Source organism: Thioalkalivibrio sulfidiphilus HL-EbGr7 (assembly GCF_000021985.1).
Taxonomy (GTDB): Bacteria; Pseudomonadota; Gammaproteobacteria; order Ectothiorhodospirales; family Ectothiorhodospiraceae; genus Thioalkalivibrio_A; species Thioalkalivibrio_A sulfidiphilus.
This window is the reverse complement of sequence record NC_011901.1, coordinates 169,089-283,846: the sequence shown is the minus strand read 5'-3', so window position 1 is coordinate 283,846 and position 114,758 is coordinate 169,089. Positions and strand designations below refer to the sequence as shown.

The 114,758-nt window shown below is 66.3% G+C and carries 103 protein-coding genes (2 of these 103 cut by a window edge); 29 read left to right on the top strand and 74 right to left on the bottom strand.

What is annotated here, in order from left to right; translation table 11 throughout:
* From TGR7_RS01275 to TGR7_RS17705, 4 genes are all read right to left on the bottom strand, one after another.
* On the bottom strand, positions 1-129 hold the 5' end (the start) of the coding sequence (locus TGR7_RS01275; RefSeq protein WP_012636846.1) for a rhodanese-like domain-containing protein. Its footprint begins 246 nt before the window's first position; the window shows 129 of its 375 coding nt (coding positions 1-129); its start codon is at positions 127-129; the stop codon falls past the left edge of the window.
* Positions 130-354: 225 nt separating this feature from the next.
* Positions 355-621: a hypothetical protein gene (locus TGR7_RS01270; RefSeq protein WP_012636845.1), complete on the bottom strand. Its 267-nt coding sequence runs from the start codon at positions 619-621 to the stop codon at positions 355-357.
* Positions 622-706: 85 nt separating this feature from the next.
* The gene (locus TGR7_RS01265) at positions 707-904 is read right to left on the bottom strand and encodes a DUF2283 domain-containing protein (RefSeq protein WP_012636844.1); all 198 of its coding nucleotides are present in this window, start codon (positions 902-904) and stop codon (positions 707-709) included.
* On the bottom strand, positions 901-1,236 hold the full coding sequence (locus TGR7_RS17705; protein ID WP_245523012.1) for a hypothetical protein: 336 nt from the start codon (positions 1,234-1,236) through the stop codon (positions 901-903). The genes TGR7_RS01265 and TGR7_RS17705 overlap by 4 nt, the downstream gene beginning before the upstream one ends.
* Positions 1,237-1,262: 26 nt before the next feature.
* Here TGR7_RS17705 and hrpA point away from each other — a divergent pair, with 26 nt between their 5' ends.
* On the top strand, positions 1,263-5,135 hold the full coding sequence (hrpA, locus tag TGR7_RS01260) for an ATP-dependent RNA helicase HrpA (RefSeq protein WP_012636842.1): 3,873 nt from the start codon (positions 1,263-1,265) through the stop codon (positions 5,133-5,135).
* Between the two features lie 485 nt (positions 5,136-5,620).
* On the opposite strand, the gene TGR7_RS01255 is transcribed toward hrpA, so the two are convergent.
* Both TGR7_RS01255 and TGR7_RS01250 read right to left on the bottom strand, forming a co-directional pair.
* Positions 5,621-5,968: a hypothetical protein gene (locus tag TGR7_RS01255; RefSeq protein WP_012636841.1), complete on the bottom strand. Its 348-nt coding sequence runs from the start codon at positions 5,966-5,968 to the stop codon at positions 5,621-5,623.
* A gap of 243 nt (positions 5,969-6,211) precedes the next feature.
* Entirely contained in the window at positions 6,212-7,414 is a 1,203-nt protein-coding gene (locus TGR7_RS01250) for an outer membrane beta-barrel protein (RefSeq protein ID WP_012636840.1), read from the bottom strand.
* Positions 7,415-7,651: 237 nt separating this feature from the next.
* Between TGR7_RS01250 and TGR7_RS01245 the strand changes: the two genes are divergently transcribed.
* Both TGR7_RS01245 and TGR7_RS01240 read left to right on the top strand, forming a co-directional pair.
* The gene (locus tag TGR7_RS01245) at positions 7,652-8,470 is read left to right on the top strand and encodes an arsenite methyltransferase (RefSeq protein WP_012636839.1); all 819 of its coding nucleotides are present in this window, start codon (positions 7,652-7,654) and stop codon (positions 8,468-8,470) included.
* Positions 8,471-8,578: 108 nt separating this feature from the next.
* Positions 8,579-11,521 carry an HD domain-containing phosphohydrolase gene (locus TGR7_RS01240; protein WP_012636838.1) on the top strand — a complete coding sequence of 981 codons (2,943 nt, stop codon included), beginning with the start codon at positions 8,579-8,581 and terminating at the stop codon, positions 11,519-11,521.
* A 9-nt stretch (positions 11,522-11,530) separates the two neighbouring features.
* Here TGR7_RS01240 and TGR7_RS01235 read toward each other — a convergent pair whose 3' ends face one another.
* The 4 genes from TGR7_RS01235 to TGR7_RS01220 all read right to left on the bottom strand — a co-directional run bounded on the left by TGR7_RS01235 (position 11,531) and on the right by TGR7_RS01220 (position 14,605).
* On the bottom strand, positions 11,531-12,508 hold the full coding sequence (locus TGR7_RS01235; protein WP_012636837.1) for a 2OG-Fe(II) oxygenase: 978 nt from the start codon (positions 12,506-12,508) through the stop codon (positions 11,531-11,533).
* 110 nt (positions 12,509-12,618) lie between these two features.
* On the bottom strand, positions 12,619-13,068 hold the full coding sequence (locus tag TGR7_RS01230; protein ID WP_012636836.1) for a CBS domain-containing protein: 450 nt from the start codon (positions 13,066-13,068) through the stop codon (positions 12,619-12,621).
* Positions 13,069-13,103: 35 nt separating this feature from the next.
* Positions 13,104-13,682 carry an HPF/RaiA family ribosome-associated protein gene (locus TGR7_RS01225; protein ID WP_012636835.1) on the bottom strand — a complete coding sequence of 193 codons (579 nt, stop codon included), beginning with the start codon at positions 13,680-13,682 and terminating at the stop codon, positions 13,104-13,106.
* 455 nt (positions 13,683-14,137) lie between these two features.
* Entirely contained in the window at positions 14,138-14,605 is a 468-nt protein-coding gene (locus TGR7_RS01220; protein WP_012636834.1) for a hypothetical protein, read from the bottom strand.
* 435 nt (positions 14,606-15,040) lie between these two features.
* Here TGR7_RS01220 and TGR7_RS01215 point away from each other — a divergent pair, with 435 nt between their 5' ends.
* Positions 15,041-18,271, top strand: a complete 3,231-nt coding sequence (locus TGR7_RS01215; protein ID WP_012636833.1) for a sensor domain-containing protein — start codon at positions 15,041-15,043, stop codon at positions 18,269-18,271.
* 256 nt (positions 18,272-18,527) lie between these two features.
* On the opposite strand, the gene TGR7_RS01210 is transcribed toward TGR7_RS01215, so the two are convergent.
* On the bottom strand, positions 18,528-20,471 hold the full coding sequence (locus TGR7_RS01210) for a choice-of-anchor Q domain-containing protein (protein WP_012636832.1): 1,944 nt from the start codon (positions 20,469-20,471) through the stop codon (positions 18,528-18,530).
* 227 nt (positions 20,472-20,698) lie between these two features.
* On the opposite strand from TGR7_RS01210, the gene TGR7_RS01205 reads away from it, so the two are divergent.
* Positions 20,699-20,899, top strand: coding sequence for a hypothetical protein (locus tag TGR7_RS01205; RefSeq protein WP_012636831.1), 201 nt, complete (start codon positions 20,699-20,701; stop codon positions 20,897-20,899).
* A 230-nt stretch (positions 20,900-21,129) separates the two neighbouring features.
* Here TGR7_RS01205 and TGR7_RS01200 read toward each other — a convergent pair whose 3' ends face one another.
* The 12 genes from TGR7_RS01200 to gspG form a co-directional block, all read right to left on the bottom strand.
* Positions 21,130-21,609, bottom strand: coding sequence for a DUF4019 domain-containing protein (locus tag TGR7_RS01200; RefSeq protein WP_012636830.1), 480 nt, complete (start codon positions 21,607-21,609; stop codon positions 21,130-21,132).
* Between the two features lie 391 nt (positions 21,610-22,000).
* The gene (locus tag TGR7_RS01195; RefSeq protein WP_245523011.1) at positions 22,001-24,022 is read right to left on the bottom strand and encodes a TonB-dependent receptor family protein; all 2,022 of its coding nucleotides are present in this window, start codon (positions 24,020-24,022) and stop codon (positions 22,001-22,003) included.
* Positions 24,023-24,136: 114 nt separating this feature from the next.
* Positions 24,137-24,856, bottom strand: a complete 720-nt coding sequence (locus TGR7_RS01190) for an outer membrane protein assembly factor BamD (protein ID WP_012636828.1) — start codon at positions 24,854-24,856, stop codon at positions 24,137-24,139.
* Between the two features lie 329 nt (positions 24,857-25,185).
* A complete protein-coding gene (locus TGR7_RS01185) occupies positions 25,186-27,273 on the bottom strand; it encodes a PhoX family protein (RefSeq protein WP_012636827.1) in 2,088 nt (695 codons plus the stop codon).
* 248 nt (positions 27,274-27,521) lie between these two features.
* Positions 27,522-28,307: a type II secretion system protein N gene (locus TGR7_RS01180; protein ID WP_012636826.1), complete on the bottom strand. Its 786-nt coding sequence runs from the start codon at positions 28,305-28,307 to the stop codon at positions 27,522-27,524.
* Positions 28,308-28,571: 264 nt separating this feature from the next.
* Positions 28,572-29,048, bottom strand: coding sequence for a type II secretion system protein GspM (gspM, locus tag TGR7_RS01175; protein WP_012636825.1), 477 nt, complete (start codon positions 29,046-29,048; stop codon positions 28,572-28,574).
* Positions 29,045-30,283, bottom strand: coding sequence for a type II secretion system protein GspL (gene gspL / locus TGR7_RS01170; protein WP_012636824.1), 1,239 nt, complete (start codon positions 30,281-30,283; stop codon positions 29,045-29,047). Before gspL ends, gspM begins: the two co-directional genes overlap by 4 nt.
* 360 nt (positions 30,284-30,643) lie before the next feature.
* Positions 30,644-31,441 carry a type II secretion system minor pseudopilin GspK gene (gene gspK, locus TGR7_RS01165; RefSeq protein WP_012636823.1) on the bottom strand — a complete coding sequence of 266 codons (798 nt, stop codon included), beginning with the start codon at positions 31,439-31,441 and terminating at the stop codon, positions 30,644-30,646.
* A complete protein-coding gene (gene gspJ / locus TGR7_RS01160) occupies positions 31,438-32,055 on the bottom strand; it encodes a type II secretion system minor pseudopilin GspJ (protein ID WP_041442221.1) in 618 nt (205 codons plus the stop codon). The genes gspK and gspJ overlap by 4 nt, the downstream gene beginning before the upstream one ends.
* Positions 32,056-32,288: 233 nt before the next feature.
* On the bottom strand, positions 32,289-32,699 hold the full coding sequence (gspI, locus tag TGR7_RS01155) for a type II secretion system minor pseudopilin GspI (protein ID WP_012636821.1): 411 nt from the start codon (positions 32,697-32,699) through the stop codon (positions 32,289-32,291).
* Complete coding sequence (gene gspH, locus TGR7_RS01150) at positions 32,696-33,253, bottom strand: type II secretion system minor pseudopilin GspH (protein ID WP_012636820.1); 558 nt, start codon at positions 33,251-33,253, stop codon at positions 32,696-32,698. Before gspH ends, gspI begins: the two co-directional genes overlap by 4 nt.
* A gap of 3 nt (positions 33,254-33,256) precedes the next feature.
* A complete protein-coding gene (gene gspG / locus TGR7_RS01145; RefSeq protein WP_012636819.1) occupies positions 33,257-33,706 on the bottom strand; it encodes a type II secretion system major pseudopilin GspG in 450 nt (149 codons plus the stop codon).
* Positions 33,707-33,768: 62 nt separating this feature from the next.
* Here gspG and rrtA point away from each other — a divergent pair, with 62 nt between their 5' ends.
* The gene (gene rrtA, locus TGR7_RS01140) at positions 33,769-34,350 is read left to right on the top strand and encodes a rhombosortase (RefSeq protein WP_012636818.1); all 582 of its coding nucleotides are present in this window, start codon (positions 33,769-33,771) and stop codon (positions 34,348-34,350) included.
* Between the two features lie 13 nt (positions 34,351-34,363).
* Here rrtA and TGR7_RS16920 read toward each other — a convergent pair whose 3' ends face one another.
* From TGR7_RS16920 to gspC, 6 genes are all read right to left on the bottom strand, one after another.
* The gene (locus TGR7_RS16920) at positions 34,364-35,860 is read right to left on the bottom strand and encodes a S8 family serine peptidase (protein WP_012636817.1); all 1,497 of its coding nucleotides are present in this window, start codon (positions 35,858-35,860) and stop codon (positions 34,364-34,366) included.
* Positions 35,861-35,864: 4 nt separating this feature from the next.
* Entirely contained in the window at positions 35,865-36,221 is a 357-nt protein-coding gene (locus tag TGR7_RS01130; RefSeq protein WP_012636816.1) for a hypothetical protein, read from the bottom strand.
* Positions 36,221-37,435 carry a type II secretion system inner membrane protein GspF gene (gene gspF, locus TGR7_RS01125; RefSeq protein WP_012636815.1) on the bottom strand — a complete coding sequence of 405 codons (1,215 nt, stop codon included), beginning with the start codon at positions 37,433-37,435 and terminating at the stop codon, positions 36,221-36,223. The genes TGR7_RS01130 and gspF overlap by 1 nt, the downstream gene beginning before the upstream one ends.
* 108 nt (positions 37,436-37,543) lie before the next feature.
* A complete protein-coding gene (gene gspE / locus TGR7_RS01120; protein ID WP_012636814.1) occupies positions 37,544-39,100 on the bottom strand; it encodes a type II secretion system ATPase GspE in 1,557 nt (518 codons plus the stop codon).
* A 10-nt stretch (positions 39,101-39,110) separates the two neighbouring features.
* Positions 39,111-41,078, bottom strand: a complete 1,968-nt coding sequence (gene gspD / locus TGR7_RS01115) for a type II secretion system secretin GspD (RefSeq protein WP_012636813.1) — start codon at positions 41,076-41,078, stop codon at positions 39,111-39,113.
* A gap of 72 nt (positions 41,079-41,150) precedes the next feature.
* Entirely contained in the window at positions 41,151-42,059 is a 909-nt protein-coding gene (gene gspC, locus TGR7_RS01110; RefSeq protein ID WP_012636812.1) for a type II secretion system protein GspC, read from the bottom strand.
* 288 nt (positions 42,060-42,347) lie between these two features.
* On the opposite strand from gspC, the gene TGR7_RS01105 reads away from it, so the two are divergent.
* Complete coding sequence (locus tag TGR7_RS01105) at positions 42,348-42,848, top strand: FHA domain-containing protein (protein WP_012636811.1); 501 nt, start codon at positions 42,348-42,350, stop codon at positions 42,846-42,848.
* 359 nt (positions 42,849-43,207) lie between these two features.
* On the opposite strand, the gene gpmI is transcribed toward TGR7_RS01105, so the two are convergent.
* The 10 genes from gpmI to hisB all read right to left on the bottom strand — a co-directional run bounded on the left by gpmI (position 43,208) and on the right by hisB (position 50,620).
* Positions 43,208-44,758 (bottom strand): 2,3-bisphosphoglycerate-independent phosphoglycerate mutase, encoded by a 1,551-nt coding sequence (gene gpmI / locus TGR7_RS01100; protein WP_012636810.1) that lies wholly within the window; start codon positions 44,756-44,758, stop codon positions 43,208-43,210.
* A 224-nt stretch (positions 44,759-44,982) separates the two neighbouring features.
* Positions 44,983-46,089: a twin-arginine translocase subunit TatC gene (gene tatC / locus TGR7_RS01095; RefSeq protein ID WP_012636809.1), complete on the bottom strand. Its 1,107-nt coding sequence runs from the start codon at positions 46,087-46,089 to the stop codon at positions 44,983-44,985.
* Positions 46,073-46,543 (bottom strand): Sec-independent protein translocase protein TatB, encoded by a 471-nt coding sequence (gene tatB, locus TGR7_RS01090; RefSeq protein WP_012636808.1) that lies wholly within the window; start codon positions 46,541-46,543, stop codon positions 46,073-46,075. The genes tatC and tatB overlap by 17 nt, the downstream gene beginning before the upstream one ends.
* Before the next feature lie 59 nt (positions 46,544-46,602).
* Positions 46,603-46,869 carry a Sec-independent protein translocase subunit TatA gene (gene tatA / locus TGR7_RS01085; protein ID WP_012636807.1) on the bottom strand — a complete coding sequence of 89 codons (267 nt, stop codon included), beginning with the start codon at positions 46,867-46,869 and terminating at the stop codon, positions 46,603-46,605.
* Between the two features lie 48 nt (positions 46,870-46,917).
* Positions 46,918-47,241 carry a phosphoribosyl-ATP diphosphatase gene (locus TGR7_RS01080; protein WP_012636806.1) on the bottom strand — a complete coding sequence of 108 codons (324 nt, stop codon included), beginning with the start codon at positions 47,239-47,241 and terminating at the stop codon, positions 46,918-46,920.
* Positions 47,238-47,633 (bottom strand): phosphoribosyl-AMP cyclohydrolase, encoded by a 396-nt coding sequence (gene hisI, locus TGR7_RS01075; protein WP_012636805.1) that lies wholly within the window; start codon positions 47,631-47,633, stop codon positions 47,238-47,240. The genes TGR7_RS01080 and hisI overlap by 4 nt, the downstream gene beginning before the upstream one ends.
* Before the next feature lie 101 nt (positions 47,634-47,734).
* Positions 47,735-48,505 (bottom strand): imidazole glycerol phosphate synthase subunit HisF, encoded by a 771-nt coding sequence (gene hisF, locus TGR7_RS01070; RefSeq protein ID WP_012636804.1) that lies wholly within the window; start codon positions 48,503-48,505, stop codon positions 47,735-47,737.
* Positions 48,506-48,588: 83 nt separating this feature from the next.
* On the bottom strand, positions 48,589-49,317 hold the full coding sequence (gene hisA, locus TGR7_RS01065) for a 1-(5-phosphoribosyl)-5-[(5-phosphoribosylamino)methylideneamino]imidazole-4-carboxamide isomerase (protein WP_012636803.1): 729 nt from the start codon (positions 49,315-49,317) through the stop codon (positions 48,589-48,591).
* A gap of 17 nt (positions 49,318-49,334) precedes the next feature.
* The gene (gene hisH, locus TGR7_RS01060) at positions 49,335-49,991 is read right to left on the bottom strand and encodes an imidazole glycerol phosphate synthase subunit HisH (RefSeq protein WP_012636802.1); all 657 of its coding nucleotides are present in this window, start codon (positions 49,989-49,991) and stop codon (positions 49,335-49,337) included.
* A 35-nt stretch (positions 49,992-50,026) separates the two neighbouring features.
* Positions 50,027-50,620, bottom strand: a complete 594-nt coding sequence (gene hisB / locus TGR7_RS01055) for an imidazoleglycerol-phosphate dehydratase HisB (RefSeq protein WP_012636801.1) — start codon at positions 50,618-50,620, stop codon at positions 50,027-50,029.
* 169 nt (positions 50,621-50,789) lie between these two features.
* Here hisB and fnr point away from each other — a divergent pair, with 169 nt between their 5' ends.
* Positions 50,790-51,554 carry a fumarate/nitrate reduction transcriptional regulator Fnr gene (gene fnr, locus TGR7_RS01050; RefSeq protein WP_012636800.1) on the top strand — a complete coding sequence of 255 codons (765 nt, stop codon included), beginning with the start codon at positions 50,790-50,792 and terminating at the stop codon, positions 51,552-51,554.
* A gap of 87 nt (positions 51,555-51,641) precedes the next feature.
* Here fnr and TGR7_RS01045 read toward each other — a convergent pair whose 3' ends face one another.
* From TGR7_RS01045 to pip, 4 genes are all read right to left on the bottom strand, one after another.
* Positions 51,642-52,298: a hypothetical protein gene (locus TGR7_RS01045; protein WP_012636799.1), complete on the bottom strand. Its 657-nt coding sequence runs from the start codon at positions 52,296-52,298 to the stop codon at positions 51,642-51,644.
* Between the two features lie 5 nt (positions 52,299-52,303).
* Positions 52,304-53,623, bottom strand: coding sequence for an ammonium transporter (locus tag TGR7_RS01040; protein ID WP_012636798.1), 1,320 nt, complete (start codon positions 53,621-53,623; stop codon positions 52,304-52,306).
* Positions 53,624-53,892: 269 nt separating this feature from the next.
* Positions 53,893-54,342, bottom strand: a complete 450-nt coding sequence (dtd, locus tag TGR7_RS01035; RefSeq protein WP_012636797.1) for a D-aminoacyl-tRNA deacylase — start codon at positions 54,340-54,342, stop codon at positions 53,893-53,895.
* Positions 54,339-55,289, bottom strand: a complete 951-nt coding sequence (gene pip, locus TGR7_RS01030; protein WP_012636796.1) for a prolyl aminopeptidase — start codon at positions 55,287-55,289, stop codon at positions 54,339-54,341. The genes dtd and pip overlap by 4 nt, the downstream gene beginning before the upstream one ends.
* 352 nt (positions 55,290-55,641) lie before the next feature.
* Between pip and TGR7_RS01025 the strand changes: the two genes are divergently transcribed.
* Both TGR7_RS01025 and TGR7_RS01020 read left to right on the top strand, forming a co-directional pair.
* Positions 55,642-56,439, top strand: coding sequence for a tRNA 2-thiocytidine biosynthesis TtcA family protein (locus TGR7_RS01025; protein ID WP_012636795.1), 798 nt, complete (start codon positions 55,642-55,644; stop codon positions 56,437-56,439).
* Positions 56,440-56,447: 8 nt separating this feature from the next.
* On the top strand, positions 56,448-57,308 hold the full coding sequence (locus TGR7_RS01020) for a lysophospholipid acyltransferase family protein (protein WP_012636794.1): 861 nt from the start codon (positions 56,448-56,450) through the stop codon (positions 57,306-57,308).
* A 60-nt stretch (positions 57,309-57,368) separates the two neighbouring features.
* Here TGR7_RS01020 and TGR7_RS01015 read toward each other — a convergent pair whose 3' ends face one another.
* From TGR7_RS01015 to def, 11 genes are all read right to left on the bottom strand, one after another.
* On the bottom strand, positions 57,369-58,295 hold the full coding sequence (locus TGR7_RS01015; protein WP_012636793.1) for an LpxL/LpxP family acyltransferase: 927 nt from the start codon (positions 58,293-58,295) through the stop codon (positions 57,369-57,371).
* Positions 58,288-58,620, bottom strand: coding sequence for a tetratricopeptide repeat protein (locus TGR7_RS01010; protein WP_012636792.1), 333 nt, complete (start codon positions 58,618-58,620; stop codon positions 58,288-58,290). The genes TGR7_RS01015 and TGR7_RS01010 overlap by 8 nt, the downstream gene beginning before the upstream one ends.
* Before the next feature lie 109 nt (positions 58,621-58,729).
* Positions 58,730-59,311: a methyltransferase domain-containing protein gene (locus tag TGR7_RS01005; RefSeq protein ID WP_012636791.1), complete on the bottom strand. Its 582-nt coding sequence runs from the start codon at positions 59,309-59,311 to the stop codon at positions 58,730-58,732.
* Between the two features lie 204 nt (positions 59,312-59,515).
* The gene (locus TGR7_RS01000; RefSeq protein WP_012636790.1) at positions 59,516-60,967 is read right to left on the bottom strand and encodes a TrkH family potassium uptake protein; all 1,452 of its coding nucleotides are present in this window, start codon (positions 60,965-60,967) and stop codon (positions 59,516-59,518) included.
* Positions 60,968-61,024: 57 nt separating this feature from the next.
* The gene (trkA, locus tag TGR7_RS00995; protein ID WP_012636789.1) at positions 61,025-62,398 is read right to left on the bottom strand and encodes a Trk system potassium transporter TrkA; all 1,374 of its coding nucleotides are present in this window, start codon (positions 62,396-62,398) and stop codon (positions 61,025-61,027) included.
* Positions 62,399-62,453: 55 nt separating this feature from the next.
* On the bottom strand, positions 62,454-63,830 hold the full coding sequence (locus TGR7_RS00990) for a sigma-54-dependent transcriptional regulator (protein ID WP_012636788.1): 1,377 nt from the start codon (positions 63,828-63,830) through the stop codon (positions 62,454-62,456).
* Positions 63,827-66,031, bottom strand: coding sequence for a sensor histidine kinase (locus TGR7_RS00985; protein WP_012636787.1), 2,205 nt, complete (start codon positions 66,029-66,031; stop codon positions 63,827-63,829). Before TGR7_RS00985 ends, TGR7_RS00990 begins: the two co-directional genes overlap by 4 nt.
* Complete coding sequence (locus TGR7_RS00980) at positions 66,016-66,600, bottom strand: DUF4390 domain-containing protein (RefSeq protein ID WP_245523010.1); 585 nt, start codon at positions 66,598-66,600, stop codon at positions 66,016-66,018. Before TGR7_RS00980 ends, TGR7_RS00985 begins: the two co-directional genes overlap by 16 nt.
* Positions 66,597-67,895 carry a 16S rRNA (cytosine(967)-C(5))-methyltransferase RsmB gene (gene rsmB, locus TGR7_RS00975; protein WP_012636785.1) on the bottom strand — a complete coding sequence of 433 codons (1,299 nt, stop codon included), beginning with the start codon at positions 67,893-67,895 and terminating at the stop codon, positions 66,597-66,599. Before rsmB ends, TGR7_RS00980 begins: the two co-directional genes overlap by 4 nt.
* A gap of 121 nt (positions 67,896-68,016) precedes the next feature.
* Positions 68,017-68,973 (bottom strand): methionyl-tRNA formyltransferase, encoded by a 957-nt coding sequence (gene fmt, locus TGR7_RS00970; protein WP_012636784.1) that lies wholly within the window; start codon positions 68,971-68,973, stop codon positions 68,017-68,019.
* A 222-nt stretch (positions 68,974-69,195) separates the two neighbouring features.
* Positions 69,196-69,732: a peptide deformylase gene (gene def / locus TGR7_RS00965; protein ID WP_012636783.1), complete on the bottom strand. Its 537-nt coding sequence runs from the start codon at positions 69,730-69,732 to the stop codon at positions 69,196-69,198.
* Positions 69,733-69,913: 181 nt separating this feature from the next.
* Between def and TGR7_RS00960 the strand changes: the two genes are divergently transcribed.
* From TGR7_RS00960 to tsaC, 5 genes are read left to right on the top strand one after another with little or no spacing between them, the layout of a single operon-like run.
* Positions 69,914-71,065, top strand: a complete 1,152-nt coding sequence (locus TGR7_RS00960) for a LysM peptidoglycan-binding domain-containing protein (protein ID WP_012636782.1) — start codon at positions 69,914-69,916, stop codon at positions 71,063-71,065.
* Between the two features lie 7 nt (positions 71,066-71,072).
* Positions 71,073-72,200, top strand: a complete 1,128-nt coding sequence (gene dprA, locus TGR7_RS00955; protein WP_012636781.1) for a DNA-processing protein DprA — start codon at positions 71,073-71,075, stop codon at positions 72,198-72,200.
* Position 72,201: 1 nt separating this feature from the next.
* Positions 72,202-72,678 (top strand): DUF494 family protein, encoded by a 477-nt coding sequence (locus TGR7_RS00950; protein ID WP_012636780.1) that lies wholly within the window; start codon positions 72,202-72,204, stop codon positions 72,676-72,678.
* A 36-nt stretch (positions 72,679-72,714) separates the two neighbouring features.
* Positions 72,715-75,186, top strand: a complete 2,472-nt coding sequence (locus TGR7_RS00945; RefSeq protein ID WP_012636779.1) for a DNA topoisomerase I — start codon at positions 72,715-72,717, stop codon at positions 75,184-75,186.
* A 20-nt stretch (positions 75,187-75,206) separates the two neighbouring features.
* Entirely contained in the window at positions 75,207-75,779 is a 573-nt protein-coding gene (gene tsaC, locus TGR7_RS00940) for an L-threonylcarbamoyladenylate synthase type 1 TsaC (protein ID WP_012636778.1), read from the top strand.
* A gap of 425 nt (positions 75,780-76,204) precedes the next feature.
* Here tsaC and TGR7_RS00935 read toward each other — a convergent pair whose 3' ends face one another.
* Positions 76,205-76,912, bottom strand: a complete 708-nt coding sequence (locus tag TGR7_RS00935) for a ParA family protein (RefSeq protein ID WP_012636777.1) — start codon at positions 76,910-76,912, stop codon at positions 76,205-76,207.
* Between the two features lie 142 nt (positions 76,913-77,054).
* On the opposite strand from TGR7_RS00935, the gene TGR7_RS00930 reads away from it, so the two are divergent.
* Together TGR7_RS00930 and TGR7_RS00925 are read left to right on the top strand one after the other, a co-directional pair.
* Complete coding sequence (locus TGR7_RS00930; RefSeq protein ID WP_012636776.1) at positions 77,055-77,261, top strand: dodecin; 207 nt, start codon at positions 77,055-77,057, stop codon at positions 77,259-77,261.
* An 80-nt stretch (positions 77,262-77,341) separates the two neighbouring features.
* Positions 77,342-77,728: a hypothetical protein gene (locus TGR7_RS00925; protein ID WP_012636775.1), complete on the top strand. Its 387-nt coding sequence runs from the start codon at positions 77,342-77,344 to the stop codon at positions 77,726-77,728.
* Between the two features lie 322 nt (positions 77,729-78,050).
* Here TGR7_RS00925 and TGR7_RS00920 read toward each other — a convergent pair whose 3' ends face one another.
* The 9 genes from TGR7_RS00920 to TGR7_RS00885 all read right to left on the bottom strand — a co-directional run bounded on the left by TGR7_RS00920 (position 78,051) and on the right by TGR7_RS00885 (position 87,130).
* Positions 78,051-78,965 carry a mechanosensitive ion channel family protein gene (locus TGR7_RS00920; protein WP_012636774.1) on the bottom strand — a complete coding sequence of 305 codons (915 nt, stop codon included), beginning with the start codon at positions 78,963-78,965 and terminating at the stop codon, positions 78,051-78,053.
* Positions 78,966-79,075: 110 nt separating this feature from the next.
* A complete protein-coding gene (gene asnB / locus TGR7_RS00915) occupies positions 79,076-81,088 on the bottom strand; it encodes an asparagine synthase (glutamine-hydrolyzing) (RefSeq protein ID WP_012636773.1) in 2,013 nt (670 codons plus the stop codon).
* 216 nt (positions 81,089-81,304) lie between these two features.
* On the bottom strand, positions 81,305-82,393 hold the full coding sequence (locus TGR7_RS00910; RefSeq protein ID WP_012636772.1) for an aspartate/ornithine carbamoyltransferase family protein: 1,089 nt from the start codon (positions 82,391-82,393) through the stop codon (positions 81,305-81,307).
* Positions 82,387-82,509: a hypothetical protein gene (locus TGR7_RS17870; RefSeq protein WP_012636771.1), complete on the bottom strand. Its 123-nt coding sequence runs from the start codon at positions 82,507-82,509 to the stop codon at positions 82,387-82,389. The genes TGR7_RS00910 and TGR7_RS17870 overlap by 7 nt, the downstream gene beginning before the upstream one ends.
* Positions 82,510-82,689: 180 nt before the next feature.
* Positions 82,690-84,126, bottom strand: a complete 1,437-nt coding sequence (locus TGR7_RS00905) for a sodium:solute symporter family transporter (RefSeq protein ID WP_012636770.1) — start codon at positions 84,124-84,126, stop codon at positions 82,690-82,692.
* Complete coding sequence (locus tag TGR7_RS00900) at positions 84,123-84,866, bottom strand: cysteine hydrolase family protein (protein WP_012636769.1); 744 nt, start codon at positions 84,864-84,866, stop codon at positions 84,123-84,125. The genes TGR7_RS00905 and TGR7_RS00900 overlap by 4 nt, the downstream gene beginning before the upstream one ends.
* Positions 84,863-86,152: a Zn-dependent hydrolase gene (locus TGR7_RS00895; RefSeq protein WP_012636768.1), complete on the bottom strand. Its 1,290-nt coding sequence runs from the start codon at positions 86,150-86,152 to the stop codon at positions 84,863-84,865. Before TGR7_RS00895 ends, TGR7_RS00900 begins: the two co-directional genes overlap by 4 nt.
* Positions 86,149-86,583: a hypothetical protein gene (locus TGR7_RS00890; protein ID WP_012636767.1), complete on the bottom strand. Its 435-nt coding sequence runs from the start codon at positions 86,581-86,583 to the stop codon at positions 86,149-86,151. The genes TGR7_RS00895 and TGR7_RS00890 overlap by 4 nt, the downstream gene beginning before the upstream one ends.
* 4 nt (positions 86,584-86,587) lie before the next feature.
* A complete protein-coding gene (locus TGR7_RS00885; RefSeq protein ID WP_012636766.1) occupies positions 86,588-87,130 on the bottom strand; it encodes a MarR family winged helix-turn-helix transcriptional regulator in 543 nt (180 codons plus the stop codon).
* Between the two features lie 94 nt (positions 87,131-87,224).
* Here TGR7_RS00885 and TGR7_RS00880 point away from each other — a divergent pair, with 94 nt between their 5' ends.
* From TGR7_RS00880 to TGR7_RS00865, 4 genes are all read left to right on the top strand, one after another.
* Positions 87,225-89,603, top strand: a complete 2,379-nt coding sequence (locus TGR7_RS00880) for a sucrose synthase (RefSeq protein WP_012636765.1) — start codon at positions 87,225-87,227, stop codon at positions 89,601-89,603.
* Positions 89,604-90,095: 492 nt separating this feature from the next.
* Complete coding sequence (locus tag TGR7_RS00875; protein WP_012636764.1) at positions 90,096-92,042, top strand: PrkA family serine protein kinase; 1,947 nt, start codon at positions 90,096-90,098, stop codon at positions 92,040-92,042.
* Between the two features lie 6 nt (positions 92,043-92,048).
* Entirely contained in the window at positions 92,049-93,332 is a 1,284-nt protein-coding gene (locus TGR7_RS00870; RefSeq protein WP_012636763.1) for a YeaH/YhbH family protein, read from the top strand.
* A 1-nt stretch (position 93,333) separates the two neighbouring features.
* The gene (locus tag TGR7_RS00865; protein ID WP_012636762.1) at positions 93,334-94,887 is read left to right on the top strand and encodes a SpoVR family protein; all 1,554 of its coding nucleotides are present in this window, start codon (positions 93,334-93,336) and stop codon (positions 94,885-94,887) included.
* Between the two features lie 188 nt (positions 94,888-95,075).
* Here TGR7_RS00865 and TGR7_RS00860 read toward each other — a convergent pair whose 3' ends face one another.
* The 3 genes from TGR7_RS00860 to TGR7_RS00850 all read right to left on the bottom strand — a co-directional run bounded on the left by TGR7_RS00860 (position 95,076) and on the right by TGR7_RS00850 (position 99,061).
* Positions 95,076-96,008 carry a carbohydrate kinase family protein gene (locus tag TGR7_RS00860; protein ID WP_012636761.1) on the bottom strand — a complete coding sequence of 311 codons (933 nt, stop codon included), beginning with the start codon at positions 96,006-96,008 and terminating at the stop codon, positions 95,076-95,078.
* Between the two features lie 213 nt (positions 96,009-96,221).
* Positions 96,222-96,425 carry a transcription antiterminator/RNA stability regulator CspE gene (cspE, locus tag TGR7_RS00855; protein ID WP_012636760.1) on the bottom strand — a complete coding sequence of 68 codons (204 nt, stop codon included), beginning with the start codon at positions 96,423-96,425 and terminating at the stop codon, positions 96,222-96,224.
* 209 nt (positions 96,426-96,634) lie between these two features.
* Positions 96,635-99,061 carry an EAL domain-containing protein gene (locus tag TGR7_RS00850; RefSeq protein WP_012636759.1) on the bottom strand — a complete coding sequence of 809 codons (2,427 nt, stop codon included), beginning with the start codon at positions 99,059-99,061 and terminating at the stop codon, positions 96,635-96,637.
* A gap of 167 nt (positions 99,062-99,228) precedes the next feature.
* On the opposite strand from TGR7_RS00850, the gene TGR7_RS00845 reads away from it, so the two are divergent.
* Complete coding sequence (locus TGR7_RS00845) at positions 99,229-100,437, top strand: alkaline phosphatase family protein (protein ID WP_012636758.1); 1,209 nt, start codon at positions 99,229-99,231, stop codon at positions 100,435-100,437.
* A gap of 47 nt (positions 100,438-100,484) precedes the next feature.
* On the top strand, positions 100,485-100,784 hold the full coding sequence (locus TGR7_RS00840; RefSeq protein WP_012636757.1) for a hypothetical protein: 300 nt from the start codon (positions 100,485-100,487) through the stop codon (positions 100,782-100,784).
* A gap of 122 nt (positions 100,785-100,906) precedes the next feature.
* Here TGR7_RS00840 and TGR7_RS00835 read toward each other — a convergent pair whose 3' ends face one another.
* The 6 genes from TGR7_RS00835 to TGR7_RS00810 form a co-directional block, all read right to left on the bottom strand.
* On the bottom strand, positions 100,907-101,272 hold the full coding sequence (locus TGR7_RS00835) for a hypothetical protein (protein ID WP_012636756.1): 366 nt from the start codon (positions 101,270-101,272) through the stop codon (positions 100,907-100,909).
* A gap of 166 nt (positions 101,273-101,438) precedes the next feature.
* Positions 101,439-102,728 carry an ATP-binding protein gene (locus TGR7_RS00830; RefSeq protein WP_012636755.1) on the bottom strand — a complete coding sequence of 430 codons (1,290 nt, stop codon included), beginning with the start codon at positions 102,726-102,728 and terminating at the stop codon, positions 101,439-101,441.
* Complete coding sequence (locus tag TGR7_RS00825) at positions 102,728-103,408, bottom strand: response regulator transcription factor (RefSeq protein WP_012636754.1); 681 nt, start codon at positions 103,406-103,408, stop codon at positions 102,728-102,730. Before TGR7_RS00825 ends, TGR7_RS00830 begins: the two co-directional genes overlap by 1 nt.
* A gap of 16 nt (positions 103,409-103,424) precedes the next feature.
* Entirely contained in the window at positions 103,425-103,661 is a 237-nt protein-coding gene (locus TGR7_RS00820; RefSeq protein WP_012636753.1) for a PepSY domain-containing protein, read from the bottom strand.
* A gap of 178 nt (positions 103,662-103,839) precedes the next feature.
* Positions 103,840-104,373 carry a glycine zipper 2TM domain-containing protein gene (locus TGR7_RS00815; protein ID WP_012636752.1) on the bottom strand — a complete coding sequence of 178 codons (534 nt, stop codon included), beginning with the start codon at positions 104,371-104,373 and terminating at the stop codon, positions 103,840-103,842.
* Between the two features lie 79 nt (positions 104,374-104,452).
* Positions 104,453-104,803 carry a hypothetical protein gene (locus tag TGR7_RS00810; protein ID WP_012636751.1) on the bottom strand — a complete coding sequence of 117 codons (351 nt, stop codon included), beginning with the start codon at positions 104,801-104,803 and terminating at the stop codon, positions 104,453-104,455.
* A 403-nt stretch (positions 104,804-105,206) separates the two neighbouring features.
* Here TGR7_RS00810 and TGR7_RS00805 point away from each other — a divergent pair, with 403 nt between their 5' ends.
* The 5 genes from TGR7_RS00805 (at position 105,207) to TGR7_RS00785 (ending at position 108,243) form a co-directional block, all read left to right on the top strand.
* Positions 105,207-105,596: a thioredoxin family protein gene (locus tag TGR7_RS00805; RefSeq protein ID WP_012636750.1), complete on the top strand. Its 390-nt coding sequence runs from the start codon at positions 105,207-105,209 to the stop codon at positions 105,594-105,596.
* Positions 105,597-106,101: 505 nt separating this feature from the next.
* Positions 106,102-106,518, top strand: a complete 417-nt coding sequence (locus TGR7_RS00800) for a thioredoxin family protein (RefSeq protein ID WP_012636749.1) — start codon at positions 106,102-106,104, stop codon at positions 106,516-106,518.
* A gap of 62 nt (positions 106,519-106,580) precedes the next feature.
* Positions 106,581-106,886: a DUF2288 domain-containing protein gene (locus TGR7_RS00795; RefSeq protein WP_012636748.1), complete on the top strand. Its 306-nt coding sequence runs from the start codon at positions 106,581-106,583 to the stop codon at positions 106,884-106,886.
* Positions 106,886-107,650 carry a spermidine synthase gene (locus tag TGR7_RS00790; RefSeq protein WP_012636747.1) on the top strand — a complete coding sequence of 255 codons (765 nt, stop codon included), beginning with the start codon at positions 106,886-106,888 and terminating at the stop codon, positions 107,648-107,650. The genes TGR7_RS00795 and TGR7_RS00790 overlap by 1 nt, the downstream gene beginning before the upstream one ends.
* A 209-nt stretch (positions 107,651-107,859) precedes the next feature.
* Positions 107,860-108,243 carry a DUF3775 domain-containing protein gene (locus tag TGR7_RS00785; RefSeq protein ID WP_012636746.1) on the top strand — a complete coding sequence of 128 codons (384 nt, stop codon included), beginning with the start codon at positions 107,860-107,862 and terminating at the stop codon, positions 108,241-108,243.
* 46 nt (positions 108,244-108,289) lie between these two features.
* Here the strand turns inward: TGR7_RS00785 and TGR7_RS00780 are convergent, their stop codons facing one another.
* On the bottom strand, positions 108,290-110,230 hold the full coding sequence (locus TGR7_RS00780) for a methyl-accepting chemotaxis protein (RefSeq protein ID WP_012636745.1): 1,941 nt from the start codon (positions 110,228-110,230) through the stop codon (positions 108,290-108,292).
* Positions 110,231-110,565: 335 nt separating this feature from the next.
* Between TGR7_RS00780 and TGR7_RS00775 the strand changes: the two genes are divergently transcribed.
* Positions 110,566-114,758, top strand: the 5' portion of a protein-coding gene (locus TGR7_RS00775) for a DEAD/DEAH box helicase (protein WP_012636744.1). It continues 238 nt past the right edge of the window; 4,193 of the gene's 4,431 nt are visible here — the first part of the coding sequence; it begins with the start codon at positions 110,566-110,568; its stop codon lies beyond the right edge, outside the window.

Below are 114,758 nucleotides of genomic sequence, written 5' to 3'. Positions count from 1 at the left end.
CTCCCGGTCACGCACGTCGATGACCACTGCGCCGGCCCCACGCTTCTCATCCACCTGGGCGGGATCCACTTCCTGGATGCGTTCACGGGCCTCGTTGGCAAGACGCAGAAATTCTTCGGAATGTTTCATGGCATGTCAGCTCTACAGAATTGGATTCGGTGAGACACTCATGATGACCGGATGTTCAATCTCCAGGGGGGTGTTGGGGGAGATGGATTAAACAGCAGCGGGTCGCGTCCATCCCCGATCCCTCTTCCAGTTCGCGGTTCACGCCATATCGAACCGGATGCACCCGCATCGTCCAGCCGCAGATGCAATCCGGGGCGGCCTGATTAGAGACCACCCACCGAGCGCTCATGCCCCTGCGCGCTGGCGCCGTCCTCGCTCGATGATCAGACGCGTGACCAGGCCGAGATTGATGAGCATGAGCGCACCACCTACTGCCAGGATCACCGCCACCATGTTTGCATCACCCAGCAGCGGGTGAAGCGCCCCGGGATTGTCATCGAAATACCCGAACAGGCCGAGGCCGACCAGCAGGTATCCCGGGATGCCGGAGACTTCCAGCATGAGAATACGACGATGGAATTCCCGATCCGTTTTTTGCGTTCCACGCTTCATGGTTCCTTCCTTCAGTGGTTGAAATCGAACATCGTGCAGCCCATACCGGCCACACTGAAATGCAATGCGGTCACCGTGACCTTCCCTACGCTGCGATTCCCTCCAGGGTCAGGTGATGCACATCCGTCCTCTTGCTGGCATGTTCGAACGTGATTGCGCAGACGTTTCCCTGAGCATCCAGATCAATCACGGTGTTCTCGTCGAGATCCCTCGACTCCGCGATGTCATCGCTTCGGAACTCGATGTAGAGGGTGTCCGTATCCTCGAAATACTTGAGCTTCATGGCCTGAAACCTCTGTCGAAAAATGCGTTGTGTACCGTCACCCCGTCGGACAGCAGTACGACCCGCAGGTATCTTCCACCGTACTCGGCAATTCTTGCCCATCGGCGAATACGTCCATCTGCCTGAATGGACTCGCGCTCCGGCCGATCAATGACCCGCCGAATCCATTCATCACAAATCATTGCTCGATCAGCCCGTGCACGAACAGCCTGGAAGTAGCGTGTAGTCTTCACCGGCGAGAGTCCTTTCTCGGCATGCTGAAACCCTTCCACCGGGTCCCCAGGCCAAGTATAGACCTCCTGCAACCCAGCCATCTGCAGTATCCTGTTCATCCCGAATCATCCTGTCCATTCCGCCCTTGATCTCCCCCGACACCCTGTCCGCCCTGATCTCCGAGTGCCTGTCCCGGGACCGCGATGCCCTGGCCCGCGACCTTGCGCGCCTGCAAAGGCGCATCGCCTCGGGCAAGCCCGCCGACCGCATGGCGGTGGATCTGGAAGGCCGCATCGAGGCCTCCCGCGCGGCCCGTGCGGCGCGCCTGGCCAGTCTGCCCATAACCCGCTTCCCCGAGGACCTGCCGGTCTCGGAACACCGGGACGAAATCGCCAAGCTGATCAGCGAGCACCCGGTCGTGGTGATCTGCGGCGAGACCGGCTCCGGCAAGACCACCCAGCTGCCCAAGATCTGCCTGGCACTGGGGCGCGGCGTGGACGGACTCATCGGCCACACCCAGCCCCGACGCATCGCCGCACGCTCGGTGGCGTCCCGCATCGCCGAGGAGCTGGACTCGCGGATCGGCGAGGCGGTGGGCTTCAAGGTACGCTTCTCGGATCACACCCGGCCCGAGAGCTATATCAAGCTCATGACCGACGGCATCCTGCTCGCCGAACTGCGCAGCGATCCGGACCTGCGGGCCTACGACACGTTGATCATCGACGAGGCCCACGAGCGAAGCCTCAACATCGACTTCCTGTTGGGCTACCTCAAGGGCCTCATGCCCAGGCGCCCGGACCTGAAGCTGATCATCACTTCCGCCACCCTGGACCCGGATCGCATCGCCGCCCACTTTGGTGAGGCGCCCATCTACCAGGTGCCGGGTCGCACCTACCCGGTGGAGACCCGCTACCGGCCGGTGCAGTCGGAGGACGAGGACAGCGAGCGGGACCTGAACACCGCGCTGCTGGAGGCGGTGGACGAGCTGGCCGCCGAGGGACCGGGCGACGTGCTGGTGTTCCTGCCCGGCGAGCGGGAGATCCGCGAGGCGGCGGAGGCCCTGCGCAAGCATCACCCCAGGCACACCGAGATCCTGCCCCTGTACGCGCGCCTCTCGGCCACCGAGCAGAACAAGGTCTTCGCCCCCCACACGGGCCGGCGCGTGGTTCTGGCCACCAACGTGGCGGAGACCGCGCTCACAGTGCCGGGCATCCGTTACGTGGTGGACACGGGTCTGGCGCGCATCGCCCGCTATGCCTGGCGCTCCCGGGTGCAGCGCCTGTCGCTCGAGCCGGTGTCCCAGGCCTCCGCCAATCAGCGTTCCGGCCGCTGCGGCCGTCTGGGACCGGGCGTGTGCATCCGCCTGTACTCGGAGGACGATTTCACCCTGCGCCCCGCGTTCACCGACCCGGAGATCCTGCGCTCCAACCTGGCCTCGGTGATCCTGCAGATGGCCAACCTGGGCCTGGGCGATCCGGAACACTTCCCCTTCGTGGACCCGCCGGACCCGCGCCTGATCCGCGACGGCTTCAAGCTGCTGGAGGAACTGGGCGCGGTGGACGGCAGACACCGCATCACCGGCACCGGCCGCAAGCTCGCCCGCCTGCCGGTGGACCCTCGCCTGGGCGCCATGCTCCTGGCCGCCGGGCGAGAGGGCGCGGTGGTGGAACTGCTGCGCATCGTCGCCTTCCTGGCCATCCAGGACCCCCGGGAGCGTCCCGCCGAAAAACGCCAGGCGGCGGACGAGGCCCACGCCCGTTACCGGGAGGCGGGCTCGGATTTTCTTAGCTGGCTGAAGCTCTGGGACGACTGGCGCGAGCAGCAGCGCCACCTCACCAGGGCCAAGCTGCGCGCCTGGTGCCGGGAAGGGTTTCTCTCCTTCATCCGCATGCGCGAGTGGCAGGATCTGCACGGGCAACTGCGCCAGGCCCTCGGGGAACTGGGGCTCAAGGAAAACCAGCAGCCGGCGGAGCCGGAGGCCATCCACCGCGCCCTGCTCGCCGGCCTGGTGAGCCAGGTGGGCCTCAAGACCGAACGTGGCGACTACCTGGGCGCGCGCAACCGCCGCTTTCACATCCACCCGGCCTCGGGCCTGTTCAAGAAGGCGCCCGCCTGGGTCATGGCCGCGGAGATCGCCGAGACCACCAAGGTCTATGCCCGGGAGTGCGCCGCCATCCGGCCCGAGTGGCTGGAGACGGTCGCGCCCCACCAGCTCAAGCATCACTACTTCGAGCCCCACTTCGAGGAGCGCCGGGGCACCGTGGGCGCCTACGACCGGGTCACCCTCTACGGGCTCACGGTGCACCCGAAGAAGCGCGTGAACTACGGGCGCATCGATCCCGCCGATGCGCGCCGGGTGTTCATCCGCGAGGGCCTGGTGGCCGGGCGGCTGCGCAGCCAGGCAGCGGCGCTCAAGCACAACCTGGCCCTGATCCGGGAGATCGAGGACCTGGAGGCCCGGGGCCGGCGCCGGGACCTGCTGGCGGACGAACAGGTGCTCTACGACTTCTACGACGCCCGCATCCCCGCCGAGGTGCACGACGCCGCCTCCTTCGAGCGCTGGCGCAAACAGGCGGAGCGGGACGACCCGCAGATCCTCAAGCTCAGCCGCGAGGCCCTGCTGCAACAGGACACCGGCACCCTGGGCCCGGAACGCTTCCCCGACCACCTGGAGACCGGCGGCATCCGCCTGCCGCTCTCCTATCGCTTCGAGCCCGGCGCGGAGGACGACGGCGTGACGCTCACCGTGCCCCTGGCCGCGCTCAACGGTCTCGATCCCTACGTGGGCGAATGGCTGGTGCCCGGCCTGCTGGAGGAAAAGCTCACCGCGCTGATCAAGAGCCTGCCCAAGGGCCTGCGCCGCAACTTCGTGCCCGCACCCGATTTCGCCCATGCGTGCCTGGGCCGCCTGGGCCCACCCGACGGCCCGCTGACCCTCGCCCTGTCCCGTGTGCTGCGCGCCATCACCGGCACCGAGATCCCCGCCGATGCCTGGCGCCCGGAGACCCTGGAGCCGCACCTGCAACTGCGCTACCGGGTGGTGGACAGGAAGAACCAGACCCTGGCCACCGGACGGGATCTTGCCGAGCTGCGTGACCGGCTCTCCGGCCGGGCCCGTGAGAGCTTCGCCGCCCAGCGCCCCCGGGGATTCGAACGGCAGGGGCTCATGGACTGGGACTTCGGCGAGCTGCCGGATCACGTGGGCTTCGAACAGCACGGTGCGCAGCTACGCGGCTATCCGGCCCTGGTCGATCGCATTGACCATGTGGACCTCACCCTGGCCGACAGTCCCGCCAAGGCGCGACAGATCCACCGGGCAGGGCTCAGGCGCCTGTTCATGCTGCGCGCCCGGGAGCCGGTGAAATACCTCTACCGCAACCTGCCCGGCATCCAGACCCTGTGTCTGCAGTACAACCCCGTGGACCGCTGCGACGCCCTCAAGGATGACCTGGCGTTCGCCGGCGTGGAGCGGGTGTTCATGGCCGAGCCCTGGCCCCGGGACCGGGAAGGCTTCGAGGCCCGGCTCGAAGCGGGCCGCGGCGAACTGGTGTCCGAGACCCAGGCCCTGTGCGAGCTGAGCGCGCGCATCCTCGGCCCCTACCAGCGCATCCGCGCGCGGCTCAAGGGCAACCTGCCCCTGTCCTGGATCGAGGCGGCCGCCGACATCCGCGACCAGCTGGATCACCTGGTGCGGCCGCACTTCGTGCGGGAGACACCGCGCCCGTGGCTGGAGCAGATCCCCCGCTATCTCGCCGCCATCGAGAAACGCCTGGAGCGCCTGGATCATGCCCCCGACAAGGACCGGCGCATGCGCGTGGACGTGGAGCCTTTATGGGAGGACTGCAAGGCGCGGCTCGTGGCCGCGGGTGATGCGCCATCAGAGGCGCTGGTGCATTACCGCTGGCTCATCGAGGAACTGCGCGTGGGTCTGTTCGCCCAGGAACTCGGCACGATCGAGAAGGCCTCGGTGAAGCGGCTGGAGGAGGCGCGCAAGTCGTTGGACAAGGGGGGAGCTTAAACCCACCTCTCGTGAAGCTCGCAGGATGGGTGAAGCGCAGCGCACCCATCAAACCCTCTCGGCATAGGCACGCGTTGCTTTGCCCATCCTACAAAATCTGCGCCTCCGCGGGAGAACCGCCTTTGGTTTTCCTACCGAAAAAAGCATTCTCTCGCAAAGACGCGGCGGCGCGGGGTTTATGACATGAAATGCCCTTCTTCGCGTCTTGGCGGCTTTGCGAGAGACACCATTTTTTTTGAACCGAATCCCCAGGTCCATATACAAATCCGACCGCTCTCGCGGAGCCACGGAGTGACAGGGTTTTCTGATCAAAAGACTTTCTCTGCGTCCCTGCGCCTCCGCGAGAGGATCCAGTCTTTCGCTTTACCATCACAAGAAACGATGCTCACGGGGAACCGCGGAGACACGACACTCTCTCGCGCGCCGCACAAAAAAATGCCCCGCCTTGTGGCGGGGCATGGTTGAGGTAACGCTCAGAGATCAGATCAGCGACGCGAACCGCCGCGGGTCACATCACTGCCGCCCATCGCGGAGCCACCGGCGGCACTGGCGCCGCGCGACGTGTCCACCGAGCCGCCGCCCATGGAGGCGACCAGGGAGCTGCTGTCGTCATCCAGAAAACGGTTGACGGAGTCAGCACCGCCGCCGTAGCGCACGAAGTCCGCGAAGGCATCACCATCGTCACCCATGGTGTCGATCCGGGTGTTGTGAATATCGTTCGGCATGTTGGCCGTGCCTTCTCCGAAGATGCTGTTGTGATCGGCAAGGGCCACCGGACCGGTGAACAGGGAGGCCAGGGCAACAGCGGCGGCAAACGTCTTGATCTTCGTCATCTCAAAATCCTCATATGATTGAGTCATCGCGACCGAAGCACAGGTTGGATAATTTCTGCTTCAGTCCTATTAGTAGACGCTTATAGACCGTACAGGCTCCATGGATAAGTGCCAGAATCTTGACGGCCGACACACTTCCATTCATGCATGTTGTAAAGCGTGCTCCAGCGCACGAAAAAATCGTGACGCGGGACACTCTTTGCTTGAACTACCCACGCGCACATCTGCGTGAAAGGCGGCACCTCAGAAACGTCCCGATATGGACAGCGTGTACTGATTACGGGAGAAATCCTCTCCGGGCTGACTCGAATCCCGCTGCAGATGACGGTAATCCAGGTTCAACAGGATGCCTTTCGCAAGCACATGGCTCAGCCCCGCGCCGAGATCGTAGTAATCATCCTCCAATGCCACCTGCCGATAATCGGCCGTGGCGAATGCCGCGCTGAATTTTCCGAAAAGCCTGTCCGTGAACCGCTGGCTCCAGGAACCACTCAGCTTGCGATACAGGTATCCCGGCGAACCGGGCAACGTGGTCTCCTCCAGTGACTGGTCCAGATTCACGCTCAGGTGGCTGCTGCGGGACAGAAACCAGCGCAGGCTCGCCTTGTAGTCCGCCGCGCTCACCGTATCAAAGCGCGGGTCGTCGTAGTCCTGGGACAGGTAACCCACCATGAACTCGGCCTGCAGTCTTTGGGCCTCGGCGAATCGTGCACCGACCGAGACGCGATAGCCCGAGGAATCACGCTGGTAGAGGGCGTCATCAAAGCGCAGGTCATAGTCGCGCAGGTCAGAGGTGGCCTGGGCGAAGAGGGTCCAGCGCGGGTTGTAGTCGTGGCTCGCACGCACCCCGAAAGTGGAATGCACGCGATCGCGGTCATCGTTGAACAGGATGCCGCCACCCGCCGGCGTGTTGCGATAGTCGTACTCCACCACGCTGCCCGCCAGGGTGAGCCCGTTGGCGCCCGATGCGGTGCGCAGACCCAGGTTGATGCGTCGCTTGTCGTAGAGGGTCGGCTCGTCTCCGCCGAACGACTCGGCCGTGCCACGCGCCTCGTGGGCGCGCTCGACCGAGACGCCGCCGAACAGGTTGCTCCGCGGGCTGAGGTCCCGGCGCCCGGAGAGGTTCAGCCAGTAATCCTCCGTGTCCTCGGAACTGAAATCCATGTAGCGGGAAATGGTGGTGCCGGCCTCCAGCTTCAGGGCGTGACGCTGCCACTGGGATTCCAGCGTGCCATTGAGTCTCGCCCTCAGCACGGTATCGCTGACCGTGTCGCTGTCCGTGGCGTAGAGGTTGTCGTCGTACTGGTAGGCGAAGGTGAAGGACGGTGTGAACTTGAATCCACCCTCGCGCGTCTCGGGCGCCGGGGCTTCAGCGGAGGGCAACTGTGCGGGTTCTGGCAGATCCCGCTCGGGACTGAGCACCTGGCCCGACGCGGGCGCCGCCATGACCGCAGCCAATGCGGCCGTTGCGAGTGCGCGTGCGCCTGATGACCTGACATGCCTTGTTGACTGACGACCCATGAGCAGACCCCTCATCCGGAAGCTTTCATGGAGCGTAGGCCAATCCCGGTACCCTGACCATGACCCTCATCAACGCGTTGTCATAAACACCGATCAGTCACTGCAGTGGAATCGGATCGGGCATAGAATAATGGCCTATCCCAGTCATTCAGGTATCAGGCCATGAGCCAGAAGAAGGCAGACGAACTGCGCCAGCACGTGCGCGAGAGCTATGCGAGGGTCGCCGAGGCCAGCAACAGCGGCGACGGCTGCGGCGAGGCATCCAGTTGCTGCGGTGTCTCCGATGACACCGCCATCAACACCCTGATCTCCACCCGCCTCGGTTATTCAGCGCAGGACCTGGCCACCGTGCCCGAGGGTGCCGACATGGGGCTTGGCTGCGGCAACCCCCGTGCCATCGCGAGCCTCAAGCCCGGCGAGGTGGTGGTGGACCTGGGCAGCGGCGGCGGTTTCGACTGTTTCCTGGCATCGGCCGAGGTGGGCGTGACCGGGAAGGTGATCGGCGTGGACATGACCCCCGCCATGGTGAGCAAGGCGCGCGCCAATGCCGAGAAGGGCGGCTTCAACAACGTGGAGTTCCGTCTGGGCGAGATCGAGCACCTGCCGGTGGCGGACAACGCCGCCGACGTGATCATCTCCAACTGCGTGATCAACCTCTCCCCCGACAAGCCCCAGGTGTTCCGCGAGGCCTTCCGCATCCTCAGGCCCGGCGGACGCCTGGCCATCTCCGACGTAGTGGCCGGCACGGAACTGCCCGAGGAGATGAGAAACGACCCCGTGCTCCACGCCGGCTGCATCGCCGGCGCGCCGCTGCTGGCGGACCTGCACGCCATGCTGTACGAGGCGGGATTCTCCGACATCCGCATCACGCCCAAGGATGAATCCAGGGAGTTCATCAGGGACTGGGCGCCTGGGCGCGGCGTCGAGGACTATGTGCTTTCCGCCCACATCGAAGCCATCAAGCCCAGGGCCAATTGCTGATACCATGGAGCCGCAGAGGGGGACGCTGAGTCATTCGGCCCACTGCGGCACACTCAGGCCAGGTGCCCGAGACGGTGGCATGGCACTGGAAGCAACTAAGGACGCATCATGCAGGGATACAAGGCCAGGCAAGGCATTTCATTACAGCCGCTGGTCGCCGGCAGCATCGTTTTTGCCATGGTGGCCGTCACTGTACTCCTGCTCCTTCAGGGCAAGCAGGCCGCGGAACGCTTACTCATCTCCGCGGGCACCGATGCGGCGCAGCAATTGTCACGCACCATCGATGAACAGGTACGTCGCCTGTTGCAGCCCGCCGAGGTGACCCTGCGCCTGCTGAGCATCGACCCCATGGCCGAGGCACAGGACATGGCCACGCGTATGGACCGTCTGCCGGTAGGGTTCGAGGTTCTGGACAGCAACCCGGTAATCAGCGCCTTCTACATGGGCTACACCAACGGCGAATTCCTGCTGGTACGAAGCATCGATGATCCGAGCCTGCGGCGGCGTTTCTCAGCTCCACCCACGGCTGTCTACATGGTGCAAACCATCCACCGTGACGCCGCCGGTGACTTGATCGGGGAATGGTGGTTCTACGATGCCAGCCGGCGTCTTCTGGAGCGACGCAGCCAGCCGGACTACCACTACGACCCACGCACACGCCCCTGGTATCTGGATGCCGCACAGGGTCAGGACATCATCATCACCCGGCCCTACGTGTTCTTCACCACGCGGGAGGTTGGCATCACGCTGGCCCGCACCAGCGCGAGAGGGCGCGCCGTCGTGGGTCTGGACGCCGCACTGGCCGATCTGGGTCCGGAGATGCAACGCATGCGGCTAACACCCGGCACCGAAGCTACCATCGTCAGCCCCGGCGCCCGGATACTCGCTTATCCGGACATGGAGCGGCTCCTGCACCTCGACACGGACATGCCCAGACTGCCCCTCCTGGAGGAGGTCGGCATACCGAGTCTCGCCCATCTGTTCACAATGTCGCCTCCCGTCGGCACCGCGGTGAATTTCAACATCGATGGACAGACCTGGTACGGCATCCGCATGCCGCTGGCCGCATTTCCAGGCAGTGGCACCGATATATTGATCAGCATCCCCGGCGATGAACTGCTCGCAGATGCGAGGCGCATCATCACTCGCCAGGCATTGCTCGCGATCCTCCTGGTCCTGCTATTCCTCCCCGCTGGCTGGTACCTGGGCCGACGCATTGCCCGCCCCATGAAACAACTGGCGGATCGGGTGGGTCGGCTGACGGAGTTCGACTTCACCCCAACGAGCCCGCTTCGCACCCGCCTCCGCGAGGCATGCCATCTGGACGAGACCCTTCAGAGCATGTCCCACACCATCAACAATTTCTTGCGCATCAGTCAGACCCTGAGCCGGGAAAAATCGCTGGTGAACATGCTCGACTCCGTACTCGAACAACTGGTCACCTCGTTCAGGGTCGATGGCGGCGCCATCTATCTACTTGACGATGCCAGCAACCACTTCCAGCTGGTCGCACGGTATGGTCATTTCCAGATCGACCGCTCACCCCTCTCCTCGCACTTCCAACTCGATGCCGAGGACTGGCAGGAACAGGATGCGGCCATCGCTAGCATCGTCAGTCGCACCCTGAGTCCGAGTGACGCTCTGTACACCCAGGTACTGCGACTCAGGGATGGCGAACTCCAGGGATTTCTGGTGCTCACCTCACCCGTGGACGAGTACGGCGTGCGCCGTCAAGACCTGTCTTTCCGTAGCTTCGTGGAGGAGCTCTCGGGGACTGCGGCCGTGGCCATCGAGACCCGCCAGATGTTCGAGGCACAGAAAAAACTCCTCGACGCCGTGATCCAGCTGCTGGCGGATGCCATCGATGCCAAATCGCCCTATACCAGCGGTCACTGCGAGCGGGTACCCGTGCTGGCGACGTGCATGGTGGAACGACTGAACAGCCTCGACACCGGACCCTACGCGGATTTTCAGCTCAGCGAAGAGGAGATGGAGGCCTTCCGCATGGCTGCCTGGCTGCATGACTGCGGCAAGATCACCAGCCCCGAGCACGTGGTCGACAAGGCCACCAAGCTGGAGACCCTGTACAACCGCATCCACGAGATCCGTACCCGCTTCGAAGTCCTGCTGCGGGATGCCCGCATCGACTACTGGCGTGGCCTGGCCGAAGGGGGCGACGCAGGCGCGTTGATGCAACGACTCACCCAGCGAGAGCAGCAACTTCAATCCGATTATGCCCTGATCGCCCAGGCCAATCTGGGTGCGGAGTCCATGGATGAAGCTCACCTGGGAGAGCTGCGGCGCATCGCGCAGCAACGTTGGTGGCGGCATTTCGACAAGCGCATCGGCCTGTCCGGAGAGGAGCTGCGCCGCCTGGCAGACAGCCCGCCCGACTCACTGCCTGTTGAAGAAACCCTGCTGCAGGACCGCCACGACCACATCGTGCGCTGGGGCGAGCGCCGCCCCCCAGTGAGCCGGGACGATCCGCGCAATCTCTGGGGCTTCGACATGTCCTTGCCGAAACACGCCTTGAACCTCGGCGAACTGCACAACTTGAGCATCCCCCGCGGCACCCTGACCGACGAGGAACGTTTCCACGTCAACGACCACATCGTGCAGACCATCATCATGCTGAATCGTCTGCCCCTGCCCCGGCACCTGCGGCCTGTTCCCGAGATTGCCGGCAATCACCACGAAAAACTCGACGGCACCGGCTATCCCAGACGCCTGAACGCGAAGCAACTCAGCATCCCGGCCCGCGTGCTGGCTATCGCCGATGTGTTCGAGGCCCTGACCGCCGCGGACAGGCCTTACAAGCCCGCGAAGACCCTTTCGGAGTCTTTGCAAATCATGGCTGACATGGCACGTGGAAACCACCTGGACCCGCAACTCTTCGAGGTCTTCATCCGCGAGCGCCTGTATCTGCTCTACGCCGAACGATACCTTCGCCCGGAACAGATCGACAACATCGATGAGGACGATTATCTCGAGATCGTGCGAGGTGCGCGAACCCCAGTACAGCCTGGTAACACACGCGATACGGCTCAATAAGGCAACCAGCTAAACGTCTTCACCCCAAAGGAAACTCAGCAACACATAGCGACGTCCGCCTGTCACATCCGTCGCCTCGTGCAGCAACCCGCCCGAGAACACGATGGCGCCACCTCTGGGCGGGCGATAGCCCTGCCGGCCGAATTCCGGGAACACCAGGTTGCCGCCCTGGTAGCCGTCGTTGAGATTGATGGAGAGCGCGAAGCGCCGGTGCCGTGCGTCGGGGGTCACGTTGTCCCGGTGACGACGGAAGTAACCGCCGGTGCTGGATTCATAGCACACCACCTTGAAGGGCTCGAAACGCGTCACCCGGTAGTTGAAGGCCGTCGCAATACCCGGCAGCACGCGCCGGGACAGGACCTCCGTCAACCTGTCCGTCAGTGCCTCATCCACCAGTCGGTGATCCAACCTGCGCTTGGCACCGTAGTCGGGCACCAGGGCCGGTTTGCCGTCCACCATGCGCACCATGCCGCTGTCGAAATGCGCTGACTCGTGACAACGGATGAGCGCCTCGCACAGATCCGGCGAGACCACATCGGGCAGCATCAGCACCGGGGCCGTTGCCTCGACCACGGCTGGACTGTCCTCACCCTGGGGCAGCGTGTCCAGCCAGGCAGCCACGGTGTCTGCGTCGGCATCGGGCAGTCGCGCGACCAGCCGAAGGGTGCCGTCCAGGATCCAGGCCAGCGCGCCGCGGGCGGGATAGGACTCGCCCAGGGCCCGGGCGATGCGCCCGTCATCGCCCATGACCGGAATGGACGCTTCAATCGCCTTACCTCCGTGCCCAGGCACCAGCCCCATCACGCCGGCCCGTGCGCCAAGCGACGCAAAGGGCGCCAGCGACTGCGCATCCGCACCCAGCAACAGCACGGCGGGACGGCCACAGAAACGCTCGTAGAAGGTAGACGGCACGCCATCGACTGGCGGCAGCAGGAACTCAGGAACCCGCTCTCCGGCGCGGGGATGGGGGGCAGGGACGGCACTCATGGCTTTCTCCCGGGCTGGCTGGTGGGAGGAAAACCATAGGAGCCGACTGTGACAGGATCATGACTGCATCGCCCCAGTTCCGGTGCGTGCGACAGGTCTTACCGGGACCTTCAGGGTCTTTGCTTTTCCTCGCGCACGACCTGCCGCGCCACCACCGAGGACAGCCGCGACAGCATCTCCCCCATGAGGCCCACCAGGTCGTCGACGGCCAGGATGCCGAGCAGCGCGCCCTTCCCGTTCACCACCGGCAGGCGGCGCACGCCCCTGGCGCGCATCAGCTCCAGGGCATCGAACAGGCCCTGATCCTCCCGTACCGTGACCAGCGGCGCGGTGACCAGGTCACGAGCGGCTAGCGACGCGGCATCCACACCCGGCACCATCACCTCCAGCACCAGGTCCCGGTCGGTGACGATACCCAGCGGCGTGGTGACGCCACCCCTGTCCTCCACCAGCACCACGTCGCCCACGTGATGCGCGCGCATCAGCGCCGCGGCCGCCTGGGCGGACTCCTCGCCGCCCATGACCACCACGTCGCGATTGCAGAATTCACCGACTTTCATGTTTGTCTCCTCCCGGGATTCGACCACGCCACAGGTCAACCCACGATGTGATGCTTGCCTTCCACATGCACCGTGCTGGCCGCCGGCCCGTCATCGCTGTCCACCTCCGTGAACCAGACCCGGTCGCCCACCTCCAGCCTGGCGAAGTCGTAGTCCACCACGCTCTTGCTGGTGAAGCGGATCTCCCGGCCGTCCGGGGTCTCGATCAGACCGTAATCGGACATGGGGGCGATCTCCCGGACCACGCCGTGGGGCGGCGTCTCGTGATGCTTCACCCTGCCCCGCTGCTTGCGCAGCCGGTCCTGGAGCTGCCGGCGCATGGCATCGAAGGCATCGCGGACGGCGACATAGACATCCTCGTGGGCATGGTGCCCGGAGGGTTCCCGGCTGGCCACCAGCTCGCCGTTGGGCACGGTGAGGTCGATGCGCACGTGATAGAGATTGCCTTTGTGGTGATGCCGGTGGCCCGCCTCCACCACCACCCGGCAGGCCATGATGTGGTCATGGAACTGCCCGAGCTTTTCGATCTGGGCACGCACCTTGTCCTCCACGGCAGGCGACGGATCCATGTTGCGAAAGGTCACTTCCACCAGGGGGACGCGTTCTGCATTCATGAGATGACTCCCGCCCGCCGGGGGTTCGGCAGGCCATCGGGGATGGGAAGGGGGTCCGCGGGACCTGTTGAAAAGTATAGACCCACGCCACGGGTTGACCATTGATGCAGGTCAGCTCCCCGGGCCGGGAAAGACCGTTTCCTTACGGCGCCGTGGAGACACGGGGTTTCTTGAGCTTGTTCGATGGTTCCAGTGGAGTCGGGCGTGTTTCGATGGCTCGCCACGACCAGAGGAAGTGTCGCGTACGGACCTTACCCGTAGGAGGCCCGACCCCGGGCCGAATCGTGGCCGGGAGGGTGCCGGACGGATCTGTTAACGCGGAGTACGCAAAGACGCAGAGGGCGCGGAGGTTTTTGGGAAAAACCTTTTGCGCCCTCTGCATGACCCGGGGGGTGTCATCCGGATCCCGGGCGGATCGCCGGTCCTCTGCGTCCCAGCGACCCCGCAAGAGACGGTCAGTACGCCAGCTTGAAGCGTTCCAGCTCTTCCTTGCTGATCTCCCCCGAGCGCTTCATGGTCCAGGCCTCGTCGCCCCCCACCCAGGCCCTGAACAGGGCCAGGTTCTTCTGGCGTTCCTCTTCGCTGCCACCCAGATACTGGTACATGTTGCCGGGCTTGCCGTTGGCGGTGTTGCCGCCGTCGTCCAGGCGACGCATGAGGGCGCCGGTCGACGGCCAGGCGATGAAGTAGACCAGATCCGCATAGGTGTCCATGCGCGGGCCCTTGTTTTCACGCTCATAGCGCGCCCGGTCCTCCCTGAACTCGCCCCGGTAGGGCGCCGTCGCGCCATGACACTGGGCGCAATTGTTCTCCCAGAGCGGACGGATGTGCTCCCGATAGGTGACCTCGTTCATGGGGCTCGCGGAAACCACGGGGGCGAATACCAGAGCCAGGGCGGCAACCAGTTTGCGGGTGCGGAACATGGCAAATCTCCTTGTGTATCGATGTTTGCGGATCTTTCGGAACAATCGTCAGAACCTGGCTCGGAACCGCTTGGCAGCGCCGAAATCCCATCACTCGATGCCGAGTCCTCGGATTCTCGATACCGGCGCTCGGCAGCATCAGGCTGCCGCGATGCCGGCCGAACCGTAAATCGGTTCATCGCCGCGTTCGACAGGGCGGCCGGCGTGAGGTTCCGCGGGCACCGGGGCGCGAACCGCCCCTCTGGCCTTTGACCCGGCAATGGCATAACCTCCATCGCAAGACCCTGATTTCACGAGTCTTGAATCGGTCGGAACCACGGTGCGGCTCATGACATCCACTGACGCATCAATGTTAGGGCGCGTGTCTTCATGCCGGGAGACGTCCGCGCAGTCGTTGACCGATCCCCACGTCACCCCCTACGCAAGGACGGCTATGTGAACGGTTGGGTGGAGGGCCACCTCGGACTGATCTACCAGGTCTATGGCCTGTCCTTTTTCGTACTGGGTGTCACGGCCTTCCTGCTGCCGCGCCAGGACGCCAATCTGCCCTTCTCCCGACACCTGGGCTGGCTGGCGGCCTTCGGCATGCTGCACGGCATCCTGGAGTTCACGGAATGGGTCCGGCTGCAGGAGGGTGCCGCCGACGGGCTGATCCACTCCGCTCAGCTGTTGCTGTTCGTCTCCTTCATTCCCCTGCTGGAATTCGGCCGGCGCTGCATGGCGGACCTGTGGCCCACAGTCTGGCTGGATCCACGCCTGATCTACGGTGCGGCCGGGCTCGCGGTACTGGGCCTGGTTCTGTTGTCCACACAACCGCTCGAAGGCCTGGCCACCGGCGCGCGCTACTTTCTCGGTACCCCCGGCGCCCTGCTCGCCGCCCTGGCCCTGTGGACGAGCCGCAAGCCCGCGCCACATCGTCTCGATACCAGCGCCGGGTTTCGCGCCCAGCCTGCCTGGATCGGCACCCTGGCGGGGGCCCTGATGGTCTACGGCCTGTTGACGCCGTTTCTGACCGTCACGTCCCAAGGCCTGCCCCCCTGGCTGCCCACCCAGTGGGACTTCCTGGCCATCACCGGCTTCCCGGTGCAGCTGGCTCGCTCCCTGTGCGCCATCGCCGCGTGCATCGCCCTCATGGCCCTTGTCAGGCAGGCCGGCAGCCTCAGCAACGAGGACCTGCTCCGCGTACTCGGCACCATCGACGGCTTCGTCTATCGCAGCAAGAACGACCCCCAATGGTCCCTGGTCTATCTGGCCGGCAACGTGGAGGAACTGAGCGGTTACCGTCCCATGGACTTCCTGGATCCCGAAGTGGTGACCATGGGCTCCCTGACCCATCCCGAGGACCGGGACAGGGTCTGGCACGAAGTCCAGCAGGCCTTGAATCAAAGACGGTCGTTTTCGCTTTCCTACCGCATCGTCACCCGGGACGGCACGCCGCGCTGGGTCCAGGAGCGCGGGCAGGGCATCCATGACGAACACGGGAACCTGCTGTTCCTGCAGGGACACGTGATAGACGCCAGCAGGCTGGTGGCGGCCAACGAGGACCTGCGACATCAGCGCGCCGCCCTGGAGGCCTTCAAGCACACCCTGGACCTGACCCAGGATTCGGTGTTCATGTTCGATGCCGAGACCCTGGAGTTCATCTACGTCAACCGGGGTGCGATCAAGCAATTGGGCTACAGCGCGCAAGAACTGTTCACCCTGCACCCCTATGACATCAAGCCGGAGTTTCCCGAACCGCGCTTCCGCCGTTTCATCGAGGTGCTGCGCACCGAGAAACGGGACAGCCTGGTGTTCGAAACCCTGCACCGGACCCGGGACGGCAGGGATCTGCAACTGGAAGTCTCCCTGCAATACGTCGTCCTCCCGGATGAACGACCCCGCTACGTGGCCATCACCCGGGACATCAGCCAACGCAAGGAACAGGAAAAGTCCCTGCTCAAGGCACTCGGAGACCTGCAGGTCTCCGAACGCCGCCAAACGGAATTGCTGGCCATCACCCGGCGCGAACAAAGCCGCATGGCGGCGCTGCTCTCAGGCATGAGCATCGGCATCCTGTTCGAGGACACCAATGGCCGCGTGGAATACGTCAATCCCGCCTTCCGCCGCATGTGGGCCATCGGCGAGCCGGTGGACCTCATCGGCCGCCCCAGCCGCGAGGTGCTGAAACACTCCACCCATCGCCTCGCCCGCCCGGACCACGCATCCAGGCACATCCTGCATGTGCTGGACACCCACGAAATCAGCGAACGCTTCGAGGTGGATCTCTACGACGGTCGGGTGCTCACCCAGCTCTCCTACCCGGTCGCCGATCCCGACGGGCCCGTGCTCGGCCGGCTGTGGATCTACGAGGACATCACCCGCGAGCGCCAGACCGCCCAGCAGCTGATCTACATGGCCCAGCACGATGCGCTGACGGGACTGTACAACCGCCATCGTTTCCAGGAACACCTGGATCGCATGATCAGCAGCGCCCAGCGCAACGACAGCCGCTTCGCCCTGCTGTACTTCGACCTGGACGAGTTCAAGTACATCAACGACACCTTCGGCCACCGGGCCGGCGACACCGTGCTGGTGCGTGCCGCCGGCGAGGTTTCGAGCCTGGTCCGCTCCGGAGAGGTGTTCGCGCGACTGGGTGGAGACGAGTTCGCCGTGCTCGCGGAGATACGCCATGACGATGAACCCTCGCAACTGGCCGAGCGCATCGCCCGCGCCATCTCCGCCATCCCGTTCCGTTTCCGGGGCAGCAACCTGCGCCTGACCGCCAGCATCGGCATCGCCTTCTTCCCGGAACACGGCGACAACGTGGAGGACCTCGTCGCCCACGCGGACACCGCCATGTACCAGGCCAAGAGCAACGGCAAGAACACCTGGTCCCTGTACGACCCCAGTCGCAATCATTCCAAGGCCATGATGGCGCGCATGACCTGGCGCGGACGCATCGACCAGGCCCTGCGGGAGGAAAGCCTGGAGCTGCACTTCCAGGGCATCTACTCCACCGCCGACGGGGAACTGAGTCACGTGGAGACCCTGGTGCGCATGCGCGATCCCGCCGACGGCGAACGCCTCATCATGCCCGGCCAGTTCATCCCCGTGGCGGAGAAGACCGGCCAGATCCTGGAGATCGACCGCTGGGTGCTGCGCCAGAGCATCGGGCTCCTGGCGAAACATCCGAAACTGCGCGCGCTGGCGGTGAACATCTCCGGACGCAGCTTCGATGAGCCCGGCCTGCCCCAGTACATCCAGGACCTGCTGCAACGCCACGATGTGGAGCCCAGGCGCCTGATCGTGGAGCTGACCGAGACCGCCGCCGTCTCCGAGATGCAGGACGCCCAGCGTTTCATCGAGGCCCTGCACCAGACCGGCTGCCTGATCGGCCTGGATGATTTCGGCTCCGGCTTCTCCACCTTCGCCTACCTGAAATACCTGGGCGTACAGATCCTCAAGATCGACGGCATGTTCATCCGCGACCTGCCCAACAACCGGGACAATCAGGCCTTCGTCAAGGCCATGATCGACGTGGCCAAGGGCCTGGACAAGCTCACGGTGGCGGAGTTCGTGGAGGATGCCGAGACGCTCGCCATGCTGCGCGAGTTCGGCGTGGACATGGCCCAGGGCTATCACCTGGACCGGCCTTCGGCGGAACTGCCGCCGCAGTATCACTAGTCCGCAGAGTGCACCGCAGCATCTCGGTCTCACTTGCCCATAGGGCGGCCCATGGCCGCCTGCTGACCGCGAACCCGCCGCTGATGGCGGGCACGGCCCGCCCTATGGCTACGCTTCGCCTCTAAGACGACTGCGCGAAGCAGGACGTGTGACCACCCTCATTCGCAATCCCTGGCGCAAGATGCGGGTCAGGGCAAAGCAAAAAAGAACGGGGGCGAAATCGCCCCCGTTCCCGTTTCACCACTGATTTAACGAACTACTTCCCTGCGTTGCTCCTGCGACGCAGCCCGAGCCAGGCCAGCGCCAGCAACACCAGACCGGGCAGCAGGGGATCAGTCACACCGCGACCGCCCAGGGTGCAACCGCCACCGCCGCCACCACCACCGCCGCCACTCACTGCCAGCTCGTAGGCGCCGATGTCGCAGTCCGCGCCCTGGGGACGGGCCAGACCGCGCTGATCGAAGTCCGGGCAGGCATCGTTGAGGGCAGCGTTCAGCGCCGGACTGCCCACCAGCAAGGCGTGGGTCTCGGTCAGGCCCGGCAGGCCCGCGTTGTTGAAGGCCAGCGCACCGACCAGCGGGTCGGTGTTCAGCTGGTCGTTGGTGTTGACCAGGTTGCAGGTATCGGCATCCTCCAGATTGTATCCCTCCGAGTCGAAGGCACCCTCGCAGCCACCACCACCCGTGCAACCGCAGTTGGCCAGAATCACCTCGGGCTCACCTTCCTCTTCGTCCCTGATCTGGAAGTTCCCGGCAATCAGCGTGTTCACCATGGTAAAGCTGCCATCACCGAAACTGTTCAGGCCCGCACCACCGAAGGGTGAATCGCCTTCCGTCTCGTTGTTTGCCACGGTGCTGTTCACCAGGTTGACGGTCCCGTTGGTATTGACACCACCGGCCACGTCACGGGCCACGTTTCCGCTCACCGTCACGTTCTCCAGGTTGACCGTGATGCCAGACCGCGCGGCAATGGCACCGCCGCCTACGGCTTCGTTGCCATTGATGGCACTCTGCCGCATGGTCACCTCAGACTCGGGGCTGCCGGTGGCGAAGAAGCCACCGCCGTTCTCTCCCACATTACCTGCATTTCGGATATAACCCTGGTCTTCTGGATCAAGCTGGATCAGGTCTTCGTTTACACCCTCGCCCAGCAGGGAGGCGATCGTAGCTTCGTCGAAGAACCGACCGATGGTGGTGTTGGTCATGGTGAGCAGGGCTTCGTTGTACATGCCGCCGCCGTTGCCACCCGCGGCAATGTTGCCGGTGATCCAGACGTTCTCCATCACCATGGGAGCGATGTTGTAGACACCACCGCCGTCGGCACCGGACCAGCTGTCGGCCACCACTACATTGCGAAGCACCACTTGGCCGATCACGAATCCTTCCTCCTCGCCGGGCTTGCCGCCCGGGAAGGGCCCGCCATCGGGGTTGCCGCCGCCACCACCGCCGTGGACTTCTTCCTCGTATTCCACGATGGCAGCACCCATGCCGACAGCGATGGCGCCACCCATGCGACGGAACTGGGTGATCTCGCAGTTCTCAGCGGCGCGCACGTCCAGGTCGTAGGGGTTATCCACGACGGCGCAGTCGGTATTGGGCACCACGCCCACCTCGCCGCCCATCACGGTCAGGCCCTCGATGACCACCTGCCCGACGTTCTGGTCGGTGGTCTGGATGTGGAAGACGCGGTCGCCCGTAGCAGGATCTTCATCGATGATACGAGCACCCGTTTCCCCATCATAAGTTGGCAAAGTTATCCAACGCACGACCGTCTGCCCTGGCCCGGCGCCGATGATGTGCACACTCTGGGTGAGGTCCAGGTCGCCAATAGCGGCATCAGCATCGCTGCGAGCGACCCATTCAGCGGTACCCTCATCACCCGGATCAAAAAATTCCGGCGCCTCGTCGAGTCCGACGATACCCAGCAGGTAGGTCCCGGCCTCCAGGTAGATGGTGTGGAACACGGCTTCGTCGCGGTTGTCGTTGGAGAACATCACCGCCGCACGCAGGCTCGGGCAGACCACCGGCCCGCCCTCCACTTCGGGGAGGACACACTCTCCGACTGCATCAATGAAATCAGCCACCTCGATCACCACGCCCGAGTCAACGGGGGCAGGCGGTGGCGGCTCTTGCGCCTGAGCATTAGCACCCAGGGCGGCCAGCACCGCCACCCCCAACAGACTGCGATTCAGAACAGACATCGTTCACTCCCTCGGGCGACACGCCCGTAAACATTTCCGGCCCTTGGCCCGGAATGCCCGTACGACCACAATGGCCGTAAGTGCTATTAGCTTTAGTGCAGGGAGGGATGACTGAATATTGTACGGAAGTACAATACGCGGGCTTTTTGCTGATGACCTGACGCAGATCAGGTGTCATCCGGCTGGTATACTGGCGCCACCATTCAGACCACTTGAACGGCAAATCCATGCAGGAAGACAAGAAACGCCTTCACTTCATCCTGGGCAACGTGATCCTGGGCCTCGCCGCCGTGATGCTGCTGTTCATGGGGCACCTGTGGGAGATGATGGGAGCCTGGTCCCTGGTCCTGTGGATGGCCATGGCGGCCGGCGGTGTGTACCTGATCGCCAAGGACAAGGATATCGGGCCGGGCGGGCCGCCGAATTGAATGGGCGTGAGGGGAAAGGGGACAGGCGTCAGATCGTAGGCCCGATAAACGGAGCGCATCGGGCGAATCAAGCCAATTAATCGGCTTGTCAGCAACCGCGCGTCACAGCGCGTATTTTCGGTTGCCGGAGAAACAGTGTAGGAGCCCCGACTTCGGGGCGAACCAGCCGGCGGTGAGGTTCGCCCCGGGGTCGGGGCTCCTACACGGAATCAGGCGCTGGGTTTCGCGCCTCACTGCACGAAATAGCCCACCACCCGCCATTCGCCCTCTTCACGGGCGCAGACCACCAGCTCCGCGCCCTGGTCCTGCTTCTCGAACACGGAACGGTATTCGAACATCGCGTAGCGGCCTTCCGGCACGCCGGGCATGATGGTCTCGACGGTGTACTCGTGCAACCGGCGCTGGGTCACGGCGCCCATGTTCTCGCGCATCTCGGCCATGGCCTCGCCCCACTGTTCGGCACTCAGCTCGGCCTTGAACAGGCTGCCCGCCATCGCCCAGGTGGCCTCGTGGTCGCCTGCATCCAGCCGCTCCAGCCAGGCGTCGACCACCGCCTGGACCTCGGGATCGTCCACCTGCACGGCGGACTGTTCCGCGCCGCCGGAGACGCCTTGCGCGCCGGCCTCCTCATTGGACGGCGACGAGCAGCCCGCCAGCCATGCCAAGGCAATCAACAGGATCAGGGACAGGGAAGCGTTGCGAATCCACATCTGGTCATTCCTCGGGTGTGATCGGTGAATCGGTGTCAGGCAGGCTGCCCGGAGTGCGGGAGAGCTTATCACGGCTGGGCGGGGCCGGTCCCGGCGCGGCGGTTCGGCCCGGGGTCGTGCCTCCTACACAGGCGGCTCGCGTAGGCCGGATAAGGCACAAGCCGCATCCGGCATTCCCCTGCACCATTCGCCGGATGCGCTGCGCTTATCCGGCCTACACCTGCACCCGCGTAGGAGCGGCGACCCCGCCGCGGACAGGAGAGCCCGCCAACCGCGACCTCGGTCCGCATGCGGATCAGGTAGCTTGGGATGAGGCACGAACCCCAACAAGGCGCTCATCAGCGACGCGATGTTGGACATCGCCGCGCTCGGTCCAACCTACTCGTTGCATCTAACGCCGGGTCACGTGCAGGCCGACGAAGAAGTTTCTGCCCGGCGCTGGCTCGTAGTAGCGCCCTAAGGCCGCGTTGGGCCGGATGTTGGCGAAATAGTCCTGATCGAACAGGTTGTTCACGGCGATAAAGGTTTCCACGTCCCAACCATCCTGTCGGAACACCCGGCCGGCGCGGGCGTTGAAGATCGCCGTGTCGGACACCCGCTCGGTGTTGGCGTTGTCCGCGTACTGGCGGTCCAGGGCCAGCATGTCGAGGATGTAGTAGTCCCGCCCCGGGCGCCAGGCGGCCTCCAGGAACAGCTGCTGGCGGGGGATGGCAGGCAGCTCGCGCCCGGCCAGGTCCACACCATCGTCCTCGAACTCCCTGAAGGTGAAATCTGACCAGGTCCAAGCGCCGGTGAATGTCCATTCCGTCGAGGCGAACCAGCTCAAGCCCGCCTCCAGACCCTGGCGCCGGGTGCGTCCGGCGTTCTCGTAATAGATACGATCCAATTCGTAGGGCACCAGCTCGTCGCGCACGTCCACCCTGAACACGGCCAGGTCGTACTGCACCGCTCCCGCGAATCCCTTGAAGCCCAGTTCCAGGTTGCGCGCCTGCTGGGGTGCGATGGCGGGATTGAAGCCACCGCCCGCCGGGTTGGCGTACTCGGTGAAGGTGGGCGTCTCGAAGGCGGTGCCGTAGGTCCCGTAGATGCGATGCTGCGGATGCCAGGCGTAGCTCAGGCCCAGGGAATGACTGGTTTCCTGGAAGGTGCGACTTCCCGAGTCATCACCGTCGCTCAGGAATCGATCATCCACCGCGAAACGCACCCAGTCGCGGCGCAGACCCAGGGTGCTCTGCAACCGCTCCGTGAGGTCGATCTCCTGCTGCAGGAACACACCGGCGGCCTCGGCGGTCTCGCGCTGTTCGAGGACCAGATCGCCACGCACCCCCAGCAGATTGTCATGGCGGCGACGGTCATCCTGCTGGCGCTCCAGGTCCAGACCCAGGGTCACGCGACCGGGCAGGTCTCCCAGACGGTTGGCGCGGGTGTACTGCACGCCCGCGCCATAAAAGGCCCGGTCGTAACCGACCATGCCGCCGCTCTCGAAGGGCAGGCGATTGTCGAAATTGCGCCAGGTGTGGAACACCCGCGCCTGCAGGGACTCCCCTTCGCTCAGATCCCCCCGATACACCAGGCCCAGGCGCTCCTGGGTGACGGACTGCCCGGCGTTATAGGCAATGGCGTTGGGGTTCGCGGCGCGACGGTCTGCCGCCACCTCGGCGGCGGTCAGCGCGCCCGGATCATCGGTGCGCGGCGCGTCCAGAAACGTGGCAAGCGCCGTCAGGCGGTGCCCCGCGGCCAGGTCCCAGTCCAGGCGAGAATGCAGCAGGCGCTTCTCCGCAACGCTGTGGTCCCGGTAGCCGTCCATGGCGAAGTCCCAGCCGCTCACGTGCCAGGCGAGATCCTCGGCCTGCCCGCCCGCCTGGACACCGATGCGCCGGTAGCCGAAGCTGCCTGCCTCGAGGCGCGGCTGCAGGAAGGTCTCGGGCGGACCCGATCGGGTGGTGATGTCCAGCACGCCGCCGGTGGCGTTGCCGTGGAGCACCGAGGACGGGCCGCGGATGACCTCGATGCGCTCCAGGGCAGTGAGGTCGATGGCATCCACCTGGCTCTGGCCGTCGGTGGTGGTCTCGGGGATGCCGTCCACCAGCAGCTTCACGCCGCGGATGCCGAAGGCGGACCGGGCGCCGAAGCCGCGCATAGAGACGCGCAGGTCCTGGGCGAAGTTGTAGCGGTTCTGGGCGGTGACGCCGGGGATGCGCACCAGGGATTCGTCCAGCTGCAGGCCCTGGCGGGCCTGCTCCAGGTCTTCACGTTCCACCACGCCCAGGGCGGCGGGGGTGTCGAGCCAGGGACGTTCCAGGCGGGGGGCCGTGACGGTGAGCGGTTCCAGACGCTGGGTCTCGGCCGCCACGGTCAGCGGCAGGCTCAACGCGACGCACAGCAGGGCGGACTGGTACGGACGTGGAAACATGACCATGGATCGTTAAAAAGTCGGTGGACCAGCCTGCCCGGGCCGTTGGCCGGATGCAAATGACCCCACTCCCCTGTCCGGCAAGCGCCTCCTCGGGGAGGGGCGGATCGGCGGCTATTGCAGCGTCTGCAGCACCGGGTGATCCGGCCAGTCCGACTCCAGTCGATACAGGTGTGTCCGGGCGGCCGCCTCCTCACCCCGGGCCCGGTGGGCATTGATCAGCGCGGCCAGTGCGAAGGGCGCGGACTCGGTGGCGGCGTAGTGGTTGAGGACGTAGTTCGCCCGGGAGATCACCGCCTGGTGTCGCCCGGCCTGCAGGTCGGTGGCGATGGTCTCCAGTTCCACCCGTGCCAGGCCTTCACGCAGGTCCGTCAGCATCATGCGCAGATCACTGGCGTAGGCCGTCTCAGGATACTGGCTCACCAGCACCCGGATACGCCCGAAGGTCTGGCGTGCCTGGGCCGCGACGCGCACCGACGGCGTGTCGGGCGGCAGCTCCTTCCAGCGGGCATAGGCGACCAGGGCGTGCAGGTAGCGTCCGTATTCCTCGGAGGGGTGTCCTGGGTGTTGTTCCAGGAAGGTGATGACCAGTTCCTCGGCCTCGGCAAGCTCACCCCCGCTCAGGCAGGCATAGGCGGTCTCGATCCGTGCGTCAGGCAGGCGCGGGCTGTTGGGATGCTGCGCCTGCATGACTTGCAGGGCTTGGCGCGCGGCGGCGCAGTCACTGGCCGAGACGGCCTCCACGACCGCCCGGTAGGCAGCGGTGTCGTCATCGGCCGGGCGCACGCCCTGGGTGGCGCAGCCGGCAAGCAGGACACTCGCCAGCAATACCATCAGCCATGCCCTTAGATACATCCTCAAACCACGACTATGCATTCGGATCCGGTTCCTGTTTCAGACGATGGCCCATCATAACGGCAATCCACTGGAGACTTCATCCGCAACTCACTGGCCCTGACCCGCAGTATCGTAGGGCGCATAAGCGCAGCGCATCCGCCAATCGCCCTGGCACAGGCGCATGCCGGATGCGGCTGTGCCTTATCCGGCCTACGCATCATTCTCCCTTGCATCTTCCCAAAAAAACGGCCCGCACGAGGCGGGCCGAGACAATCGGAGGAGATGGAAAAACCGGGGCCTCCCTGCCCCTTCGATTTCATCCGTGATCAGCTGCCGATCACACCACCGTCGTCCTTGGTGATGACCACCGTGGCGGAACGGGCGTAGTTGTTGCCACCCAGGGGCCAGTTGCCCAAGCCGGCGATGTCACCGGAGGCGAACTCGGCTGCCGTAATCGTGGCACCCGGATGCTGCTGGTTGATGAACATGGTGGTCTGATCCGGGGTGGTGATCACGCCGGTGATCTCCTGGCCCAGGGTGCCGGTGAAGAAGCGACGGATCTCGCCGGTGAAGGGGTTGCCGGCGAGCATCATGTTGTTGCCCATCATGGCGTAGGTGGGGTTGGTGTTCACCACGCTTTCGCTCATGTCCGTCTGGATCCACAGGCGGCTGTCAGCGTCGATCCACAGGCCGTCCGGCGAGCTGAAGATGTTGTCTTCGGTCAGGGCGTCGCCGTTGAGATCGAAGCCACCCACGATGGCATCCTCGCTGGTGTCACCGGCCAGCACGAACAGATCCCAGGTGAAGGACAGGGCGGAAGTGTTGTTGCCGTCCTCGCGCCAGCGGATGATCTGCCCATGACGGTTCGGACCGCGGGGGTTGGCAGCGTCGGTGTTCTCGGCCGTACGACCGGAGTTGTTGGTCAGGGTGAAGTACACCTCGCCGGTGTTGGGATCCACCGCGCCCCATTCGGGACGGTCCATCTTGGTGGCGCCGACGGTGTCGGCGGCCAAGCGGGTGTTGACCAGCACGTCGGCCTGGCTGTTGAACAGGGGCGCGACCAGCGGGCCCTGGCCGAACACCAGGGGCAGCCACTCGCCGGTGCCGTCGTCGTTGAACTTGGCCACGTACAGGGTGCCGTTGTCCAGCAGATGACCGCCGGCGGTCGCCTGGAAGTAGGACTGGCCGGAGACGAACTTGTAGATGTACTGGTTACCGGAGTCGTCACCGGAGTAGCAGACCACGGGCTGACCTTCCACGGCAGGATGGAACACCACGCCCTCGTGGGCGAAGCGACCCAGGGCCGTGCGCTTGACCGGGGTGCTGTCCGGGTCGAACGGGTCGATCTCTACCATCCAGCCGAAGCAGTTGGGCTCGTTGCGGTAGTCTTCAAGGGCGCTGGCGCCGGTGGGGGTCACGTCGAAGCGGGCATAGGCCTCGTCGTTGCTCTCCGGATCCGCGTCGGCACGCTCCCAGCCGTAGCGGGAGAAGGCACCGGTGCCCACGCCGTAGCGGGCCTGCTCACGGGGACGCTCGGCACCGGTGCGGAAGTAACCGGCCCAGTTCTCTTCGGCGGCAACGTAGGTATTCCACGGGGTCACACCATGACCACAGTTGTTGAGGGTGCCGCGGGTCATGGTGCCCGTGGGGTCGTACTTGGTCTTGACGAAGTCAGTGCCACGCACCGGGCCGCTGATCTCCATGGGGGTCAGCGCAGTGATGCGACGGTTACGGGCATCGGCCACCACGGCCCACTCGCCGTTCAGCTGCTTCTGCACGCGCACCACGGTCACGCCGTGGGCGTTCATCTCGGCGAGCACCTCGTCGGCCACACGACGCACGACGCCTTCATCGTCATAGGTGGGATAGGCGCTGCGGCTCAGGGACTGGCCGATGGCGGAGGCGTGCATGTAGCGAGGCTCCACGTACTCGTGGTTCATCACCAGCAGGCCGTCCTCGGAGCTGCCCTCGTAGGGGTCCGTCCCCTCGATGGGGAAGAAGTGCATGCCGTCGTGGTGGGAACCGATGGCATCGCCCTGCTGCTCACCCGTGATGGGGAGATCGTAGAGAATGGTGGGGTTGCTGATCGAACGGCCCCATTCGGCCAGCACCTGGGTGCTGTAGCCGCTGGGCACGACCACTTCGTCGAGCTCGCTCACGGGCACGGCGTCGAAGCCCAGCAGCTGGGGGGCAGAGCCCGTGCCAGTCCCGGAGGAGGAGCTGGAGTCGCAGCCGGTCAGGGCGACACCGCCGAAGATGCCGGTGATGGCGGTGGCAAGGCTGCCCTTGAGCACCGTGCGGCGACTCATGCGGGCTTCCACCACGTCGGCGAAGCTGCGGTTGTTGGAGAAATTGGTTTCCGGCTCGTCGCCGTCACCGAGGTCGATGATCGGCCCAATCTTCTTGTTGCTCATGTGTGGATCTCCTGGCTATCACGGGGGTGGTTCGGAAAGCCGGGAGATTAGTGGCCACAGATGACCGGATGACGACTATCAGGTAAACGGAATGTGAAACTTGCGCATGCAAATATGACAGCGCAGGAAAGTGTCAAGTCGATCACGGTTCCTGTGCTGGGGTGTTGTCATTGAGACGGACAGGTGAACCCATCTGCCGTGAGCAAAACGAGACCACCTCGAGCAGGAAGGGATGTTCTTCGTGAAGATCAGAACCTGCCGTTGATACGCACCGGCACACGCCCGTCACGCCCCGGGTTGCCGATCATGCGCAGGGCCTGGCCGATGTTGGGATGGGCGCCTTCGCGGGTGCCGGCGACACCCTCCACCCGGTAGCCACTGGCGGTGGAGATCTCGGCGACTCCCTCGGCGATCAGCGGGCCGCCCTGGTCCTGGATGCTGAGGCGCAGACCGCCCTCGCCGGTATCAGAGATCTCGGCGCGCAGATCGCCCAGGGGCAGCGGCTCGGGGATGCCGGCCGCGGCATCGATCCAGCCCAGCACGCCGCGGGCCTCACGCACCTGACCGCTGTAGGCCAGCTGCAGGCGCTCCAGATCCAGCACCAGCCGGCCGTTCACCCGCACCGGCCAGGTCATGAAGGGCGCCACCACCGGCGCGGCCGGCATGTCGCCGCGCACCCCGGCCAGCACCACCGTGCCGGGCCCCACGGCCACGTGGGCCGCGACGCGACCGCCCTGGGGCCGGGCCTCCAGGTCCCAGCCCAGGCGCATGGCCAGCAGGCTGGTGAAGGTGGCGCGCCACTGCAGGTCGTTTACCTGCAGTCCACCGGGCAGCACGGCGCGCACGGCCGCGCCGTTCCACAGGGTGCCCGTGATGCCCTGCACTTCCACGCCCGCGGGCACCATGCCCCTTGCACGAGCCTGATCCCAGGCGAGTCCCGCCGGCAGCAGGGTCAGCAGAAACAAGCCGTAGGCCAGCAGCCCGATGATGAGCCAGAGCAGCCAGCGGCGCTTGTGGGTGTGTTCGGTTTTCAAATCGGATGTCTCGGTTGTTCGTAAGGGGTGAGGCGGAAGGTGTCAGGCGTTTGCATGTAGGCCAGCCTTGGCAACGCTGATTACGCAGAGAACGCAAAGGCGCAGAGAGCGCAAAGTTTTGTGATTAAAAACCCTTTGCGGCCTCTGCGTCTCCGCGCTCTTTGTGCGATTAGATCTGCTGACATCGACTTGTGCCGGATGCGCTGCGCTTATCCGGCCTACGGCTTTCCTTCCCACTTCCCAATTCACACTTCCCACTTCAACTCACCCTTCCAGGGTGAGCCTCGCATTCACACGCCCCGGTGTCGCCTGACGGTCCACCACCAGGCTGGTGGCGCGAATGCCGTGGCGGGTCTCCAGGGTGCCCAGCCAGGTCATCAGTTCATCGAAGGGCGCATCCTCCAGCCAGACGCGCACGGTGTTGGCACCCTCCGGCTGCACGCGGCGCACGGTGCCGCCGAGCTGACCCTCGCGCACGGTGCGGTCGATCATGCCGAGCAGGGACTGGCCGGCGGGCGTTGGGGTGCGACCTGTCGCTGCCGTGGCGCGCAGTTGCGCGGCGGCCTGCTGCATCCAGCTCACGTCAGCCCGCTGCGCCACCAGGGTGCGCTCCAGGCGTTCGGCGCGATCATGAAGCGGCTGCCAGATGAGCATGTAGGGCAACAGGAGGCACAGCAGTGCTCCGCCCACCATCAGGATGCGACGATCCCTCTGATTCAAACCTTCCCACCAGGCCTTCATGAGCCAACCCTCCGGATCTGGATGCGGCTTTCCACCCCGTCATCACGGGCACTGGCGGACTGGATCTCCACCGCCCAGGCCGCGTCGGCCTCCAGTTCCTGCTTGAGACGGTCCAGGCTCTGCAGGCTGTCCAGCTGCAGGTCCAGTTCCATCTGACCGGGGCGGTAGCGCAGACTCTGGATGCTCAATCCCGACAGCCGGGTCAGCACCGTGGCGGTATGTGCCAGGGCCTCGCCCAGGTCGCCCGCCCCGGCTGCACCTGCTTCGCGGCCGCGTCCGGCCAGGGCACTCTCCATCTGACGACGGGGGTCACCGCCGGCGCGGCTGCCGGGAACCGCGGTTTCGTAGATCTCGCGCATCTGCGCGTCCAGGGCGGCGCGCTCGCGCTCCAGACGCTGGATGTCCACCACCACCAGCGCCACCTGGATCAGGGCCCAGGCCGCCAGCACCGCGGCGGCCGCGCGCCAGGGGCGCCACAGGCGACCCAGCTGCTCACGCCGGCTGTAGGGCCCTGTGAGCAGGTTGAAGGGCAGCTTTGCCGGCAGCTGTTGAGCGATCTCCTCGAGCAGGGTCGCCTCACTGTCGCGCCATTTCAGGGTCTGTCCATCGAGTGCCTCCAGCCCCTGGTCGGTGTCACGGGCCGGGCCATGGCGCACCACTTCCAGGTGACCTGGCCGCGCCTCCTCGTCGGTCTCCTCCAGGCGCAGCCGCACCAGCAGGGCGGCGTTGTCCCGGTCCAGGGCCATGCCCTCCCCCGGCCCCGTGCTGAGCCAGGCCGAGTCATGCTCCAGCCACAGCAGCCAGCCCTCGCCATGGGTGGGCAGGAGCGCCGTCTCCGGCACCAGGGAGCGGGGATCGAGCCCGGCCTCGCGCAACTGCTCGCGCCACTGATCCATCTGGGCACGGGACACCACGGCCACGCTGATGTTGTCGTCCGGCAGACGCGCACCCGGCACGCAGTGCAGGCTATCCACGTCGCCGGCCAGCTGGTCTTCCAGGGCATAGGGCAGCGCCCGGGCCAGGGCGCGGGGATTGCGCGCCGGCACCCGTGCGCGGGTGAGCAGGACCTCGGGGCCGGGCGTCAGCGCCACCACGGCCTGTCCCCGGGCACGCTCCGCCAGGGCGGCGAGACTGTCCTGCCCCGCCTCGCGGATCGCGCCCGCGGCATCCCGCAGCACGAACTGTGCATCCCCCTCCCCTTCGGGCAGGCGCAGCAGCAGGGTCTGTTGGTTCATGGCAATGCGCACCGATTCATATTGCTCGCCCAGATGATTACATCGATCACTGACTTCGAATTGCTACAAGTGAACCCAAAACCTATTCTCTCATGGAGGCACGGGGACACGGAGAAAGATCCATCATTGCGCATTCCCCGTGTCTCCGTGTCACTGTGAGAGGACCGCCTTTCGTGAGTTCGAGCATGTGATGTTGGACATACGCATGCCCAATACATCCTTCTCCATACCATCAGATTCGTAGGTCGGGCTTCAGCCCGATAGCCGAAGTTTCACCGTACATCGCTGTCGGGCTGAAGCCCGACCTACGATTTCCTGTCTCTTGTATCTTGTCTCTTGTATCTTGCCTCTGCGCCTTCCTCAATCTTCACACATCGACTGGCTGCGCCACACCACGCTGATGTTGCCGGTGTCCAGCAGGCTGCACAGCAGGAAGCGCCGACCGCCCAGTTCCGCATGCACGCCCAGGCGGAAGAACCGCGAGGCCACCACCTCGCCACGATCCGGGAAGGCGTCCTGCAGCACCGGTTCGGCGAACTCCAGGTTCATGGTGGTGCCGGTGGCGGGCAGGGCGGTCACGTAGGGCGACAGCGCCTGCCAGAGCTCATTGTTCATGCCCTGCACCCGGCGCAGTTCCGCGGCCACGATCATCGGGCGGTTCGCGCTCAGGTACGGCGGCGTCGCCAGGCGGTAGTACGGGTCATCGGTCTCCGGGTTCATCCAGTCACGTACTGCCGCGGTGAGCCCCTCCGGGTCCAGACTGAGGTCGGGGGTCTGGGCGCGCACCCCTTCCAGCAGTCGGATGAAACCATTGGCCGCCGCATCGTCCCGCGCCGCCAGGTTGTTGAGGTTGAACCGGCAGTGCATGTCCTCGAGCCAGACCTCCATCTGCGCCTCTTCAAGGGTCACCCACAGGGGGGGGGAGATACAACCCTCCCAGGGCAAGTCGCGGTCATCCGAGGACAGCAGGCCCAGGGCATAGCCCTCGGCGGCCAGCGCGATGAGGTAGGCCTGATCCTGGCCCAGCATGTTGCCCGCGCGACGGATGTCCAGGTGCTGGCGTGCCACCATGGCCACCGCCGCCAGGGTGGCCAGCACCACCACCAGCAGTGCGGTGATCAGGGCCACACCCCGTTGACGGCGCCGTGTCGTTCTCATGGCAGCGCGAACCAGCGGGTCAGCTGCTGGCCGTCCTGGCGTTCCAGGGTCAGCTCCACCGCCCGGGGCAGGGCCTCGGGTGCCAGGGGATTGATCTCCAGGGGCCAGGTCTCGGCCACGGCGAACTGGCCGGTCTCGTCCAGGTAGTGAAAGCGCAGGGTCCAGGCACGCACGCCCTGCACCGGCTCATCCCCTTCGGCGCTCGGTTCCCCCAACAGGGGCATGACGCCTTGAGGCTCGGCGGGATCGGCACCGTCGAGCACCGTCCAGGTGAGCCGGTAGAGGCGATCCTCGCGGATCTCCCAGGCCACCCGCTGGGCGCCGAAGGCACCGCCCGCGCGCACCAGTTCCAGGCGCGGCTGATCGCTGAAGGGGCTGAAGCGCAGGGGCGCCATCGGGTCGCCGTATTGATCGCGCACCGGCCGGGCCACCACCTGCTCGAAGTCCCGCCCCAGCAGGGTGAAGGCCATCTGCAGTTCGTTCAGGCTGCGCGAGGCCCGGTCCGTGTGCTGACGGGAATCCAGCACCGCGCTCAGCCCCCCGTAGGCCATCATTGCCACCACCGCAAACACCGCCATGGCCACCAGCAGTTCCAGCAGCGTGAATCCCCGCAGCCCCGTAGCACTTGAAGTGCCTTGCCACTTGCCACTTGAGACCAGCCCGCATATCTCACCCCCATTCGTGGCGAGGGCGTCGAGACGCCGCTGTGACGGGGCGCGCGGACCGCAGGACGGCGCAGGCGTAGCCGACACTACGTCAAGCCGGCCGGAGCGAGCACGCCCCGTCACAGCGAGCGTATCGGCGGCCGCAGTAGAAGGGGGGTGAGATATGCGGGCCAGCCACTGGTTCATAAAATGAACCCAACCACCCGCGCCAACGGCTCCCGGTCGCGGTCGTCCCGATCGCGCACCTCCACCTCCACCCGCACCAGGCCGCCCAGGGTCACGCCTTCCACGTCCACGCTGGCCTCGCTGACGGTGGCCCGCCAGTACCAGGTGCGCTCGCCCATCTCGCTCGTCCCTTCGCGACTGCCGATCTGCCGGGGTTCCATGCCGATGCGGTAGCGGGTGAGCAGATTCATGCCCACCCAGTGGGCGTGGGTACGGTCGCGCAGGTAGGCGGCATTGGCGGCATTCTCGCTGCCCACCTTGATGAGCGCGCCCATGGCCACCGCCAGGATGACCACCGCCACCAGGACTTCCAGCAGGGTGAAGCCGCGCTGTCCGTAAGGGCGTCTCGGGCGAGGGCAAAGGATCATGTACGAGCGCCCCGGCGCAGCTCGATGCGCCCGCCGGGCAGGCCGCGCACCACCCACGAGGCCTGCCGCGCCCCCTCGGTGATGATCTCCAGTTCGAAGGCGGTCAGCTCCCCACTGGGGCCGAGAATGACCTGAACGCCCGGGTTCTCGACATCCCGGAGCAGGCTCACCCGGGTGCCCTCCACGTACAGGGCGAAAGAGATCCCCAGGTCTTCCAGGTCCCGCCGGCGCAGGGTCTGGTCGTCTTCCACGGGTAGCCATTCATAGGTGCGGTCGCCCACCCGGTAACGGCGCAGGAAGACATAGGCATGTTCGGTGAAGCCCAGGCCCTGCTCCCGGGCGCTGAGGATGCCCTCGTCGCGCACCAGCTCAAGCAGCGCGGTGACCCGGCGGGCCTCCTGCTCCACCACCCGGTCCTGCCCGCCGCCGCCCATGCTGATCACCGCGAAGCTGGCCATGATGCCCACGATGAACACCACCACGATTACTTCGATGAGGGTGAAGCCCCGCTGCGGGGTGCGCAGCGCGGCCCGATGGGCGGACGAGGGGATCACGGATCAGTTGATGTTCCAGTTACCGATGTCGGCATCCGCACCGTCACCACCGGGACGGCCGTCGGCGCCGAGGCTGTAGATGTCGATGTCGCCATGGCGACCGGGATGGGCATATTCGTAGGGGTTGCCCCAGGGATCCATGGGCAGGCGGTCCAGGTAGCCTCCGGCACGCCAGTTGCGCGGCTCGGGGGAGGTGGTGGGTCGTTCCACCAGGGCGCGCAGGCCCTGCTCGGTGGTGGGATAGCGGAAGTTGTCCAGTCGGTAGAGGTTCAGGGCCTGTTCCAGCGTGCGGATGTCGTTGCGCGCCTTGGCGATGCGGGCCTCGTCGGGCCGGTCCATGATGCGCGGCACCACGATGGCGGCCAGAATGCCGAGAATGACCACCACCACCATGACCTCAATGAGGGTGAAGCCGCCCATGCGGCGGGATTTGTGTGCGATGCTGTAGTTCATGATTCGATCACTACCTCGTTCGTTCCTGTTTCGATAGTCTGACACTTTGTCATGGCGGCTGCATGAACAACCCGGCAAAACCGCGCCTGGCACGCTGGGCGCTGCCTCTCACGCTAGCCCTGGCCGCCCTGCTGGCCCAGGCCTTCGGCGGCCTGGAGGCCTTGCGTCTGGAACGGGGGCTATGGCTGGCACAGCCCTGGCGCCTGGTCACCGGCCAGCTCATGCACCTGGGCTGGGCCCACCTGGCCATGAACCTGGCCGGTCTGGCCATCATCTGGCTCATCCTCGCCCGACAACTGCCGCTCTGGCAATGGTGGATGACGGTGTTGGTCTGTGCGGTGGGTGTAAATCTGGGACTGCTGGCCTTCTCACCCACGGTGGGCTGGTACGTGGGCCTGTCCGGCATCCTGCACGGCCTGATCGCGGCCGGCGCCCTGGCCGGCCTGAAGCGCCAGCCCAGCCTGGGTCTGCTACTGCTGGGTCTGATCGCCAAGCTCGCCTGGGAGCAGTTCGCCGGCCAGGACCCCGGCACCGCACAACTGATCGGCGGCGCGGTGATCGTGGATGCGCATCTTTACGGGGCGCTCGCGGGGGCTGTGTGTAGTGCTTGTCTTCTGTTATTCCAGATGCATAGATATGCATAAAAAAAGATCAGCGTTATAGCCCAGATCGATATTGCCCCTCCCCCCCCCCACCAGATGACGCTGGTCGGGGCGGCGGGGGACGACCATCGAACTCTGTCACCGCCATCAGTGCCAAACCCGCGTTGAGCACTCCACTACCGCAACCGCCGCCTGCCGCGCACAGGCTATCTTCAGGGTATGGAGTGACATTGGATGTCAACAAGTAGATTAAATCTTGACGATCCAGCGAATCGTCGTAGCTGAGCAGGAGTGCCGCCACACCTGCAACCTGCGGCGCTGAGACACTAGTTCCTGACTTGTTCTCATAGTGGCTGTCATCGAGTGGGCTGGTTGTTCCCTGATCCGAGGTTGATAGGACCCAGATGCCTGGCGCTCCCAAATCAATCTGTGGACCATAGTTGCTGAACGACGCGCGATCCCCAGCTTTGTTAGTGGCTGCAACGGTCAAGACTCCAGGACAAACCCCTGGTACAACATGGTTCCTGCTACTCGACATTGAAACACCGCCGTTTCCAGCGGCAGCAACAATCAAGGAACCTTTCTCATGAACAGCATTCACCGCATCAAGCCAGGCACCCGTGCAAGACTGGTTAGCGCCCAGACTCATGTTAATTATTTTGGCTGCATCATGATTGTTTGGGACACCCGCTACAGGCAATCCAGCAGCCCAACGCATAGCATCGATAACATCAGAACTGTAGCCGTCACATTTCCCAAGCGCCCTGATTGGGAGAATCATTGCTCCCCAACTGACACCAGCTATCCCTTTGCCATTACTAGTCGAAGCAGCAACAATCCCTGCCATGTGAGTGCCATGCCATGAGCTGTGACTTACACGGCATTCCCGCTCTTCAGCCTCCTCCTCTGTCACCCAATCACCTGGATCACTGGGATCAGGATCGCGACCATCACCATCATTAGCCGTAAAATACTCTCCATCTGGGTCTGCACTGATGAAATCGTAACCAGCTTCAAGCACCTTTCCTTCAAGATCTTCATGAGCAAATAAGATACCGGTGTCCACTATTGCCACGACCACCGCCTCGCCAGTAGTGATGGACCATGCGGCTGGAGCATCAATTCCATAGTTGAGCGGGGGGGTCGTGCGCACCGGCTGCAGGTGCCACTGTTGCCCGAACAGGGGATCATTGAGTACTTCCATTGGAAACACTCGTGCATCCGGCTCCGCATACTCTACCCCCGGCAGCCGCGCCATGGCCTCGGCCATGGCCTGCACCTGTTCCAGGGGCATGGCACGAGGCAACCGCACCACGTCGGCACCGCCGGACATGGCGCGCAGGTAGACCACCTCGTGGCCCACGGCGGCGGACAGAGACGAGACCCGCTCCCGGGCGCGGGGTGCCAGCGCGCCGTCGGCCAGCACGGCCGGACGCATGGTCTCGCTCACCTTGATGATGATGCGGTCCGTGGGGGTGGCGTGAACGGTGGAGACGGCCAGGCAGATCAACGTCAACGCGATGATGCCCAGGGTCTTGCGCGCTTGCTTCATGTACCTATTCCGGAGACTGGTGCGTGACGCGGCGGTCTTCTTCCGCATACGCGATGGCGGGATCGGCCGCCAGCCGCTGGAGGATGGTTTCTGCCTGTGACACGGGCACCGGCTCGGCGGTGGCCAGCACGTGTCCTCCACCGCTCATTGGACGCACATGGACCAGCTCTGTTCCAGCGGCCCGGGACAGACGGTCGAGGCCCTCCGACGAGGCCGGGTCGAGACCACTGTCGGGGACCGGGACCAGGATCAGGCGCAGTACCCGAGCATCCTCCCGCAGCGGCTCGCCATTGATCTGGCAGCCTGCAAGCAGCAGGGCAGACAACCCCCCAAGCACAAGGCGACGTCTGCGTTGCATCATCAGTTCACCAGCTGGTTGAGTTCGAAGATGGGCAGCAGGATGGCCAGCACGATCACCAGCACCACCAGGCCCATGACCAGGATCAACACCGGCTCCAGGATGCCCATGATCATGCCGATGCGCGCCTCCAGTTCCCGTTCCTGGTTCACCGCCGCGCGCTCCAGCATGGCGTCCAGGCTGCCGCTGGCCTCGCCGCTCTTGATGAGATGCACGGTGATGGGCGGGAAGTAGCCGGTGCGCTCCAGGGCATTGCCGATGCCCGAGCCCTCGCGCACCCGCTGGGCCACGGTCTGGATGGCGTCGCGCATGGGCAGGCTGGCCACCACCTGGGCGGAGATGCGAAGGGCCTCCAGCACGGACACGCCGCTGGCGGAGAGGATGGACAGGGTGCGGGCGAAGCGGGCCGTGTTCATGCCCCGGGCCATGCGACCGGCCAGCGGCATGCGCAGGATCACCCGGTGCCAGGCGGTGCGCGGTCCGGGCTTCTTGAGCAGCCAGCCGACGGCCATGCCGGCCAGCACCAGGCCGAGCAGCATCCACAGGCCGTAGTCGCGCAGGCCGTCGCTCACGGCGATCAGGGTGCGGGTCAGCCAGGGCAGTTCCTGGCCGATACCCTCGAACACCTGCACGACCTCCGGCACCACGTAGGCCAGCAGGGCGATGGTCACCAACAGGGCCATGGCGGTGAGGATGGCGGGGTAGAACAGGGCCAGCTGGATCTTCTGGCGCATCTGCTGGCGGTTTTCCGTGTAGTCGGCCAGGCGCTCCAGCACCACTTCCAAATGGCCGGACTGTTCGCCCGCCTCCACGGTGGTGCGGTAGATGTCGGGGAACACGTGGGGGAAGTCGGACAGGCCCCGGGCCAGGGTGTGACCCTCCATCACCCGGGTTCGCACCGCCATGAGCATACTGCGGATGCGCGGCTTCTCGCTCTGGCGCGCCACCGTGCCCAGGGCCTCCTCGATGGGCAGGCCGGAACGCACCAGGGTGGCCAGCTGGCGGGTGAGCAGGGCCAGGTCCATGGCGCCGATGCCCCGCCCCAGGCCCGGCATGCGCACGCGGCGCCCCTCCCGGCTCTTGACCTCCTCCACCTCCAGCGGCGTGAGCCCGCCCTCGCGCAGCTGCTGGCGCACCTGGCGCGGCGTATCGCCTTCCAGGACACCCCGGACCTCGCGGCCTTTGGGGTTCAGGGCGGTGTATTCAAAGGCAGGCATGAAGGCGCCAGAGACAAGTTACTAGAGACAAGAGACAAGAGGCTGGCTTCCCAGGCGCGCAGGGAAAACTGATGCAACTGCTTGTCTCTTGCATCTTGTCTCTTGCCTCTAGTCTTCTTTCGTCACACGCAGCACTTCCTCCACCGTGGTCTGGCCGGCGAGGACGCGGCGCCGGCCGTCGGCGCGGATGCTGGGGCCGTGGGCGCGGGCGTGGCGTTCCAGCTGCTGCTCGCCGGCGCCATCGTGGATCAGGTTGCGCAGGGCATCGTCCACTTCCACCAGTTCGTAGATGCCGGTTCGGCCCCGGTAGCCAAGCCCGTTGCAGTGGTCACAGCCCACGGCGCGATAGAGCGTGGGCGGCGGCTCCTTGGCCAGACCGATCAGCTCGCACTCGGTCTCGCCGGCCGCATAGGGCTCCTTGCACTGATCGCACAGCACGCGCACCAGTCGCTGGGCCAGGATGGCCACAACGGTCGAGGACAGCAGGAAGGGTTCCACGCCCATGTCCCGCAGGCGGGTGATGGCGCCCACGGCGGTGTTGGTGTGCAGGGTGGAGAGCACCAGGTGACCGGTGAGCGAGGCCTGCACGGCGATCTGCACCGTTTCCAGGTCGCGGATCTCGCCCACCATCACCACGTCCGGGTCCTGGCGCAGGATGGCGCGCAGGCCACGGGCGAAGGTCATCTCCACCTTGGGGTTGATCTGGGTCTGGCCGATGCCGTCGAGATCGTACTCGATGGGGTCTTCGACGGTGAGGATGTTGCGGCTGCGGTCGTTGAGCTGGGTGAGCGCCGCGTACAGGGTGGTGGTCTTGCCGGAGCCGGTGGGGCCGGTAACCAGGATGATGCCGTGGGGCCGGTGGATGGCGCGCTGCATCACCTTGAGGGTTCTGTCGTCCATGCCCAGCTGCACCAGGTCCAGGCGCCCGGCCTGCTTGTCCAGCAGACGCAGCACCACCCGCTCGCCGTGACCGGAGGGCAGGGTGGAGACGCGCACGTCCACGGCACGACCGGCCACCTTGAGCGAGATGCGTCCGTCCTGGGGCAGACGCTTCTCGGCGATGTCCAGGCGCGCCATGACCTTGATGCGGGAGGTGATCAGCGGCGCCAGCACCCGGGGCGGTTCCAGCACCTGGCGCAGCACGCCGTCCACGCGGAAACGCACCGTGAGGCGGTTCTCGAAGGGTTCGATGTGGATGTCCGAGGCGTTCTCTTTCACCGCCTCGGTGAGCAGGGCGTTGATGAGCCGGATGATGGGCGCATCGTCCTCGGTTTCCAGCAGGTCCTCGGGCTCCGACAGGCTGCGCGCCACGCTGTCCAGGTCGTCCTCGCCCATGTCGCCCATGAGCTGCATGGCGTCGCTGGAGCTGCGCTCGTAACGCTCCCGAAGCAGGGCGTCGAAGCGCGCATCGCTGACCGCCTCGATACGCAGGGGACAACCCAGGTGGCGGCGCAGCTCCGCCAGGGTCTGACTGCTGACGCCCTGTCGGCAGGCGACGTTCACCGGCTGCCCGGATGAAATCTTCTCCTGCAGCAGGACCACGCCGTGGCGGCGGGCGAAACCGAAGCTCAGGCCCTGCTCCGGGCCCGCAGCCTGGGCCGCCAGTTCCTCGCGCAGCTCACCGGTCAGGCCGGCATTCTCCAGGGTCGGGGATGGACTGCTCATGGACGCTTGTTCACGGGCGGGCCGGTGGCGGCCTCACATCAATGGTGTTGCCCGCAGCGGGGGCGTTGGAGGCCTCGTAGGGTGGCGGCAGATTCAGCAGTTCCTCCCAGGGCGGCAGCACGGGCGCCACGTCACGGGACATGAACAGTGCGCCCCGCTCCCGTGCGGCGAGCTGTTCCGCGCGGATGTAGGAATACTTGGAGGCGGTCAGATGCTCCTGCACGGCGGAATCACGCACGATCACCGGATGCAGGAACACCATCAAGTTGCGTTTTTCCTTGCGCGCGGTGTCGTAGCGGAACAGACGACCCACGCCGGGAATGGAACCCAGGCCCGGCACCCGGTCCTGGGTCTGCACCAGCACGTCGTCGATCAGGCCGCCCAGCACCACCATCTCGCCGTCGTCCACCATGACGATGGTGCGCAGGCTGCGCTTGTTGGTGACCAGATCCGCGGCGGCCGTGGCGCCGGCCGCCACCTGGGAGACCTCCTGTTCGATCTCCAGGCGGATGGAATTGCCTTCGTTGATCTGGGGCTTGATGCGCAGTTTCACACCCACGTCCTGGCGCTGGATGGTGTCGAAGGCCTGGCCGGACTGCTCGATGGAACGGCCGGCGATGAAGGGCACGTTCTGGCCCACCACGATCTCCGCCTCCTCGTTGTCCATGGTCATCAGGCTCGGGGTGGAGAGGATGTTGCTGGAGGAGTCGCCGGCCAGGGCGCGCACCAGCGCGGCGATGGTGGTGGAGCCGGAGGTGCCGATACCACCCAGGAAGGCGCCGTCGCCCAGGTTGGGCGGAGTCGCCACCGCGCCGCGCAGGAAGGCGTCAATGCCACCCGCGACACCGATGATGCCCGAACCGCTGCGATTGAAATTGATCACGCCCACGCCGCTGTTGGGATTGCCCACGCCCCACTGCACACCCAGCTCGGTGATCTTGTCGTAGGAGACCTCGGCGATCACCGCCTCCACCAGCACCTGGGCGCGGCGCACGTCCAGCTGGTTGATCACGGCGCGCAGGTCGCGCACCGCGTCCGGCGGCCCGCTCAGCACCAGGGCATTGGTGCTCTCGTGGGCCTGGATGTTGATCCCGCCCCGTCCCTCGCGGCCATCTGCTCCGGGCACATCCATGCCCTGCACCAGCCCCTTGAGCACTTCCGCCATGTCCATGGCGTTGGCATAGCGCAGGTAGACCACCTGGGTATTGCCGCCCTCGATGCGGGTATCCAGGTGGGAGATCATGGCGCGGATAGCCACACGGCGCTTGGGATCACCGCCCAGCAGGATGCTGTTGGTGCGCTCGTCCGCCACCATCTGCATCTGGCCACGGCGACCCTCACCGCCGCCATGCAGGCTGGTGAGTACGCGCACCACCTCGGCGGCAGAGGCGTGACGCAGGGGGATCATCTCCAGATCCTCCCTGCCGTCCAGGTCGATGCGCGCCACCAGTTCGGCGATGCGCTCGGCATTGGCGGCGCTGTCGGAGACGATCAGCACGTTGGATTCGGCGGAGGCCACCAGGTGACCGCTCTGGGGCACCAGGGGACGCAGGATGGGGACCAGCTGGGCGGCATCCACGTGATCCACCTTGATCACCCGGGTGACGTATTCATCCCCCCGGCCGGTGCGCGGCGGCGCGACCGTGGGCACCTCGGTCTGCTTGGCCTGCACCTCGGGGATCAGCTTCACCACGCCGTCGCCGGGCACGGCGGCAAAACCGTGGATGCGCAGCACTGAGAGGAAAATCCGGTAGAGTTCCTCGCGCTTGACCGGCGCGCCGGAGATCACCGTGACGCGGCCACGCACCCGGGGATCCACCACGAAGTTGGTGCCGGTCTGCTCCGAGACCATGCTGATCAGGGCCTGGATATCGGCCTCCTTGAAGTTCAGCACCACGGTGTCGTTTTCCTGGGCCAGTGCCGGCTGCGCCAGCAACAGCGCCACCAGGACCACCACCCGGCCAAGCCATGGGCGCATCACACCGCTCCCCGTAAAGAATGCATCGTTATCTCACCTTGTCGGCCCCGAAGCGGGGCATGGATGAGACCGTCACGGCCCCACCTGTATGACCACGGACTCCGGACGTCCGTTGCGTTCGATATCCAGCCGCAGCTCGGTGGCGCCGGCCAGTTGTTCCATCATCGCCGCCGGATCGGTCATGCCGGCGATGGTCACGCCGTTGATGGAGGTGACCACGTCTCCCGGGCGCAAACCCGCCTGGCGGAACGCCCGCGCGTCCCGGCGCGGGGAAATGGCAAAGCCCCGGATCGAACCATCCTGCATCACCGGCTGGGCCTGCACCATGTCGAACAGGGTGCGCGGATCCTGAAGCCACTGCTGCCGGGTGTCCTCGGAGATCGAACCCGGCTGAACGCCGGGCTGTGCCATGGGCTCCGGCACCAGGACCGCCGGCGCCTCGCCGGACAGGGGCGCGTCCCGGGGCAACCTCAATTGTTCGAAACGCCCGGCCCGCCGCAGCACCACCCGGTCCCCGTGCACCTGCTCCAGGGTCGCGCCGCCGGGCAACTCCGCGCCCACGGCGTAATGTCGTTCATTGCCGCGCTCATCGGCGATCAGCGCCAGCCCCCGTTCCACCGGCGTGGCGGCCACCACGCCCTTGAGGCTGAGATTCAGGCGCGTATCCGGCGTATCCACAGGTACCGCCACGGCATCCTCTTCTCGCACCTCGGCCTGGCCGAACAGGTGCAAGCCCGCCACCCGGGCCAGGGCCGAGGCCGCAGGCGACTCGGCGCTGCCCGTCGCGGCCACCTGGGCGGGCGCCACCATCGGCGCCGGCAATACCAGGGGCGCAGGCGCCAGCAGGGCCCAGGTCAGGCGGGCCAGGGCATAGGCCAGCAGCAGGATCAGAAACACGGTCACCCAGCCCGCCAGGCGCGTGACATTCACCCGTTCCTGGAAACGGGTCGCCAGCCCCAGGGGCAGCTGCGCCAGGCTCATGGGCGACAACACACCCGGGCACGGTCCGGGACAGATCGTGTCTGATTGCTCATGGCCCCGAGTGTACTCCCCGTATGCAGACTGTTTCTATAGTACATACAGACACATCGGGCACATGCTTTCAAAATACCATGAAGTCGGGGCGTCGCAATCGCGCAGCAGGGTCGGGCATTATTGGTTGACGAGATGACAGGGGCATGACGGCCAGGCCCATGAAGTACATGCGGTTTTTGAATCGGGCTTGGTTATACTTTTCCTATCGACCCCCACCTCGAGGCGCTGGCAGTGATGGATATCCGCAGACGTGGCGAGAGACGCAACTGGCGCCGCCGGCCTGAATATCCCTTCCGCGACAGCACCGGGGAATGGGTGACCCACAACCGCCGCCGGATCGTGGAACGCCGCCTGCGCCTGGGTATCGACGAGATCCTCGACCAGGACCATCACCTGGGCAACCTGCTGCTGCACTACCGCGAGCAGGTCATCAACTTAAGTCCGCGGCCCGAATCCTTCATCCTCGGCCGCCGACAGCAATGCAACCTGGTACTGGACCAGGACTACGTCTCCCGGGAGCATGCCCGGATCGCCTTCAAGGACAACCGCTTCGTACTGATCGATCAGAGTCTCAACGGCACCTACATCCGCCTGCAAAACGGCGAGGTGGTGTTCCTGCACCAGGAGTCGCGACCCCTGACCGGCTCGGGCTATCTCAGCCTGGGCCGCCCCCTGAACGAGAACGGCGACAACCTGATCTATTTCTTTTGCCGGGAAGGTACCGAACAGCCCTGATCCCAGGCCAAAACGCCCGGAGGGCCGGGCTCCTGCCGGGCAAACACCTGCCTCGTAGGAGCCCGGCCCTCCGGGCAAATCAAGTCTGATGTCAGCCCCGCCTAGCCCGCATATCTCACCGGGATCGCGGGAGCAGGCGAAGGATTCGTGTCTGTAGGCGCCGCTCTGGAGCGAAACCCATAGCCGTAGCTATGGGTTGAGTGAAGAGCAAGCCTACGGGCGCGAAGACGAGCCTGAACCGCGATAGGACTCCGGCGGGAACACTCTGTCATGCTGAGGTCGGCCACCATTTTGACGTATTTGACTGATGTATCAACCTGTTGCACGCCCGCCGGTGTTCGACCGGTGTGATATGCGGGCTAGCCCGCCGGCGCCGTCCCCGAAAGCAGCAGGGACTTGCTGCGCATGGCCTTGGGCTGGGGCAGTCCCATCAGCTGCAGCACCGTGGGGGCAATGCCACTCAGGCCACCGCCGGTGGTGAGGCGCCAGCGCTCCCGGTCGATCAGCAGCAGCGGCACCGGGTACATGGTGTGCTGGGTGTGGGGCTCGCCGGTCACCGGGTCCACCATCTCGTCGCAGTTGCCGTGGTCGGCGGTCAGCAGCACCGAGAAGCCCTTGGCCTTGGCGGCGTCCAGCACCCGGCCCACCTGGGCGTCCAGGGCCTCCACCGCCTTGATCACCGCCTCGCGCACGGCAGTGTGACCCACCATGTCGCCGTTGGCGAAGTTCACCACGATGAACCCGTACTGGCCGCTCTCGATGGCCTTGATGGTCTCGTCGGCCACCTCGCTCGCACTCATCTCAGGCTGTTCATCGTAGGTGGCCACCGGCGGCGAGGGCACCATGACCCGGTCTTCGCCGGCGAAGGGCTCTTCCTTGCCACCGTTGAAGAAAAAGGTCACGTGGGCGTACTTCTCGGTCTCCGCGCAGTGGAACTGGCGGATCCCGGCAGTACTGATCACCTCGCCCAGGGTGATGGACGGGCGCTCCGGCGGGAAGCCGATGGGCGACAGGAAGCGGGGGTCGTACTCGGTCAGACAGGTCACGGACACGGGCTTGAAATCGCCCCGGTCGAAACCGTCGAACTCGTCCATGCCCAGAGCGGCGGCCATCTGCCGGGGCCGGTCGTTGCGGAAATTGAAGAACACCAGGGCATCACCGGGCCTGAGCATGCCCTCGGGGTCGATCACCCGGGGCTTGATGAACTCGTCGGTCTCGCCCGCCGCATAGGCGGACTCGATGGCCGCGGCGGCGGACGCGGCGCGCTCGCCGTCACCGTGCACCAGGGCGTCGAAGGCCTTCTTGGTCCGATCCCAGCGCTTGTCCCGGTCCATGGCATAGTAGCGCCCGCTCACGGTGGCGATGCGCCCGCCCGCCTCGGCCAGCAGGGGCTCCAGTTCGTCCAGGTAATTGGCAGCGCATTTGGGCGCGGTGTCTCGGCCGTCGGTGATCATGTGCACCAGGGGCTTGACCTCCAGGCGCTGACACAGCTGGATGAGGGCCTGCAGGTGGCGCACATGGCTGTGCACGCCGCCGTCGGACACCAGGCCCAGCAGGTGCAGGGGGCGATCCGCCGCCTTGGCAGCCTGGGCGGCGCCGTTGAGCGCCGAATTCTCGAAGAAGCTGCCATCGGCAATGGCATCGTCGATGCGCACCAGGTCCTGACGCACCACGGAACCGCAGCCCAGGGTCAGATGCCCCACCTCGGAGTTGCCCATCTGCCCGTCGGGCAGGCCCACCGCCCGGCCGCAGGCGTCCAGGGTGGTGTGCACGTGGGTGGAGAAGTATTCATCCAGGCGCGGCGTGCGCGCCTCCGCGACGGCGTTGTTGATCTTGCTGGGGTTGATGCCCACACCGTCCATGATGACGAGCAGGGTGGGGCAGCGGGGCGTCTTGTGGTCTTCGCTCATGGGGCGTCGTTCCGGGTCCGATGAATGACAGGTGGGCACGGAGCGCTGGAGAGGCATCGATCCGGGCCGGGGAGGGGTATTTTAGCAGATGCTGTTGGAGCGTGAGGGGTGGGTAAGTGGCTAGTGGCTAGTGGCTAGTGGCTAGTGGCTAGTGGCAAGGAAATACAAACAAACTGCCTCTGGGGTGGTTTTCCTTGCCACTTGAGACTAGCCACTAGCCACTGCTAAGCCCTGGGCTTGTCCTGGTCGCCCTGATCCGAATCCTTCTGCTCGCCCTCGCCCTTCTTGTCGTCCTCGGGGGCTTGCCAGCCTCGGGCCTCCTCATCGGCCAGACGGTCCAGCTCGGCGTCCATTTCCGCGTCGCTCAGGGGGCGGTACTCATCATCCCCGGTGGCCGAATCGGACTTGGCGCTACCGCTGCCGGCGGCAGATGCAGCCGCGGCTGCCTTGGCGGCGGCATGCCGTTCGCGCAGCGGATTGGGCCTCGGCTTGGGCCGGGAGACACCCTCGTCGATGTCCTCCTGGCTCCACTCGGCGTCGTCATACTGGGCCTCCGACTCACCGGTCTCCGCAGCCTCCCTGGCGCGGCGCCGCTGCATGATGCGGGACAACAGCAGGCCGATCTCGAACAGCAGCCACATGGGCAGGGCCAGCAGGGTCTGGGAGATGATGTCCGGCGGGGTGAGCACCATGCCGATGACGAACACGCCGATGATCACGTAGGGCCGCTTCTGGGCCAGTTTCTCGGGCGTGGTCACGCCCAGGGACACCAGCAGGATGGTGGCGATCGGCATCTCGAAGGCGATGCCGAAGGCCAGGAACAGCATGATCACGAAATCCAGGTAACGGGCGATGTCGGTCATCACCGCCACCCCTTCCGGGGCGGTGCTGGTGAAAAACGCGAAGATCAGCGGGAAGACCACGAAATAGGCGAACGCCATGCCCGTGTAGAACAGCAGGGTGCTGGAGATCACCAGCGGCGCGGCCAGGCGCTTCTCGTGCTTGTAGAGACCCGGGGCGACGAAGCCCCACAGCTGGTACAGCAGGTAGGGGATGGTCAGCACCACCGCCAGCAGCAGCACCAGCTTGAAGGGGATCAGGAAGGGCGCGGCCACCTCGATGGCGATCATGCTGCTGCCTTCCGGCAGGTGCACCATCAGCGGGTCGGCCAGGGCGGTGTAGATCTGGTTGGCGAAGGGGAACAGCGCCAGGAACACCACCAGGATGGCGAGCACCATGCGCAGCAGACGATTGCGCAGCTCGAACAGGTGGCTCAGCAGGGTGCCTTCCCCCTGGGCACCGGGTGCCGGTTGCTCAGGCTTTGGGCTCATCACGATCCTTGGCGGGCGGGGTGTCCTGCTCGGCCGGCTGGGCATCGGACACCTTGCCGGTGTCGGCCTCGGCCTTGCGCTGTTTCACCAGACGGGTGGCCTGCTCACCGAAATCCCCCTCCTCGGCGAAGCCCTCCTGCACGTCCTTGACCTCGTTCTCGATGGACTTGACCAGGTAGGAGGTCTCCTCCACCTCGTGGCGCAGACTGTCCTCGGTCTCCTTCATCATGTCCTTGAGCTGGCTGATCTCCTTGTTCTGCTCATTGAGCAGTTTGCGCAGCTCGTCGGTCTGGAATTCCTGCTCGATGTCGGCGCGCACGTTGGTGACAAAGCCACGGATCTTGCGCACCCACAGGCCCACCTCCCGGGCGAGGCCGGGCAGGCGGTCGGGGCCCACCACCAGGAGGGCCACCACCAGGATTACGAGGATTTCCCAGAAGCCGACGTCGAACATGGCAGTGCTCTGTCACGGGTTGGCAGGCGCGCAGGTGCGCGCCCGCCAACCACGCGACATCAGGCCTGGCGTTCCTTGTCCTTGCCGGATTCCTTCTTGGCCTCGGCGTCGATCACCCGGCCTTCGGTCTTGTCTTCCATTTCGCGGCGGGCGGTGGTGTCTTCCTCGCCCTCCTTCTCGTCGCCGTCACGCACGGACTTGCGGAAATTCTTGATGGCGCTGCCCAGATCGCCGCCCATGTTGCGCAGCTTCTTGGTGCCGAACAGAAGCACGACGATGACCAGAATGATCAGGAGCTGCCAGATGCTGATGCCACCGATACCCATTTGCGTTCTCCGGTATGTCTCTAAATCGATATGTAATAGTTATGAATGCTACTTGGCCCGACTGGCCTTTTCCTCAATGCCCGAGACACCGAAACGCCGCCCCAGCTCGGCCAGCACCGCCTCCGGACCCAGGCCCTGATGGGCCAGCATCACCAGGCAATGAAACCACAGATCCGCCGTCTCGTAGACGATCTGCTCCGGGTCCCCGTTCTTGGCGGCCACCACGGTCTCAGTGGCCTCTTCCCCAACCTTCTTCAGGATCGCGTCCAGGCCCTTGGCATACAGGCCGGCCACGTAGGAACTGTCCGGTGCCGCCTGCTTGCGGGCCTCGAGCACCCGCGCCAGTTCTTCCAGGATCCGATCACTGCTCATGTCTTGTCACCGTACATCTGATCCGGGTCCTTGAGCACCGGCTCCACCACCTGCCAGTCGCCATCCTGGTAGCGATGGTAGAAGCAGTTGTGGCGCCCGGTGTGGCAGGCGATGCCACCGCGCTGTTCCACCTCCAGCAGCAGGGTGTCCCGGTCGCAGTCCAGGCGCATCTGCACCACCCGCTGGGTGTTGCCGGAGCTCTCGCCCTTGTGCCAGAGACGCTGCCGGGAGCGGGACCAGTATACGGCCTCGCCGGTCTCCAGGGTGCGCTGCAGGGATTCCCGGTTCATCCAGGCGAGCATCAGGACCTTGCCGGTGCCGGTCTCCTGGGCGATGGCCGGAATCAGGCCATCCGGGTTCCAGTGAATCGTGTCTAGCCAGTCTGGGGACATGCTGTTCTCGCCGGCGGAATGCGCCGGAGCCTTCGACTTTATACGTTAATTGTTAAAGTTTAAACCACGGGGGATCGTGGCCCGGCGCGGGGTACAGGCCGTCAGAGCCTGACCTCCACGCCCTGCTCGGCCATGAACTGCTTGGCCTCGCCCACGGTGTGCTGGCCGAAGTGGAAGATGCTGGCGGCCAGCACCGCATCGGCATGCCCCCGGGTGACGCCGTCCACCAGGTGCTGCAGGGTGCCCACACCGCCGGAGGCGATCACCGGCACCCGCACCGCATCGGAGACCGCCCGGGTCAGCTCGATGTCGAAGCCGGACTTGGTGCCGTCCCGGTCCATGCTGGTGAGCAGGATCTCGCCGGCGCCGCATTCGACCATGCGCCGGGCCCAGTCCACCGCATCGAGGCCCGTGGGCTTGCGCCCGCCGTGGGTGAAGATCTCCCAGCGATCCGCCTCGCCGGGGCCGGAGACCCGCTTGGCGTCGATGGCCACCACGATGCACTGGGAACCCACCTTGTCGGCGGCCTCGCGCACGAAGTCCGGGTTGAACACCGCGGCGGTGTTGATGGAGACCTTGTCGGCGCCGGCATTGAGCAGGCGGCGGATGTCCTCCATGCGCCGGATGCCGCCGCCCACGGTCAGGGGGATGAACACCTCGGTGGCCACCTGCTCCACCACGTGCACCATGGTCTCGCGCTCGTCGTGGCTGGCGGTGATGTCCAGGAAGGTGATCTCGTCGGCGCCCTCGGCGTCGTAGCGCCGGGCGATCTCCACCGGGTCACCGGCGTCGCGGATCTCGACGAAATTGACACCCTTGACCACGCGGCCGTTGTCGACGTCGAGACAGGGGATGATGCGTTTGGCGAGCATTGATTAAGGCGCTAGAGGCAAGTTGATAGAGACAAGAGGCAAGAAATTCGCATCTGGCACCGCGAGGCCTGGCTGAGCCCGGCTTACTGATCAGCCAGTTTCTGAGCCTCGGCGAGGTCGATGGTGCCTTCGTAGAGGGCGCGGCCGACGATGACGCCGTCGATGCCCTCCTCGCTCACGGCACACAGACGGCGGATGTCATCCAGGTTGGTGACGCCGCCGGAGGCGATCACCGGTACATGCACGGCCTGGGCCAGCTTGACCGTGGATTCCACGTTCACGCCCTGCATCATGCCGTCCCGGGAGATATCGGTGTAGATGATGGCGGCCACGCCGTCCTGCTCGAAGTGCATGGCCATGTCGATCACGTCGTGGTTGGAGAGCTTGGACCAGCCGTCGATGGCCACCTTGCCGTCCTTGGCGTCCAGGCCGACGATGATGTGGCCGGGGAATTCCAGGCACAGGTCATTGACGAAGTGGGGGGCACTCACCGCCTTGGTGCCGATGATCACCCACTGCACGCCGGCGTCGAGATACACCTGCACGGTGTCGTCATCGCGGATGCCGCCGCCCACCTGCACCGGCAGGTCCGGGTAGCGGGCGACGATCTCGCTGATGATGCCGGCATTGCGCGGCTCGCCGGAGATGGCCCCGTCCAGGTCCACGATATGCAGTCGGCGCGCCCCGGCCTCCACCCAGCGACCGGCCACCTCCACCGGGTCGTCGGAAAACACCGTGGCGTCGTCCATCCTGCCCTGGCGCAGACGCACGCACTTGCCATCCTTCAGGTCAATGGCCGGAATCACCAACATGCTCGAGTCTCCTGGGATCATGACTGTGGCTGCCCATCCCAGCGCATGAAGTTCCTGAGCAGGGTGAGGCCCGCGGCCGCGCTCTTCTCAGGGTGGCACTGGATGGCAAAGATGTTGTCCTTGGCAATGGCCGAGGTGAAGCGGATGCCGTACTCGGTGGTGGCGGCCACCAGGGCGGGGTCGCCGGCCTCGAGGTGATAGCTGTGCACGAAATAGAAGCGGCTGTCCTGGGGGATGTCCCGCCACAGGGGATGCGCGCCTTCCTGATGTACCTGGTTCCAGCCCATGTGGGGAATCTTCAGGCGGTCGCCGCTGCCGGCGTCCCGCAGATCCGTTCCGAAAAACCGCACCTTGCCGGGCAGGATGCCCAGGCAGGGGGTGCCGCCGTTCTCTTCACTATAGTCCACCAGCACCTGCATGCCCATGCAGATACCCAGAAACGGGCGGCTGGCGGCCGCCTGGCGCAGCACGGCATCGAGGCCCCGGGCGGTGAGCGCGGCCATGCAGTCCCGGGCGGCGCCCTGGCCGGGGAACACCACCCGCTCGGCGGCGGCGATGACCCCGGGGCTGTCGGTGAGCAGCACGCGGGTGCCCGCCGGAGCCTCGTGCTCCAGGGCCTTGACCACGGAGCGCAGGTTGCCCATGCCGTAATCGACCACTGCCACGGTGTTCATGATCGCTGCCTTGCTCGGGATGCGGGTGTCGCGGCCTACAGGGAGCCCTTGGTGGAGGGGGTGGTGCCCTGCATGCGCGGGTCCGGTTCGGCGGCCATGCGCAGGGCACGGCCGAAGGCCTTGAAGATGGTCTCCGCCACGTGGTGGGCGTTGCGCCCGCGCAGGTTGTCGATGTGCAGGGTCACGGCGGCGTGGTTGACGAAGCCCTGGAAGAACTCGCCGAACAGGTCCACGTCGAAGTCGCCGATGCGTGCCCGGGGGTAGTCCACGTGGTACTCCAGGCCGGGACGGCCGGAGAAGTCCACCACCACCCGGGACAGGGCCTCGTCCAGGGGCACGTAGGCATGGCCGTAGCGGCGGATGCCCTTCTTGTCGCCCAGGGCCCTGGCCATGGCCTGGCCCAGGGTGATGCCGATGTCCTCCACCGTGTGGTGGGCGTCGATATGCAGGTCGCCCTTGGCAACGATCTCCAGGTCCACCACGCCGTGCCGGGCCACCTGGTCGAGCATGTGGTCCAGGAACGGCAGGCCGGTGTCGAACTGGCCCTTGCCCTGACCATCCAGGTTGATACGGACCCGGATCTGGGTTTCCAGGGTGTCCCGGGAGACTTCGGCGATACGCTCGGACATGGGTGCAATAAATCCGCGGATTGATCGACCTGCGATCATATCACAGCCGTTGGCCCTGGCACGCGCCGTCCGGCTTGCAGTGGCGTGCTGCTTGTAGGGCCGCGAAGCCTTCGGGTATCTTGAGCGTTAAGGTAGGTACAGGGACACCTCCTCACCACGGGAACCACGCATGCCCACGTCCAATATCATCGATCTGCATGGCCTGAAAAAGGCCTGCAGCAACTGCAGCCTCCACGACCTGTGCATCCCCATGGGGGTCAGTGACCAGGAACTGGACGCGCTGGAGCGCATCATCAACCGCCGCCGGCCTCTGCAGCGGGGCGAGTACCTGTACCGCCCCGGCGACCGCATGCAGGCCCTGTACGCGGTGCGTGCCGGCTCCGTGAAGACCTCCTCCATCAGCGACGACGGCCTGGAACAGGTCACCGGCTTCCACCTGCCCGGCGAACTCCTGGGTCTGGATGCCATCAGCGACGGCATCCACCCCTGCACCGCCCGGGCCCTGGAAACCACCTCCGTGTGCGAGATCCCCTACGACAGGCTCGAGGACCTGGCCGGCCAGGTGCCAGGCCTGCAACGTCAGTTGTTCCGCATCATGAGCCGGGAGATCCAGTTCGACGAACACCTGATGACCCTCCTGGGCAAGAAGTCCTCGGAGGCGCGCCTGGCCGCCTTCCTGCTGAGCCTGTCCAAGCGCTTCGGCGAACGGGGCTTCTCCCGCCAGGAATTCAACCTGACCATGTCCCGCAACGACATCGCCAACTACCTGGGCCTGGCGGTGGAGACGGTCAGCCGGCTGTTCACCCGCTTCCAGCAGCTCGGCCTGCTGGAGGTCAACCGCAAGCTGGTGCAGCTGATCGACATGGAAGGCATGCACCAGATGGCCGGCGCCCACGGCCCTGAAACCCTTGAAAAAGGCGGCCGGGGAGGCTGATAGGGGCAATTCAAAGTTCAAGATTCAAAATTCAAAGAAAAGGTCACCTCCCCCTTTGAATTTTGAATCTTGAATTTTGAATTGCCTTCAAAGCAGCGCTCTCGGCGAAAACACCTCCGCCTCACCCAGCTTCTCCGTCACCCTGACCGCCTCCGCCAGCAGCCTGTCCGCGCTCACGGGCCCCACTTCCTCGCAGGCGGCCACGTAGGTCAGGTGCAACAGGCCGCGCAGGCCCTCCAGGCCCACGGCCTGCGGCAGCTGGGACGCCTCCCCCGTGATCCAGTCGGTCACCTGCCCGCGCAGGCCCGCCGGCAGACCCAGGCCCACAAGGCGCTGCAGCACCCGCACCCGCACCCCGGTCTCCACCTGCCGCTGCACGAGCCCCTCCATGATCGTGCCGTACATGGACTCGAACACGGTCATGGCCCCCGCTGGCGGGGGCGGTGAGGCACTGGCCGCCGGGACGGCACCCCGGTCCGAGGGACCCGGGTCCGGGGCCAGGTCCGCTTCGTCCAGGGACAGGGCGCGTACCAGGGCCCGGTGCAGTTCGCCGCGCCGCGCCTCCTGCCCGGCCTGCCGGCAGATGCGCGCCAGGAAGTCGTGCAGGGCATAGACGGGCTTGTCCGAGAACTCCCGCTCCCAGAGGCCCAGCCCCTCACGGGCGGCGGCCTCGTCCATGAGGGAGCACAGTCCGGTGTAGATGGCGCGGCGGCGGCGACGCAATTCCCTGCTGTCCACGGCCATGACGCTCACCCCTTGCCCTTGTGCAGGACATCGGCCTGGAACTCCGGATAGCCGATCTCGTAGTGCTCGCTGAAGTCGAGACCCCGCTGCTCGTCCACCGTGGAGGCGCGCAGGCCCACGGTGCGGTCGATCAGGAAGTACATCAGCAGGGCCATGGGGAAGGCCCACAGGAAGCCGGCCAGGATGCCGATCAACTGCACCGCCACCTGCATGGGGTTGAACAGGTCGCCGGCCAGGAACAGGCCCGCCGCCAGGGTGCCCCAGGCGCCGGCCAGGCCGTGGGCCGAGACCGCGCCCACCACGTCGTCCAGGCCCAGGGACTCCAGCAGGCGCGTGCCCGCCACCACGATCATGCCCGAGACCAGGCCGGTGACCACGGCGAAGTGCGGGTCCATGGTGGCGGCGCCGGCGGTGATGCCCACCAGGCCACCGATGGAGGCATTCACCGTGGTGGTAAGCAGCACCGGCTGTCGCAGGATGGCCAGCAGGATCAGTGCGCCGGCGGCGCCCGCTGCCGCCGAGAGGTGGGTGTTGAGGTTGATCAGGCCGATGGAAACATCGGCGCCGCCGGTGCTGCCACCGTTGAAGCCGAACCAGCCCACCCAGAGGATGAAGCCGCCCAGGGCCACCTGGGTGAGGTTGTGGCCATGGATGGGCCGGCGCTCGCCGTTGGGGCCGAAACGCCCCAGGCGCGGCCCCAGCACCAGCACACCCGCCAGGGCCACCCAGCCTCCGATGGAATGCACCACCGTGGAGCCGGCGAAGTCGATGAAACCGAGGCTGGCCAGCCAGCCCTCGCCGCCGTGGGCGCCGCCCCAGGCCCAGCTGCCGTACACGGGATAGATGATGGCGGTGATCAGCACCGCACCCAGCAGGTAGGCCTGGTAGCGGGTGCGCTCGGCCATGGCACCGCTGGCGATGGTCACGGCGGTGGCGGCGAACATGGTCTGGAACAGCAGGGCCATGTAGTCGCCGTTCTCGGCGCCGATCAGGGCGAAATGGGACTGGCCGAACCAACCGGTGGGGTTGAAGCCGAACATCAGCCCGTAACCCACCAGCCAGAAGGCCAGGCTCCCCAGGCACACGTCCACGTAGTTCTTCATCACCACGTTGACGGCGTTCTTGGCCCGGGACATGCCGCTCTCCAGCAGGGCGAAACCCGCCTGCATGAAGAACACCAGGGCGGCGGCCACCGCCAGCCAGACCGTGTCCAGGGCGGGCAGCCAGTCCGGCGGCCCGGACTCCGCGGCCTGGGTGACGGCCGGGAACAGGCACAGGGCTGTGATGAGCATCAGGGGGGTGAAACGGGATCGGGGCAGGGTCATGGAATCTCTCGTCCTCTTGCTGGGCCTTGCCTGTGAATGAGCAAGGCCCATGCCAGAGGACAGATCCATGACCGGCGGCGGATGTCGTGTGATGAATGGCGCCTGGGCACGATAGATCCGACCGTCCGCGCACCAGGGCGGGGCAGGCGCACCGGGTCGGTGCCGCAGGGAGATCGAGATTCAAAATTCAAAATTCAAAATTCAAAGGGGGTGACGTTTCCTTTGAATCTTGAATTTTGAATTTTGAATCTTGAATTCTGAATTGTCCGTTATCTGGGCGGCGGCACTTCCAGCCAGAAGGTGACCGGGCCGTCGTTGACCAGGCTCACCGCCATGTGGGCACCGAAGCATCCCGTGGCCACGGGCGTGTGAACCGAACAGGCCAGGGACACCAGGTGATCGAACAGCGCCCTGCCGAGCCCGGGCTCGGCGGCCGGGGTGAAACTCGCGCGCATGCCTTTGCGGGTGTCGGCGGCCAGGGTGAACTGGGGCACCAGCAGCAGGCCGCCGCCGGTGTCCGAGAGGCTCAGGTTCATGCGCCCGGCCTCATCCTCGAACAGGCGGTAGCCCAGGATGCGCTCCAGCAGGCGCGCCGCCTGGGCCTCGGTGTCACCCCGCTGCACGCCGATCAGGGCCAGGATGCCGGGGCCAATGGCCCCCACGGTCTCGCCGTCCACGCGCACCGCGGCCTCGCTGACCCGCTGCAGCAGGGCGATCATCGCAGCATCACGGCCAGTTCGTCCGTGGCCCGCACCAGGGCATCCACGATGCCCGGTTCGCCGGCGGAATGGCCGGCATCCGGGATGATCTCGAGCTTCGCCCGGGGCCAGGCCCGGTGCAGGGCATGGGCCTGGTCCAGCGGGCAGACCACGTCGTAGCGGCCGTGCACGATGGTGCCGGGGATGTCCGCCAGGCGGTGGGCGTCGCGCAGCAGCCGGTTCGGTTCCAGGAAGGACTGGTTCATGAAGTAATGACACTCGATGCGCGCCAGGCTGAGCGCTACGTGGGGATCCCGGAAATGGTCCACCACCCCCGGATTGGGCAGCAGCGTCGCGGTGCGCCCCTCCCACTCGGACCAAGCCTTGGCGGCCGCCATGCGCGCCACCTCGTCCTCACCGGTGAGCCGGCGATGGTAGGCGGAGACCATCTCATCCCGTTCAGACTCGGGGATCGGCGCCAGGTAGTCCTCCCAGTAGTCGGGGAACAGGCGCCCGGCGCCCTCCTGGTAGAACCAGTGGATGTCCCGGGGCCGGCACAGGAAGATGCCGCGCAACACCAGTCCCAGCACCCGCTCCGGGTGGGCCTCGGCATAGGCCAGCGCCAGGGTCGAGCCCCAGGAGCCGCCGAACACCACCCAGCGCTCGATGCCCAGGTGTTCCCGGATGCGCTCCATATCGGACACCAGGTGGGCGGTGGTGTTGTCCTCCAGGGAGGCGTGGGGGCGGGATCGGCCGCAGCCCCGCTGGTCGAAGAGCACGATGCGGTAGGCGGCGGGATCAAAGAAACGCCGATGCCAGGGCTCGCAGCCGGAACCGGGGCCGCCATGCAGGAACACCACCGGCAGACCCTGGGCAGTGCCGCAGGTCTCCAGGTGCAGCCGGTGGGTCTGGTCCACGGCCAGGGTTTCCATGTGATAGGGGTCGATGGGCGGGTAAAGCACACGCATGATCGAGGACCTCAAGGCCTGTCCGAATGGGCCCCATCATAGCCCCAAACAGCCCAAAAGCGCCTGTGTAGGCCTAGGCCTACACGAATTGTGGAAGATTCCTACAAAAAAGGCCGTTTTTGGGCCTTTTCTCCCGCCACGGAATGGGAAATGATGGTATCGCCCTCCAGGGGAGGAGGTTTCAGGGAACCCCGGACACTCGACAGGACGTCGGATTCGGGTGTGGAACGGATCCCACCAGGGACGCTTTAATCACCAAGGGGCCAGGACGGCCAAACCCCGGTGCCAGGATGGCGCCGGGGTTTTTTATGCCCGCATCTCCTGGTGGCCAGAGCCCTTGCCCGCACCCTGAATGGCACGTATCTTCGGTCGGATGACCGACTTCATCGCACCCCCCAAATCCCTGATCCGCCTGACCGGCAAGGCCCTGGGCGATTTCCGCATGATCGCCGACGGCGACCGGGTGCTGCTGGGCCTGTCCGGCGGCAAGGACTCCCTGAGCCTGCTGCACCTGCTGCATCACTTCCAGCGCCGCGCCCCGGTGCGCTTCGAGCTGGCCGCGGTGACCATCGATCCCCAGAGCGAGAGCTTCGACCCCTCGCCCCTGATCCCCTACATGAAGGCGCTGGGGGTCGAGTACCACTACGTGCGCGAGCCCATCATGGAGCTGGCCACCGAGCACATGGACAACGACTCCTACTGCGCCTTCTGCTCGCGCATGAAGCGCGGCCTGATGTACCGCACCGCCCGGGAACACGGCTTCAACGTGCTGGCCATGGCCCAGCACCTGGACGACCTGGCGGAGAGCTTCCTGATGAGCGCCTTCCACGGTGGCCGCCTGAAGACCATGAAGGCCCACTACCGCATCGACGCCGGCGACCTGCGGGTGATCCGCCCCCTGGTCTACGTGCGCGAGCGCCAGACGGCCGCCTTCGCCGAGGCCGCCGGGCTGCCGGTGATCAGCGAGAACTGCCCTGCCTGTTTCGATATGCCCACCCAGCGCCAGCACATGAAGGAACTGCTGGCCCGGGAGGAGGCGGCCCTGCCGCGCCTGTTCCGCAACCTGCTCTCGACCCTGCGGCCGCTCATGTCCCAGGGCCTGGAGGACATCCCCGAGGCACCCGCCGCCCCGGCCCGCAAGCGGGCCTGAGCATCCCCATGGGTGGCCTGCTGCTGCGCGTGCTGCTGGGCCTGCTGGCCCGACTGCCGCTGCCGATCAATCACGCCCTCGGCGCGGGGCTCGGCTGGCTCGCCTGGCTGCTGCCCAACGACCTCAAGCGCATCTCCCTGGACAACCTGGCACGCTGCTATCCGGATGAATCCGAGACCTGGCGACGCCGGGTGGCCCGCAGGAGCCTGATGGAGACCGGCAAGGCGCTCACCGAGGCATCCTGGCTGTGGCGCGCAGGCCCCGAGCGCATCGCCGCCCTGCTGGACGGGGTCGAGGGCTGGGAACACGTGGAGCGGGCCCTGGCCGAGGGACGCGGCGTGTTCCTGGTCTCGCCCCACCTGGGCAGCTGGGAGTTCGCCGGCCTGCATGCCGCCTCCCTGGGACCCATGACCAGCCTCTACCGCCCGCCCCGGCAGAAGGCCCTGGACGGCCTGTTGCGCCGCTCCCGGCAGGCCACCGGCGCCAGGCTGGTGCCCACCACCCCCGGCGGCATCAAGGCCCTGCGCCAGGCGGTGGAACGGGGCGAACTGATCGGCATGCTGCCGGACCAGACGCCGAAGGGTTCCAGCGGCGTGTTCGCCCCCTTCTTCGGCCACCCGGCCTACACCATGATCCTGCTGGCACGGCTGGCGGCACCCGCCCGGGTGCCGGTGATCTTCGCCTACGCGGAGCGCCTGCCCCGGGGCCGGGGCTACCGCTACCACTGCATCCCCGCCCCCGAGGGCCTGTACGCCGAAGACCCGGTGGAGGCCGCCGCCGCCATCAACCAGGCCGTGGAGACGCTGGTGAGACAGTGCCCGGAGCAGTACGCGTGGAGTTACAAACGCTTCAAGAAGCAAGAAGTGTGAATTGGGAAGTGCGAAGTAAAGGCCTTTTACTTCCCTCTTCCCAATTCACACTTCCCCCTTTTAGTAGACCTTCTTCTCCCCCGCCGGCCGCGTCTTGAAGTACTTCAGCGTCCACAGGTACTGGGCGGGATGGCGGCGGATGGACGCCTCGATGGCCTGGTTCATGCGCCGGGCGTCCTCCTCGGCATCCCCGGTCGGATAGTCCTGCAGGGGCGGCTCCAGGCGCATCTCGTAGACGTCCTCCTCCGGCAGGTAGACGCTCAGGCTGGGCAGCACGGCGGCGCCGGTGAGTTTCGCGAGGCGACCCAGGGCGGGCAGGGTGGCCTTGGGCACGCCGAAGAAGGGCACGAACACCGAGTGCTCCGGACCCAGGTCCTCGTCGGGCAGGTAGTAGAAGAAGCGGCCCTGCTTGATGTGTTTCAGCGCCGGGCGCAGGCCCTGCTCCCGGGCGAAGATCTCGCCGCTGTACTGGGTGCGGCTCCTGTGGTTGATCCACTCCACCAGCGGGTTCTTCATGGGCTTGGCGAAGGACACCCCGTCGTAGAGCTGGCTCATGCGCAGGCCGCCGAAATCCAGGGACGGGGCGTGGGGGGCCAGCACGATCACCGGCCGGCCCGCCTCCCGGCAGGCCCGGTAGTGTTCCTCGCCGCTCAAACGGATGCGCCGGGCGTGGGCGCGGGGGCCCCGGAACCAGAGCAGCCCGTAGTCCACGAAGCATTGCGCGGTGGTGCGGAAGTTTTCCCGCGCCAGGCGTTCCCGGGCCGCCTCGTCCAGTTCCGGAAAACACAGGGCCAGATTGACCGCGACGATGTGCCGCTGTTTCGGGGCGAAGCGCCACATGAGCGCCGCCAGGCCCGCGGCCGCACCGCGGATGACGAAACGGGGCATGACGCTGAGCAGCGCCACCGCGCCCAGCCCCAGCCAGGTGGGCCAGTAGCGGGGCGCAAGCAGTCCGGCGTGAAACGGCGCGCGGTAGGCCTCAGCCATCGGCCCCGCCCAGCTGCTTCTCGGCCCGGCGACGGAACACCTGCATCTCCTTGGCCGCCTGCTTGTCGCCCTTCTCCTCAGCCACGGCGATGCCCTGGTCGAAGGCCTCGATGGCCGCGGCCTGATCGCCGCTCTCCGCCAGGGCCTTGCCCAGCAGCTTCCACGCCGCCGAGTACTTCGGATCATGACCCACCGCGGCGCGCAGATGCGCCACCGCCTCCGCGGCACGCCCGGCGCCCAGCAGCGCGTTGCCCAGGGAGAAACGGAGCATGGCATTGTCCTGCCCGGCGTCGAGCATGGACTGGAAACGTTCGATCATGGACATGGGGGGATTATAAGGGCCGGAAGCGGGAACAGGAGATATGAGGTACGAAGTGAGAATTGGGAAGTGGGAACAAAGACCACTTCGTACTTCCCAATTCTCACTTCCCACTTCAACCGGTCTTGACCCCCACCAGATACGCCTCATTCCTCCACCCCCGGCTGGTGTCCCCGATCACGCCCTCCTCCCGATAGGCGACGAGGCGCAGGGGCGCGAAGAGTTGCAGCAGCTCATTGGGTGCCAGGCGGAAGGCGGGGTCCGAGGGTCCGGTGGCATCCACCGCCTCGCGGGTGAATGTCTCGTAAAACAGCAGGCCGCCGGGACGCAAGGCGTCGATCAGGGCAGGCACCCGCGCACGGTCGAGAAACCGGGACACCACGATGACGTTGTAGCTCTCCGGCTCGGGCGGTGACTGCTCCACGTCGCGCACCCGCGCCTGCAACGGCAGGGACTGGGCCTGCGCCAGGACATTGAGCTTGTCGGCAGCCACCGGCGAGATATCCCAGGCCTCGGTGTCCAGCCCGTATTGCGCCAGCAGGCGCGCGTTGCCACCGAGCCCGCTGGCCAGATCCAGGGCGCGGCCCTTCTCCGGCAGCAGGTGCGCAAACTCCGTCAGTACCCGGCAGGCCGATGCCTGGGCCACATCGGCGTCCCGGTAGCGGGCATCCCATTTGTCCTGCGTTGGGGTTGTCATTGGGGGTCCTTGGGTACTGTGAGAGAAGCAACTTCTGCCGCAGAGGCGCGGAGGCGCAGAGAAAAATCTGTTTGACAGGATTTACATGATTAACAGGATTGAAAAAAACTGCATGGCGAGCATTGGTTTTACATCATGTTAATCATGTAAATCCTGTCCGATCCCTTGATTTCTCTGCGCCTCCGCGGCATTCCGTTCAAGACCCTATTTGCGCCAGAACGCCGGCGTCAGCAGCACCAGCACCGTGAAGATCTCCAGGCGTCCCATGAGCATGGCGATGCACAGCATCCACTTGGCGAAGTCGTTGATGTCCGCGTAGTGGGGGCCCACGTCGCCCAGGCCAGGGCCCAGGTTGTTGAGGCTGGCGGCCACGGCGGAGAAGGCGGTGACCTGGTCGAGGCCCGAGGCCATGAGGGCCAGCATGATGACGGCAAACACCGCCACGTAGGCGGAAAAAAACCCCCACACCGCCTCCACCACCCGGTCGGACAGGGCGCTGCGCCCCACCTTCACGGCGATCTCCGCGTTGGGATGCACCAGTCGAACCACCTCGCGCTGCCCCTGCTTGAACAGCAGCAGGAAGCGGATCACCTTGATGCCGCCGCCGGTGGAGGCGGCGCAGGCGCCGATGAAGCTGGTAAAGATCAAGAGCACGGGCAGGAAGCCTGGCCAGTTGTAGAAGTCCGTGGTGGTGAAACCCGTGGTGGTGCCGATGGACACCGCCTGGAAGATGCCCTGGCGCAGGGTCTCGCTCCAGCCCTCGGTGGTGGCGGTGTAGTAGAGATAGCCCACGCTGACCGCCGCCACGGTGGAGATGATCAGCACGTAGGTGCGGAACTCCGCGTCCTGCCAGTAATGGCGCACGGACAAGCCTCGCCAGGTGAGGAAGTGCAGGGCGAAGTTCACGCCGCCCAGCAGGATGAAGGTGATGGCCACCGCTTCCACCGCCGCGCTGTCGTAGTAACCGATGCTGGCGTCATGGGTGGAAAAGCCGCCCAGTGAAACGGTGGAGAAGCTATGCGCGATGGCGTCGAAGGGCTCCATGCCCACCGCCCAGTAGGCCAGGGCGCAGGCCACGGTGAAGCCCAGGTAGAGATACCACAGGGCCTTGGCGGTCTCGGTGATACGCGGCGTGAGCTTGGTGTCCTTCACCGGCCCGGGCATCTCGGCGCGGTAGAGCTGCATGCCGCCCACCCCCAGCATGGGCAGGATGGCCACTGCCAGCACGATGATGCCCATGCCGCCCATCCACTGCAGCTGCTGGCGGTAGATGAGGATGGCCCGGGGCAGATCGTCCAGGGCGGTGATCACCGTGGCGCCGGTGGTGGTCAGCCCGGACATGGACTCGAACACCGCGTCGGTCACCGAGATGTGCAGGGCCTTGTCCAGGTACAGGGGCAGCGCGCCGAACACCCCCAGCACCAGCCAGAACATCAGCACCACCACGAAGCCGTCGCGCAGGCGCAGCTCGCGGCGCACCCGGTACACCGGCGCCCAGATGATCAGGCCGGTGAGCAGCAGGATGGCGAAGGCCTCCAGAAACGGCCACATGCTCTGCTCACCGTAATAAAAACCCACGGCGGCAGGCGGCAGCATGGTCACGCTGAACAGCATGATCAGCAGGCCGAGGATGCGCTGGATGACGGTCAGTTGCATGAAGGCGCTAGAGACAAGAGGCAAGAGGCAAGATACAAGACAAGGCCCTCATGCCACTCACAGGAACGTTACGCTCACGGCGAACAGGCGCTCCACTTCGCGGATGCGGCGCTTGTCCACCAGGAACAGGATCACGTGGTCCTCGGCCTCGATGAGGGTGTCGTGGTGGGGGATGATCACCTCGTCACCGCGCACCAGGGCACCGATGGTGCAGCCCTTGGGCAGTTTCAGCTCCTCGACGCGCCGGCCCACCACCTTGGAGGTCTTGGGATCGCCGTGGGCCACCGCCTCGATGGCCTCGGCGGCGCCGCGACGCAGGCTGTGCACCGCGACCACGTCGCCACGGCGCACGTGGGTGAGCAGGGCGCCGATGGTCACCTGTTGGGGCGAGATGGCGATGTCGATCACGCCGCTCTCCACCAGGTCTACGTAGCTCGGGCGATTGATGATGGACATCACCTTCTTGGCGCCCAGGCGCTTGGCCAGCATGGCGGACAGGATGTTGGCCTCGTCGTCGTTGGTGAGCGCGCAGAAGACGTCTGTGCTCTCGATGTTCTCCTCGATGAGCAGGTCTTCGTCGGCGGCGTCACCGCGCAGCACGATGACGTTGTTGAGCACCTCGGACAGCTCCTTGGCGCGCTCCTTGTTGTGCTCGATGAGCTTGACCTGGTACTTGGGCGTCAGCACCTCGGCCAGGCGCCGGCCGATGTTGCCGCCGCCGGCGATGATCACCCGCTTGTAGGGCTTGTCCAGCTTGCGCAGTTCGCTGGTGATGGCGCGGATGTTCTTGCGCGCGGCGACGAAGAACACCTCGTCTTCCGCCTCGATGATCGTGTGTCCCTCGGGAAAGATCGGGGTGTTGCGCCGGAAGATGGCGGCCACCCGGGTCTGGATGCCGGGCATGTGCTCGGTCAGCTCGCGCAGTTCGTGTCCCACCAGGGCGCCGCCATGATGGGCGCGCACCGCCACCAGCTGCACACGGCCGTCGGCGAAGTCCAGCACCTGAAGGCTGCCGGGATGCTCGATGAGACGCTGGATGTAGGTGGTGACCAGCTCCTCGGGGCTGATGAGCACGTCGATGGGCAGGGCATCCTGGGCGAACAGGGCCTTGTGCGCCAGGTACTCGGCGGCACGCACGCGGGCGATCTTGGTGGGGGTATGGAACAGGGTGTAGGCCACCTGGCAGGCGACCATGTTGGTCTCGTCGCTGTTGGTGACGGCGACGATCATGTCCGCGTCCCGGGCGCCCGCCTTGATGAGCACGTCCGGGTGGGAACCCACGCCCACGATGCCGCGCAGGTCGAGCCGGGCCTGCAGCTCGTGCAGCACATCCGAACGGGTATCCACCACGGTGATGTCATTGGCCTCGTTGGCGAGGCTCTGGGCCACGGAGGTGCCCACCTGGCCGGCACCCAGGATGATGATCTTCATGCGCCTGCGTCCACGATGGCTGACAGGGCCGAAATTCTAGCACCATCCGTGGGCATTATTCGCCGCGCCCCTTGCGCGGCTCGATGCCCAGGGCCTTGAGCTTGCGGTACAGGTGGGTGCGCTCCAGGCCCACCTGCTCGGCGAGCCGGGTCATGTTGCCCTCGGCCCGTTCCAGCTGCTGCAGGAGGTATTCCCGCTCGAACTGTTCCCGGGCCTCGCGCAGGGGCAGGTCCATGGGGATCACCCCCGGGGCGGCCTCCTCGGCCAGGCGGGGACTGCGACCGGCCAGGGCCAGCTCCACCTCGGTGCGCGAGATGTCATCGCCGCTGCCGAGGATCAGCAGGCGCTGCACCACGTTGCGCAGCTCACGCACGTTGCCGGGCCAGTCGTGCTGCCGGAGACGCTCCACCGCCGGCTGACTGAAACGGCGCAGGGGCAGGCCTTCGTGCTCGTGGAGGGTGGCGACGAAGTGCTCGATGAGCACGGGCACGTCCTCCAGGTGCTCGCGCAGGGGCGGGATCACCAGGGGCACCACGCTCAGGCGGTAGTAGAGGTCCTCGCGGAATTCGCCGGCACGTACCAGGGACTCCAGGTCCTTGCGGGTGGCGGCCACCACACGCACGTCCACGTCGATGGGTTCGCTGCCGCCCACGCGGGTGATGCGCCGCTGTTCCAGGGCGTTGAGCAGACGGCCCTGCACGTGCAGGTCCATGTCCGCCACCTCGTCCAGGAACAGCACGCCGCCGCTGGCCCGCTCCAGCAGGCCGCGACGCACGCGCTCGCCCTGCTCCTGGCCCAGCAGTTCGATGGCCGACTCCTCGGGGGCCAGCGAGGCCACCGCCACTTCCACGAAGGCATGGGCGCGGCGGCTGCTCTGGCTGTGCAGGTAGCGGGCGAAGGTCTGCTTGCCCACCCCGGCCTCGCCGCTGATCAGCACCCAGGTGTCGTGCTGGGCGATGCGCCGCACCTGTTCGCGCAGGCCCTGGATGCGCGCGCTCACGCCTTCCGGGTAGACGGCCCGTTCCAGCTGCTGGCGCAGGCCGATGTTCTCCCGGGCCAGCTGATCCGCCTCCAGGGCGCGGGAGACGGTGAGGATCAGCTTGGCCAGGGACAGGGGCTTTTCCAGGAAATCGTAGGCCCCCAGGCGGGTGGCCTCCACGGCGGTCTCCACGTTGCCGTGGCCGGACATCATGACCACCGGAAAATCCTCCGGCGCCTGCTGCTTCCATTCCTTGAGCAGGCTGATGCCGTCGCCATCGGGCATCCAGATGTCCAGCAGCGCCAGGTCGGGCGCGCGGGCACGGCTCTCGTCCCGCGCCTCGGCCAGGGTACCCGCCACGCGCACAGAGTAGCCCTCGTCCACGAGGATCTCCTGGACCAGGTCGCGGATGTCCGGTTCGTCGTCCACCACCAGGATGTCTGGCGTACTCATGCGATCTCCTCTTGCAGGTCCTGGTGGGAGCCGGCCACCGGCACGCTGGCCGGCAGGCGGATCACGATGCGGGCGCCGCCGCTGGCGCGGTTCTCGGCCCAGACCATGCCGTTGTGTTCCTCGACGATCTTCTTGACGATGGCAAGCCCGAGCCCGGTGCCCTTGGGCTTGCTGGTCACGTAGGGTTCGAACAGCCGGGACATGAAGTCCTCGGGCACGCCGCGGCCGTTGTCCTGCACGCGCAGCTCCACCACCGTGCAGCGCGCCTCGCGCACACAGCGGGTATCGACCTCCAGGCGCGGCTCGGGCACCCCTTCCAGGGCCTCGAGACCGTTCTTGATCAGGTTGTGCAGCAGCTGGCGCATGCGCCCGGCATCGGCCAGCACCGGCGGGAGCCTGTCGGCCAGGTGCAGGCGCAAACGCTGGCCCACGCCGGCGTAAAGATCCGCCACCTCGCGCACCAGGTCGTTGAGATCCAGGGGCTCCACCGACACCGCTGGTGTGTGGGCGTATTCGCTGAAGGCATTGACCATGGATTTCATGGCCTCCACCTGCTGCACGATGGTGTGGGTGGAACGCTCCAGGACACGGGCCTCATCTTCCGGAAGGCTGGGCTTGAGCTTGCGCTGCAGGCGCTCGGCGGAGAGCTGGATCGGGGTGAGCGGGTTCTTGATCTCGTGGGCCAGGCGCCGCGCCACCTCGCCCCAGGCGGCATCCCGCTGGGCCTGCAACAGGGCGGTGACGTCGTCGAACACCACCACCTGACCACCGCGCATGCCGCTTTCCGGGGGCAGTTTCACACCCCGGCACATGAGCACCTTGCGCCCTGCGGCGCCGAACACGGTGATCTGGGCCTGCCATTCGTCCTGCTGCTGCCGCAGCTGGGTGTCGATCTCGTCCAGGAAACGCTGCACCTGGGCATGATGCCGGCCGATGTCACCCAGACTGCGCCCGGACTCCCGGGTCAGGTCCACCTCCAGGATCTGGCTCGCGGCGGTATTGGCAGTGCGCAGCATCATGTCCCGATCCAGGGTAACAACGCCGGATGACAAATGTTGCAGCACGGTCTCCAGGTAGGTGCGCCGCCCCTCGGCCAGGCGCCGGCTGCGCTCGGCCTCGTCCCGGGTGGCGGCCAGGGTCGCGGTCATGGCATTGAACGAGCGCACCAGGAATCCCAGCTCGTCGCGCTGGTTCACCGGCAGCTTCTTGCGGTATTCGCCGGCCGCCACCAGGCGCGTGCCCTCGGCCAGTTCACGGATCGGCGCCACCATGCGCCCGGCGGAATAGAACGCCGCCCAGATGGCGCCCAGCACGGACACCAGCAGGGCCAGGGACAGGGTGATAGCGAAGCTCTGCTTGAGCGGCGCGCGCAGGTAGGCGAATTCCTTGTACTCGGAGAAGGCGTCCTGGACGCTGTCGGCGAGCTGGCTCATGCGCGCCTCCACCGGGTAGATGGCCTGCAGGATGCGTCCCTCGTCGGCGGGACTGCGGGCGCGCACCGGAACCACCACGCGGATGTACAGGCCGGTGTCGTACACCGGCTCCAGGGCCACGTAGTTCTGGCGCTGGGCGAGCACCAGGAACACCTCCTGGCTGGGTAGACTGGGCAGCCGGCGCAGGGTGTCGCCGATGCTCGAGGCGATGATGCGGTTGTTGCTGTCGATCAGGGTCAGCTCCGCAGCGCCGCCCCGGTTGCGCAGATCATTGAGAGTGAATGCCGCAAGCCCCTCAGCGAGGTCCACGGTCTCCTCGGCCAGGGATTCCGTCTGGCGGGTGAGCTGGCGCATGCGCAGGTCCAGGGAGCTGCGCGACAGTTCCAGGGCGTCCTCCAGGGCCTTTTCCACGCGCACGTCGAACCAGCTGTCGATACCCTCGTCCAGGAACTTCATGGAGAAGTAGTAGACCACCCCGGCCGGGGCCAGGGAGAGCACCACGAACAGCAGCACCAGCTTGAGTGTCAGGCGCGAGCCGGGCTCGCCGCGCAGCAGCTGGGCCACCGCCTGGTAGACCTTGGTGCCGATGAGCACCGCCAGGAACACCAGGCCCAGGGTGTTGAGCAGCAGCAGCCAGATGTAGAGACGTTCGAAGCGCGCGGAGTTGCGTGCCGCATCGCCCATGACAAACAGCGAGGCGAGCAGCAGCAGGAAGATCACTGCCATGGGCAGCAGGCCCAGGGAAAGCCTTTTCAGCGCAGCGACCATGTGTACCAGTCACTCACCGGACTCCATTCCCCACTCATGTAGGCCCGCGCCCGCAGCGGCAGGGGCAGGGCGTCCACCGCCAGGCGTGCGCGCAGGCGTACCGTGTAGCTGGCATCGTCATCCAGCAGGGCGGCGTCCAGCAGGGGAATGTTTTCCAGTTCACCCAGGGTGGTCAGCAGGGAGGGAAAGCGGAAGAAGCTCTGCTGGGCACCGCTGTTGAGATGGGTCAGGAGGTAGAGACGGCTCAGCGCGTGGTATTCGATGCGGTAGCGCTGGGTGATGGTGGCCACCTGGGCGTCCCAGAGCCAGCCCCGGGCCTGCGCCACCTGCACCTGTACCTCGAACACCAGGGACACGCCGTTGTGCAGGGCGTCTGTCAGGGCGGGGCTCATGCGGTAGTGGATACCGGCATCCAGGTAGTAGACCCCGCCCGAGAGCTGGGTGCGCGCGAAATCCACGGCAATCCAGGGCTGCGCGGGCTGCGCGGGCGCGGCGGCAGGCAAGGCCATCAGGCAGCCCGCCAGCAGCAGGCCCATGAGTCGCAACGGACTGGCGAGGGAGATCTTCAAGTCTGTTTAATCAGCCTGGCGTAGTAGAAGCCGTCCATGCCCTGTTCTCCGGCGAGTATCTGCCGCCCCGGCGAGGTACTGCGGCCAAAGTCTTCGGGCAACGGGCTCTCTTCGGCATCCCCGTGGGCCTGCAGAAAGACGCGCACCTGATCGGCATTTTCCCGGGGCAGCAGCGAGCAGGTGGCATACAAGAGCATACCCCCCGGGGCCAGCAGGGGCCAGAGCGCTTCCAGCAGGGCCGCCTGGCGGGCCGCGAGCCTGGGAATGTCTTCACCCTTGCGCAGCAGCTTGATGTCCGGATGACGCCGGATCACGCCGGTGGCGGAGCAAGGGGCATCCAGCAGGATGCGATCGTAGGCGCCGCCCTCGTGCCATTGCGCCGGATGCTCGCCGTCTCCGGCCACCAGCCGCGCCCGGCGTCCGGCCCGGGCGAGATTCTCCTCCACCCGCCTCAGGCGCTCGGCATCCACATCCAGGGCGGTGAGATCCAGATCGCCGGCCACCGACTCCAGCAGGTGCAGGGTCTTGCCACCGGGCGCCGCGCAGGCGTCCAGCACCCGCATACCCGGCCGACAATCCAGCAGCGGTGCCGCCAGCTGCGCCGCCGCGTCCTGTACCGAGACCAGCCCCGCGTCGAAGCCCGGCAGCTGGTTCACGTCCACCGGTGCCGCCAGCACCAGGGCCGAGGCGGCCACGGGATGGGGCTCAGCGTCATGTCCCGCTTCGGCCAGGCGCACCCGGTAGGCCTCCCGGGTGATGCGGGACAGATCGACCCGCAGGGTCATGGGGGCCTGCGCGTTGAGGGCCTCGCCCAGCGCCTGCCAGTCCTCGGGCCAGGCCTTCCTGAGCGCCCCCAGCAACCAGTCCGGCAGGGACAGACGCAGGGCCGGGTCCCGATCCAGATCGGCCAGCAGGGCATCCCCCTCCCGCTGCACCCGGCGCAGCACGGCGTTGACCACCCCGGTCGCCCAGGGCTTGCCCAGGCTCTTCGCCAGTCCGGCGGTCTCCTGGATGGCGGCATAGTCCGGCGTGCGCAGGTAGAGCAGTTCGCACAGTCCCATCTCGATCACCAGCCCCACGTCCCGGTCCTTGTCGCGCATGGGCTTGCTCAGCAGGCGCCCGGTCAGTGCCTCGAGCCGGTGGTGCCAGCGCAAGGTGGCGAAGGCCAGGGCCTGGGCAAAGGCCCGGTCCCGGGGCGCCAGCGGCGCCAGCAGCGGCGGCAGCACGTCGGAGAGGGAGGCGCCGTTGATGACGACACGCTTGAGGGCCTTGAGGGTGATCTGGCGGGGGGACACGGTTCGTTAAGTGAGAAGGGGGAATTGGGAAGTGAGAATGTCAGGAGCTATTGTGAAGCGAGTGTCAGGAGGGTGAAAGGTGCGTGGCTCGTGCCTTTGAACTTTTCGCCCTTCCCAATTCTCACTTCGCACTTCCGCCGAGCCTTTTGCCGAGCAGCGATCTTCCGGCAACCACCTGCTCCGCCGTCAGCGGCCTGCCGCCCGGAAACTGGATGCGGGTGAGGCGCAGCAGGCCCTCGCCGGTGGCCACGTCGATGCCTTGCGGCCCCTCGGCCACCACGGTGCCGGGGGTGGCGGTGACCGTTGAGGCCACGGGTGCGGCGGCCCAGATGCGCAGCGTCTCGCCGTCGAGGTGGGTGAAGGCCACGGGCCAGGGGTTGAAGGCGCGCACCTGGCGGTCCAGCGCGGCGGCGGACAGGAACCAGTCCAGCTCCGCCTCCGCCTTGCTGAGCTTTTCGGCGTAGGTGGCCAGGGCCTCGTCCTGGGGCTCGGGCCTGAGCCGGCCGGCCTGCAGGTCCTCAAGACAATCCAGCAGCAATTGTGCACCCTGCTCGGCCAGCCGGTCATGCAGTTCCTGGGCGGTATCCCCGGGGCCGATGGGAGTCACGGCCTTGAGCAGCATGTCGCCGGTGTCCAGCCCCGCGGCCATCTGCATCAGGGTCACGCCGGTCTCGGCATCCCCCGCCAGGATGGCCCGCTGGATGGGCGCGGCGCCGCGCCAGCGGGGCAGCAGGGAGGCATGGATGTTGAGGCAACCGTGTTTAGGGATCTCCAGCACCGCCCTGGGCAGGATGAGCCCGTAGGCGGCCACGACCATCACGTCGGGCGCGTAGGCCCGCAGACGCGCCTGCACCTCCGGGGGCTTGAGCCGCTCGGGCTGCTCCACGGGGATGCCATGTTCCAGGGCCAGGTGCTTGATGGGGCTTGGGGTGAGCTTGCGCCCGCGCCCCGCGGGCCGGTCCGGCTGGGTGTAGACCGCCACCACGTCATGGGGTGAATCGATCAGCGCCTGGAGCGCCGGCACGGCAAACTCCGGCGTGCCGGCGTAAACGATGCGCAGCTTGGGGCTGGGATCCAAGGTTCTGTCTCGGGTCAGAGGGAGTGACGAAAATCAAACGCGTCGCGAAGGCGCGAAGGCGCGAAGGTACAGAGAAAAGCAAGGACTGGACAGGATTTACATGATTGACAGGATGAATTCTGTGACTGAAAAGCCCTCTTTTTCTCATGAATCCTGTCAATCATGTAAATCCTGTCGAATGATTTTCCCCGCGTCTTAGCGCCATTGCGACGAGGTCACGTCTCAAATGGCATGCTGCCGGTCGATGTTTTTCGGCAGGGCGCCCTGGCGGGTGAGCTTTTCGAGTTTTTTCTGGATGCGGTTGCGTTTGAGCGGCGAGAGGTAGTCCACGAACAGCTTGCCGTCCAGGTGATCCATTTCGTGCTGGATGCACACCGCCAGCAGGCCGTCGGTCTCCAGTTCGAAGGGCTCACCGTTGCGGTCCAGGGCGCGCACCCGCACCCGGTCGGCGCGGCGCACGGTCTCGAAATAACCGGGCACCGACAGGCAGCCTTCCTGCATCTCCTCCTCACCCACGCGATCCAGGATCTCCGGGTTGATGAACACCAGGGGCTGGTCGTTGTTCTCGGAGACGTCGATGACGATCACCTGGCGCTGGACATTGACCTGGGTGGCGGCCAGGCCGATGCCGGGGGCGTCGTACATGGTCTCGAACATGTCGTCCACCAGGCGGCGAATCTCGTCGTCGACCTTGTCCACCGGCACGGCGCGCTTGCGCAGGCGGGGGTCGGGAAAATGCAGGATCTCAAGCTTGGCCATGACCGTTCGTCCGCTGTTGACCCGCCTTGGCGGGATATTCGTGCAGCATTGCAGGTTTTTCTGCTAATGTTGTGATCATACTCATATAATGTGGTCAGTTAAGGGCTTATCAACCCGGCCGGATCGGGGTTATTTTCACCATCCGACCATCGAACATCAGAAATAATTCCAAGGGGGAATGATGTCCGCCATCCATCCGACTCGCACCGGACAGATCCTGTCCGCCACGGCCCTTATTGTAGCGTTACTGGCCGGCGGATGCGCCAGCACCGAGCCCGCCCCCGCGCCAGCACCCCAGCCCACCCCGGCACCCGCACCCGTCGCCACACCGGCGCCCCCGCCGCCCGCACCGGCCCCGGTCCAGGTACGCGAGGCCGCGCCCGAGCGCTACGTGGTGCAGCGGGGCGACACCCTCTGGGACATCGCCAACACCTTCCTGCGCGACCCCTGGTACTGGCCCGAGATCTGGGTGGTGAACCCCCAGATCCCCAACCCCCACCTGATCTACCCCGGTGACGTGATCACCCTTTACTACATCGACGGCCAGCCGCGCCTGATGGTCGACGGCGGCCCGCGGGTACGCCCGACCCAGCGCCTCTCGCCCCAGGTCCGGGTGGAGGAGCTGCCGCCCTCCCTGGACGTGCCCATCCAGAGCCTGCACCAGTTCCTGGTGCGCCCGCGGGTGGTGACCGAGGAACAGCTGGACCAGGCCGCCTACGTGCTGGCCTCCCAGGACGACCGCATGATCTTCGGCACCAACGACCGACTGTACGTGCGCGGCCTGGACGCCGATGCCCTGGAGGGCAGCCGCTACAGCATGTTCCGCAAGGGTGGCGCCCTGAACGATCCGGTCAGCGGCGAACTGCTGGGCTTCGAGGCCATCCCCGTGGGCGACGCAGAAGTGGTGCGCGCCGGCGACCCGGCCACCGTGGTGATCAGCCGCAGTGACCGCGAGGCCCTCATCGGCGACCGCCTGATGCCCCTGGACAACAGCGACCAGGACTTCGTGTTCACCCCACACGCGCCCCCGATGGACACGGACGGCAAGGTGATCTCCCTGTTCGACGCCATCAGCCAGATCGCCCGCTTCCAGGTGGCTGTCATCAACCTGGGCGAGCGCAACGGCATCGAGCAGGGCCACGTGCTGGCCACCTACCAGTCCGGCCGCGTGATCCGGGACACCATCGCCAGCGAACGCGGCGAAGAGGTGACCCTGCCGGACGAGCGCATCGGCCTGATGATGGTGTTCCGCACCTTCGAGAAGGTCAGCTACGCCCTGGTGATGGAGTCCACCCGTCCCATCCAGGAAGGCTACAGCGTACGTCACCCCTGAACCCGCCATGACGGACACGGACGTCCTCACGGCCTGGCTGCGCCTCTGGCATGCCCCGGGCGTGGGCCCGGGTATCCTCTCTGGACTGATCGAACGCTTCGGCGGCCCCCTGCAGGCCCTGTCCGCGCCGACCCAGGCCCTGCGTGAGGCCGGGCTCGGAGACGACGCACTCTCCTTTCTCGACCGCCATGCCCAGCCCAAGGGCGTGCTTGACGACCTGGAATGGGCCGAGGCCCCGGGCCACCACATCCTCACCCCCGAAGACCCCCGTTTCCCGCCCCTGCTGCGGGAGGTGTCGCCGGGGATCCTGTACGTGACCGGCGATCCGGCCCTGCTGTCCGAACCGCAGCTGGCCATGGTGGGCAGCCGCCACCCCACCCCCGGCGGGGCCGAGACCGCCCGCGCCTTTGCCGCCCACCTGTCGCGCACCGGCCTGGTGATCACCAGCGGCCTGGCCCTCGGCATCGACGCCGCCGCCCACCAGGGCGCCCTGGATGCCGGCGGCGCCACCATCGCCGTGGTGGCCACCGGGCCCGACCGGATCTACCCCGCCCTGAACCGGGACCTGGCCCACCGCATCGCCGAGCAGGGTGCGCTGGTGACGGAATACCCCACCGGCACCCCGGCGCGGCCAGGGCATTTTCCCCGCCGCAACCGCATCATCAGCGGCCTGAGTCTGGGCACCCTGGTGGTGGAGGCGGCCCTGAACAGCGGCTCCCTGATCACCGCCCGCAACGCCGCGGAACAGGGCCGTGAGGTATTCGCGATCCCCGGATCCATCCACAATCCCGTGGCCCGGGGTTGCCACCGGCTCATCCGCCAGGGGGCCAAGCTGGTGGAAACCGCCGACGACGTGCTGGAGGAACTGGCGGAATTGCTGCGCCCGCACACGCTGGATCAGAGTCCTTCGACAACCCCCTCCACAACGACACAAGCTCTTGAATCAGAAATGGATTCTGAACATCAGGCCCTGCTCGACGCGATGGGCTACGACCCGGTCACCGTGGACCGGCTGGTGTCCCGCACCGGATTGACCGTTGCTGCCGTTTCCTCCATGCTGCTGATCATGGAGCTCCGCGGTCAGGTGGTGTCTCTCTCCGGCGGGCGTTATGTCCGCCACCAGCCGGAACCCTGAAATGAAAGAAAACGTGCTAGACGTCCTGATGTACCTGTTCGAGAACTACATCGACGAGGACACCGAGATCGAGCCGGACCGGATCCAGCTCCAGGACAAGCTCCTGGAGGCAGGTTTCCCGGGCGCGGAGATCGACCGTGCCTTCGACTGGCTGGAAAACCTGGCCAACCAGGAAGACCAGCCCCTGGGACAGGCCCGTCACGACTCGGCGCTGCGGGTCTACACCGACCGGGAGGTGGAGCGTCTGGACGCCCGCGCCCGGGGTTTCCTGCTGTTTCTGGAACAGAACGGCGTGCTCGACGCGGGCACCCGGGAGCTGGTCATCGACCGCATCATGGACCTGGACGCCGAGGACATCAGCCTGGACCAGCTCAAGTGGGTCACCCTGATGGTCCTGTTCAACCGGCCCGACCAGGAGGCCGCCTACACCTGGCTCGAGAGCATGATGTTCGATTCCCCGCCGGAATTTCTGCATTGATCCACCCAAGCACCCACGGAGCACGGACACCAGGCCATGAGTAAACACCTGGTCATCGTCGAATCCCCCGCCAAGGCCAAGACCATCAAGAAATACCTCGGACCCGATTTCGAGGTGATGGCGTCCTATGGCCATGTGCGCGACCTGGTCCCCAAGGAAGGCGCCGTGGACCCGGATCACGGCTTTCGCATGAACTACCAGGTGATCGACCGCAACGAGCGGCACGTGGAAAGCATCGTCAAGGCCCTGCGCAAGGCCGACTCCCTGCTGCTGGCCACTGACCCTGACCGCGAGGGTGAGGCCATCTCCTGGCACCTCTACGAGCTGCTCCGGGAACGGGGCGTGCTGGACGCCAAGACCGTGCAGCGGGTGGTGTTCTACGAGATCACCCAGCGCGCCGTGAAGGAGGCCATCGAGCAGCCCCGCGGCCTGTCCTTCGACCTGATCAACGCCCAGCAGGCGCGCCGCGCCCTGGACTACCTGGTGGGCTTCAAGCTCTCTCCGCTGCTGTGGAAGAAGATCAAGCGCGGCCTGTCCGCCGGCCGTGTGCAGAGCCCCGCCCTGCGCATGATCGTGGAGCGCGAGGAAGAGATCGAACGCTTCCAGACCCGCGAGTACTGGACCCTCGAGGCGGACCTCGACAAGTCCGGCCAGGCCTTCAACGCCAAGCTGCACACCCTGGACGGCAAAAAGCTCGACCAGTTCGACATCGCCGACGAGGTCACCGCCAGCGCCGCCCGCAACACCCTGCTGTCCGCCGCCGACGGCAGGCTGCGCGTGGCGCGCATCGAGAAGAAACAGCGCCGGCGCAACCCGGCGCCGCCGTTCACCACCTCTACCCTGCAACAGGAGGCGGTGCGCAAGCTGGGCTTCTCTGCCAGCCGCGCCATGCGCGTGGCACAGCAGCTCTACGAGGGCATCGACCTGGGCGCCGGACCCATCGGCCTGATCACCTACATGCGTACCGACTCGGTGACCCTGGCCGGCGAGGCCATCGCCGAGATCCGCAGGCTGATCGAGCAGCGCTACGGCCGCAACACACTCCCCGAGCACCCGCGCCAGTACAAGACCAAGGCCAAGAACGCCCAGGAGGCCCACGAGGCCGTCCGCCCCACCTCGGTGATGCGCGCCCCCGAGGAGGTCAAGCGCCACCTGACCACAGACCAGTTCAAGCTTTACGACCTGATCTGGAAGCGCACCGTGGCCTGCCAGATGCAGCATGCCACCCTGGACACCGTGTCCGCGGACCTCGCCGCCGGCAGCGAACGCCACCTGTTCCGCGCCTCCGGCTCCTCGGTACGCGACCCCGGCTTCATGGCCGTCTACCAGGAGGGCAAGGACGACGCCAAGGAAGAAAGCGACGAGCGCATCCTGCCACCGCTCGAGGAAGGCGACATCGTCAAGCTCGAGGCCCTGCGTGCCGAACAGCACTTCACAGAACCGCCGCCCCGCTACACCGAGGCCAGCCTGGTGAAGGCCCTGGAGGAATACGGCATCGGCCGCCCCTCCACCTACGCCAGCATCATCTCCACCCTGCAACAGCGGGAATATGTGGAGATGGACAGCCGGCGCTTCATCCCCACCGACATCGGGCGCATCGTCAACGCCTTCCTGACCCAGCACTTCACCCAGTACGTGGACTACGACTTCACCGCCCGCCTGGAAGACGAGTTGGACGAGATCTCCCGCGGCGAGAAGGAATGGGTGCCGGTGATGGAGGGATTCTGGTCCTCCTTCAAGGAACAGATCGAGGAGAAGGAAGCCACCGTGACCCGCGCCGAGGCGGTGCAGTCCCGGGAACTGGGCATCGACCCCAAGAGCGGGCGACCGGTGAGCGTGCGCATGGGCCGTTACGGACCCGTGGTGCAGATCGGCACCAAGGACGACGAGGAGAAGCCCCGCTTCGCCGGCCTGCCGCCGGGCAAGAAGATGGACGCGGTCACCCTGGAAGAGGCCCTGGAGCTGTTCAAGCTACCCCGGGAGCTGGGCGAGACCCCGGAAGGGGAGCCGGTGTCGGTCAACATCGGCCGTTTCGGCCCCTACGTGAAGTTCGGCAGCCGCTACGCCTCCCTCAAGCCCGAGGACGACCCCTTCAGTATCGAACTGCCCCGTGCCCTGGAGCTGGTGGCCGAGAAGAAGGAAGCGGATGCCAACAAGTACATCCGGGTGTTCGACGAGGCGGGCGTACAGGTGGTCAACGGCCGCTACGGCCCCTACATCACCGACGGCAACAAGAACGCGCGCATCCCCAAGGATCGTGATCCCAAGAGCCTGACCCTGGAAGAATGCCAGGCGCTGCTCGCCGCCGCCCCCGAACGCAAGGGCCGGCGCGGCGTGAAGAAAGCGGCGCCGAAGAAAAAGGCCGCGGCGCCCAAGAAGGCCGCCCCGAAGAAGAAAGCGGCGCCCAGGAAAAAGGCGACCGCCAAGAAGAAAGCCGCACCCAAGAAGGCCGCCGCGAAGAAAAACGCCACTTCCGGTGGCGAGTCCGGGGCCGGGTTGACCCGCTAACTTCAGGCACTGCGCCGCCCATGTCCCGCGACGACCCCATGCCCCTGATCCAGGATGTGCACCGCGCCGGCGCCCTGATACGCGCGGGCGGCGTGATCGCCTACCCCACCGAGGCGGTGTTCGGCCTGGGCTGTGATCCCCGCAACGAAGAGGCCGTGGCCCGGCTGCTGGCCATCAAGCAGCGCGAAGTCTCCAAGGGGCTGATCCTGATCGCCGCCGAGGCCGCCCAGCTCGAACCCTATCTCCTGCCCCTGGACCCGCAGACCACCGCCCGGGCCCATGCGGCCTGGCCCGGCCCGGTGACCTGGCTCTGGCCAGTGCGCCCCGACACCCCCCGCTGGCTCACCGGCGATCACGACACCCTGGCGGTGCGGGTCACCGACCACCCCCTGGCCGCCGCCCTGTGCCGAGAGGCCGGCGCCATCGTCTCCACCAGCGCCAACCTGGCCGGCGAGGAGCCGGCGCGCACCGACGCGGCGGTGGTGGCGCAACTGGGCCATCTGCTGGACGGTGTGCTGGCAGGCAAGGTGGGCGGCCGGGACCGGCCGAGTGAGATCCGGGATGTGCGTAGCGGCGCCGTGATCCGGGCGTAGACAGGATCAGCGAAACCCGTCCTGCAACTAGCCCGCATATCTCACCGGGATCGCGGGAGCAGGCGAAGGATTCGTGTCTGTAGGCGCCGCTCTGGAGCGAAACCCATAGCAATGGCTATGGGTTGAGTGAAGAGCAAGCCTACGGGCGCAAAGACGAGCCTGAACCGCGATAGGACACCGGCGGGAACAGACTGTCATGCTGAGGTTGCCGACCATTTCAGTGTATTCCACTTACGTTTCAGCCTGTTGCGCGCCCGCCGGTGTCCGACCGGTGAGATATGCGGGCTAGGGCTTAGTCAGCGGATCTGGTCACGCAAAGGGCGCGGAGACGCAGAGGGCGCAAAGGATTCGTGATCTAAAATCTCCGCGACCTTTGCGCCTTTGCGGTCTCTGCGTGATCAGATTGACCTGCTCCGCGATCAACCCTACGCCGAGCGGGACTCCTCGGGATCGCTCCAGAGGTCCTCCGGCACAGGCACCTGCCCTTCCTCGATCCAGGCCAGCAGGGTTTCCCACTGTTCCACGTCCCGTCCCTGGGTCCCGCCCTTCATCTCGTGCACCCCGACGCCCGCCTCGAAGGCGCGCACGTAGTTCTGGGTATCCCGCAGCACCCCCACCACCGGGATCTGCAGGGAAGTGAGGAAGCGCATCAGGGAACGGAACACCAGGGTGTTGGGCTTGACCCGGTTGGCCACCACCGCGATGCGGTTGTCTGGCCGGGGGATCTTGGCCACCAGCAGCAGGTCGGCGATGCAGCGTGTGGCGGCGTGGATGTCGATGTCCGAGGGCATCACCGGTACCAGGATGCGGTGGGCATCCCGGGTGATCTCCCGCAACTCGTCCCGGGGCAGACCCGCCGGGGTATCCACCACCAGCCGCCGGGTCTCGGGCGGTGGCCGCAAGGCGAAGCTGCGGGTGACGTTGCTCGGCAGCCCGAAACCCTTCAGGCCGTGGACCCGGGGCCATTCCCCGGAGCGCTTGCCGATCCAGCGTGTGCTTGAGCCCTGGCTGTCCATGTCCAGCAGCGCCGGCAGCAGACCCTGCAGGGCATAGTAGGCGACCAGGTTGGTGGCAAGGGTCGTCTTACCTGAGCCCCCCTTGGGGTTCAGGATCACCACCTTGCGCACATCCATTTGTTCTCCCTGCATACATCAAGCATACCCAAAAGCGCGCCCGGCCGTGACAGCTGTTTGTGCGAACGGTCCGTTCATCCGCTACGCTCAAGTCGTGGGGATCATTGTTACCGTCTGAAAAACCATCACGAGGAGACGCACCATGTCACACGTCTACAAGACCCTGGAACTGACCGGTTCCTCCACCACCGGCAGCGACGATGCCATCAAGACCGCCATTGCCAAGGCCGCCAAGTCCGTGCGCCACATGGACTGGTTCGAAGTGGTGGAAACCCGGGGCCATATCGAGAATGGCCAGATCGCCCACTGGCAGGTGACGATCAAGATCGGCTTCCGGCTGGAGGACTGAACCGGGAGCAGCACGGAATCCGCGCCAGCGAAGCGGACTGGCGCATCAGACAAAGACATCAGCAGGGGAGAAACCAAACCATGGGGATCGATCGCGCGTACCTGATGTGGGGCTTGGCCTATGCCGTCGCCGGCATGTGCCTGGGCATCTTCATGGCCGCCAGCCAGGATCACGGGCAGCACGTGACCCACGCCCACGTGCTGCTGGTGGGTTTCGTGCTGTCACTGGCCTACGGGATCATTCACAAGCTGTGGCTGCCCGGGGTGAGCATCAAGTTGGCCCGGCTGCAATTCCTGCTGCATCAGGTGGGTGCGATCACCATGGTCGTTGGCCTGTTTCTGCTGTATGGCCGGTTCGTCAGCCTGGAGCGCCTGGATCCAGTGCTTGCCATGGCCTCCATTGCGGTGCTTGGCGGCGCGCTGCTGATGGGCTTCATGGTCCTGAAGAGCCGGCCAACGGTAGCCTGAGCCGGACTTCCTCCACAAACCGGCATGCAAGCCGGTTCATGCTAGTGGCCCCTGGAGTCATGAAACCAGTCATCGCTCCCTCCTTACCGCAAGCGGCATGATGGGCGGGCGCTTTCAGGGCGTGAGTACAGCGGGCACAGCGCTGGAGATCGTGATACCACCCTTTGAGCTGCACCATTGATTGGCTGAAACTCACCCTGGGCGATCGGGGCGGGCTCGAGACACCTTTGGCCTTTCGCGTCGTAGCTTGGGGTGAGCGACGCGAACCCCAACAGCATAGCCACGAGGATGCACCTCGTTGGGGTTTGCGTCGCGTACCACCCTAGCTTTGAGCCTTGCCCGCTTCCTGATTGACCATCCTGGCCAGGATGGGCGGGCTGGCCTCGCCGAAGTACAGGGTACGGTGCGGGAACGGGATCTCCACACCCTGGGCATCGAACGCATACTTCACCCGACGCAGGAACTCACGGCCCACGTACCACTGCTTGATGGGCAGGGTCTTGATGCGCCCCTTGATGACCACGGCGGAGTCGTCGAACTTGTCCACGCCGAAGATCTCGATGTCCTGGATGTTGGGACCGTAGTCGGCGTCGGCCTTGATCTCCTCACCCACGTCCCTGAGGATGCCCACCACCTTGTCGGTGTCCTCCTTGTAGGCCACGCCGATGTCGAACACGTAGGCGGACCACTCCCGGGTCAGGTTGGTGACCGCGTCGATGGTGCCGTTGGGAAAGATGTGCACCTTGCCCTCCAGGTCGCGCAGCACCAGGGTACGGAAGTTGATGGACTCCACCAGCCCGCCGGTGCCGTTGACCACCACCACGTCGCCCACGCGCACCTGGTTCTCCAGGATGAAGAAGAAGCCGCTGATCACGTCCCGCACCAGGTTCTGGGCGCCGAAGCCGATGGCAAGGCCCAGCACACCGGCCGAGGCCAGGATGGGGGCCACGGAGACGCCCAGCTCGTTGAGGATCACCAGCAAGGCCATCACCCAGACCACGATGAGCACCAGCTGGCGCAACAGCCGCACCAGGGTCTCGGCGCGCTTGGTGGCCTCCGAGGGCACGTCGCCCTGCTTCTTGCCCGACTCCACCAGCTTTCTCTCCATGCGGGCCAGACCGCCCCGGACCACGCTCATGATCACCCAGGCCATGACCAGGATGAGCAGGATGCGCAGGGTGGAGAAGATCAGCTCTTCCCATTGGACGCCTTCGAGATATTCCAGGACGAGTTCCATGTTGGGTGCTCCAGCGGTTGTCTCTTCAGTGTGGACAAAGTGGGAAGGGTGAATTGGGAAGTGGGAATAAGGAACTTCAACTTCGCACTTCCAAATTCACACTTCCCACTTCATGCGGCCCAGCCCAGTTCCTGCGCCTTCCTGCGTGCCAGCGCCGGCACGTCCTGGGCCACGAAATGACTGTGCAGGACCTGCACGCCGATCATGTGGTTGATCACCGCGTCCAGCTGCACCTGGGTGGAGGCGGAGGTGTCCTCGGCCTCGTGCAGGGCGAACAGGGCCTTCACGCCGGCGGGGTCCAGCAGGCCGGCGGCCTCGATGGCCTCGTCGGAGAGGTATTCATCGGCCAGGGCCTTCATGGCGGCCCACTTCTTCGGGTCCGTGTGGGCCGGCGGGGCCATGAACGCGAACTTCTCACGCTCGTAGAGCACCTTGGGCAGCAGGCCCTTCATGGACTCGCGCAGCACGTACTTCTCGGTGCGGCCACGGATGCGCATGGAGGGCGGGATCTTTGTCGCGAATTCCGCCAGGTGGTGATCCAGGAACGGCGGACGGGCCTCCATGGAGTTGGCCATGTCCACCCGGTCGCCGCCCCAGGTGAGGATCTGGCCTTCCAGCATGGTCTTGATCCACACGTACTGGGCCTTGTCCAGGGGATGACGCCCCTCGATCATGTCGCCGTCCAGAGCCTCGGCGATGGCGCGGCCCGGCTCGTAGCCTTGCACCTGTTCACGCATGGCCCCGGACATGAGACCCGGCACGTGGGCAGCGGTGGCCAGCCAGGGCTGCAGGCAGGAGGGGGTGAAACCCACCAGGTCGCTGAGCGCCGGGTCGTCGAGTTCGTTCTCGGCCAGCATGGCACCGGAGAACAGCTTGTTGCTCTCCGCCAGCATCTGCTCCCAGCTGGCCCGCTCGGCGGGGTCCATGTGATCCAGGCCGTGCAGGAACATGTCGCGCCGGAAGGCCGGGTAGCCGGCGAAGAGTTCGTCGGAACCCTCGCCGGTGACCACCACCCGGTAACCGGCCTGGTTCACGTGCCGGCTCATGAGCAGCTTGGCCACGCCCAGGGTGTTGTAGATGGTGCGCTCGGCGTGCCAGAGGGTCTCCACCAGGTTGTCGTAGAGGTGGTCGGCATTGAGCCGCATGATGTCCTGGTCGGCGCCCACAGACTCGGCCATCTCTTTCGCGATGGGGGTCTCGTCGTAGTCCTTGTTGTCGAAGCCGATGGTGAAGGCCTTGACGGGGGACTGCTGGTTGGCGGCGGACAGGCCCAGGGTGATGCAGGAGTCGATGCCGCCGGACAGGTAGCAGGCCACGGGCACGTCCGCCTCGAGACGCAGCTGCACTGCCTCCATCAGTTCCCTGCGCACGCCCTCGATGTAGACCTCGTCGTCCTCGGGCTCGCCACGCTCGGAAAGCAGCGGGAAGTCCATGTCCCAGTAGCGCTCGTCCTTGATCTCGAACTTGCCATGGCGCCGCTCGAAGGTGATCACGTGGCCGGGCTTGACCTGGTGGATGCCGTCGAAGGCCGTGGTGCCGGGCACCACGGTCTGCATCAGCTGGTGATAGAGGCCCTGGGCGTTGAAACGGCGCGGGACGTCCGGGTGGGCGAACAGCACCTTGATCTCGGAACCGAACACGATCTTGCCGTTGACCTCGGTCCAGTACAGGGGCTTCACGCCGAAGCGGTCGCGGATCAGCATGAGGCGATCCTTGGCCCGGTCGTACAGGGCCACGGCGTACTCGCCGCGCATCTGCTTGAGGGTCTCCTCAAGGCCATAGCGCTCGTAGAGGTGCAGCACCATCTCCGAGTCCGACTTGGAGCGGAACTTCGCCCCCCGGGAGGTCAGCTCGGTGCGGATGCGCTTGTAGTCGTAGAGTTCGCCGTTCACTGCCAGCATCAGGTTGCCGTCCTGGGAGGCGAAGGGCTGACGTCCGCGGTTCTCGTCCAGGTCGATGATGGTCAGGCGCGCGTGGGAGAAGCCCACGCCGCGATCCTTCTCGACACGATAACCGAAACCGTCCGGACCCCGGTGATACTGGATGGCCGCCATGGCCACCAGGGTTTCCGGATCAACGGGCTGTTTGGGGTCGGCGTGCAACACGCCTGCAATTCCACACATGTGTGTTTTCTCCTGCTTGCATTATTCGGAAAGGCTTGATGATTGCCGCAGAGGCGCGGAGAGAGAAACGCTTTGACAGGATTTACATGATTGACAGGATTAAAACTGCTTCCTACAGATCCTTGTCTTAAATCATGTTGATCATGTAAATCCTGTCCAGTCCCTTGATATCTCTGCGCCTCCGCGTCTCTGCGGCCGCCTTGAATTCAGTTCGTTTCAGCCGCGCCCGACATCCGGCACATCCATGACCTCGCTGATCCGGCGCACCATGCAGGTGAGCAGGGCCATGCGGATGAACACCGCGCCGCGGGCCTGGGCGAAGTACCAGTTGTGCGGGGTCTTATCCAGGTCGGTGGACAGTTCCTCGCCGCGGGCGAGCGGGTGCAGCACGATGGCGCCCTTCTTCAGCGGCGATGCGGCTGACAGGCGCATGTCCATGCCCATGGCCTCGAAGGTGTCTCCCACCCAGGCGATGGCATTGATGTACACCACGTCCAGGCTCGGCAGCTCGCCGTCCAGATCCGTAGCCACGCGCACCTTGAGCCCGGCCTCGGCCAGCTCCTGGGCCTGCCCCTCATCGAACAGATCGTCCTCGCGACTCAGGATCACCACCTCCTCGATGGCGTGGGCGAAGCAACCCAGGGTCAGCAGCAGGCTGCGCACGGTGCGCATGCGGCTGGGCACGCCGATGATGCCGATGCGGATGCGCTGCCCGGCGGGCAGATCCGTGCGGGCCAGTTCGGGACGCCACTTCATGATGGTGTAGACATCCGCCATGGCCTGGGTGGGGTGCTCGTCGATGCCGTTGCCGGCATTGATGATGGGGATGCGCAGGGAGTCCAGCATCTCGTAGATCGCCGGGCCTTCGTTGTTGCGCAGCACGATCACGTCACCGTAGTTGTTGAACATCTCGGCGATGTCGGCGAGGGATTCGCCCTTGGCCATGCCCGTGCTCTTGGGATCAGTGATGGACATGATGTCCCCGCCCAGCCGGTGCCAGGCGCTCTCGAAGGACAGGCGCGTGCGGGTGCTCGGCTCGTAGAAGGCGCTGATCAGGATCTTGCCGGCCAGGGGCGGATGCAGCAGCGCGGGCGTGCTCTCGTACTGGGCCGCCAGGCGAAAGATCTGAACCAGGGTCTCCCGGTCGAACTGGCGCGAGGAGACCACGTGCCGGCTGGACAGGGTCATGAGCGGGCGCGGGTCCTCGGGCAGGCTGTCCAGCAGCGCCTTGGGCCGCTCAATGCCGGCGGTACCGTCCTTGGGCTGCAGCGGGCGGTCCAGCTGCGCGTCGTTGGTTTCTACCATAGCGTGCCTCTCCTCAGGTCACGGATGAATAAACCGATGAGCAGCAGCGGCGACAGGGTGGTCACCACGGTGGCAATGCTCACCAGTAATGCGAATGCACTGACGGATATCGTCATGGATCCAACTCCATCATTTATCTGCTCGCCGCGGAGGCGCGGAGAGCAAGACACAAAATCCTCTGACAGGATTGACAGGATGAAAGCGGATTAACAGGATTGAAGCTTTTACATGTCAATCTTGTTAATCCTGTCCATTTCATTTCTCAGCGTCTCCGTGTCTCTTCGGTACGGCTTTCTTCAACCATGCGCCGGGGCTTCGCGCAGGCTTGCCCATTGAAAATCTCTCGGCCACAGCCAGGTACTGATCAACACCAAGGCCATGGAGATGGCCGCGGATACGAGTGCCGCCACGTAGAAACCGATGGCGAAGTAGCTGTACAGGCCGATCACCGTGCCGAGCACCATGGCGGCGATCACGCCCCAGGGGTTGGTGCGCCGCCAGTACAGGCCGGCGACGATGGGCATGATGGTGCTGGCCACGAAGGCGCCCAGGAACTGCAGCACGGCGCCCAGGGTCCCGAGCCGCAGCATGCACACCGCCCAGGTGATCACACCCAGAAACAGCACGATGCTCTTGGCGGCCAGATACACTTCCCGCTCACCCGCAGACTTGCGCAGGTGGCCCTTGTAGATGTCCCGGGTCACCAGGTCCGAGGTCGCCGCCAGCACCGAGTCGAGGCTGGAAGCGAGCGCCGAGAACACCACGATGAAGACGATGATGGCCCCAGCCAGACCCAGCAGCTCACCGGCCACCAGGGGCCCCACCATGTCGGCGCCCGGCACGTTGATGCCGAGCGCCGGCGTGGCCAGGGCTATGAATCCGGCGACGATGGGAATGGGCATCCACAGCAGGCCCGCCATCAGGTAGGCCCGCTTGCCGACACCCTGGCCGAAGGCGAAGGCGCGGCTCCACCACACGTTGGAATGGAAGATCTCGCCCACGCCGAACAGCAGGTTGTTGAACAGGAACATAATCGCGGCGGGGAACAGCAGATTCAGCAGTTCGGGACGCTGTTCCGAGACCGTCACGTGGATTTCACCGAAGCCGACCTGAGCGATCACCAGCCACGCCAGGATGACCAGGCCAACCAGGATCAGAATCGTCTGAACGAAGTCGGTGCCGATCACCGCGCGCAGACCACCCAGCAGGGTGTACAGCACGCAGATGAACAGGATCACGCTCATGCCCACCCGGTAGTCGATACCGGCGAGCGCCTCGATGAGCACGCCGCCGGCCATGCCCAGGCTGATCAGCCAGCCCAGGCCGTAGATCAGCGAGATCACCAGGAACACGCGCCAGGCGGTTTTGCCATAGCGCAGACGGATGAAATCGCCACTGGTAAAGCCGCCCGGCATCAACCTGCGGATGCGCCCCGCCAGTGGCGCGAACAGGATCAGTCCCACAGAGCCCAGGGCATAACCCACCATGCCCCAGATGCCCAGTTGCAGTGCGAACTGGGGCGCGGCCATGGTGGTGTTGGTGGTCACCCAGGTGGCCATGGCCGTGGCGGTGGCCAGCGCCAGACCCACGTTGCGCCCGGCCAGCATGTAGTCATCCACGGTCCGTGCTCTGCGCCCCAGATACCAGCCCAGGAAGACCCACACAACGCTGAATGCGCCCAGAATCAGCCAGGCGATGTTCGCCGGCAGCGCCAAGGCTTCCAGCCCGTTCACGAGGCCTCCGCCACCTTGGCCACCTCGGCCAGCGCCTCTTCGGTGCTCATCACCCGGGCATAGCGGTCCTTGATGGTGGTCAGCGTCGCCTGCTGCATCTGCGGGGTCACCGTCGCGCAACCGTCCTCGATCAGGGTCACGTAGAAGCCCAGGTCACAGGCATCGCGGATGGCGGTGGAGACGCACTCGTTGCTGTAGACCCCCACCACGAACAGCGACGTGATCTCCAGGTTGCGCAGCACGTACTCCAGGTTCGTGGAGGTGAACACGCCGCTGGCGGTCTTGTTGATGATGATCTCGTCGCCCTGGGGTGCGACCATCTCCACGAACTCCGCTTCCTTGGAACCGGGCGCGGCATGCAGGTTGAGTCGCTTGTGCCCCGGACCCCGGTCGCGGCCGTCGGCGGTGAGCGACTGGATGCGGGTGTGGATCACCTCCAGGCCCACGGCGCGGAATGCGTCCTGCAGGCGCCGCACGTTGGGCAGCACCTGGTTCTCCAGGGCGTTGAAGTAGTACTCCTGGGCCTCGATGGGCACGCCGGATCGCTCGCAGTCGGCGAACACCCCGTAGCCCCGCGCCGCATCCAGGTACTGCAGGTCGATGCACAGCAGGGCCGCGTGGTGGGCGCCCAGCTCGCGCTTCAGGATTCGGTTGGTGATCAGGGTCTCGCGGTACTGGTCCCTGAGCGGGTCGATGCTGTCGTACTTCGACAGGTCGGTAACGTTGTCCGGCTTGCTCATGCCTGCTTCCTCTTCGGTTTTTGTTCTCTGATGGCCGCGCCGGCATCCGCGGCGGCCAGCTGCAACACCGTGTGCAAGGCCAGGTTCGCGCCCCGCTCGATGTCCTCCCAGGCGGTCCACTCGGAGGCCGAGTGGCTTTTGCCCTCCAGGCTCGGCACGAAGATCATGCCGGTGCGGGTCACCGAGCCCATGATCTGGGCGTCGTGGGCGGCGCCGCTCGGCATGCGCAGGTGCTTGAGTTCGAGACGTTCGGCGGTGTCGGTCACCAGCTGCACCAGGCCGGGATCGCAGCGCATGGGCGGGATCTCCGAGAGCACGTCGAACTCGAACATCAGGTCCCGGCGACGGGCCAGGGCCGAGAGGGTCCGGCGGAAGGCATCCGCCAGGTTCCTGAGGGTCTCGGCATCGGTGTCACGCACGTCCAGGGAGAAGCTGGTCTGCCCCGGCACGGTGTTGGCGGCGCCGGGCTTGAGCTCCACCCGGCCGATGGTGGCGCGGCTGTGGGGGCTGCCGTGCTCCTCCAGGATGCGGTTGATCTCGCCGGCGAATTCCGCCAGGCCCTGGAAGCTGTCCACGCGCATGTCCATGGGGGTGGTGCCCGCGTGGTTGGTCTGGCCCATGAGGCGCACGTCCCACTTGAACAGGCCGGTGATGGCGTCCACCACGCCGATGGACACCTGGTTGCGGTCCAGCACCGGGCCCTGCTCGATGTGCAGCTCCAGGTAGGCGTGGATGGAATCCGGCGCACGCCGGGCGAACAGGGCGGCGTTGGCGTCCAGCCCCCAGGAGGCCATGGCCTCGGTCAGCGTCACGCCATCCAGGTCCCGGGCGTTGTGGATCACCGCCGGCGTCAGCTGCCCGGCGATGGCCTGGGAGCCGAACAGGCCGCCGAAGCGCCCCTCCTCGTCGGTGAAGTCCACCGCCTCCAGGGGATGCTTGAGCGCAACGCCCGCCTCCTTGACGGTGCGCAGCACCTCGAGCCCCACCAGCACGCCGAGCGCCCCGTCCAGGGGGCCGCCGCCGGGCACCGTGTCCAGGTGCGAGCCCATCATCACGCTGGGGCGCTTGTCGTCCCAGTCCAGACGCGCGTGCAGGTTGGCGGCGCCGTCCTCGTAGACCTCCAGCCCCGCCGCCTCGATGCGCGACCGGAACCAGCGACGGCCCTCCAGATCGCCCTCGCTGAAGGCCATCCGGTGGATGCCCTGGTCGGGGGTCTGGCCGATGCGCGACAGGGCCAGCACGTCCTCGCGCAGGCGTTCAAAGTTGACTCGGATAGGGTGGTTCATGGGGTGTCTCGATCCTCCCGGACGCCCCGGATGATCACCGCCAGCAGGACGGCGAACACCAGTGCGCCCACGACAAAGAATTGCAGCGCCCGGGCCAGGCTGTGGTGTTGCACGGTGACCTGAAGCGGCTCGCTCCAGGGGCCGGGGCCAGACTCGCCCAGCACACGCACCCGGTAGAAGTACTCGCCATCCGGCCTGCCGGTGATCACCGAGGCGGTATCCGCGCCGGTGTACAGGGTGCGCGCAGGGTTGAAGTGGGCGCCGTCCGACTCCTGCAGTTCGAAGCGGGCCGCCCCGTCGGCCTCCCAGCTCAGGCGGTAGACGCCATCGGTGGCCCGCTCGGGCGAGGCGCGCAGGTCAGGCGCGGCCAGCGCCGCCGGGGCGGCCAGCAGGCTCAGGCACCAGAGTAGGAGCAGTACACGACGCGCCAAGGGCTCAGTCCTCGTTGTCGATGGGCCGCAGGGCTGCGTCATCGTCGCGCTCGTCCATGCCTTCCAGCAAGGCGGCGAGACCGGATTCCAGGGACGCGAGCTGGTCCAGGGGCAGGGCCTGCAGGGCACGGTTGAGCTCACCCTGGGCGGGGGCCGGGGCCGCCTCCAGCAGTTCCGCGCCCCGGGCGGTGAGGTAGAGCGTCACCACCCGCTGGTCCAGGCCCGCGCGGCGGCGCTCCACCAGGTGCTTCTTCTCCAGCTTGTCCAGCATGTTGGAGGCCGTGGACGGGTGGATCATCAGGCACTGGGACAGGTCCCCCACGCTCAGGCCGGGGCTTCGGTGCAGTTCCCACAGGGCCCACAGCTGGGCGGCACTGACGCCGCAGGCCTTCTCGATGCTGCGGGAGTGGGTCTGCAGGGCCCGGAACACAATGCGCAACTGGCGGATCACCGTCTGAACGCTGGCCGTCTGAACGCTGGGGCCCTGCGGGGAAACGGCATCCTGACCGGCGCCGTGCCGGCTCATCTCGGAATGGGGTGTGGCCATGGGATTTCTTTTTGCAGAAAGTATTTTTGTACAATAACATTACTCCCATCGCCATGACAACGCGACCCCGCCCACACATCCCCAAGGAGGCCCCATGACCCAGCCCACCCGGGACGCCCTGGAACTGCACCGGGAAGCCGCCTACCTGCTGCTCAGACGCTACCTGGCCCTGGGCCGCCCTTTCCTGCTGCGCTCGGAGCTGCAGGACGGCTTCCAGGCCCTGTGCCTGGAGCGGGACGAGCCGGGGCTGGCCGAGAGCCCCCTGGCGGACCTGGTGGGCCAGGCCCAGGAGGCGGTGCTGGCGGCCCCCTGGGTCTGCCTGGCCCTGCGCCCGCGCATCGGCCGCTGGCAGTTCCTGCGCATCCACGCCGACGACCTGAGCGTCGAGGACCTGGGGGTGAGCGAGTTCCTGGCCATCAAGGAGCGCCTGGTGTGCCCCGCGCCCCGCCATGGCCGGCCCCTGGAGTTCGACATCGAGCCCTTCAACCGGGAGTTTCCGCGCCTGCGCGAGACCCGCTCCATCGGCCGCGGCGTGGAGTTCCTCAACCGCAAGCTCTCCAGCCAGCTGTTCGACCGGGCCAACGGCGGCCTGGACAAGCTGTTCCGCTTCCTGCGTGAACACCGCTGCGATGGCCGGCTGCTCATGATCAACGACCGCATCCGGGACGTGGATGCCCTGCGGGTGGCGATCCGGGACGCGGAACAGCGCCTGGCCCGGCTCAAGCGGGACACCCCCTGGGCGGACTTCGCCCATCCCCTGCAGGACCTCGGTTTCGAGCCCGGCTGGGGTCGGGATGCGGGCCGGGTACAGGAGACCCTGCGCCTGCTCTCGGAACTGCTGGAGGCGCCGTCCCCGGAGAGCCTGGAACGCTTCCTGGCGCGCATCCCCATGATCTTCAGCCTGCTGATCCTCTCCCCCCACGGTTTCTTCGGCCAGGCGGGGGTGCTGGGCCTGCCGGACACCGGCGGGCAGGTGGTCTACATCCTGGACCAGGTGCGCGCCCTGGAGCGGGAGATGCGGGACCGGCTGGCGGAACAGGGCCTGGACATCGAGCCGCGCATCCGGGTGGTGACCCGCCTGATCCCCGAGGCCCGGGGCACCAGCTGCGACCAGCCCGAGGAGGCCGTCTCCGGCACCGAGAACGCGCGCATCCTGCGGGTGCCGTTTCGCCGCGAGGACGGCGAGGTGGTGCCCCAGTGGATCTCCCGCTTCGAGATCTGGCCCTACCTGGAACGCTTCGCCGACGAGGTGGAACGCACCATCCTGGCGGACCTGGGCGGACGCCCGGACCTGATCATCGGCAACTACTCCGACGGCAACCTGGTGGCCTCCCTGCTCTCGGCCCGTCTGCACGTGACCCAGTGCAATATCGCCCACGCCCTGGAGAAGACCAAGTACCTGTATTCCGATCTCTACTGGAAGGACAACGACGCCCAGTACCACTTCGCCACCCAGTTCACCGCCGACCTGATCGCCATGAACGCGGCGGACTTCATCATCACCAGCACCTACCAGGAGATCGCTGGCACCGGCGAGGACATCGGCCAGTACGAGAGCTACATGAGCTTTTCCCTGCCGGATCTCTACCGGGTGGTGCGCGGCATCGACGTGTTCGACCCCAAGTTCAACATCGTCTCCCCGGGCGCCGATGACCGGGTGTACTTCCCCTACACGGAGGAAGAGCGGCGCATCACCGGGCTGCACGAGGAGATCGAGGCGCTGCTGTTCGGCGGGCACCGCGACGATGCCCGCGGCGTGCTGGCGGCACCGGAGCGGCCGGTGATCTTCACCATGGCGCGCCTGGACCGGATCAAGAACATCGCGGGACTCGTCTCCTGGTACGCGCAGAACGCCGAGCTGCGCGCGCGGGCCAACCTGGTGGTGGTGGCCGGCACGGTGGACCCGTCACGCTCCGACGACCAGGAGGAACAGGCCCAGATCGCCCGGATGCACCAGCTGTTCGACGCGCATGATCTCAACGACTGCGTGCGCTGGCTGGGCGTGCGTCTCGACAAGACCCTGTCCGGGGAGCTGTATCGCTGCATCGCCGACCGGCGCGGCGTGTTCGTGCAGCCGGCCCTGTTCGAGGCCTTCGGCCTCACGGTGATCGAGGCCATGGCCTCGGGCCTGCCCACCTTCGCCACCCGCTACGGCGGGCCGCTGGAGATCATCGAGGACGGCGTCAGCGGCTATCACATCGACCCCAACCACGGCGAACAGGCCGCGCGCATCCTGATGGAATTCCTCGAACGCTGCGCGTCCGACCCGGACCACTGGCAGCAGATCTCAAGGAGTGCCATCAGGCGCGTGGAGCAACGTTACACCTGGAAGCTGTACGCGGAGCGCATGATGACCCTGTCACGCATCTACGGTTTCTGGAAATACGTCACCAACCTGGAACGGGCCGAGACCCGGCGTTACCTGGAGATGTTCCACGCCCTGCAGTACCGGCCGCTGGCGTTGCTGAAGTAGGAAGTGGGAACTGAAGTGCGAAGTGTGAATTGGGAAGTGGGAATGAGGATTGATTCTCCGCCTGATTGAATCGGCTTATCCACGCCAATCTGTTTTTATCAGCGTAATGAACTTCGCACTTCCAAATTCCCACTTCGCACTTCAAGACTGCCGTTCCCGCAGCAACACGATCCGTTTATCGGATGACATCGACAGCGCTGCACACGTGTCGATCCCTGTACTAAGCTTTGATCATGGGCATGCAATCCTGCGAGCCCCGCAGCAGACTTAGGTGTCCATCGGCCAGGTGAATACCGGTTCACAAACAGGCCTTGCACCACCGACGCAACGCGCCGGCACGCTCATTCACACTTCACCGATTCATCTTGAGATTTCCCGGAACTGCGCCAGCCACCCCGGGGTCCAAATTTCTGACAGCCGCCGGACCCGCGCGAGCAGGTCCGGCGGCGTCGCGCTCACACCACTGCATCCTGACGAGGAGGTGTCACCGTTATGGATTCGGCAGAAACCCTGATTGCCCAGTACGCCCGCGAATTCCAGAAGCGCCAGGAATCGGAAATGTCCCTGGCCGCCTATCTGGAAGCCTGCGCCGACGATCCCATGCTCTACGCCACCGCCGCCGAGCGCCTGGTGGCCGCCATCGGCGAACCCCGGGTCCTGGACACCGCCAGGGACGAACGCCTGGGTCGCATCTTCCTGAACCGCACTATCAAGATCTATCCGGCCTTCGAGGATTTCTATGGCATGGAGGAGACGGTGGAACGCATCGTCGGCTTCTTCCGCTACGCCGCCCAGGGCCTGGAGGAACGCAAGCAGATCCTCTACCTGCTGGGCCCCGTGGGCGGCGGCAAGTCCTCCCTGGCCGAGCGCCTCAAGTCCCTGATGGAGAAACACCCGGTCTACGTGCTCAAGGCGGGTGAGGAGCTCTCGCCGGTGTTCGAGAGCCCCCTGGGCCTGTTCGATCCCGGTGTCCACGGTCCGGAGCTCGAAGCCCGTTTCGGCATCCCGCGCCGGCGTCTCACCGGGCTCATCTCCCCCTGGGCGGTGAAACGCCTGGACGAGTTCGGCGGCGACATCTCGCGCTTCTCCGTGGTGCGCCTGTATCCCTCCAAGCTGCGCCAGATCGCCATCGCCAAGACCGAACCGGGCGACGAGAACAACCAGGACATCTCCTCCCTGGTGGGCAAGGTGGACATCCGCAAGCTCGAGCTCTACAGCCAGAACGACACCGACGCCTACAGCTACTCCGGCGGGCTCAACCGGGCCAACCAGGGCATCCTGGAATTCGTGGAGATGTTCAAGGCGCCCATCAAGATGCTGCACCCGCTGCTCACGGCCACCCAGGAGGCCAACTACGTGGGCACGGAAAACATCGGCGCCATCCCCTTCCAGGGGGTGATCATGGCCCACTCCAACGAATCCGAGTGGCAGGCGTTTCGCAACAACAAGAACAACGAGGCCTTCCTGGACCGCATCTCGGTGATCAAGGTGCCCTACTGCCTGCGCGCCACCGAGGAAGAACTCATCTACGACAAGCTGATCCGCACCAGCGAGCTGAGCGAGGCCCCCTGCGCCCCGTCCACCCTGGACCTGCTGGCCAAGTTCTCCGTGCTCACCCGCCTCAAGGAACACGAGAATTCGAGCCTCTATTCCAAGATGCGCGTCTACGACGGCGAGAGCCTCAAGGACACCGACCCCAAGGCCAAGTCCATGCAGGAATACCGGGACGTGGCGGGCGTGGACGAGGGCATGAACGGGGTCTCCACCCGCTTCGCCTTCAAGGTGCTCTCCGAGACCTTCAACTATGACACCCGCGAGGTGGCCGCCGATCCGGTGCACCTGCTCTACATGCTGGAGCAGGCCATCCGCCGGGAACAGTTCCCGGAGGAGACGGAACGACGCTACCTGGAATTCATCAAGGCGGAGCTGGCGCCCCGCTACGCGGACTTCATCGGCAACGAGATCCAGAAGGCCTATCTCGAGTCCTACCACGACTTCGGCCAGAACCTGTTCGAGCGCTATGTCTCCTACGCGGACGCCTGGATCGAGGACCACGACTTCAAGGATCCGGACACCGGGCAGATGCTCGACCGCGCGGCGCTCAACCAGGAGCTGTCCAAGATCGAGAAGGCCGCCGGCATCGCCAACCCCAAGGACTTCCGCAACGAGGTGGTGAAGTTCGCCCTGCGCGCCCAGGCGGCCCAGGGTGGCAGGATGCCCTCCTGGACCTCCTACGAGAAGATCCGCGAGGTGATCGAGAAGCGCATGTTCAGCCAGGTGGAGGACCTGCTGCCGGTGATCAGCTTCGGCACCAAGGCGGACTCGGACATGGAGCGCAAGCACAGCGAGTTCGTGCAGCGCATGGTGGAGCGGGGTTACACCGAACGCCAGGTGCGCCGCCTGGTGGAGTGGTACATGCGCGTCAAGCAGGCGGGCTGAGGCCTCATGGTCAGCATCGTCGATCGGCGCCTCAACCCCAAGGACAAGAGCCTGGCCAACCGCCAGCGTTTCATCCGTCGTGCCAAGCGCCAGATCCTGGACGCAGTGCGCGACATCTCGGGCAAGCGCAAGGTCACCGAGGTGGGTCAGGGGGAGGAGGAGATCCGCATCCCCGCCGACGGCCTGCAGGAGCCCTCGTTTCGCAAGGGCACGGATACCGGCATGCGCCGCCACGTGGTGCCCGGCAACAAGGAATACCAGGCCGGCGACCTGATCCCGCGGCCCGACGGCGGCGAGGGCGGGCGCGGCCCCGGCGGCAGCCCGACGGGGGAGGGGGAGGACGAGTTCCGCTTCACCGTGAGCCGCGACGAATTCCTGGACCTGTTCTTCGAGAACCTGGAACTGCCGGAGCTGGCGCGCACCCAGCTCTCCAAGGTGGAGCAGGAGGGCGTGCAACGGGCGGGATACTCCGTGTCCGGCTCGCCGGCGAGCCTCAACCTCACCCGCACCATGCGCAACTCCCTGTCCCGGCGCCTGGCCCTGCGCCGTCCCAAGCGCGAGGAGATCCTGGAACTGGACCGGGAGATCGACCGCCTGGAACGCTCAGGCAAGGACCCGGAGCGCCTGCGCGCCCTGGTGCTGGAGCGCGAGGCGCTCACCCGCCGCTCCCGGCTGATCCCCTACATAGATCCCATCGACCTGCGCTACAACCGCTTCACGCCGGTGCCGCGCCCCATCTCCCAGGCGGTGATGTTCTGCCTCATGGACGTCTCCGGCTCCATGACCGAGGACATGAAGGACCTGGCCAAGCGCTTCTACATGCTGCTCTACCTGTTCCTGGAACGGCGCTACCGGCACGTGGACATCGTGTTCATCCGCCACACCCACATCGCCCAGGAGGTGGACGAGGAGACCTTCTTCTACTCCCGGGAGACCGGCGGCACCCTGGTCTCGCCGGCGCTCCGGGAGATGGAGCGCATCGTGCGGGACCGCTACCCCCCCTCGGACTGGAACATCTACGCCGCCCAGGCCTCGGACGGCGACAACACCCCCTCGGACAACGCCACGGTGGTGGAACTGCTGGAGAACGTGATCCTGCCCCTGTGCCGCTATTACGCCTACATCGAGGTGTCCGAGGAGCGCGGCTGGGACGCCCCCACGGACCTCTGGGAGGTCTACCAGAAACTGGTGGCCAAGGGTCACCCCATGGCCATGCGCAAGGTCAAGAAGCGCGCCGACATCTTCCCGGTGTTCCAGGACCTGTTCACCCCCGCCGAGCTCAGACGCTGACATGATCAACCGCTTCGAAGCCGACGCCCGCCTGCTCTACACCGGACCGGACTGGGACTACCGGCTGGTGAAGAAGGCCTATGACGCCATCGAGCGCATCGCCGTGGACGAGATGGGTCTCGACCCCTATCCCAGCCAGATCGAGGTGATCAGCTCCGAGCAGATGCTCGACGCCTATGCCTCCATGGGCATGCCCCTGTTCTACCGGCACTGGTCCTTCGGCAAGCACTTCGCCCGGGACGAGATGCTCTACCGCAAGGGCATGACCGGGCTCGCCTACGAGATCGTGATCAACTCCAACCCCTGCCTGTGCTACATCATGGAAGAGAACACCATGACCATGCAGACCCTGGTCATGGCCCACGCCGCCTTCGGCCACAGCCACTTCTTCAAGAACAACCAGCTGTTCAAGGCCTGGACCGACGCGGACTCCATCCTGGACTACCTGGACTTCGCCAAACGCTACGTGGCCGAGTGCGAGGAGCGCTACGGCGCCGAGGCCGTGGAGCAGGTGCTGGACGCCGCCCATGCCCTGATGAGCCACGGGGTGCACCGCTACCCCCGCAGGACCCTCAACCTGAAGCGCGAGATGGAACGGGAGCGGGAGCGGCGCCGCCACGAGGAACAGACCTTCAGCGATCTCTGGCGCACCCTGCCCCGGCGCAAACCCGAGGACGGCGACGAGGACCCGGGACTGGACGCACGCCGGCGCGCCCTGGGCCTGCCCGAGGAGAACCTGCTGTATTTCCTGGAGAAGCGGGCGCCCAAGCTGGCCCACTGGCAGCGCGAGCTGTTGCGCATCGTGCGCATGGTGGCCCAGTACTTCTATCCCCAGCGCCAAACCAAGGTGATGAACGAGGGCTGCGCCACCACGGTGCACTACGCCATCATGAACCGCCTGCACGAGACCGGGCAGATCACTGACGGCGCCTTCATGGAGTTCCTGCACGCCCACACCAACGTGGTGTTCCAGCCCGAGTTCGACGACCGGCGCTTCTCGGGCATCAACCCCTATGCCCTGGGTTTCGGCATCCTCCAGGACATGAAGCGCATGGGCGAAAACCCCACCGAGGAGGACCGGCGCTGGTTCCCGGACATCGCCGGCAACCCGGACTATCTCGGCACCTGGAAGTCCGCCTGGGCCGAGTACCGGGACGAGAGCTTCATCCTGCAGTTCCTGAGCCCGCGCCTGATGCGCGAGTGGCGCCTGTTCTCGGTGACCGACGATGCCGACGAGGCGGACCTCAAGGTCGAGGCCATCCACAACGAGGCCGGCTACCGGGAGGTGCGCCGGGCGCTGGCCGCCCAGTACGACCTGGCCCGCCACGAACCGGACATCCAGGTGGTGGACGTGGACCTGACCGGCGACCGGCGCCTGATCCTGGAACACCGGGTGCTGGACGGACGCCTGCTGGAAGAGCGCAACACGCTCATGGTCCTGCGCCACCTGGCCAACCTGTGGGGCTACCCGGTGAGCCTGGTGGAGATCGACCCCCGGGACGAGGACATCCTCAACGCCTACGAGGACGTGGAGCCGGATCGGCGGATGGATTGATCCTGCACCCCTGCTCGGTGATTGCGTCTCCTACATGCGCCGCAGTTCGACGCAAAGGACGCAGAGACGCAGAGACGCAGAGACCGCAAAGCTATTGAGATGGATGTTGTGTCTCTTCAGGCACGCTAAAACTTTGCGACCTTAGCGTCCTTTGCGCCCTCCGCGTGAAACGCCGAAACCAACGCCACTCAGAACCGATAACCAAACTCCCTCTGGAACCGCTCCGCAAAACCGTCCCGGTCGAAGCGGTGGTTCTGGGTGCCGTAGTGTTCGATCTTGATGGCGCCCATCAGCGAGGCGATGCGCCCGGTGGTCTCCCAGTCCATGTCGCGCATCAGCCCGTAGAGCAGGCCGGCGCGGTAGGCATCGCCGCAGCCGGTGGGGTCGCTGACCTGCGCCGGCTTCGCCGAAGGGATCTCGAGGCACTTCCCGCCGGTGTAGACCAGGGAACCCTCGCCGCCCCGGGTCACCACCAGTGCCTTCACCCGCTCCGCCAGCTGTTCCACGCTGAGCCCCGTGCGGTCGCACATGAGCTGCGCCTCGTAGTCGTTGAGGGTCACCCAGGTGGCCTGGTCCACGAAGCGCTTGAGGTCCTCGCCGTCGAACATGGGCATGCCCTGACCCGGGTCGAAGATGAACGGTATGCCGCTGTCCGCGAACTGCTCCGCGTGCTGGATCATGCCGTCGCGGCCATCGGGTGAGACGATGCCGAGGGTGATGTCGCGGGCGTCGCTCACCTTGTTGCGGTGCGACTCGCCCATGGCGCCGGGGTGGAAGGCAGTGATCTGGTTGTCGTCCTGGTCGGTGGTGATGAAGGCCTGGCCGGTGTAGTGATCGTCGAGCAGCTTGATGTGCTTGCGGCTGATGCCGTTCTCGTCCAGCCAGTTGGCGTAGGGGCCGAAGTCGCCGCCCACGGTGGCCATGATCACCGGGTCATCCCCCAGCAGGTTCAGGTTGTAGGCGATGTTGCCGGCGCAGCCGCCGTACTCGCGGCGCATCTGCGGCACCAGGAACGACACGTTCAGCATGTGCACCTTGTCCGGCAGGATGTGATTCCTGAACCGGTCGGGGAACACCATGATGGTGTCGTAGGCGATGGAACCGCAGATCAATGCAGACATGGAGACTCCTGAGAATTCGGACAGAAGGCACCGACCATAACGAAGGCCTCAGGCTCATTCAAGATTCAAAATTCAAAATTCAAAGGCGGGACAGTACTGTTTCCTTTGAATGTTGAATTTTGAATCTTGAATGAGCCTGTAAAAAAAAGCCCCGCACGGGGCGGGGCTCATACGTGAGGCCATGGAGGCCCTCCCGTTTACTGATTTCCGGTCTTACTGTGCGACGACGTTCGCCGCCTGCGGGCCCTTGGGGCCATCCTGCACATCGAAAGAGACCTTCTGGTTTTCGGCCAGGGTCTTGAACCCTGAGCCGCTGATGGCGCTGAAGTGGACGAATACGTCCTTGCCACCGTCATCAGGAGTAATGAAACCAAAACCCTTGGATTCGTTGAACCACTTCACAGTACCAGTTGCCATGGAACGCTACCTCAAAACAAACAATTGAACACTCACGGTTGATGCGCGCAGGTCATTGCAGGGGGGTCAATCGCGAGCCAGTGACGAGACTGTAAACACGAGCGACACCTAAGAAACGAACCGCCACAGGCACAAGCTACGCAACTTTTTCACGCCGCGCCAGTGTTTTTTGCAAAGGTCACGGCTAATTCATAACAATCGTACGGGGATTAATCCCGGCCAGTTTGAAACAGGCTGCAATCTCGGAAAGGCTTCGGCCGGCCGATGCCGTAGCCCTGGGCGTAGTCCACGCCGATCTCGCGCAGGTGTTCGAGCACCGCTTCGGATTCCACGAATTCCGCGATGGTCTTGACCCCCAGCACGCGGCCGATGCGGTGAATGGCGCCGACCATGGCGGCATCCACCGGGTCGGTCAGCACGTCCTGCACGAAGCTGCCATCGATCTTCAGGTAGTCCACGGGCATGTGCTTGAGATAGTTGAACGAGGACAGTCCGCTACCGAAATCATCCAGGGCGAAGGCGCAGCCCATGTCGCGCAGTTCGCGGATGAAACCGGCGGCACTGGAGAGATTGGCGATGGCCGCGGTCTCGGTGATCTCGAAACAGAAGCGGTGGGCGGGCAGGCCGTAGTAGTGCAGCGCCTCGGTGACGAAGTCGAGCAGATCCTCCTGGCCCAGGGACTGGCCGGAGAGGTTGATACCCACGATGGCATGCTGCTTCAGGGCGAAGTCCGAATCCGCCAGCATGGCAAACACCGAGCGGATCACGTGCCGGTCCACCTGGGGCATGAGGTTGTAGCGTTCCGCCGCCGGGATGAATGCCCCCGGCTCCACCAGGCTGCCGTCCTCGGCCTTGAGCCGCAGCAGGATCTCGAAGTGGGGCACACCCTCCCCGGAGATCGGCCGGATCGGCTGGCAGTAGAGTTCGAAACGCTCCTCCTCCATGGCCTCGCGGATGCGGCCCAGCCATTCCATCTCGCCGAAGCGGGTCTTGAGGGCCTGGTCCCCGGGACGGGAGACATAGACCCGGTTGCGGCCCTGTTCCTTGGCCACGTAGCAGGCGGAATCCGCCTCGCTCAGCACCTCCGAGAGGGAGGCGCTGGCCCCGTCGATGGCTACCAGGCCGATGCTCATGCCCACGTCGAAACGCCGCCCTTGCCACATGAAACGCAGCTCGGCCACCTCCGCCAGCAGTTGGTGACAGATGCTCAGGGCGCGGTCCAGGGGGCAGTTTTCCAGCAGCAGACCGAACTCGTCGCCGCCCAGGCGGGCCAGGGTGTCGGTGTCGCGGATGTGGCGGGGCAGGGCGGCGGCCAGCTGGCGCAGCAGCTCGTCGCCGGCCACGTGCCCGCAGGTGTCGTTGACCACCTTGAACTGGTCGAGATCGATGTAGCAGAGGGCGTGGCTTCGACTGCTGCGCCGGGCGCTCTCCAGGGCCTCGCGCACCCGGTCCTCGAACTCGCGCCGGTTGATCAGCCCGGTGAGGGCGTCATGACGGGCCTGGTGACTCAGCTGCCGGGCCATGTCCCAGAGCATGCTGAAGTCATGCAGCACCAGCACCGCGCCGCTGATGCCGTCCTCCCCGTCCCGCAGGGGCGAGGCCGTCAGGCGCACGGCGTAGCTCTCGCCGTCCGGGCGGCGCAGCCGGCTCTCCTCGCTGAACACCACCGGGCTGCCGCCGTTGAAACAACGTTCCACGGGATCGGGCAACAGTTCGCCGCTCTCCAGATCCTCCACCCGCAGGATCTCCTCCATGGGGCGGCCGCGGGCCTGGTTCAGGGTGAAGCCGGTGAGCTGTTCCGCCACCGGATTCATGTAGGCCACCCGACCGGCCACGTCTGCGGTGATCACGCCGTCGGCGATGGACTCCAGGGTGGTGAACAGCCGGTCGCGCTCGCCGCTGAGTGCCTGCTCGGCGAGGCACTGGGCGGTGATGTCGTAGGAGACCCCCAGCACGCCCCAGCCACCCGCCGCTTCATCCGGCACGGGCTGCCAGTGGTGCAGGAAGCAGCGCCCCTCCACCCGGCTTTCCAGCTGCACCGGCTCGCCCGACAGGGCCCGCCGCAGCCCCTCGGCCACCTCCGGGTAGGCGCCGTACATCTCCAGGGCGTTCATGCCCACCGCCTGCCCGGGGACAAGCCCCAGGCCCTCCAGACCCTTGCCCTCGGAGAGCATGAAATTGCCGTGCCGGTCCAGGGAAAACAGCACCATGGGCGCGCTGGTGATGGCGGTACGCAGCTGGTGTTCCCGCTCGCGCAGGGTGCGCTCCGCGGCCAGGCGCTCACTGATGTCCAGGAAGGTGGCAAAGACCTGCGCCTGCTCGCCCACCCGGACGGCATTGATGTGCACCTCCGCCGGGAAGGTGCTGCCGTCCTTGCGCCGGTAGGTACTCTGGAAGCTGGCGGGCAGGTGCCGTTCCGGGTTGCCGTGCACCCGGCCCACATCCTCGCGGGTGGCGTTCAGGTCGAAGTCGGTGACGTGCAGTCCGCCCACCAGCTCCTCGTGGCTGTAGCCGAGGCTGGCGCAGGCACTGCGATTGGCCTCGACGATGCCGCCATGCCGGTCGATCAGGACCATGGGATCCAGGGCCTGCTCGAAGATCAGCCGGAAGCGCAGGTTGTCGTTGCTGGCGGGCATGGAAGCCTTTGGGTGAGTGAGCGGCCAGGGGCGGGTTCCACGCTGCCCGTCTCATGACCCCGTTCAGACCGAGTCTACGCGAATAAAGTCCGACTGGCGCTGCTTCAGTGGGACCGGTGGTCCTGTTCCCATGACGGAACGCCCCGCATCGGGTTACGCTCCCCAAAATGGCACAGGCCCATGACAACCCCGCAGGTTTCGCGGACCTTCAACCGGGATGGTCCCCGCCGGACTATGCCGGCGAAGGCATCGCCAACCTGATGCAGAGCCTCGCTTTGGGGCTGGGTGATCGTGCGCCGCACAGCGCCTTGCCGCCCCTCAATGGCCTGCCGCCCGAGTCGGTCGCCCGGCACAGCCGCGTGCTGCTCATCGTGGTGGACGGGCTGGGTGATGCCATGCTCGCCGACCCCGGCCTGTGCCCGAACCTGCGTGCCCACCGGGTGAGGGCCCTCTCCTCGGTCTTTCCCACCACCACGGCGGCGGGCATCACCACCTACCTCACCGGCCAGCCGCCCGCACGGCACGGACTGACCGGCTGGTTCACCTACATCGAGGCCCTGGACCAGGTCATGGCTGTGCTGCCGGGCCTGCCCCGGGGCGAGGGCCCGGGCTACGGGGATCTCGCCGTCACGCCCCGGGAACTGCTGGGCCTCAATCCCCTGTTCGCGCGCCTGTCCGTGCCCACCGCCAGCGTGAGCCCGGCACGGATCGCCAACTCGCCGTTCAATCGCAGCATCAGCGGCGATGCCCGGGGCTATGTCTACAAGGACCTGGCCGGCTTCTTCCGGCAGACCCGCCGGGCCGTGCTGGACGCACCCGGCTTTGTCTACGCCTACTGGCCGGAACTGGACCACCTGGGTCATGAGCATGGCGCCGACAGCGCCGAGCTGCGCGCCCACCTGGCGGAACTGGACGCGGGCTTCGCCCGCCTGCTGGAGGGCCTGGCCGGCAGCGACACCCTGGTGCTGCTCACCGCCGACCACGGCATGATCGACGCGCCCCGGCGCGTCGACCTGTCACAACACCCACAGATCGCCGCCTGCCTGAGCCACCCCCTGTGCGGCGAACCCCGGGTGGCCTTCGCCTATGTGCGCCCCGAGGCCAGGGCGGCATTCGCGGAGCGTGTCCGGGAGGAACTCGGCCATTGCCTGAGCCTGGTGGACAGCCGGGTGCTGCTGGAAGACGGCTGGTTCGGGCCCGGCCCCGCGCACCCGGCGCTGGCCGGCCGGGTGGGCGACTTTGCCCTGTTCATGCATGACGGCTGGATGATCTTCGACCGGGTGCCCGGAGAGAAACGCCCGCCACGCATGGTGGCGGTGCACGGCGGGCTCAGCGAGGCGGAACGGCGGGTGCCGCTGGTGATGGCGCGGGTCTGAGCCGTACCCGTGATAAAATCGGGGCCTTACGCATGAGGTCCGCAGCCATGATTGATCCAGATGACGCCTACCAGACCGCCGCCACCGAGACCGTGGAACTGGCCAACCGGCTGGCGGCCGACACCCCCGACAACCACCCCTGGGACATCGCCGACGGCCTGCTGGCCGGCGCCGTGCACTACTGGCTCTACAGCCGCCAGCCCTGCGGCGACCCCATGTGCGAGGACTGCAGCGCCTTCGCCACCGCCGACCTGCGGGTGGCGGAACTCAAGCGCCTGGTGGAACAGCTGGCCCAGGACAGCGATTACTACCATTCGCCGACGGATGTGAACGTCGGTCGCGCGTAGCGCGATCGACAGTGGCTAGTGGCAAGTCTCAAGTGGCGAGGAACACCACCCTCACCCCGACCCTCTCCCTGAGGGAGAGGGGGCTCTAGTTGCCACTAGCCACTTGAGACTTGCCACTGCCCTCAAGCACTTTCATCCACCCGCCTCACCCCGCCGGTCTGCCCGAGCATCTCGCTGATCCGCTGCTCCAGGAGATCAGCGGGCGCGCGGTAGGGACTGCCGTAGCTTCCCCGACGCATCACGTTGCTCTGGCGCTGCTCCTGCGGTTCGGCCAGGGCCACCCGCAGACGGCCCAACATCTCCCGTTCCTGCCGGTCGCGGCGTTCCTCCTCGGTGCGCGCCGAGTCCGAGGACGGCACCGGACGACGGATCGATTCGGCGCCGGCGCGCTCCGCCTCGCCGCGCACGGGCACCGGCCAGGTGGATTCCGGATCGCCACGGATGATCGGCGGCGGCAGGGCGGCGAACTGGACGGGGGCGAGAGACACGGGGTTGAGGTGGGAAGGGTGAATGGGGAAGTAGGAAGCAGGAAATAGGAGTTTAGAACTTTTGGGGAGAATTCAAAATTCAAGATTCAAAATTCAAAATTCAAAGGAAAACCTGCTGCCCGCCTCCTTTGAATTTTGAATCTTGAATTTTGAATCTTGCTTCGCCTCACCCCGGCAGCACCACCCTCACCTGCGCCCCGCCCAGGGGGCTGCGGTCAATCTCGATACGGCCCTCGTAGGCGGCGACGATATCGGCCACCACCGCCAGGCCGATGCCCTGGCCGGGGACCTGCTCGTCCAGACGCCCGCCTCGGGTGAGGATGGTGGGCACCTCCCCGGGGGGGATGCCGGGGCCGTCGTCGCAGACGGACAGTTCCAGGCCCTCGCCGGTCTGGCCGGCACTGACCCGCACCCGGCTACCGCCATGCTTCCAGGCGTTGTCCATCAGGTTGCCCAGCAGCTCCATCAGGTCGCCCTCGTTGCCGCGAAACTGGAGGCTGGACGGCACGTCCATCTCGAACTGCACGTCCCGTTCCGGGTAGACCTTGCCGAGCGTCGAACCCAGGCGCTGCACCAGGGGCGCCACGGGGATGGGCGCGCTCAAGACCGTGCGGCCGGAGGTGGCGGCCCGCTGCAGCTGGTAGGCGACGATGCGTTCCATGCGCTCCAGCTGCTCCAGGGCCTGATCACGGTCCGGGTCCCGGGTGTCCAGGGTGCCGCGCAGCACCGCCAGCGGGGTCTTGAGGCTGTGGGCCAGGTTGGACAGGGCGTCCCGGTAGCGGGCCAGCTGGGCCCGCTCGTGGTGGATCAGGGCGTTGAGGTTGTCGGTCAGGCCCTTCAGCTCCACCGGGTAGCGGCCCTCCAGGCCGGGCTGCTCGCCGCGCTCCACGGCGCGCAGTTCCCGGGCCACCTGGCGCAGGGGCTTGAGGCCCCGGGACAGGGCAATGCCCTGGGCGGCCAGCAGCAACACCGCCAGGGCCGCCAGGGCGCCCCAGAGGCTCTGGCGGTATTCCGAGAGCTGGGCCTCGAAGGCCCGGCGATCCTCCAGGATGCGGAACTCCAGGGGGTAGAGGCGTTCCCCCAGCTCCCAGTTCACGGTCAGGTTGACGGTGAAGGGCAGGGCGTCGCGGTCCGGGTCACGGCCCAGGGCCGAAGGCGAGATCCACAGACGCTCGCCGGCCGGGGTGCGGATCTCCGCCACCAGCCCGGACTCCGGCAGCATCAACCTTGCCTCGGGCAGGCGTTCCGGGAGGATGACGCGCCCGCCGGCATCCACCTCGGTGACCCCCATCAACAGGTACAGCTGGGCATGCAGGCGCTCGTCCAGGGCCTGGGCGGCGCTGTCCCGGAAGGCCCGCTCCAGGGCGAGCGCGGTGAGGCCGGCGAACACCGCCACCACCACGGCGGCGATCAGCCCCACCCGCAGGCTCAGGGAGTTGAGGCGGCCCCGGGGCATCAGATGTCCGGGGTCAGGGTGAGCCGGTAGCCCCGGCCGCGCAGGGTCTCGATGGGAGTCAGGCTGCCGTCCGGGTCCAGCTTCTTGCGCAACCGGCCGATGAGCACCTCCAGCACGTTGCTGTCCCGGTCGTCGTCGTGGGCGTAGAGATAGTCGGTCAGGGTCTGCTTGGAGACCACCTGGCCGGCGTGGCGGGCCAGGTATTCCAGCACCCGGTACTCGAAGGTGGTCAGCGAGACGGGCTCGCCGTTGCGGCTCACCGCCTGGGCGGCGGTATCCAGCACCAGCGGCCCCAGGGCCAGGCGCCCGTCGGCGCTGCCGGCGGCGCGCCGCGCCAGGGCCCGGATGCGGGCCACCAGTTCCTCCATGTGGAAGGGCTTGGCCAGGTAGTCGTCCGCGCCGGCCTCCAGGCCCTGCACCTTCTCCTGCCACTGGCTGCGTGCGGTGAGGATCAGCACCGGCACCTTGCCGCCTCCGGCGCGCAGGCGGCGGATCACCTCCAGCCCCGGCAGGCGCGGCAGGCCCAGGTCCACCACCGCCACATCGGCGGGATATTCGGTCAGCTGGAACAGCCCGTCTTCGCCATCGGCGCTGGTGTCCACCATCCAGCCCTCCGCCTCCAGGCGGGTGCGCAGCTGCTCGCGCAGGGGCGCCTCGTCCTCGATCACGACTACACGCATGGCCTGGTTCTCCGCTTCACAGCCAATCCCCTGTCTGGGCGTCCACCCGGATGGTGCGTACCCGCTGGTTGTCCACCAGCACCCGGATGACGTGCACCGTGGTGCCGTTGTGATGCTGCGTCTCGGCGGACAGCACCCGCCCGCCGGTGCGCCGCTGCACCTGGGCCACGGCCTGGTTGAGGGAGATCTGGGCGTTGGCCTGGGCCAGCCGGTCGGCCGGGTAGGGGACAGCCGCATCCGGCATCAGGGGCATCGCGGGAGGGGGCTCGCTGATCGACCCGGCGGTTTGATGGTCAGGCCACGGGGCGGCCTGCACGGACATGACCAGGCCGACGCTCAATATGAGTGCTCGGCCGAGGCCGCGAAGCGATGAAGAGACACGGGTGTTCATGGACTCAAGTGTACCGCCTCGCGGCCCCGGGGAAAGGGCCTCAGTCGATGGGATCGACGCTCACGCGCACGCGCACCGTCCGGCCCGGATCGTAGGGCATGGTGCGGGTGTACTCCTGGCCCTGGTAGCGATAGGTGACCCGGTAGCCCACGTGGCGCTCTTCCTCGTAGAAGCGCTCCACGGTCTGGCACTGCTGCTCCTGGGTGGTGTAGACCCGGGTCTGCTGGCGGCTCTGGGCCATGCTGTTGCCGATCACGGCACCGGCCACGCCCCCCACCACGGTGGCCGCATTGCGGCTGTCGCCCTTGCCGATCTGGTTGCCCAGCACGCCGCCGATCATGGCGCCGGACAGGGTATAGGCACCGGTGCTCGGACCGGTCTGCTGCACGTGGCGTACCGGCTGGGTCCAGCATTCCTGGGCGGGCGCGGCCACCCGCACCAGCTCCTTCACCGGGCGCACGTCCACCACCCGGGCCTGGTCGTAGAACACGCCGCCGGGGCGGTCGAAGGCCTGGGCCGCGCCGGTGGTCAGCGCGGCCAGGGCCAGGGGAATCGCTGCATATCGGGTTTTCATGACGGCATCTCCTTGAGGGTTCTTTGCCGTGTTCAGGTTGCCTGGGGCAGCCTGAACACGGCCTGAATCCGCCATTGCGTCAGTACTGGGTGCGGTAGCGGATGGTGAAGTCCAGGGTGTTGCGCGGCACCGGCTCGTGATAGATCACCGTGGGCGCGCGATACACCGGCGGCCGATGCACCGGGGCATGGTGGTACACCGGGTAGGCGGGCGCCCGGTGGTGATGCCTGTGCTGGTGCTGATGCTTGCCGCGATAGCCATGGGCCGGCGCATGGGGCGGCGGACCCGGACGGAAATGGCTGCCACCGTAGGTCACGGTGGTCACCGTGGTGGTGGTGTGACCATAAGGGCCGGCCATGGCCAGCCCCGGCAGCAGCAGCGCGGCACCCACGACACCGGCGCCCAGACGGATCAGATGCTTCTTGTTCATGACGGCTCTCCTTACGGTTGCGGGCACATGCCCTCGAGAGTCGCCGTCAGGCTATCCCCGCCGCCCTGAACGCGGCCTGAATGTGGTTGGGGGGGTTCGGTTTCCATGAAGTCCCGCAGGCGGAACGAAACCCTCGTTCTCTCACGGAGCCACGGGGGCACGGGGTTTTGGAACAAATGACTTTCTCTGCGTCCCAGCGCCTGCGCGAGAACATCATGCCCTTGGTTTGCTGGGTTGCAATAAACCAATCCTCTCGCGGAGGCGCAGGGACGCAGGGAAATCTTATTGGTCTAAAGCCCCGTGGCTCCGTGAGAGGGGACTGTTCTTTACATCTCCCGCCTAACACCTCACCCCCCAACACTTGTATCTTGTCTCTGCCCACTTGCCTCTAGAGCCTTCCACCATGGACCGCCTCGCCGTCTTCTTCGCCCTGCTGATCGCCGCCTACTTCGGCTTCCAGTTCTGGCTGCTGTACCGCACCCGCAACCAGCAGGGCAGGCCCGCGCCGGAACTGAGCGATCTGCTGGACCCGCTCCTGCTGGCGAAGCCAAGGCTGGTGTTCTACTTCTGGAGTCCCGCCTGCCCCATGTGCGGCCAGGTGACCCGGGTGATCGACGGCTTGCTGGAAAGCCGCGACGACATCGTCAAGATCAACGCCATGGAACAGCCTGAGCTGGCGCGCCGCTTCCGTGTGATGGGCACCCCCACCCTGCTCAGCGTTTCCGACGGCCGCATCCAGCGCATCCTGGTGGGCGCCAAGAGCGAGAAGGCCATCCGCGAACTGGTGGGGTGAACCCGGGGGGGATCACGCAGGCCGGATGCGTTGCGCTTATACGGTCTACGACATACCAAAAGGCCATCCTCTCACGGGGGCACGGAGCCACGGAGGAAAGGCGCTTGATTTGATTCACCCTGCGACCCTGCGCCTCCGCGAGAGGCTTGGTTGCTTGCGGATGAGAAAACCAAAGGCATGATGTTCTCGCGGAGGCGCTGGGACGCAGGGAACGTCATCTGATCCAAAACCCCGTGCCCCGTGGCTCCGTGAGAGGACACGGTTTTTCGCCTCCCGCCTAGGAGCCTGTCGGACTTAGGTGCCCGTAGCGAGCCTGGTGGGAGAGCGAGGCCATTTTCACGATCGTTTGAGGAGAATAGCCGTCGCTATTTGACGAAAAGGATCGGGAAAATGGGCCGCTCTCCTACCGGCGCAGTAGGTGCAGCCTAAGTCCGACAGGCTCCTGGCACCTCACCCACTACACTTGTATCTTGACGCTGCCCACTTGCCTCTGGAGCCTTCCTCTATGGACGGCCTCGGCTTCTATTTCCTGCTGTTCCTCGGCCTGCTCGCCGCGATGCAGTTCTGGCTGCGCCGCTGCGCCCGGCTCATGGAGGGCTGCACCGCGCCCCGGCTGGATGACCTGATCGATCCCAAGCATCTGCTTGAGCCGCGCCTGATCCTCTACTTCTGGCGCCCCGGCTGCCACATCTGCGGCCAGACCTCCAGTATCATCAACCCGCTGCTGGAGACGCGCCGGGACATCCTCAAGCTCAACGCCCTGGAGGAACCCGAACTGGTGCGACGCCTGCGCCTCACAGGCACCCCCGCCCTGATCGTCATCGCCGGCGAGCGCATCGAGCGCGTACTCATCGGCTCGCGCAACGAGCAGGAGATCCGCGCCCTGCTCAACGCCTGGCCCGAGACCGACCAAGACGACTGACCCCACATCAAGGATTTTTCTTGTATCTTGTCTCTTGCCACTTGCTTCTAGCGCCTTCATTCATGAACGACACCGCCGCCGAACTCCGCGCCCGCCTCAATGCCGAGACCGGGCCCATCTCCTGGCCCGAACTGGAGCGCCACTTCGCCCGGGGCGTGGTGGTGCACGTGGCCCCCGAACTGGACCTGGTGGAAGTGGCCGCGCGGATGGTGGAGGACGACCGGGACAGCATCAGCGCCTGGATGGACGCCGGACAACTGGGACCCGCCACCGACGCGCAGGCCCGCGACTGGCAGACCCGGCGCCCTGACTTCTGGGCCGTGGTGGCCGCCCCCTGGGTGGTGATCCAGGAAAAGTCCGCCGGCTGATGCTCATCTGGTCCCGCACCCGCGGCGGCACCCGCTACGAGGTGCGCACCGCCGGCCGGGTGCACCGGCTCTACACCGACGGCATCTTCCACAGCCAGGCCCATCCCGAACGGCTGGCCACCGGCCACCTCTGGGACCTGTTCAGTCTGCCCGTGCTGCTGCGCCGTGACCCCGTGATCGGGCGCGCGCTGGTGCTCGGCGTGGGCGGCGGCACCGCCCTGCGCCAGCTGCGCGGCCTGGGGGCAGAAAGCGTCGACGGCGTGGAACTGGATCCTATGCATCTGCGCATTGCCCGGTGTTTCTTCGGCCTCACCGGACCCGGCATCCGCCTGCACCGGGCCGACGCCCGGGACTGGCTCGCCCGGCACCGGGGCCCGAAGTTCGACTACCTGGTGGACGATCTGTTTGGCGGCGAGGACGGCGAACCCCGTCGGGCCATCCCCGTGGATGGCCCCTGGGTCCGGCAGCTGCTGCGTCACCTGGCCCCGGGCGGCACCCTGGTGATCAATTTCCCCGGGGTCTGCGAACTGCAGGCCTGCGCCCTGCTGCGGCAAGCGACCCTGCGGCAGCGCTTCTCCAGAGCCTGGATGCTGCAGCACCCCCGCTACGACAACGCCGTGGGCGTATTTCTGCAGGACGCCCTGACCGCCCGGGGCTACCGCCAGCGCCTCGCCCGCCTGCCCGCCGGGCATCCGGCCCGGGGGCTCGCCCGCACCCCGGTGCGGCTGCGCCGCCTGGAGCCTGTCGGACTTAGGTGCCCGTAGCGAGCCGAGTGGGAGAGTGAGGCCATTTTTTCGATCGTTCGAGGAGAATAGCCGTCGCTATTTGACGAGAAGGATCGGAAAAATGGGCCGCTCCCCCACCGGCGCAGTAGGAGCAGCCTAAGTCCGACAGGCTCCCAGCCCTGATCACCCGTCCGTGCTGCTTGGTCTATGCTCCGGGCATCGATACCCATCCGCATCGGAGGTACCCCATGCTGGAGATGAATCCGGACATCGTCTGCGCCATCATCGAGCGCGCACGGGAATTCCACGCCAAGGAGGAGGTGGTGATCACCGAGGAGCCCGGCAGCCCCGCCGATGACTGGGCCCTGCAGGTACTCGCCGACCACGCCGACGACCTGACCTACCAGGACCTGAAGACCCAGATCGACGACCTGGACCCGGAGCAGCAGGTGCAGCTGGTGGCGCTCATGTGGATGGGACGGGGCGACTACGAGGCGGACGAGTGGAACACCGCCCTGGCCGAAGCCAAGGACAACTGGACCCCCACTACGGCTGAATACCTGATCGCCACGCCCCTGGTGGCGGACTACCTGAGCGAAGGCCTGGACATGCTCGGCTACAGCTGCGAGTAGGAGGCCCGCCCCGGGTCGAATGCGCCCGGGGCGCGCGCAGCATCGATCAGGTCCTGAACCTCAGCACCTGGGCCCGCAACTCCTCCGCCAGCCGGGCCAGGGACTCGCTGGCCTGCGTGGTGTGCACCACGTTGCTGGCGGTGGTCTCGCTGATCTCGTGGACCTGGTGGATGTTCTCGTTGATCTCCCGGGCCGTGGCGCTCTGCTGCTCGGCCGCGCTGGCGATCTGCTGCACCATGTCGTTGATCCGGCCTACCGCATCGGTGATGTGATCCAGGGACTCACCGGCCTTGCCCGCCTGCTCGACACTCTGGCTGGCCTGCTTGCGACTGCTCTCCATCACCGCCGCTGCCTCCCGGGTGCTGGCCTGGAGCTTCTCGATCATCTCCTGGATGTCCGCGGTGGACTGCTGGGTACGGCTGGCCAAGGTACGCACCTCGTCGGCCACCACGGCAAAACCACGGCCCTGCTCACCGGCCCGGGCCGCCTCGATGGCCGCATTCAGGGCCAGCAGGTTGGTCTGTTCGGCCACGTTGCGGATCACCTGCAGGATTGAGCCGATGTTGTCGCTGTCCTTCTGCAACGATTCGATCACCACACCGATGCGTGTCACCTCGTCCGCCAGCCGGTCGATCGCCGTGACCGCCTCGGAGACCACGCGCTTGCCGGAGGTAGCCTCGGCGAGGGTCTGGTTGGCACCATCCGCAGCGGACTGGGTGTTACGCGCCACTTCCTCCACGGTCGCCGTCATCTCGTTCATGGCCGTGGCGGCACTGTCCATCTGGGTGCTCTGCTGGCGGATGCCCTTGTCGGTCTGCTCGTTGATCTGCGCCAGTTCCGTGGCGGCCGCGGCCACCTCCTCGGAATGTTTGCTCATGGCGCCGATCATCTCGCGCAGGTTCTGCTGCATGGCGCTGATGGTAGCTAGCAGGCTGGAGCTGTCGCCCGATTTGAGTCTCACGGGCACGGTGAGATCACCCTCGGCCACCTGCTCCACGATCTGCGCCGCGTAGGCCGGCTCGCCACCCAGCACCCGGGTCACGGAGCGCACCACCAGCAGGCTCACCGCCACCGCCGCGGCGAGGATCACCAGGGCGATGATCAACAGGGTCCAGAACACCCGGTTCACCTCGGCCAGGGCCGCGGCTTCGGGCACCTCCAGCACCAGGCCCCAGCTCAGCTGCGGGACATAACTGAAGCTGCCGATCACCGGGGTTCCGGCCGGATCCCGGTAGCGCCCCACGCCACTCTGTCCTGCACGCAGGGCGCGGGCAGCCTCGGTGTCCAGGGCCTGTTCGGGATTGCGTACCGAAGCGGCAGGGGTGATGGCAAGCCCGTCCTGGCCATTGATCAGATAGATCTCCAGCTCACTCTCTCCCCGCAGTTCTGCCATACGTTCGAAGATGGTGTTCATGAGCACCGCGCCGCGCATCACGGCGACGATCTGCCGGTCCCGGTAGATGGGCACCGCCACGGTGCTCACCTGGTTACCAGTGGCCCGGGACAGCACGGGGCGCGACACCACCTCGCGGCCGGAGATGGCCTGGCGGAACCATTCCCGGTCGGGCACGTTGAACTCATGTGCCTGCTCGCGGCTCAGCACCCGGGTCTGCTGGGTGCCGGCGTCGTGTGACACGCCCACGATGCCGCGCCCCTCGGGGCTCACCACGAAGATGGTATCGAAGAAACCCTGGGAAGCGGCCATCTGGGCGAGCAGATGCTCCAGTTCCTCAGGACGGATCTCCTTGGACGCATCCAGCAGGGCGAGATAACGCATCTCGTCCTGGCGGGCATTGATCCAGTCGGCGAAGGCATTGGCATTCATATCGCCCGTGCCCTGGAGCTGGTTGATGGTGGCCCGGGTGAAGGAGTCCCGGTACTGGGCGAACACCAGCGAGGTGATGGTCACGATGGCTACCAGCACCAGCGAGACGATCATCAGGGTGAGGGTCCCGGCAAAGCCGAGGCGCGCGAACAGCTTGTTCATGTTCTTGTTCTCCTGTTTTCGGTCACGGTGGCTGCCCTGACCGAGGGGGTGTACCTGCAAAGGACATTCGGCCACCGAGCCCGAAGGGGCGCGCAAGACCACGGTTGTTTTTTTTACTACAGATCCCGGCGCATACCCGTTTTCGCCTGTTCGACGCCGTCAGGATCAAGGGGTCGCATTTTGGCAGCGTCATGCCGGGAGCGTGAGACCGCTCATCACGTAAACACCTACGCTGGGTGAGAGATTTCCCGTATCCGGGTGATACAGGACCTGGTACCGACCTGCCGGGCCCGCAACTGGATTCGCGCCGACACCCCGGTCACACTCTCATCACCATGTTCTCCCGCCCCACCCACACCTGGTTCAGCGACAACTTCACCGAACCCACCCCCGTGCAGCGGGAGGGCTGGGCGCGCATCGCGGCCGGTGACCACGCCCTGCTGGTGGCCCCCACCGGCAGCGGCAAGACACTCGCCGCCTTCCTCGCCGGCATCGACCGGCTCATGCAGGAGGCCGACGATGCGAAAGCGGGCGTGCGCGTGCTCTACGTCTCGCCGCTGAAGGCCCTGGTCTACGACGTGGAGCGCAACCTGCGCGCGCCGCTCACCGGCATCCTGCGCACCGCCGAGCGCCTGGGCGAACCGGCGCGCAGCCTGCGCGTGGACATGCGCACCGGCGACACGCCCCAGGCCGAGCGCCGGGCGCAGCTCAAGGACCCGGCCCAGATCCTGGTCACCACCCCCGAATCCCTGTTCCTGCTGCTGGGCTCGAAGGCCCGGGAGAACCTGCGCACGGTGCACACGGTGATCGTGGACGAGGTGCATGCCCTGGCCCCCAGCAAGCGCGGCGCCCATCTGGCCCTGTCCCTGGAACGTCTCGCGGAGATCACCGACGCCGAACCCCAGCGCATTGGTCTCTCCGCCACCGTGAACCCGCCGGAGCTGGCCGCCCGCTTCCTGGGCGGCGACCGCGAGGTGGCCATCGTCGACACCTCCGCGAAACCCGCCCTGGACCTGCACGTGGAGGTGCCCGTGGCGGACATGGAGGCCGTACAGTCGCCCGCCACCACCACACCCCCGGGCCCGAAGCGGGGCGGCTCCATCCTGGGCGAGCTCTACGCCCGGGAGGTGGCCAGGCCCACCCCCGAGCGGGGCATCTGGCCCGCCATGTACCCGGCGCTGGTGGCGGCCATCCGCAGCCATCGCTCCACCCTCATCTTCGTCAACAGCCGGGGCCTGGCCGAACGACTGACCCAAAGACTCAATGAAGTCGCCGACGAACCCCTGGTCCTCGCCCACCACGGCAGTGTCTCCCACGAGCGCCGCGCCGAGATCGAGGAGGGTCTCAAGGCGGGTCGCCTCAAGGGCATCGTCGCCACCAGTTCGCTGGAACTGGGCGTGGACATGGGCGCGGTGGATCTGGTCATCCTGGTGGAGTCCCCCGGCAGCGTCGCCCGGGGCCTGCAACGGGTGGGCCGCGCCGGGCACCAGGTGGGCGCGGTGAGCCGCGGGCTCATCTACCCCAAGTTCCGGGGCGACCTGCTGGAATGCGCCGTGGTGAGCGAGGCCATGCTGGAGGGTCTGCTCGAACCCATCAGCGTGCCCCGCAATCCCCTGGACGTGCTGGCCCAGCAACTGGTGGCCATGGTCTGCGACACGCCGCGCACGGTGAGCGAACTGGAGGCCCTGGTGCGCCGCACCCACCCCTACCGGGAGCTGTCCCGGCCGCTGCTGGAAGGGGTGCTTGACATGCTCTCCGGCCACTACCCCTCCGCCGAGTTCGCCGACCTGCGCCCCTGGCTCGCCTGGGACCGGGCCGAGGACCGGCTCACCCCGCGCCGGGGCGCGCCCATGGCGGTGCGCCTCAATGCCGGCACCATCCCCGACCGGGGCCTGTACGCCGTGCACCTGGGCGGCGCCGACGGGCCGCGCCTGGGGGAGCTGGACGAGGAGATGGTGTTCGAGACCCGCGCCGGGGAGAACATCCTGCTGGGCGCCAGCACCTGGCGGGTGGAGGAGATCACCGGAGACCGGGTCATCGTCAGCCCCGCCCCGGGCGAGCCGGGCAAGCTGCCCTTCTGGCACGGCGACAGCCTGGGCCGCCCCGTGGAACTGGGCCGGCGCATCGGCGCGCTCACTGGGAAACTGGGCGCCCTGAGCCAGGCCGAGGCGGCCCGCTGGCTGGAGGCACACACGCCGCTCTCCGCCTTCGCCGCCGGCAATCTCGCCGCCTACGTGCACGAGCAGAAGCAGCACACCGGCGTGCTGCCCACGGACACCGCCATCACCGTGGAGCGCTTCCGCGACGAGCTGGGCGACTGGCGCGCCTGCATCCTCTCCCCCTTCGGCGCGCGCATCCACGCCCCCTGGGGCATGGCCCTGCAGAACCTGCTCTCGGCGCGAAGCGGCTTCGAGGTGCAGGTGATGTACACCGACGACGGCATCGTGCTGCGCTTCGCCGACACCGACGCCCTGCCCGACGCCGACGAGCTGATACCCGACCCCGAGGAGATCGAGGAACTGATCACCGAACAGCTGGCCACCACCGCCCTGTTCGCCGGCCTGTTCCGGGAAAACGCCGCCCGGGCCCTGATGCTCACCCGCAACCGTCCCGAGGGGCGCACACCGCTGTGGGCCCAGCGCATGAAGTCCGCCCAGCTGCTGGCCACCGTGAGCCGCTATCCGGCCTTCCCCATCGTGCTGGAGACCTACCGCCAGGCGCTCTCGGACGTCTTCGATCTGGCGGGTCTCAAGGCCCTGCTGGCCGACATTCGCGCCCGCCGGGTGCGGGTGGACGAGGTGGAGACCCGCTCCGCCTCCCCCTTCGCCCGCTCCCTGGTGTTCGCCTACGTGGCCGCCTACATCTACGAGCAGGACGCGCCGCTGGCCGAACGCCGTGCCCAGGCGCTGACCCTGGACCGGGGCCTGCTCTCCGAGCTGCTGGGCCAGGCGGAGCTGCGGGAGCTGCTGGACGCGGAGGTCCTGGAGGAACTGGAGGCGGAGCTCGCCCACGAGACGGACGAGACCCGCGCCCGGGACGCCGACGAACTCCACGACCTGCTGCGCCGACTGGGGGATCAGCACCTCGATGAACTCGCCCGCCGCTGCACCGAAGACCCGGCACCCTGGCTGGAGACCCTGAAGCACTCGGGCCGCGCCGCCGCCGTGCGCATCGCGGGCGAGCCCCGCTTCATCGCCGCCGAGGATGCAGGGCTGTACCGGGATGCCCTGGGCGTCGCCCCGCCCCCCGGCCTGCCCGACGCCTTCCTCGTGCCCGTGCCCGACGCCCTGGAACAGCTGCTGCGCCGCTTCGCCCGCACCCGCGGGCCATTCGTGACGAAACAGGCCGCCGCACGCTTCGGCCTCACCGAGGCCCAGGTGATCCCGGTGCTGCGCGCCCTGCTCACCGAGGGACGCCTGGTGCAGGGGGAACTGCGCCCGGGCGGGCGCGAGCCCGAATGGTGCGACGTGGACATCCTGCGGCGCCTCAAGCGCCGGACGCTGGCCAGCCTGCGTCACCAGGCCGCCCCGGTGGAGGCCCGGGCGCTGGCCCGCTTCCTGCCCGAGTGGCACGGCATCACCCGGGAGACTGGACAACGCCACGGGGGCGCGGCGCGGCTCATGGACGTGGTGGCGCAACTAGAAGGCCTGCCCCTGCCCTGGTCCCTGCTCGCCGAGGTGATCCTGCCCGCCCGGGTGAGCGGCTTCACCCTGGAGATGCTGGACATGGCCGCCGCCACCGGGCAGGTGGTGTGGGTGGGCACCGGGGCCCAGGGACCGCGGGACGGGCGGGTGGCCCTGTACCGGCGCGAGCGCGCCCCGCTGCTGTTGCCGCCCGCCGGCGATCTGCCCGACGGACCCCTGCACCGCACCCTGCTGGAACACCTGGACAGGCGCGGCGCAAGTTTCTACCTGGAACTGGAAACCGCCGTGCAGCGGGCCCACCCGGAGGCCAACGCCGCCGACTTTCGCGCCGCCCTCTGGGACCTGGTCTGGGCAGGGGCCATCACCAACGACACCTTCGCGCCCCTGCGGGCCCTGGCACGCGGTCCCTCGAAATCCACCGGCCGCAGTACCCGGCGCGGCGGGCAGGCGCTGGCCGGCGGGCGCTGGTCACGGGTGAGCGAGCTGCGCGATCCGACCGTGAGCGACACCGAACAGGCCGTGGCCCGGGCCGAGATGCTGCTGGAGCGCTACGGCATCGTCAGCCGCGAGGCGGCGCTGGCCGAGAACCTGCCCGGCGGCTTCGGCGCCGTCTATGGCGTGCTCCGCGCCATGGAGGAGTCGGGCCGCATCCGCCGGGGCTATTTCGTGGAGGGCCTGTCCGGCGCCCAGTTCGCCTGGGCCGGCAGCGTGGACCGCATCCGGGGCATCCGCCTGGAGGACGACCCGCAGGCAGGCGGGGAGCCGGTGGCCCAGTGTCTCGCCGCCATGGACCCCGCCAATCCCTTCGGCACTCTGCTCCCCTGGCCCGAGCCGGCCGGCGACACGCGCCCCCGTCGCGTCCCCGGCGCCTGGGTGATACTCGT

Coding starts and splice junctions, on each gene's coding strand:
- TGR7_RS00880 (WP_012636765.1), top strand. CDS start 87,225: ATGACCCAGCCCACCCGGGACGCCCTGGAACTGCACCGGGAAGCCGCC.
- cspE (WP_012636760.1), bottom strand. CDS start 96,425: ATGGCAACTGGTACTGTGAAGTGGTTCAACGAATCCAAGGGTTTTGGT.
- TGR7_RS00785 (WP_012636746.1), top strand. CDS start 107,860: ATGCTGGAGATGAATCCGGACATCGTCTGCGCCATCATCGAGCGCGCA.
- TGR7_RS00870 (WP_012636763.1), top strand. CDS start 92,049: ATGGTCAGCATCGTCGATCGGCGCCTCAACCCCAAGGACAAGAGCCTG.
- dtd (WP_012636797.1), bottom strand. CDS start 54,342: ATGATCGCCCTGCTGCAGCGGGTCAGCGAGGCCGCGGTGCGCGTGGAC.
- gspC (WP_012636812.1), bottom strand. CDS start 42,059: ATGAGCCTGGCGCAGCTGCCCCTGGGGCTGGCGACCCGTTTCCAGGAA.
- TGR7_RS00845 (WP_012636758.1), top strand. CDS start 99,229: ATGGCACAGGCCCATGACAACCCCGCAGGTTTCGCGGACCTTCAACCG.
- TGR7_RS00790 (WP_012636747.1), top strand. CDS start 106,886: ATGCTCATCTGGTCCCGCACCCGCGGCGGCACCCGCTACGAGGTGCGC.
- gspK (WP_012636823.1), bottom strand. CDS start 31,441: ATGAGAACGACACGGCGCCGTCAACGGGGTGTGGCCCTGATCACCGCA.
- TGR7_RS01080 (WP_012636806.1), bottom strand. CDS start 47,241: ATGAGCAGTGATCGGATCCTGGAAGAACTGGCGCGGGTGCTCGAGGCC.
- TGR7_RS17870 (WP_012636771.1), bottom strand. CDS start 82,509: ATGACGATATCCGTCAGTGCATTCGCATTACTGGTGAGCATTGCCACC.
- TGR7_RS00810 (WP_012636751.1), bottom strand. CDS start 104,803: ATGAACAAGAAGCATCTGATCCGTCTGGGCGCCGGTGTCGTGGGTGCC.
- trkA (WP_012636789.1), bottom strand. CDS start 62,398: ATGAAGATCATCATCCTGGGTGCCGGCCAGGTGGGCACCTCCGTGGCC.
- TGR7_RS00860 (WP_012636761.1), bottom strand. CDS start 96,008: ATGTCTGCATTGATCTGCGGTTCCATCGCCTACGACACCATCATGGTG.
- TGR7_RS00885 (WP_012636766.1), bottom strand. CDS start 87,130: ATGGCCACACCCCATTCCGAGATGAGCCGGCACGGCGCCGGTCAGGAT.
- TGR7_RS01270 (WP_012636845.1), bottom strand. CDS start 621: ATGAAGCGTGGAACGCAAAAAACGGATCGGGAATTCCATCGTCGTATT.
- TGR7_RS00895 (WP_012636768.1), bottom strand. CDS start 86,152: ATGAACCACCCTATCCGAGTCAACTTTGAACGCCTGCGCGAGGACGTG.
- TGR7_RS01235 (WP_012636837.1), bottom strand. CDS start 12,508: ATGAGTGCCGTCCCTGCCCCCCATCCCCGCGCCGGAGAGCGGGTTCCT.
- TGR7_RS00820 (WP_012636753.1), bottom strand. CDS start 103,661: ATGCCCCTGATGCCGGATGCGGCTGTCCCCTACCCGGCCGACCGGCTG.
- TGR7_RS01245 (WP_012636839.1), top strand. CDS start 7,652: ATGAGCCAGAAGAAGGCAGACGAACTGCGCCAGCACGTGCGCGAGAGC.
- TGR7_RS00780 (WP_012636745.1), bottom strand. CDS start 110,230: ATGAACAAGCTGTTCGCGCGCCTCGGCTTTGCCGGGACCCTCACCCTG.
- fnr (WP_012636800.1), top strand. CDS start 50,790: ATGCCCACGTCCAATATCATCGATCTGCATGGCCTGAAAAAGGCCTGC.
- def (WP_012636783.1), bottom strand. CDS start 69,732: ATGGCCAAGCTTGAGATCCTGCATTTTCCCGACCCCCGCCTGCGCAAG.
- gspF (WP_012636815.1), bottom strand. CDS start 37,435: ATGCCTGCCTTTGAATACACCGCCCTGAACCCCAAAGGCCGCGAGGTC.
- TGR7_RS00900 (WP_012636769.1), bottom strand. CDS start 84,866: ATGAGCAAGCCGGACAACGTTACCGACCTGTCGAAGTACGACAGCATC.
- TGR7_RS01225 (WP_012636835.1), bottom strand. CDS start 13,682: ATGAATGCAGAACGCGTCCCCCTGGTGGAAGTGACCTTTCGCAACATG.
- hisA (WP_012636803.1), bottom strand. CDS start 49,317: ATGTTGGTGATTCCGGCCATTGACCTGAAGGATGGCAAGTGCGTGCGT.
- TGR7_RS01010 (WP_012636792.1), bottom strand. CDS start 58,620: ATGTCCATGATCGAACGTTTCCAGTCCATGCTCGACGCCGGGCAGGAC.
- TGR7_RS01250 (WP_012636840.1), bottom strand. CDS start 7,414: ATGGCGGCGCCCGCGTCGGGCCAGGTGCTCAGTCCCGAGCGGGATCTG.
- TGR7_RS00805 (WP_012636750.1), top strand. CDS start 105,207: ATGGACCGCCTCGCCGTCTTCTTCGCCCTGCTGATCGCCGCCTACTTC.
- hisF (WP_012636804.1), bottom strand. CDS start 48,505: ATGCTCGCCAAACGCATCATCCCCTGTCTCGACGTCGACAACGGCCGC.
- TGR7_RS00825 (WP_012636754.1), bottom strand. CDS start 103,408: ATGCGTGTAGTCGTGATCGAGGACGAGGCGCCCCTGCGCGAGCAGCTG.
- TGR7_RS01190 (WP_012636828.1), bottom strand. CDS start 24,856: ATGGTATTGCTGGCGAGTGTCCTGCTTGCCGGCTGCGCCACCCAGGGC.
- TGR7_RS01200 (WP_012636830.1), bottom strand. CDS start 21,609: ATGTGGATTCGCAACGCTTCCCTGTCCCTGATCCTGTTGATTGCCTTG.
- TGR7_RS00925 (WP_012636775.1), top strand. CDS start 77,342: ATGGGGATCGATCGCGCGTACCTGATGTGGGGCTTGGCCTATGCCGTC.
- TGR7_RS01265 (WP_012636844.1), bottom strand. CDS start 904: ATGAAGCTCAAGTATTTCGAGGATACGGACACCCTCTACATCGAGTTC.
- TGR7_RS01000 (WP_012636790.1), bottom strand. CDS start 60,967: ATGCAACTGACCGTCATCCAGCGCATCCTCGGCCTGCTGATCATGCTG.
- TGR7_RS00830 (WP_012636755.1), bottom strand. CDS start 102,728: ATGCCCCGGGGCCGCCTCAACTCCCTGAGCCTGCGGGTGGGGCTGATC.
- hisH (WP_012636802.1), bottom strand. CDS start 49,991: ATGAACACCGTGGCAGTGGTCGATTACGGCATGGGCAACCTGCGCTCC.
- TGR7_RS00865 (WP_012636762.1), top strand. CDS start 93,334: ATGATCAACCGCTTCGAAGCCGACGCCCGCCTGCTCTACACCGGACCG.
- hisI (WP_012636805.1), bottom strand. CDS start 47,633: ATGTCCCCAGACTGGCTAGACACGATTCACTGGAACCCGGATGGCCTG.
- TGR7_RS01240 (WP_012636838.1), top strand. CDS start 8,579: ATGCAGGGATACAAGGCCAGGCAAGGCATTTCATTACAGCCGCTGGTC.
- TGR7_RS01210 (WP_012636832.1), bottom strand. CDS start 20,471: ATGTCTGTTCTGAATCGCAGTCTGTTGGGGGTGGCGGTGCTGGCCGCC.
- gpmI (WP_012636810.1), bottom strand. CDS start 44,758: ATGAGCGAAGACCACAAGACGCCCCGCTGCCCCACCCTGCTCGTCATC.
- gspL (WP_012636824.1), bottom strand. CDS start 30,283: ATGAACCAACAGACCCTGCTGCTGCGCCTGCCCGAAGGGGAGGGGGAT.
- TGR7_RS01230 (WP_012636836.1), bottom strand. CDS start 13,068: ATGAAAGTCGGTGAATTCTGCAATCGCGACGTGGTGGTCATGGGCGGC.
- gspD (WP_012636813.1), bottom strand. CDS start 41,078: ATGCGCCCATGGCTTGGCCGGGTGGTGGTCCTGGTGGCGCTGTTGCTG.
- TGR7_RS01025 (WP_012636795.1), top strand. CDS start 55,642: ATGGCACGTATCTTCGGTCGGATGACCGACTTCATCGCACCCCCCAAA.
- TGR7_RS00985 (WP_012636787.1), bottom strand. CDS start 66,031: ATGGTCGCTGCGCTGAAAAGGCTTTCCCTGGGCCTGCTGCCCATGGCA.
- TGR7_RS00840 (WP_012636757.1), top strand. CDS start 100,485: ATGATTGATCCAGATGACGCCTACCAGACCGCCGCCACCGAGACCGTG.
- TGR7_RS01195 (WP_245523011.1), bottom strand. CDS start 24,022: ATGTTTCCACGTCCGTACCAGTCCGCCCTGCTGTGCGTCGCGTTGAGC.
- TGR7_RS01005 (WP_012636791.1), bottom strand. CDS start 59,311: ATGACAACCCCAACGCAGGACAAATGGGATGCCCGCTACCGGGACGCC.
- TGR7_RS01205 (WP_012636831.1), top strand. CDS start 20,699: ATGCAGGAAGACAAGAAACGCCTTCACTTCATCCTGGGCAACGTGATC.
- TGR7_RS01105 (WP_012636811.1), top strand. CDS start 42,348: ATGGATATCCGCAGACGTGGCGAGAGACGCAACTGGCGCCGCCGGCCT.
- pip (WP_012636796.1), bottom strand. CDS start 55,289: ATGCGTGTGCTTTACCCGCCCATCGACCCCTATCACATGGAAACCCTG.
- gspM (WP_012636825.1), bottom strand. CDS start 29,048: ATGAAGGCCTGGTGGGAAGGTTTGAATCAGAGGGATCGTCGCATCCTG.
- dprA (WP_012636781.1), top strand. CDS start 71,073: ATGACGGACACGGACGTCCTCACGGCCTGGCTGCGCCTCTGGCATGCC.
- TGR7_RS01130 (WP_012636816.1), bottom strand. CDS start 36,221: ATGATGCAACGCAGACGTCGCCTTGTGCTTGGGGGGTTGTCTGCCCTG.
- rrtA (WP_012636818.1), top strand. CDS start 33,769: ATGAACAACCCGGCAAAACCGCGCCTGGCACGCTGGGCGCTGCCTCTC.
- TGR7_RS01045 (WP_012636799.1), bottom strand. CDS start 52,298: ATGGCCGTGGACAGCAGGGAATTGCGTCGCCGCCGCCGCGCCATCTAC.
- TGR7_RS01255 (WP_012636841.1), bottom strand. CDS start 5,968: ATGACGAAGATCAAGACGTTTGCCGCCGCTGTTGCCCTGGCCTCCCTG.
- TGR7_RS01185 (WP_012636827.1), bottom strand. CDS start 27,273: ATGAGCAACAAGAAGATTGGGCCGATCATCGACCTCGGTGACGGCGAC.
- TGR7_RS00795 (WP_012636748.1), top strand. CDS start 106,581: ATGAACGACACCGCCGCCGAACTCCGCGCCCGCCTCAATGCCGAGACC.
- TGR7_RS00910 (WP_012636772.1), bottom strand. CDS start 82,393: ATGGTAGAAACCAACGACGCGCAGCTGGACCGCCCGCTGCAGCCCAAG.
- tatB (WP_012636808.1), bottom strand. CDS start 46,543: ATGTTCGACGTCGGCTTCTGGGAAATCCTCGTAATCCTGGTGGTGGCC.
- TGR7_RS16920 (WP_012636817.1), bottom strand. CDS start 35,860: ATGAAGCAAGCGCGCAAGACCCTGGGCATCATCGCGTTGACGTTGATC.
- hisB (WP_012636801.1), bottom strand. CDS start 50,620: ATGTCCGAGCGTATCGCCGAAGTCTCCCGGGACACCCTGGAAACCCAG.
- tatC (WP_012636809.1), bottom strand. CDS start 46,089: ATGAGCCCAAAGCCTGAGCAACCGGCACCCGGTGCCCAGGGGGAAGGC.
- TGR7_RS01220 (WP_012636834.1), bottom strand. CDS start 14,605: ATGTTCCGCACCCGCAAACTGGTTGCCGCCCTGGCTCTGGTATTCGCC.
- TGR7_RS00930 (WP_012636776.1), top strand. CDS start 77,055: ATGTCACACGTCTACAAGACCCTGGAACTGACCGGTTCCTCCACCACC.
- TGR7_RS00875 (WP_012636764.1), top strand. CDS start 90,096: ATGGATTCGGCAGAAACCCTGATTGCCCAGTACGCCCGCGAATTCCAG.
- gspE (WP_012636814.1), bottom strand. CDS start 39,100: ATGAGCAGTCCATCCCCGACCCTGGAGAATGCCGGCCTGACCGGTGAG.
- TGR7_RS01040 (WP_012636798.1), bottom strand. CDS start 53,623: ATGACCCTGCCCCGATCCCGTTTCACCCCCCTGATGCTCATCACAGCC.
- TGR7_RS01015 (WP_012636793.1), bottom strand. CDS start 58,295: ATGGCTGAGGCCTACCGCGCGCCGTTTCACGCCGGACTGCTTGCGCCC.
- TGR7_RS00990 (WP_012636788.1), bottom strand. CDS start 63,830: ATGAGTACGCCAGACATCCTGGTGGTGGACGACGAACCGGACATCCGC.
- TGR7_RS00850 (WP_012636759.1), bottom strand. CDS start 99,061: ATGCCCGCCAGCAACGACAACCTGCGCTTCCGGCTGATCTTCGAGCAG.
- asnB (WP_012636773.1), bottom strand. CDS start 81,088: ATGTGTGGAATTGCAGGCGTGTTGCACGCCGACCCCAAACAGCCCGTT.
- TGR7_RS00935 (WP_012636777.1), bottom strand. CDS start 76,912: ATGGATGTGCGCAAGGTGGTGATCCTGAACCCCAAGGGGGGCTCAGGT.
- gspG (WP_012636819.1), bottom strand. CDS start 33,706: ATGAACTACAGCATCGCACACAAATCCCGCCGCATGGGCGGCTTCACC.
- TGR7_RS01020 (WP_012636794.1), top strand. CDS start 56,448: ATGGGTGGCCTGCTGCTGCGCGTGCTGCTGGGCCTGCTGGCCCGACTG.
- TGR7_RS00920 (WP_012636774.1), bottom strand. CDS start 78,965: ATGGAACTCGTCCTGGAATATCTCGAAGGCGTCCAATGGGAAGAGCTG.
- TGR7_RS00815 (WP_012636752.1), bottom strand. CDS start 104,373: ATGAAAACCCGATATGCAGCGATTCCCCTGGCCCTGGCCGCGCTGACC.
- gspI (WP_012636821.1), bottom strand. CDS start 32,699: ATGATCCTTTGCCCTCGCCCGAGACGCCCTTACGGACAGCGCGGCTTC.
- tatA (WP_012636807.1), bottom strand. CDS start 46,869: ATGGGTATCGGTGGCATCAGCATCTGGCAGCTCCTGATCATTCTGGTC.
- TGR7_RS00800 (WP_012636749.1), top strand. CDS start 106,102: ATGGACGGCCTCGGCTTCTATTTCCTGCTGTTCCTCGGCCTGCTCGCC.
- TGR7_RS00950 (WP_012636780.1), top strand. CDS start 72,202: ATGAAAGAAAACGTGCTAGACGTCCTGATGTACCTGTTCGAGAACTAC.
- tsaC (WP_012636778.1), top strand. CDS start 75,207: ATGTCCCGCGACGACCCCATGCCCCTGATCCAGGATGTGCACCGCGCC.
- TGR7_RS00960 (WP_012636782.1), top strand. CDS start 69,914: ATGTCCGCCATCCATCCGACTCGCACCGGACAGATCCTGTCCGCCACG.
- TGR7_RS17705 (WP_245523012.1), bottom strand. CDS start 1,236: ATGAACAGGATACTGCAGATGGCTGGGTTGCAGGAGGTCTATACTTGG.
- TGR7_RS00945 (WP_012636779.1), top strand. CDS start 72,715: ATGAGTAAACACCTGGTCATCGTCGAATCCCCCGCCAAGGCCAAGACC.